This is a genomic window from Burkholderia sp. Bp9099 (genome assembly GCF_003857805.1).
GTDB lineage: Bacteria > Pseudomonadota > Gammaproteobacteria > Burkholderiales > Burkholderiaceae > Burkholderia.
Genome location: NZ_QTPU01000002.1, coordinates 111,836 through 225,059, shown reverse-complemented (window position 1 = coordinate 225,059; position 113,224 = coordinate 111,836). Strand labels below are relative to the sequence as shown.

Below are 113,224 nucleotides of genomic sequence, written 5' to 3'. Positions count from 1 at the left end.
TCCGCAAGCGCGATATCGCGTCGCCGGTTGGCGTCGAGCCGCCGCGCGAGGGGCGACCTCGCGAACTCGAGCGGGTTCGCATATTGCCGCACCGCCGCATACACGGCCGGCGGCGGCATGAAGAGGTCGTCCGGGCAATCGCCGTAGCCGTTGTAGTTGACGGATTCGCCGAGCACCTGCAGACGGTAGGCATCGGCATCCGTCAGGCCGCAGGCGGCGGCGAGCCTGCCGGCCACGCCGACGAGATTGTCGCCATAGGCACCGACCACCGCCCAGAGTCGCTGCCGGCCCGCCAGGTATCGGTCGACGATGACGCTCGTACAGGTGTCCGGCGCCGTGTCGATATGCGTGCGAAGGTGCGGATGAGCGGGCACGGCGGCGGCCATGTGGTGATCGAAATAGTCGATGTCGACCCCGCGCGCCAGCAGCGCGTCGAGTGCCGCGCGGTTCACGTCGAGAGAAATGTCCAGGACGGTGACGATGTCGCCTCGGGCGGCCGGCACGCGCGCGAGCAGCGCGATGTCGCGCTTGGGACCCGTCACGAGCACCGACTCGGCCGGCATCTCGAGCCGCAGCTGCTGAAGCGAACAGATGCCGTCCGCATCACCGTTGAACACGTCAAAGCGCGTCATGATTCGCGACGCGCGATAACTGCATGAATCGAGGTAGCCATGCCATGGAACGACTCCCTTTCAGCCCGTTTGCCTTCGCCTCGTGTCGCGCCTTCGGCGAACGGATCGCGGCCCGTCTCGGCGTCACGCCCGCCGCGCACGAGGAACGTCCGTTCGAGGACGGCGAACACGAGACGCGCGCGCACCTCCTCGCAACAGAAGCGATGGCGCGCGGCCGGCCGGGATGCGTGCACCGTTCATGCCGCTTGCCGCCCCGCGTGCGTGTCCGGCCGGGCATTCTCCTGCGCGACCAGTGCCGCCAGCGCCGGAGAAATCGCCGGCTGCAGCGGCATGACGGGCGCCAGTGCACGCATCGGATCGGGCAGCGTGGACAGTTCGCGCATTGCGTGAATGCGGCTCTCGCCGAGCGTGGGGGCCGCGAGTCGCGCCCCTCCGATCATGACGGGCCGCAACAGCGGCGTTCCGTCGATGCGCTCGCCGTCGAGTCCGAGGCTGTCGGCGGCGATTCGCCCATCCGGGCCGTATTGCCGGAACACCTGCTTGCGGCCGGGCAGCGTGGCCTTGCCCTCCGAACGTTTGCAGCGCGCCCGGCCCGCATACTCGACGAGCTTGTACGCGCAGTCGAGACACGGTGCGTCCGCCGACGTGCTCATCCGCGTGCCGATTCCGAAACCGTCGATCGGCGCGTGCTGCCGGACGAGTTCCCGCAGCCGGATTTCATCGAGATTGCCGCTCGCGAAGATCGTCGCTTCCGTCAGGCCGCCATGGTCGAAAATCGCGCGCACGTTGCGCGCGTGCGCCGCCAGATCGCCGCTGTCGATCCGGACGCCCTTGATGCGCACGTTGTCGAGCGCAAGCCGCCGCGCCAGTTCGACGACCTTGTGCGCCGCGTGCTCCGTATCGTACGTATCGATCAGCAGCACCGCGTTATCCGGCTGCGATCGGGCGAAATGCTCGAACGCGAGCGCTTCGTCGTCGTGCGCCTGGACGTATGAATGCGCCATCGTGCCGTACACGGGAATGTCGTAGCGCAAGCCGGCGAGCAGGGTCGCCGTGCCGGAGAATCCTGCCAGGTAGCTGGCCCGCGCGGACAGCATCGCCGCCTCCGCGCCATGCGCGCGCCGCAGGCCGAAATCGACCAGCAACCTGCCATGCGCGACGAGCGTGGCGCGTGCGGCCTTGCTTGCAACCAGCGTCGCGTAATGGAGCAGGTTCATCACGCGGCTCTCGACGAACTGCGCCTCGCGAAGCGGCGCCGTGATCCGCAGGATCGGTTCGTCGGCGAAAAACACCGTGCCTTCCGGCATCGCGTCGACCGTACCGGTAAAGCGCAAGCCGGCGAGCGACGCGAGGAAATCCGCTCGCAAGCGCCCGGTCGCGGCCAGTCGCTCAAGGCCGGCGGCCGTAAAGCGCAGGCCCTCCAGATAGTCGAGGACGAGCTCCAGTCCCGCCGCCATCAGGAATGCCCGCTGCTCGGGCAGCGCCCGTACGAAGAACTCGAAGCTGGCCATGTCGTTCATTCCGGCATCGAACGCGGCCTGCATCATCGTCAGTTCATACCAATCCGTCAGCAGCGCGTCGTCGATGCCAGCGTCCGGCCAGGATCCGTTCATCATGCGCCCTCCCGCGTCGCTCGCGCGCAATCGTGCAACCGGTACCCGGCCGCTGCGATCTGGAGCAGCGTCGCTTCCGTCATTGCGGCGCGGGTCCCGGACTCGCCGGGACCGCGGTCCACACGCCATTGCACGACGCGACATACGGATAGTATCCGCGCGGGTCCTCGACCGCGCTGTCACCGCGTACGCTCCCTCGGCGCGAAATGGCGAAAGTCCCGCCCGTGGAAATCCTGGCGGGGAACATGGCGTGCATGCTGCGCATGTGCCGGCTGCGTCGGCACGCAACATGCGGCCGCGCACGGCACAAGCACGCGGCTTGCGCGTCTGAGCCTGTTCATGGTCGTCATTCTTCGCGGAGATGCGATCCATCGTATTGAGGCCGTGCCCCGCGGCCTTGACCGGGATCAACGCATGCCCGCGGCCCGGCGGGACGCCGGCGACGCGGCATTCGCAGGCGCCAGGTCATGCCGCGCGCGCAGGTTTCGTGTCGCCGTGCTTGCCGATGCGCATGCGGTGCAGACGACGGTGAGCAGCACCGTCCGTCAGTACGTGAACGTGTCCGATTTCTTCATTTCGACCCATGTCATTCCGCTTCGCAGTCCCTCCAGCGCTGCCTCGCGCTCGGTCGCGAATACCCGGTGATGCGGGAAGACATGCTCGCACTTGCAGTCGGGTGAGCGAACCGTCACGTGGACACGGCAGCGGTACCCGCCGGACTCGACGCCAACCGTTTCGATCTCCACGGTCCAGTCCGCTTCGTTCAATTCACCGGAAATCGTCATGATTACCCCCTTACCTTGCCGTGCGAGCGCAAGCTGCTTCCCTCATCGGTCGCGCCACGCCGCGAGCCGCGATGGCGTTCGCGCGCGCCCGAAGGGCGCATCGCACCGGCATCGAGACCGCCGCTGCGCGATGCGCGGCGCGACGGAAGCCGGAACCGGCCGGATCAGCCACGCTGCTTCTCCTCGAAATACGGCTGGCGGGCCGCCACGAGCCGCAACTCGTCGAGCAGCGCCGCGGCCGCGCGCAGCAGATCGTCAAGCGAGACAATGCCGACCAGTTCGCCGTCTCCGCCGACGACCGGCAATCGACGGACGCCATGCTGGCGCATCCGCTTCGCGAGCAGCCAGATGTCGTCGTCGACGTTCGCGGTCGCGACGGGCGCCGACATGATGTCACCGACGAACAGCGAGCCGGCCTGCGCATCGGGGCTGACGACCGTCAGCACGATGTCGCGATCGGTCACGACACCGACCGGCACGCATCGCCCCTCCTGTTCGCGCACGACGATCAGATCGCCGGCGTGCGCGCCGCGCATCATTTCCGCCGCCTCGACGACGGTTGCTCGTGCCGAACACATGGCAACATCGCGGGTACAGAGCATCGCGGCATTCATGTTCGTTCTCCCGGCCGGGGCGAGGCGGACCATCGATCGATGTCCGCCGCCGCCCGAACCATCATGCAACCGTAAGTTGATCGACCACGTTGCGCACGCCCGGCGCCGACCACGCGGCATGGAAGGCAAGCCGCCGTTCGCCCAGCGAGCCCACCTGGCCCGTCAACGTCACGCAACCGTCCTGGACGGTAATGCCGACGTGTGCGGCCTCTTCCGTTGCATGCCGAATCAAGGCCGCCTGGATCTTGCCCGCGATGTCGGATTGCGTCGGATGCGGCCGGACGTGGATCTCGTTGATGATCCGGGTGACGCCGCGCAGCCGCTCGACGGCCCGCTCCGCCTCCTGCATCTGGTAGCTCCACATCACCTCGCCCGACAGCGTCACGCACCCGTTCTCGACCGTCACGTGCACGGCCTGCTCGCCAAGCCCCGCATCCCACATCAGGAGCGAGCGCGCTGCAATGGCGACGTCCTCGTCCGAGCGATGCTTGCCGTCGTCCGTTTGCACCTCGAGTTCCAGCACGATGCCGCGCACGCCTTCGATACGCTCGATGGCCTTGCGCACCGCGACCTTTTCCAGATAGCTGGCGACGTGCCCAGTCAACGTCACGATGCGTTCGTGCACTTCGACGCCGATGCGCACCGCATCGATCGACGGGTCCCACTCGAGTTCCTGCTCGACGTCCTTCTTCAGCGCGCTGTCGCTTTTCATGGCCATCGACTCCTGTCCGCAATCGATGAAAACAACGGTAATTCCCGCTGCACCGCGTGGAATTGATACAGGTCAGCGCGCGGCGTGGTGAGCGATCGCGACCGATGTCTCCGCTGCGATCGCGCGAAACCCGGTCCTTACGTCGACATTGCGCCCCTGCCAGGCGCGATCGCGCCTGGCGAGTCGCGATACCATCCGGCGCCCGTCGGGCGACAGGCGGGCGGGCGCCTCGGCAAGCGATGCCGCATCCAGTCGAACGAGACCGCGATCGGCGAGGCAGCGCAGGTCGGCGGGGTCGCCCTGCTGGCGCCGCGGCTCGCTGGCGAGCACCATCAGGATCGCGATTTCGTGGGGACTCAGCAGCCAGTCGCCGCCGGCGTCGATCGGGTGATGCTGGCGATGCGCGGCAGCCGACACGCGCAGCGCCGATGCTTCGGAACGGGAAATGATCTGGCGATTCGACGTGTTCGTAAACAAGGCGGGCATGATGGTGTCCGGATCATGAACGTGAAGACGCTGAAGGCACGGGACATGTCGATCGCGGTCGACATGCTAGAACGTCAATATCCGCTCCTGCCGGGCAAGCGTTCTTGATGCAGGTCATCCGGAAGACGCGAGCGATCGAAACGTTCCCCGCCGTGGAGTGGGAAGCGTTCAAGGCGTTGGTGGCCTCGCTCGACCAGGCCGGCCGGCTGCGCCCCCGAGCGGTTCCGCCGCGTTGGACGCGAGCACTGCGAGCGCCGCGCGGCGGCCGAGTTCGAACAGCGCTGCAATCGATGTATCGGAAAAATCGAAGTCGCGCGCGAAAGTGTCCGTGGCTCCGGCGTGGCCATTCAGCGCGATCCTGAAGACCCGTACGGGCGCACGACTCCCCATGAGTCGGATGTATTCCGGGAGTTGTCGCATGCGGGCCGCCGTTTCGGGATCAAGCTGGCAGGTTATACGTTCGACGAGATCGCGAAAGTCGTTCTCGTTTTCCTCGAACCGCAGGTCGTTACGAACCCGATCGGCATAGACGATCTCGTCGCGCCGCAGCATGACCTCGATCAGGTTCGATGGCAACGGGCGCGACCCTGAAAACAAATCGACAACAAACACGCGCCCTGCTATCCGCCCGCACCGTTCGATCACGAGATCGAGCGGCGAGTTGCTGATGATGCCGCCGTCCCAGTAAGCGCGGCCGTCGATGCGCGTCCACGGCATCGCGGGCGGCAGGCTACCGCTGGCGAGCAGGTGCTCGGGCGTGATGCGATCGACATAGCTGTCGAAGATGCGCCGCTCCCCGCTTTCCACGTCCACGGCTCCAAGCAGCAGGCGCGTCGCGCTGCCCGCCAGGGCGTCGAAATCGACATGGCGGCGCAGTAGCGCGAGCATCGGCTGCGTGTCGTAGCAGCTCGTCCACCACGTAGCAAAGCCGGACGGCGGAATCCCGTCAGGCCACCAGTGCGGCCGAAGGAAATTCGGAACGCCGAACAGCGCGATATGCCACGCGAGCAACGCATGTCCCGCATAGGCGGACGACGGCACGCCCACCGGACTCCTGATCGACAGCTCGCGCCAGAATGCGTCGAGTGCTTCGGCCGCATGCCCCGGATGGCTCGCTGCGATCGCGCCGTTGAACGCGCCGATCGACACGGCCGCGATCACGTCCGGACGGACGCCCCGCGACTCGAGTGCGGCGATCGCTCCGCTTTCGAATGCGCCGAGCGCACCGCCACCCTGCAGGATCAAGACCGTTTGCGCGGGGAGTTCGCACAGCCGCGATACGTCGTGCGTCACAGCCTCGACTTGCGCGCCGAGATTGACCCGATGGCGTATCGTCTCCTCGGCGGCGGTCATTTCATCCGCGCGGACACCGATCGAGAACATCGCACGCAGGACATGATGTCTCAGATAGAGCAACGAGTACGGAGCACGCGGGAATCGGCCCTGCTCGACGACTTCGGTCGCATCAGCAGCGTTGCCGAGGAAGTTGTACGGTACGTCGAATACGCTTCCGTAGAAAATCGATACATCCCGATAGGGCAAGCGCGCACCGCGCATGTTCCTGGCGGCCAGGCGCCCCTGACGCACCGCGTTGTCCCAGTGCTCGATACGCCTCTGCACGCCGAATACCGGATCGCGAAACCGCGCGACGTCGCCGGCCGCATGGACGTCCGGATCCGACGATTGCAGGCATTCGTCGACAAGCACGCCATCCACTGTCGCGATGCCACTGCCCGCGAGAAACCCGCAGTTTGGCTCGACGCCCACGGCAATCACGACGAGGTCGCATTCGATGACGCTGCCGTCGGTGAGCACGGCCGCCTCGATCGAATGCTCTCCGATGAAGCGCTCCACCGTCGTTCCGGTTCGAACGTCGACGCCGCGCGTCGCACACAACCCGGCAAAGTGATCGGATAGCCGAACGGAATTCAGCTGCGGCAACAGCCGCTCGCAGCGCTCGACGAGCGTGACCTCCAGACCGCGCCCGCGCAGCGTGGCCGCCGCCTCGAAACCCGTGAAGCCTCCGCCCACGACGAGCAGGCGTCGTCGCCGGGCGGCGTTGTCGCGAAGCACGAGCGCGTCGTCGAGGTCGTGAAGGTGACCGATGCCCGCCAGCGTCGCCCCCGGCACCGCCAGACGGCGTGGCGACGCACCGGTCGCGATCAGCAGCTTGCCGTAGTGTATCGCGGTGCCATCCTCCAGCCTGACGACATGCGCGCCGCAGTCGACCGACGCGCCCCTCGCCCCTAGGAGCAGATCGATCCTGCGCATCTCGTAGAACCCCGCCGGGTGTATCGCGATTGCCGCCGGGGTGAGGTTTCCTGCGAGAAATTCCTTTGTCAGCGGCTGTCTCTGATACGGCAGCACGTGTTCGCCGCACAGGATCGCGATGCGCGCGGACGGATCTTCGCGCCGCAACGTATGCGCCGCGGACACGCTGGCAATGCCGCCGCCGACCAGCACATGATCGTAGTCGCGCCTGGCCCCGGACTGCGCCGTCACGTTGCCCGCTCCGCGCGCATGTGCCGTTCGCCGGAGGCAAGCCGGCGGGCGATCGAACGCGCAAAACGGGCGAGCTTCCGAGCGGCCAGGCCGCGACCGATATCGCGCCCCGAAATCGCGCACGTCGCGATCGGCCTTTGCCGCGCCAGCGCCTGCATCTGCCCGAATGCAGTGATGTCGCCGCGCAGGCCCATCGTGCAAAAGAATGCGGTCGCGCGCAGTTCGCTCCCGTGCCGCGCGAGCCAGGTCGAAATCGGCGTCGATGCACGGCCCGCCCAGACCGGCGTACCTAGCACGACCACATCGTATGCGGACGGCGAACAGGCTGTTGGCCGAAGGTCCGCGGCACGATCGCGGATCACGTCCGCGAGCGAACGCAGGAAGCCGACGGCCCCCGTCCGCCGCCGATCGTCGGCTTCCCGCAGCCGTTCGCAATCCGCGCCAAGCTCGGCGGCAAGCCGGTGCGCAACCGCCGCCGTCGTTTCACTGCGCGAGTAGAAGACGACGAGCATGCGTCGAGACGTGTCCATGGCCCACTCCGTGCATCCGTCCGGGATCCATGGACCAGCTTATGCACCGGCGATCGGGGCGACACTGATGCAGGTCAACCCGTCGCGGCACAATCCGGCGACAGTAGGCTTGTCCAGATTTCCCGCGATTTTCCGCCCATCCGCCATGTGGTATGACCTGATCGAACGGCAACGGCAATGGTTGCGAACGTGGGGCGCGGCGGCGCGGTTCACGTGCGGTCTTTGGCCCGATGCCGCGGCGGCGTGCTACGCCGACCTTTTCGAACCCCTGCTCGACCTGCATGCCGAGGCACCACGGTTCGCCATCGATTCGATCGACGTGGACGGCCGTCGCATCGACGTCGACGAAACGATCGTCTCGCACACGCCGTTTTGCACGCTGCGCCGCTTCTCGCACGCCGGTGCACAACGCGTGATCCTGCTCTGCGTGCCGCTGGCCGGCCATGCGGCCGTGATGATGCGCGAGACGGTCGAGACCCTGCTGGCCGACGGCGACGTCTGCATCACCGACTGGATCGATGCGCGCGACGTGCCGTGCGACGCGGGCCGATTCGGCCTCGACGAGTACGTGTCGATGCTCGACCGCTTCGTCGATACCCTGCTTGCGGACGCCCGGCCGGTGCACGTCGTCGCCGTCTGTCAGGCGACGTTTCCGTCGCTCGGTGCCATCGCGCTGCGCGCGCAACGCGACGCCGCGCTGCCGGCGAGCCTGACGTTGATCGGCGGCCCGCTCGATGCCCGCATCAATCCGAGTGCGCTCGGCACCGCGGCCCGGTCGCATTCTCTCGACTGGTGTCGCGCCACGCTGATCGATACGGTGCCGCACGGCTTCGCCGGATACGGGCGGCAGGTATTTCCGGCCTATCTGCAGCGCGCCGAGATCGCGGTCACCTACCCGCAACGCTACATGGCGCTGGTCGATCGCTATCGACGAGCGGTGTCGAGCGACGACGCCGACGCACTCGCAACCGCACGCCGCGCACTGCGCGAGTACCTGACGCTCCTCGACATGCCCGCCGAGTATTTCCTCGATACAGTCGACATCGTGTTCCAGCGGGCTTGCCTGGCAAACCGGACGTGGCACGTTCACGGCCAGCGGGTCGAGCCCGCCGCGCTGCGCTCGATCGTGTTGCTGACCGTCGAAGGCAAGTGCGATGCCGTCACCGGTGCCGGCCAGACCCATGCCGCGCTGGCCATGTGCAGCGGCCTCGCGGCGGATGCCCGGCAACGCGTCGACATCGACGATTGCGACCACTACGGGCTCTTTACCGGCGATCACTGGCACGCCGACGTGCATCCGGTACTGCAAGCGGCGTTCGTCCGGGCCGAACGCGGCTGGCCGCGCTCGTGCGCGGCGTGATGCGCCTTCAACCCGGTGCGGGACCGTCGTGTGCCCATCCGACCCCGTTCATTCCGGCGCCGCACGCTCGCCGGGCGCAGCGCGCTCCGCAGCGGCCACGCGACGCTTGACCGCGATGAAGCTGTCGGGGCTGACGGAAACCGAGTCGATGCCGCACGCCACGAGAAAATCGGCGAACGCCGGATGATCGCTCGGCGCCTGGCCGCACAGGCCGACCTTCGCTCCCGCGTTGCGGGCCGACTCGATCACGCGGGCGATCATCCACTTCACGGCGGCGTTCTGTTCGTCGAACAACCCGGCCAGTTCCGCCGAATCGCGGTCCACGCCAAGCGTCAGTTGGGTCAGATCGTTGCTTCCGATCGAAAAGCCGTCGAAGCGCTGCGCAAACTGGCTCGCGAGGATGACGTTCGACGGGATTTCGCACATCACATAGATCTGCAATCCGTCATCGCCACGCTTCAGGCCGTTGGCGGCCATCACCTCGAGCACGCGGTCCGCCTCGTCGAGCGTCCGGCAGAACGGGATCATCACGACCACGTTCCTGAATCCCATGTCGTTTCGCAGCCGCGCGATGGCCCGGCATTCGAGCGCGAATCCGGCACGATAGCGCGGCGAATAGTAGCGCGACGCACCGCGAAAGCCGAGCATCGGGTTTTCTTCCCGCGGTTCGAACTGCGCGCCGCCGACCAGATGAGCGTACTCATTCGTCTTGAAGTCGCTCATGCGGACGATCACCGGCGCGGGATGACAGGCCGCCGCGATACGCGCAAGGCCATGCGCCAGCCGGTCGACGAAATAGTTCGACGGGTCGTCATAGCCCGCCGTCAGGGCAGCGATCGCGCGCTTCGCATGCGCGTCCGTCAGCGCATCGTAGTGGGCCAGCGCCATCGGGTGAACCTTGATATGGTTGCTGATCACGAACTCCATGCGCGCGAGCCCGACGCCGTCGGCAGGCAGTCGCCACCACCTGAACGCCGCGGCCGGATTCGCGAGGTTCAGCATGACCTGCGTACGGGTAGCCGGCAGGTCGGTCAGGTCGATCGCCTCCACGTCGTATTGCGCGATGCCTTCGTACAGGAACCCGGCCTCGCCCTCCGCGCACGATACCGTCACTTCCTGCTGATCGTGCAGCATGCGGGTCGCATTGCCGGTGCCGACGATGGCCGGCAATCCCAGTTCGCGGCTCACGATCGCGGCATGCGACGTGCGGCCGCCATGATCGGTGACGATCGCCGCGGCGCGGCGCATCACCGGCACCCAGTCCGGATCCGTCGTGCGCGTCACCAGTACCGCGCCATCGACGAATCGCCCCATGTCGCGCGGACTGTCGATCACACATACGCTGCCGACCGCGATCGCCTCGCCGACACTGACGCCGGTGAGCAGCTTGCGGCCGGCCCGACCAAGTCGATAGGTCTTGATGGCGCTGGCCTCGCGCCGGGACTGCACCGTTTCGGGACGTGCCTGCACGACGAACAGTTCTCCGCTTACGCCGTCCTTTGCCCACTCGATGTCCATCGGCTGGCCATAGTGCGCCTCGATCGCGCAGGCCCAGTTCGCAAGCGCCAGGATGTCGCGGTCCGCCAGCACGAAGGTGGCACGCTCGGCTTTCGAGGTCGGCACGTTGCGGGTCGGTGCATGCTCGTCGCGCGCATAGATCAGCTTGCGTGCCTTGCCGCCGAGCGTCTTGCCGATGACGGGCGTGCACGCCGGATCGCCGAGCAACGGCTTGAACACCTCATATTCGTCGGGATCCACGGTGCCCTGCACGACATTCTCGCCAAGCCCCCACGCCGCGTTGATCAGCACCACCTTGTCGAATCCTGTTTCCGTGTCGAGCGAAAACATCACGCCGGCCGCGCCGAGGTCCGAACGCACCATCCGCTGCACGCCGATCGACAGCGCGACGCGCAAATGATCGAAACCCTTTTCTTCGCGGTAGGCGATCGCCCGGTCGGTAAACAGCGACGCATAGCACCGTCGGCAAGCCGCGAGCAACGCATGCTCGCCGCGCACGTTCAGGTAGGTTTCCTGCTGACCCGCGAAGCTCGCGTCGGGAAGATCCTCGGCGGTCGCGCTCGACCGGACGGCGACATCGACGTCGTCGCTGCCGGCCTCGCGGCACAGTTGCCGATACGCGTCCCGGATCGCGTCGGCGATGTCGTCGGGCCAGTCTCCGTGGAGGATCGCCTGCCGGATCGACGCACCGGCCTCGGCAAGCGACATCTTGCGTGCGCCGAACGCTTCGAGCGTGCTGCCGATGGCCTGCCTCAACCCGTTCGCATCGATGAAGCGCCAGTACGCATCCGCGGTCGAAGCGAACCCGGGTGGCACGCTCACGCCCCGTGCGGACAGGTTGGCGATCAGTTCGCCCAACGATGCATTCTTGCCGCCGACGCGCGCCACGTCGCCGCGTCGCAGATCGTCGAACCAGACGATGTGTGATTTTCCGTGATCCATGACGAGCCCTCCGATGGTCGCGGCCGAGCCGCGAGCGACAGGCGCGGGCCGGCAGTGGCCGGCGCGGTCGGCCGAACACGTTCATCGTGGCTCGGCGCGTCGGCGTCTCCCGTGACCTGCATCAAGAACGGCGCTGCATCGCACCCGGCTTCGCCCGGGGCGGCTTTCCCGCTGCGGTTCGTTCGCTTGCTGCAAGAAATCGACGGGTTTCCGATCGATCGCCCGTCGCACCAATCTGCAACACACTTTCAACCAATCGAACAAGAATCGACGAAAAAATGGGCGAGCAAAATCTCCGGTTCGCCATTAAAATGCACCGCTTGGTTAATTTCTACAGCTAACCAGGCTGCACGATCAGGACCTGCGAAGCCCGCGCATGCATGCCGTGCGGCGCCTTCTCCACGTGTTCGAACGGGGCCACCCACGGCGCCCTCTTCCCGCCTGTCGATGCAGCCCGGCGCAAACGGATAAGAAGACACTCATGTCCAAGCAATCCCCTGCAGAGCCGATTCGTGCTTCCGCCCGCATCGGCCTGACCGCCGCGGGCGCGGTCTCGCTGCTCCTCGGCCTTTATTTCGTCATCGGCGGCGGCATGCTCGTCGCCCGTGGCGGGAGCCCGTACTACCTGCTGGCCGGGCTCGCCCTGTGCGCGACCGGCGTCCAGTTCGCCCGGCGCCGCGCCAGTGCGGTCGCGATCTACCTCGTGATGCTGATCGCCACGGCGCTGTGGGCCGTGTGGGAAGTCGGCTTCGCGTTCTGGCCGCTCAACGCGCGGATCTTCATGTTCTCGATGATCGGCATGCTGCTCGCGCCGGCCTGGCCGCTGCTGCGCCGTGCCGAAGGCAAGGCACCCGCACGCGGCATGGCATGGGGCATTGCCGCACTCCTGCTCGCCTGCAACGGCGCATTCGTCTACGGCATGTTCGTGCCGCACGGCACGTTCGGCACCGAGACGCCCGTGCCGGCGGCCGGCAATGCAGGCACCGACGACTGGACGGCCTACGGTCACTCGGACGGCGGCGACCGCTTCACGCGCTACGCGCAGATCGATCGCGACACGGTGAAGCACCTGCAGGTCGCGTGGACGTTCCGCACCGGCGACACGCCGCTCAGCCCGGACGGCGGCGGCTCGGAGGATCAGCAAACCCCGCTGCAGGTCGGCAAGACGCTGTTCCTGTGCTCGCCGCACAACACCGTGATCGCCGTGGATGCGGCGACGGGCACGGAGAAGTGGCGCCATGCGTTCCCGACCAAGACGACGGTCTGGGTGCGCTGCCGCGGCCTCGCGTACTTCGATGCGGACAAGCCGCTCGTGCAGCCGACCGTCGCCGGATCGACGCCGGTCCTGCCGGTCGCCGCGTCCGGGGATCCGGCCGTGTGCCGCCGCCGCATTTTCATGAACACGATCGACGCGAAGCTCGTCGCGCTCGATGCGGACACCGGCAAGCCGTGCGACGGCTTCGGCGATCACGGCATCGTCGACCTGAAGGCCGGCCTCGGTAACGCGAAGAGCCCGTTGTACCAGCTCACATCCCCGCCGACGGTCGCGGGCACGACGGTGGTCACGGGCGGCCGTGTCGCCGACAACGTGTCGCTCGACATGCCCGGCGGCGTGATCCGCGGCTTCGACGTGATGACCGGCAAGATGAAGTGGGCATTCGATCCGGGCAATCCGGACGATCACGCGCAGCCGGCGCAAGGCAAGACCTTCGTGCGCTCGACGCCGAACGTGTGGGCGCCGATGACCTACGATGCGACGTCGAACACGATCTACATGCCGGTGGGCAACGCGGCGATCGACCTGTGGGGCGTGAAGCGCACCGCGCTCGACGAGAAATACGGCGCGTCCCTCCTCGCGCTCGACGCCACGACGGGCGCGGAAAAGTGGCACTTCCAGACGGTCCACCACGACCTCTGGGACTACGACGTGCCGATGCAGCCGACGCTGATCGAGTTCCCCGCGGAAGGCGGCAAGCGCGTGCCGGCGCTGATCGTCGGCACCAAGATGGGCCAGCTGTTCGTGCTCGACCGCGTGACCGGCAAGCCGCTGACGCAGGTCGTCGAACATCCGGTCAAGACCGCGTCGATTCCGAACGAGCCGTATTCGAAGACCCAGCCGCTGTCCGTCGGCATGCCGCAGATCGGCGCCGACGTGCTCAAGGATTCGGACATGTGGGGCGTCACGCCGATCGACCAGCTGATGTGCCGCGTGATCTTTCGCGGCATGCGCTACGACGGCCTCTTCACCGCGCCGGACACCGATCGCTCGCTCAGCTTCCCGGGTTCGCTCGGCGGCATGAACTGGGGCGGCCTGTCGTACGATCCGAACGCGGACATGATCTACGTGAACGACATGCGGCTGGGCCTCTGGGTCCACCTGGAGCAGGAGAAGAACCGCGGCGGCGTCTCCGACGGCAACGAATCGGTGAACGCGGGCATGGGTGCCGTGCCGCTCGGCGGCACGCCGTACTCGGTGCTGAAGGACCGCTTCCTCTCGCCGATCGGCATCCCGTGCCAGAAGCCGCCGTTCGGCAGCCTCACCGCGGTCGACCTGAAGACCCGCCGCATCGCATGGCAAGTCCCGCTCGGTACCGTGAAGGACACGCGCCTTCACGGCGTGCAGATGAACATGCCGTCACCGATCGGCATGCCCACCATCGGCGGCTCGCTGACGACCGGCGGCGGTCTCGTGTTCTTCGCCGCAACGCAGGACTACTACCTGCGCGCGTTCGACAGCTCGACGGGCAAGGAACTGTGGAAGGCACGGCTGCCGGTCGGGAGCCAGGGCACGCCGATGAGCTATACAATCGGCGGCAAGCAGTACATCGTCATCTCTGCAGGCGGCGCGCGCCAGTCGCCCGATCGGGGCGACTACGTAGTGGCTTACGCCCTGCCCGACAGCAAGTAAGCGCCGGAATCGACCGGATCGCGTGCGGGATGGTGCGGCGAGGGTTGCCGCACCATCCCGCATTCAGCGTGTCACCTCACTGTCTTGACTGCATGCTACCGTTGTCCATGAATCGTTCCTTTCCCGCTTCCCGCATCCGAAATCACGACCTCACGCCGGGACGCCGCCGATCGCGCCGGCCGGCGGCCGTCACACGTTTCGCACTGCGCATCGGTGCGGCCGCAACGGCCATTGCCGCACACGCGTCGGCGGCCCATGCGCAAAGCAGCGTGACGCTGTACGGCACGATCGACACGAGCATCGAGATCACGAATCCCGGTGCGGGTTACGTCGCCCGGATGGATTCCGGCGCGTATCGCGGCTCGCGCATCGGCGTGCGCGGCGCGGAGGATATCGGCAACGGCGTGAAGATCCTGTTCGATCTCGAGAACGGCTTCGGCTCGGCGGACGGCACCCTGGCCGCCGCCAACACGTTGTTCAACCGCCAGGCCTGGATCGGCGTGAGCTCACGCTACGGCACGGTGCGGGTCGGCCGTCAGTATTCGCCGATCTACATCCCGTTCAAGGGGCAGCTCGATGCGTTCGGGGCCGGCACGATCGCGTCGGGGCTGAACAATCTGTCGAAAATCACGCCGTACGAAAGCAATGCGATCACGTACCTGTCCCCCGAGGTGCACGGCTTTTCGACCACGATCATGGCGTCGTTGCGCGACGCGAAGGACGGCGACGGCAACGGGCTGGCAGGCCACATCGAGACGTTCGCCTGGCATGACGGCCCGCTGCGCATTTCGTACGCGCACCAGCAAACCCACGGCAGCGGCGCACTGCGCGCCAACCTCGGCGGCGTGTCCTATGCGTTCGGCCCGGTGACGGCCTTCCTGTCGTACTTCAATGGCGACGGCGGAACGCCGCGATATCACAGCGACGGCGTGTCGGCTTCCGCACGCTACGCGGTGAACGCGCGTTTTCGCGCGTCGCTGGGTTATACGTGGCTGCGCGACCGGTCGGGCCGCAACAACGATGCCGACCAGTTCAGCGCGGCGTGTGAATACGATGTGTCGAAGCGGGTGCTGGTCTATGCGAGTGGCGCGTGGCTTCACAACCGCGGCCAGGCCACCTACACGCTGAGAGGCGTGAACGTGACCGGCCTCACGCCTTCGTGGCCAGGTGCGTCGGTGCGCGGTATCCAGTTCGGCGTGATCGATCGTTTCTAGACGAAGCGCACGTCCGCGGCCGATGTCGCGATCGACGCGACGCGCCCCTTTCACTAAAAGAATTTCGCAAGCCACCCCGGCGCCGCCGCGCGATCGAACACCACGTGCAGCTCCGGGCTGAACGAGCCGAATTTAAGCCCGTGCCGCGTCGCCAGCAGCGTCAGCGCCTGGCTCGTATAAAACGAAATATGCCCGTTGCGCGGCACGCAGTACCACCATTGCTCGATCCCGCGCGCCAGGATCTCCGGCGTGATCAGGGACGTCTGGAACAGCAGTGCGCCGGCAGGCGCCCGGTAGCGGATGATGTCGGCGAACAGGCTTCGAGGATCCGGATGATGCTCGAAGACCTCGAACGACAGGATCGAATCGAACTGCCCCTGCGGCGCGACGGGATGGCTGAATGGATCATACGAAGTCACGTCCGCGAAGCCGCGCGCGGACAACTTCTTTTCCAGCAGCCCGAGCCCCGAGCCGAAATCGAGAATGCGGGTCTCGCGCATCGACGGAAAGCTCGTGCAGATCAGGTCGGCGTGCTGCTGCGGACGATGCTCGAGATACTCCGGATCGTGGCGCGCGTAGTCGTCGTTGTACACGTGACGCGCAAAATCGTCGTGCGTCCAGCGGTCGAAGGCCGGCGTACACGTGAATCCGCATTGCCGGCACGCGTAGTAGTAGATCGGCACGCCCACGAACGGATCGACCTTTTTTCCGGCGATCATGTCGGCGCCGCAGCGCGAAAAATCGACCACGCCGCAGATGTCCGCGTCAGCACCGCACACCTTGCAGGCGATCGTCGCCGGATGGTTGGCCGGAATGTCAGTCATGTTGCAGTCCCCTGGTTGGCTTCAGGCGTACGCGCCACCCGCTCGGTCACGTCGCCCCGGCGCCCCGGCGCCGTCTGCCGGAACGGCGTGGCCGACGGCTACCGCGGCGAATCGTCCCGATCCGCGCACGATACCCGGTTTCCGGCGAACATTTGTTAAATAGCTTGAATAGCCGACAACCGGTCGACAATTTGCCTTAACATCCGGCCACACGATCGACCACGGGCTTCAGCAAGGACCGCGGTCACCATTTTCAACGGCGCGAAAACGGGCGCGGCTTTCATTCGAACGGACGGACCGACCATGTTCCAATCACCAGGAGACTCCTTCGTCGGCGGCTCGCTGCTCGGCCTGTGCGTCGAGGTGCCGCTCGCCGTGCTCGTTTCGCTGATGATGCATGGCGTCGACTGGACCGGGCCGCGCATCGCGATGCTCGTCGCGACGCCGGTGCTGATCGCGTGCACCGTGCTGCTGACCCGCCCGGTGGCATTCAGCACCGTATGGAAGCACAAGCGCTCGCCGTTCGAGCTGGACGACAATGTGCGCGCGTCGATCTACGGCCGGCTGACCGGCATCGCGCTCGGCCTGGTGTTCGGCATCATGGTCGCGACGACGTTCGCCTGAGCGACGTTCGCCCGATCGACGTTCTCCTGATTCGGTCCGCGCGACTGAATTCGCGCCGGGCGCGCCCGCTTCGGCGCCTGCGCGTCCCTGTCGCGGCACGAGCGTCGGGATCCGCCAGCCGCGCAACCGCACGCACGACGACTGGCCGTTCGCCGCGCAGGCGGCCGACCATGCGATCTCACGCCACGGCGAATTCGCCCTTGCCGCGCCCGCGCATCACCTACCGGCGTTTGAAGCGCCGCTCGCGCATCACGCCGACGCCACCAGCGCGTTGAACGACGTATCCCAGAACGGCGCGACGTTCGCCGGCCCATCCAGCACGCCGATTCGCGCGAATACGTCCGCGACTCGTTGATGCTGCGCGATCACGTCGGGCGTGACGGGCAGCAGTGCGTAGTCGTCGCTGCGCTGCGCGAACATCGCCTCGAGATCGGCAATCGGCACGCGCGTTTCGCCGTTCTGCGCGCGCGCATAGGCGCCGAAATGCCCGTTCGCCCACGCATACGCGCGCTGGAACCGCAGCAGCAGATCGCCGGTCGCCGCGCGCCGGCGCGGGTCGTCCAGCGTGCGCGGGTTCGCATAGATCGGGAAATTGCCGGACAGATAGCCCTTGCCCGTCTTCAGCACGCGCGCCCCGTAACGGTTGCGCGCGAGCTGGCCGTTGTAGCCGTAGATCGCCCACGCGTCGAGGTCGCCGCGGTCGTACGCGGACAACCCGTCGGTCGGCGACAGGTTGATCGGATGGATGTCGTCGAAACCGAGGCCGGCCTCCGCGAGCTGCCGGTACAGGAAATAGTGCGACGTCGTCGCGCGCACGTAGCCGACGCGCTTGCCCTTCAGGTCCGCGATGCCAAGGATCGGCGTGTCCTTGCGCGCGAGCGTGACCTGGTTGTTCAGATCCTCCCGCGTACGCGAGATGAACCGGACGCTGGCCTTCTGGCGTGCGGCGAACACCGCGGGAATCTCGCTGCCCGAGCCGATGTCGAGCGCATCCGCGTTCAGCGCCTCGATGTGCAGCACGCCGTTGTTGAGCTCGCGCCACTCGATCCGGTACGGCGTGTCGCCCAGGCCGGCCGCCTGCAGCAGCGCGCGCCAGCCGCCCTTGTAGGTCGCGACGCGCAGCGTGGTGCCGGCAAGATCGGCGTTGACGGTCGGCGCGGCGAACGCGACCCGCGCGACCACGGGGCCCGCCGCGATCGCGGCGCCGGCGAGCAGCAGGCGGCGGCGCGCCGCCGAAGTTGACGCCATCGGATACTCCTGTCGATTGAACGGTAAAGGGAAAAAGGAAGCCGCCGTGCGCGACGGCCGACGTGCGTCAATGCAGCGAAGGAAAACCGTGGCGCTCGGCCAGCAGATCGAGGATGCGGCGCGGGTCGGTGACGAAGCGCGTCGTGCCGAGCGCTTGCGCGTCGTCCGGCGCCGGTTGCGCGCTACCGAGCACGAGCACCGGCAGGCCTTGATGCGCGTCGTCGAGCACGTCGATCACCGCGTGCCGCGGCCGTTCGAAACCGACCCGGCGCACGTCGAGGCGGCCGGCCCGCTCGGGCGCGCTCGCAAGCAGGCCTTCGATCGCCAGTCCGTGAGGACAGACGAAGTGTCGGCCCGGATACTTCGGATCGGCAAAGCCCGGTTCCAGCAGAAACAACACATCCCGACTCATTTCACACGGCTCCCATATTCGTGGTTCGACCGGGCTGCACGCTGCGTGCGCTGCGCCCGGCGCTGGCCGGCTCGCGGCCGGATGCCCGACTCTACTGCCTTGCATCGCGCGGCCCTACCAACGTTTTGCGGAATCGATATGCAGGTGTGCCTACCGCATCGGCCGCGCGTCTCACAGAGCCGCGTTGCATAAAAACATCGTCATCCGAACGGATCTCGTCGCGATATCCAACGATTTCATCGATCGATATGCGCACGACCGCGCATGGCCGTCGCGCGATGTTCGCCATCCATGCCGATACGTCCGCTGCAGCACGCGCGCCGGACGCGATCGCGGCGCACGCGTCGAGCGTGCAGCGGCACGCATTGCAATTCGCTCGCGCAGCGAATTGCAAACCACGGATCGAACGTTCGTCGACCGGACCGACGTCAATAGCATCGTGATCCTCGCAGATTCACCCATAAAAAAGAGGTTACTCATGATCAAGAAGTCGGTAGTCCTGGGTTTGGTTTCGATCGGTTCCATCGGCGCGCATGCGCAGAGTTCCGTCACGCTGTACGGCGTCGTCGACGCCGGCTTTGCCTATACGAACAGCCAGGGCGGCGCGAGCAACATCCAGCAGACGAGCGGCAAGCTGAGCGGCAGCCGCTGGGGCCTGAAAGGCAACGAGGATCTCGGCGGCGGCCTGGCGGCCGTGTTCACGCTCGAAAGCGGCTTCCGGCCGAGCGACGGCGGGCTCGGCCAGGGCGGCCGCCTGTTCGGCCGCTCCGCGTACGTGGGCCTGAGCAAGGCCGACCTCGGCACGCTGACGTTCGGCCGCCAGTACGAGCCGATCACCGATCTCGTCGCGCAGTACGCGGGGTCCGGATTCTGGTCGCCGGCCACCCATGTCGGCGACAACGACAACCTGAACCAGAGCTTCCGGATCAACAACGCGGTGAAGTTCCGCAGCGCGACGATCGCCGGTTTCACCGCCGACGCGCTGTACGCGTTCAGCAACCAGGCCAACGGCGGCGCGGGCACCGGCTTCTCGAACAACAACGCGTGGGGCGTGTCGGCGAACTACGTGAACGGCCCGCTGTCGGCGGGCGCCGGCTATGTGCGGCTCAACCACCCGAACGCGACGTCGAACACGAGCGGCGCGGTGGGCGGCGCGACCACGACGACCGGCAACGACTACAGCGGCGCGTTCTTCTACGGGCTGAACGGCGGCGTGCGCAAGCAGCAGATCGGCGTCGCGGGCGCGAACTACGCGCTCGGCCGCGCGACCCTCGGCTTCGCGTGGAGCCACACGCAGCTCGACTATGTCGACGGCTCGTCGCGCAAGTTCAACAACTACGACGTGAACGGGCGCTACCAGATCACGCCGGCGGCGACGCTGATCGGCGTCTACACGTTCACCGACGGACGCGCGAGCGGCTTGCCGGGCACCGGCGGCCAGACGCTGAAGCCGCGCTGGCACCAGTTCACGCTCGGGTTCGACTATGCGTTGTCGAAGCGCACCGACATTTACCTGTCCGGTATCTACCAGCTGGCCGCGGGCGATGCGAGCACCGCGACGTCCGGTGGCTATCGCCGGATCGCGGCGATCTCGAACATCGGCAGCGCATCGTCGACGAATCGGCAGCTCGCGTTCGTCAGCGGGCTGCGCGTGAAGTTCTGAGCGTTCGCGCAGCCGGCGCGGCGCGATAAGCAAAGCGGGAATCGTTGTTTGCCGCGTCGCGCCCGGTTGCCGAGAATGTCCGTTTTTCCGGATGCTGCCGCGCCCGCGCGCGGCACGGCTTCTCTCATGACCGACTCTCCTTCCCGCCCACGCCGCGCCGGCCGACGCGCGGCGCTGCGCCAGCTCGCCGGCGGCTGGGCCGCCGCGATGCTGCCGGCCGGCGGCGCGCTCGCGGGCCAGCCGCTCGCACCGCTGGACGTGCCGCCGTGGACGCGCACGCCGGGCGCACCGCTGCTGTCGCCACCGTATGGCGTGCCGGGCGCGCACGAACGCGACGTCATCCGTCGCAGCGCGCGCACGCCGGCGCTGCCCGGCTCCGGCTCGTCGATGACGCCGCTCGGCGACCTGTTCGGCGACATCACGCCGAACGGCCTCGTCTACGAGCGCCATCACGCGGGCGTGCCCGAGATCGATGCACAACGCCACCGCGTCGTCGTGCACGGCCTCGTGCGCGAGCCGCGCAGCTTCACGCTCGACGACCTGCTGCGCTTTCCGTCCGAATCGCGGATCCACTTCCTCGAATGCTCGGGCAATACCGGCAGCGAATGGAACGGCCCGAGCGGCCTGCCCGTCCAGTTCACGCACGGATTGCTGTCGTGCTGCGAATGGACGGGCGTGCGGCTGTCGACACTGCTCGACGAAACGGGCGTCGATCCGGCCGCGCAGTGGCTGCTCGCCGAAGGCGCGGACGGCGCGGCGATGACGCGCAGCCTGCCGCTCGACCGGATTCTCGAGCGTGCGCTCGTCGTCTATGCGCAGAACGGCGAGCGGCTGCGCCCCGAGAACGGCTACCCGGTGCGGCTGATCGTGCCGGGCTTCGAAGGCAACACCAACATCAAGTGGTTGCGGCGGCTGAAGCTCGTGCGCGCGCCGGAGATGACGCGCGAGGAAACGTCGAAATACACGAGCCTGCTGCCGAACGGCTGCGCCCGCCAGTTCGTGTTCGAGATGGACGCGAAATCGGTGATCACGCGCCCGTCGGCCGGCCACCGGCTCGCATCGCACGGCTACTACCCGATCAGCGGCTATGCGTGGTCGGGGCGCGGCCGGGTGCGCGCGGTCGACGTCTCGACCGACGGCGGCCGCACCTGGCGCGCCGCGCGGCTCGCGGGCGACGTGCGCGATCGCGCGCTGACGCGCTTCGAAGCCGACTGGGTCTGGAACGGCGAGCCCGCCGACCTGCAAAGCCGCGCGACCGACGAAACGGGCTACGTGCAGCCGACCCGCGACGCGCTCGTCGCCGCACGCGGCGTCAATTCGCAATACCACTACAACGGCATCCAGAACTGGCGCGTCAGCGCGGACGGGGAGGTGCGCAATGCGTAACACGATCGTGCGTCGGCTCGCGTCGTGCGCGGTCGTGTCGGGCACGTTCGGCGCGCTCGCGTTGTCTGCGCTACCCGCGTTCGGTGCAGGCTTCGGCCTCGGTCAGCCGGTCGACCGCGCGGCGCTCGCCGCATGGGACATCGACGTCGCGCCCGACGGCAGCGGCCTGCCGCCCGGCGCGGGCACGGTCGCGCGCGGCGCGCACGTGTTCGCCGACAAGTGCGCGATGTGCCACGGCGCCGGCGGCCAGGGCGGCGTCGGCGATCCGCTCGTCGGCGGCCTCGGCTCGCTGGCCGGCGCGAAGCCGAAAAAGACGGTCGGCAGCTACTGGCCGTATGCGACGACGCTGTTCGACTACATCCGCCGCGCGATGCCGTACAACGCGCCGCAGTCGCTGAGCGCGGACGAAGTCTATGCGGTCACGGCCTACGTGCTGCACCTGAACGGCATCGTGCCGGACGACACGACGCTCGACGCGCACACGCTGCCGCGCATCAGGATGCCGAACCGCGACGGCTTCGTGCCCGACCCGCGGCCGGGACGACTGTGACGCGACGCGATCCACCGGCCGGCACGACGCAGAACGGCCCGGCAAGACTGCCGGCATCGCGTGCCGGATTTTTTCGTTCGGTGCCAGCGCGCCGCGCAGGGAGGAGCCTACCTTGACCGACACATCCGCCGCCGCTCGGGCCGACGCGCCGCTCGTGGCGTCGCCGTTCGTCGACGTCCGTTCGCCGGCCGATTTCCCCGACAGCCCCGCGTCGCGCGTGCTCGCGCAGCCGCTGATGCTCGGGCTGTTCCTGCCGATCCAGGCCGGCGGCTGGAGCGCCTCGACGCTGCCGCGCTCGACCGACTGGACGTTCGACTACAACGCCGACCTGGTCGCGCGCGCCGAGGCGCTCGGCTTCGATCTCGTGTTCGCGCTGTCGCAGTGGTTGCCGAAAGGCGGCTACGGCGGCGTGTTCGACGGCCAGGCGCTCGACTCGTTCATGACGCTCGCGGCGCTCACCGCGCGCACCGAACGGATCATCCTCGTCGCGACGAGCCACGTGCTCTACGGGCCGTGGCATCCGCTGCATTTCGCGAAGTTCACGGCAACGCTCGATCACATCTCGCGCGGACGCTGGGGCATCAACGTCGTGACCGGCCACCGCGCGATCGAACACGAGATGTTCGGCTGGAACCGGATCGAGCACGACCGTCGTTACGAGATGGCCGCCGAGTTCGTCGACGCGGTCAGCCAGCTGTGGGCCCAGCCGGACAACTTCAGCTATGCGCCCGCGCTGTCGAGCTGGCGGCTCTCCGGCGCGTTCGTCACGCCGAAGCCGCGCTACGGCCGCCCGCTGCTGATCAACGCGACCGGCTCCGACGCCGGCATCGATTTCGCGGCCCGCTATTCGGACATCGTGTTCGTCACGAGCCCGGCCGGCCCGGACGTCGATCTCGCGCTGGACGCGCTGCCCGCGCATACGGCCCGCGTGAAGGCGGCCGCCGCCGCGCGCGGCAGGACGATCCGCACGCTGCTCAATCCGCTCGTGATCTGCCGCGAGACGGCGGCCGAGGCGCGCGCGTACCGCGACGCGATCGTCGCGCATGCGGACGAAGGCAGCTTCCACCGCTTCGACAGCGACGCCCATGCGTGGCGCGGCGGCTTCGAACAACGCGCGCAGGCGGCCGCGCGTGCGATCGGCGGCAACATCTCGATCACGGGCTCGCCCGAGGAAGTCGCCGACTACATCTTGCGGCTGCATCGCGCGGGCATCGACGGCATCCAGTTGAGCTTCTACGACTTCAGGCCGGATCTCGACTTCTTCGGCGCACGCGTGCTGCCGCTGCTGCGCGACGCCGGCCTGCGGCGCTGAACTCAGGCCGCCGCGGCGCCGGGCACGGCCGACGCGCGCCGCGCCGCGGGGCGCCGCAATCCGAGGTGATCGCGCAGCGTGCTGCCGGCGTAGTCGCTGCGGAACAGCCCGCGACGACGCAATTCGGGCAGCACGAGCGCGATGAAATCGTCGAGGCCGCCAGGCAGGGTCGGCGCCATCACGTTGTAGCCGTCCGCGCCGTAATGCACGAACCGTTCCTCGAGCGCATCGACGATCTGCTCCGGCGTGCCGACGAGCTGCCAGTGACCGCGCGCGCCCGCGATGCGCAGGTACAGCTCGCGGATCGTCAGGTTCTCGCGGCGCGCGAGCTCGAGCGTCAGCGTCTGCCGGCTCTTGCTCGCATTCGTTTCCGGCAGCGGCGGGATCGGGCCGTCGAGCGGATAGGCGGACAGGTCGACGCCGCCGGTCAGGCCCGACACCAGCGCGAGCCCGACCTTCGGGTCGATCAGCGCCTGCAGCGCGTCGAACTTCTCCTTCGCCTCGCTCTCGGTGCGACCGACCACCGGAAAGACGCCGGGCATGATCTTCAGCGTGTCGGGGTCGCGGCCGAACGCGGCGAGCTGCCCCTTCACGTCCGCGTAGAACGCGACCGCGTCGTCGAGCGTCTGCTGCGCGGTGAAGATCACCTCGGCCGTGCGCGCGGCCAGCCGCGTGCCGGCCGCCGACGAGCCGGCCTGCACGATCACCGGCTGCCCCTGCGGCGCGCGCGGCACGTTCAGCGGCCCGTCCACCCGGAAGAAGCGGCCGCGATGAGCGAGCACGTGGCGCTTGTCGGGGTCGAAGAAGCGGCCGCTGGCACGGTCGCGCACGAACGCGTCGTCGTCCCAGCTGTCCCACAGTCCGCGCACGACGTCGGCGAATTCCTCCGCGCGCGCATAGCGTTCGCCGTGATCGAAATGCGCATCGCGGTTGAAGTTGCGCGCTTCGTGCGCGCTCGACGACGTGACGAGATTCCATCCGGCGCGGCCGCCGCTGATGTGGTCGAGCGACGCGAACTTGCGTGCGATGTGGAACGGCTCGTTGAAGCTCGTCGACGCGGTGCCGACGAGGCCGATGCGTTCGGTGACGGCCGCGAGCGCCGACAGCAGCGTCAGCGGCTCGAACTGCGCGACGTAGCTGTGCGCGGTGCGGCTCAGGAATTCGACGTCGTCGCCGCGCGTGCCGACGCCGTCCGCGAGGAACACGAGGTCGAACTTCGCGGCCTCGGCCGCCTGCGCGAGCCGCACGTAATGACGAAAGTCGACACCGGCGTCCGCCTGCGAGCCGGGATGGCGCCACGCGGCGATGTGATGGCCGGTCGGATACAGGAACGCGCCGAGGTGCAGGTGGCCGGTGCGGGTCGTCATCGGGGAGCTCCCGGAAAGTGGGCTGCGGGTGCAGCGGAATCAGAACACGCGTCCTTCGGTCAGGTGCGTGGTCACGCCGTTCAGGTCGTAGTCGCCGATCACCCGCGCCTTGTGCAGCAGCGGGTTGTGGCTGAAGATCGTGCGCAGGTTGCGCCAGTGCCGGTCGAGGTTGTGCACGCGCGCGGTCGCCGACGCGCCGCCCACTTCGAACAGCCGTTCGGCCGCGTACAGCGCGAGCTTGCCGACGATCAGCTGCGTGCGCGCGGTCGCGAGCGCGCTGTCGAGCACGCGTTCGTGCGCGTCCGCCGCGCCGGCCTCGATCGCGTCCGCGGAGCGGTCGAGCGCACGCGCGTTGTCGCGCACGAGCGCGTCGATCGCGTGGCTGTGCGCCGACAGCTCGCCGACGATCTGCTGGATGAAATGATCGTCGCGCGCGCTCGCCGCCGGGCTGTGCAGCACCGGCCGGCCATGCTCGAGCACGTAGCGGCGCGCGTCGGCCACCACGTTGCGCACGATGCCCGCGCCCGTCGCGACGAGATGAAGCTGCCGCAGCGCGCCGCAATGGCGGCCGACGAGCGTCGAGCCGTCGCGGGCCGCGACTTCGTCCGCGAATACCTGCACGTCGTGCAGCAACAGGCTGCCGCTCGCGGTCATGCGCTGGCCCATGCCGTCCCAGTCGTCGAGCACCTGCACGCCGTCGCGCGCGACCGGGATGATCACGGCGAGCGCGTCGCCCTGCTCGTTCTCCACGTTGATGCGCGCGAAATCGGCAAACGCGGTGCCGGTCGAATAGTATTTGCGGCCCGTCACGCGATGGTGCGCGCCGTCGCGGCGCAGCACGGTCGTGTTCTCGCCCGGCCGCGACGTGCCGCGCTCGGTCGACGCGCCGCCGAAGATCGCGCCGGCCAGCGCGCGCTCGAGCTGCACGTCGTTGAACGGCGTGCGCGGCGACAGCCGCAGCGTCTCGGTCAGGTCGTAGTGGATGCGCAGCGCGTGCGCGAGATTCGAATCGGCGGCCGCGAGCGTCGCGATCGTCTCGAACAGGTCGACCAGCGTGCCGCCCAGGCCGCCGCGTTCGACCGGAATCCTCAGCACGCCGAGCGCGGAACGGCGAAAGAGTGCGAAGCCTTCGAACGGCAGTTCGCGACGCGCCTCGCGTTGCGCGGCGTCGCGCCCGATCGCCGTCGCGAGTTCGGGCAGTGCGGCGAGCGCGGCGCGCAACGCGTCGTGCGGTTCGGCACCATGACGGGCATTCATGCAGCGGTTCCTCATCGTCGAAAAGCGACGGCCCGCCGCACGATTGCGCAGGCCGTCGCCGCAGCCCGCAGGCAGCACCGAAAAGTATAGGGACGCATCCGGTGCGCGTGAAAAACCGATTTCAGCTTTGGTTATGCGTGCGCCGGGAATGCGGCGCGCACGCGCATCGATACGATCAGTGCGGGATGCCCCAGCGGCGCACCGTCACGCGTTCGAGCGTATCGAACACGAGATGCTCGACGAGCAGGCCGATCACGATGACGGCCGCGAGGCCCGCGAACACGCGGTCGGTATACAGCTCGTTGCGGTTCTGGAAGATGTACCAGCCGAGCCCGCCCTGCCCCGCGCTCGCGCCGAACACGAGTTCGGCCGCGATCAGCGTACGCCACGCGAACGCCCAGCCGACGCGCAGCCCCGACAGGATCGACGGCAGCGCGGCCGGCACGAGAATCAGCGCGATCTGGCGCAGGCCGGTGAGGCCGTAGTTGCGCCCGGCCATCTTCAGCGTGGCCGGCACGCCGGCGAACCCCGTGTACATGCTGAGCGCGAGCGGCCAGAGCACCGCGTGCACGAGCACGAACAGCAGGCTGCCGGTGCCGAGCCCGAACCACAGGAGCGCGATCGGCAGCAACGCGATCGACGGCAGCGGATTGAACATCGACGTGAGCATCGACAGCACGTCGCGGCCGATGCGCGTCGACACCGCGAGCGAGGTCAGCACGAACGCGAGCAATACGCCGAGCGCATAGCCGCGCAGCAGCACCGACATCGAGATGCCCGTCTTCACCAGCAGTTCGCCCGACGCGATGCCCTGCACGAACGCGGCCAGCGTCGCGCCGAAGGTCGGCACGAGCAGGTCGTTCGCGACGATGCGCGCGATGATTTCCCATGCGGCGATCAGCACGAGTGCGATGACCGCGCGGCGAAACCCGCTCGCGCCGACGATGCGGCGCCACAGCGGTGCGGGCGCCGCACGTTCGGCGTCGGGCGGCGGGTCGAGCGGGCGTACGTATTCGGCGCGCACGGGCGGCAGCGGCGGCAGGACCGGATCGATCGTGCTCATGATGCGATGCCCTCCGTGGCCGGTGCGGCCCGCGTTTCGTCCGCGACGTCGGTATCGAACAGCAGATGATGAATGCGCGCGACGCGCTCGCGGAAGTCGCCACTGCCGACGCTGTCGAGCGAATGGTCGTGACTGTTGAGCTCCGCGCGCACGCGGCCCGGATGCGGCGACAGCAGCAGGATCCGGTTGCCGACGACGAGCGCCTCCTCGATCGAATGCGTGACGAACAGCAGCGTGAAGCGGAACTCGTCCCACAGCCGCAGCAGTTCCTCCTGCATCTTGCGGCGCGTGAGCGCGTCGAGCGCGGCGAACGGTTCGTCCATCAGCAGCACGCGCGGCTGCATCGCCAGCGCGCGCGCGATCGCGACGCGCTGCTTCATGCCGCCGGACAGCGTGTGCGGATAGGCATCGGCGAACGCACCGAGGCCGACCTTGTCGAGATAGTGCAGCGCGCGCTCGCGTGCTTCGGCGCGCGACAGCTTCGCGGCCGCGCGCAACGGAAACGCGACGTTCTCGACGACCGTCTTCCACGGCGGCAACTGGTCGAATTCCTGGAATACGACGATGCGGTCGGGGCCCGGCCCTTGCACGGGCCGGCCGTCGAGCGCGATCGAGCCCGACACGGGCTCGATGAAGCCGGCGATCGCCTTCAGCAACGTGGACTTGCCGCACCCCGACGGGCCGAGCAGCACGAAACGGTCGCTGCCATACACGTCGAAGCTGACCTGATGGGTCGCGCGCACGATCCGCGCGCCGCTCCGGTATTCGAGGCTCACGCGATCGATCGCCAGCAGGCGCTCGCTGTGCGCGCCGGCCGGCGCGGACGCGGATGCCGGCCTGCTCGCCGCGTCGGTGTCGGTGACGGGTTGGGCGGGCGGTGCGGCGGCGCCGCGCGCCGCGTACGGCGGCAGCCCGATTCGGGGAGAAGTGGCGTTCACGATCGAAACTCTTGCGGGTAAAGCATCAACATACGGCGGCACCGCGCGCGGCCCAACCAACGATTGCACATATCGAAACCGCGTCGACGCATAAGCGTCGATCGCGGCGCCGCAGCGCCACGCCCGCTCAGCTACCGCCGGCCGTCGCCGGATCGTCGAAGAAGTAGTCGCGCCACGACTTCGGCTCGTTGCGGATCGCGCCGGTGCGATACATGAACTGCGCGAGCTTCAGCGTGTTCTCCGGGGCCGTCTTGAACTGCACCTGCGGATTGCGCAGGATCTTCAGCAGCAACGCGCGATCGATCTTCGAGCCGTTCACGCGGATATAGGTATCGACCGCGCGCTCGGGATCGGCCGCGATCTGGTGCGCGGCGTCGGCGAGCGCGGCGACGAACGCGCGGTACGTCTTCGGGTTCTCGTCGCGGAATTTCTCCGTCGCGTACAGCACCGTCGCGGAACTCGGGCCGCCGAGCACGTCGTAGGAATTCAGCACGATGTGTGCGTTCGGATTGCCCGCGAGTTCCTGCTCCTGGAACGGCGGATTGCCGAAGTGGCCCGTGATCACGTTGCTGTTCGCGAGAATCGCGGCCGTCGCGTCGGGATGCGGGATCGCCTGCGTGAGCGGATCGAGCTTGTCGAACTGCTTGTCGCCCCACTGCTTCGCGGCCGCGTACTGCAGCACGCGCGACTGCACCGACACGCCGACGGCCGGCACCGCGATGCGGTCCTTCGCGCCCAGGTCGGCGATCGTCTTCACGTTCGGGTTGCTGCTGACGAGGTAGTACGGAAAATTGCCGAGCGACGCGACGCCCTTCACGTTCTGCCGGCCGCGCGTGCGATCCCACACGGTCAGCAGCGGCCCGACGCCCGCGCCGGCGACGTCGACCGCGCCCGACAGCAGCGCGTCGTTCACGGCCGCGCCGCCCGACAAGCGCACCCAGTCGACCTTGATGTCGAGGCCGGCCTTGCGCCCTTCCTTCTCGATCAGTTGCTGGTCGCGCGCGACGTTCAGCATCAGGTAGACCACGCCGAACTGCTCGGCGATGCGGATGCGGCCTTCCGCGTGCGCGGCTTGCGGCGTGCCGGCGGCCGCCAGTGCGAGCGCCGCGGTGAGCGTGGCGGCCAGTGCGCGGCGCGCGGCCAGGGTCGTGCGGCGCACGGCCGGCGAAAGCGGAAACGACATCGGAACTCCAGTGAGAATGAGGCGGCGAACCGGGACGTGCCGTTCAGAACGGCGCGTCACCTTCGATCGTGGTGCGGTACAGCTTGCGGCGCAGATGGTCGGGCGTGCCGGCCGCGAGATGCATCAGCGAGCGGTTGTCCCAGAACACGAGGTCGTGCTCGCGCCAGTGGTGCCGATACAGATGCTCGGCACGCACGCTGTGCGCGAACAGTTCGTCGAGCAGCGCGCGGCTTTCGTCTTCGGGCAGATCGACGATGCGCGTCGTGAAATGCTCGCTGACGAACAACGCCTTGCGGCCCGTTTCAGGATGCGTGCGCACGACCGGATGCACCACCGCCTCGACCTGCGCGATCTGCTCGGCCGACAGGTTCGGCCGCCACGGGCTGCGCGCCTGCAGCTCCGCATAGCGGGCGAGATACGTGTGCTCGGCACGCCGCCCTTCGACCGCGCGGCGCAGGTGCGCGGGCAGCGTGTCCCACGCGAGATGCATGTTCGCGAACAACGTGTCGCCGCCCTCGGCCGGCAGCTCCTGCGCATGCAGCAGCGAGCCGAGGCTCGGCTTTTCCTTGTACGACAGGTCGGAGTGCCAGAAATGGCCGGCGTCGCCGAGCCCGATCGGCTTGCCGTTCTCGACGATGTTCGACACGATCAGCACTTCCGGATGCGCGGGCAGCGCGAACTGGTGCAGCACGTGGATCTGCAGCGGGCCGAAACGGCGGCTGAACGCGATGTGCTCGTCCGGCGTGATGCGCTGGTCGCGAAACACCAGCACGTGATGGTCGAGATGCGCGCGATGGATGCGCGCGAAATCGGCGGCGCCGAGCGGTTGCGACAGGTCGATGCCGACGACTTCGGCGCCGAGCGGCGCATCGAACGGGAGGATGTCGAATCGCTGCGTGCCGGCCTCCGGCGGCAAGGCGGGCGTCGATATTGCGGCGCGGATGGCGGAAGTCGTCACGGTACAGCCCTTGATTCGGTAAAGATGCGAATCTACGAGCGCGTGCCGCAGTGCGTCAACGAAGCGATTCGGATACGTTTATCTGCTGCAGCGATAAAGATCGCTGCTCGGACGGCGGGGCCGGCAGGCGGGCGTCCGCCACCCGACGCGGGCTTTCTGCAGTATTTACAAATGCAGCGCCATCCGGCACCGCCCGCGTGGGCCGGGCCGATGCCGCGGCGTCGCCGGGCATCGGCGCCGCTCCGGCACGCAGCTTGCGCGCGCCGGACCGGATATGGCCGCGGCACGGAATCGCCGGCCGCCAACGGCATTGCCTGGTCGTGAGCGATGAAAACAGTCCCTCCCCTGCTGGAATCGGCGCCAATGCGGGCCGATCACTTCGTCCAGTTCTACGAGTCCGACGCGCAGCTCATGTCGGAAGTCGCCGTGTTCGCGGCCCAGGCGCTGCGCGCCGGCGGCAGCGCGATCGTGATCGCGCGGCCCGCCTGCCTCGCGGCGGTGCACGAACGCCTGCACACGCTCGGTGCATCGGCCGGCGGCGCGGCTCGCGGCCGCATCTTCATGTCGAGCGCGCATGCGCTGCTCGACAGCTTCATGAATGGCGACCTGCCCGACCCCGCGCGCTTTCGCCGCTCGATCGGCACGATCGTCGAAGCGGCGATCCGCGCCGGCCGGCCCGTGCATGCGTTCGGCGAAATGGTCGCGCTGCTGTGCGCGCGCAACCGGTACGCCGCGGCGCTGCGGGTGGAAGCGCTATGGAACGCGCTGATCGAGCGGTACCGCTTCTCGCTCTACTGCGGCTATCCGCACGACGCGTTTGCGAGCGCCGAGCAGTCGGAGACGTTCCGCCACGTATGCGCGCTGCACCGCCGCATCCTGCCCGTCGCATCGCTGCGCGACGACGAAGGCGGGCTGTACCCGACGCTGGCGCTGGCGCAGCAGCGCTCGCGCGCGCTGAGCGACGAGATCCGCCGCCGCGAGGATGCCGAACAGCAACGCAACGGCGTCCTGATGCACGCGCCGTTGCCGATCGCGCTGCTGTCGGGCCCCGCGCACCGGATCGTGCTCGCGAATCACCGCTTCTCGGCCTTGTGCGGCCGGACCGACATCGTCGACCAGCCGCTGACGGCGGTGCTGCCCGGCGGCGATGCGCCCGAGATCGTGCGTGCACTGGAAGCCGCCCGCGCGCAGGGCTGCTCGACGACGATCGGCGAGCACCGCGACCGGCCCGAGCCGGACGGCGCCCGCGTGTACCGGCTGCATTTCAATCCGCAGCCGCTCGCGGACGGGCTGGGCGTGATCGTCAGTGCGGTCGAGGTGACCGAGCACGTCGCCGCGCGCGAGAAGCTCGTCGCCGCGAACGCGGAGCGCGACCGGCTGCTGGGCGAGCTGCGCGACGCGAATCAGGCCAAGGACCAGTTTCTCGCGGTGCTCGGCCATGAGCTGCGCAATCCGCTGACACCGATCTCGCTCGCGCTGGAGCTGATCCGCAACCGCGACGGCCACGCGACGCCGAACGAGATCGCGATCATCCAGCGCCAGCTCGATCACATGGTCCGGCTGATCGACGACCTGCTCGACGTGTCGCGCATCACGCGCGGCAAGATCACGCTGAAGAAGGAAGCCGTGCGGCTCGCCGACATCGCCGACCGCGCGGTCGAGATTGCGAGCCCGCTGCTCGAGCAGCGCCGCCACCGCCTGCAGGTCGACGCCGATCCGGACGCGCGCTGCCACGGCGACCCGGTGCGGCTGTCGCAGGCCGTCGCGAACCTGCTGACCAACGCGGCGAAATACACGCTGCCGGGCGGCGACATCACGCTGCGCGCGGCGCGCGGCGCGGACGACACCGCGATCGTCGAGGTGTGCGACAACGGCGCCGGCATTCCGCGCGATCGTCTCGACAGCATCTTCGAGCCGTTCTACCGGCTCGACGGTGAAGCGAAACAGGCGCATGGCGGCCTCGGCATCGGCCTTGCGCTCGTGCGCAGCCTCGTGACGCTGCACGGCGGCACGGTGCGCGCGGACAGCGCCGGCCCCGGCTGCGGCAGCACGTTTACGATCACGCTGCCCGAATACCGGCCGAAAACGGTGGCGGTCACCGTGCCGCAGCCGCCGCCCGGCATCCGCGACCTGGCGCCGGGCCGCACCGGCCGGCGCGTGATGCTGGTCGACGACAACGAGGATGCCGCGTCGACGCTCGCGCAATGGCTGCGCGAGGCCGGTCACGAGGTCGCCGTCGTGCACGACCCGGTCACCGCGCTGGCCGCGTACCGCGCCTATCGCCCCGACGTCGCGATCCTCGACATCGGGCTGCCGGTGATGGACGGCTACGAGCTGCTGCGGCGGCTGAAGGCGATCACCGAGGTCACGCCGTGCATCTTTCTCGCGCTGACCGGTTATGGCCGCAACGCGGATCGCGAACGCTGTCTCGCGACCGGGTTTCTGCAGCATTTCGTGAAACCGGTCGACCCGGCCGCGCTCCATCTCGCGATGAGCCGGCCGGGGACGGACGGCGATGCGCACGACGGCGCCGGTGCGGAAGCCGGACGCTGAACGCTGCCGGATCCTGAATGCCGAATGCGGCACGAGGCATGGAACCAGCCGACGTTCCGGCAAGCGCCGTGCGGCTCAGTTCTCCTCGGAACAGCGGATCGACGTCAGGCCGGCCGATTCGACGATCCGGATCAGTTGACGCAGCATCGCATCGGCGTCGGCCGGTTCGCGCCACTTCACGAGCAGTTCTTCCTCGCGCGACGCACGCGCGGCCGTTTCGCGAAAACCGCGCGTGCGGCACGCGAAGCCCGCATCGTGCAGCCCGGTCGTCAGGCGCTCGCGCGCCGTCGAGCCCAGTTCGTACTCGACCGTGACCAGCGCAGTCCTGACGCTGCGCACGCGCTGCTCGACCAACCGCAGCGGCCATACGACCAGGAGGGCGAGCGCGAGCCCGAGCGCGCCGAGCGACAGCTGGCCGCCGCCGATGCACAGTCCGACGACGGTGACGAACCACAGCGTCGCAGCCGTGGTCACGCCGGATACGAGGCCGTCGCGATGCAGGATCGCGCCGCCGCCGATGAAGCCCATCCCGGTCAGGATGCCGAGCGGCAGGCGCATCGGGTCGAGCACCGAGAACCCGTCCTGCGGCTTGCCGGCCTGCAGCAGCAGCGCATTGACCTGCAGCATCGCCAGGCACGCGGCGAGACAGACGAAGATCGTCGTGCGCAGCCCTGCCGTCTTGCCGGATTCGCTGCGATCGAGGCCGATCAGCCCGCCCGCGACGAGCGCCAGGACGATCCTGACGAGGACCGCATCCCACTGAAGTACGACCGGCATCGGCTCCATGCGCGCCTCCCTGCAAATCTTCTTGCGTGATGCGTCGCGGCGTGGCCGCGGACGACGCTTGCGGCGCGCAAGGTTCGGGCCCGGCTCGCGCGCGTGTCGCAGTGTCGGCGTGTCGCCGCCCGCACGGCTAGCGCCCTGACCGCTCAGTCGTCGCGCGCGCATGCGACCGGGCCGCCGTCACGGTCCCGCCCTTCTCCGCATCCGTTCGGATACGAAAATCGCCTGCGTCACGATTTCGCGCCTCCCGGTATCCGACCGGGTACGAAACGGCGCACCGGCTCCCCGGTTCGCCGCTCCGTTCCTGTACGGATACGAAATGATGCCCCGGCCGGCGAGTTGTGCAATACTGTTCCCGATCAGATACGAAGCACGGAGAACGTCATGTCGGAGTCCCAGTCCGTCGACACGATCGGCGCGCTCGCCCACCTCATCCGCGCGGCGCGGCTCCAGCAGGGGTTCACGCGCGACGAACTCGCGAACGCGACCGGGTTGTCGCCGAAATTCATCAGCCAGGTGGAAGGCGGAAAGCCGACCGCGCAAATCGGCAAGGTCATGCTGCTGCTCGGCGAACTGGGCGTGCGCCTGTACGCCGAGTCGTCGGTCGAGATTTCGGAAGCCACCGCGCTGAAGGCCGCGCAACGCCGCAGGAGCAGCCATGGCGGCTAGAACGCTGATCGCGTCCGCCAACGGCGTGCGCATGGGCACGCTGACCGACGACAAGGGCATCTGGTCGTTCGCGTACGACCCGCAATGGCTCGCGTCCCCGGCTGCCTATCCGCTGTCCCCGGCGTTCGCGCTGCGCGCCGGCCCCTTCACCGACACGTCGACCGATCGCCCGGTCCAGTGGTTCTTCGACAACCTGCTGCCCGAGGAAGGCATGCGCACCTCGCTCGCGCGCGAGGCGAAGGTCGACGCCGCCGACGCGTGGGGCCTGCTCGCGTACTTCGGGCGCGAATCGGCCGGCGCGCTGACGCTGCTGGCCGACGGCGAACGGGAAGCGCCCGGCAGCCTGCAGCCGCTGCCGCTCGACGAGCTCGAGCGCCGCATCCAGGCGATGCCCGAGCGCGCGCTGACGGCCACCGCGCCCAAGCGCATGTCGGCGGCCGGCGCGCAGCAGAAGCTGCTGCTGGTGCTGCGCGGCGATGCACCCGACTACGCGCTGTACGAGCCGGTCGGCAGCGAGCCGTCGATGCACCTGCTCAAGCCGGACATGCGCGCGGCCGGCTACCCGCACTCGGCGATCAACGAATTCTTCTGCATGAAGCTCGCGAAGAAGATGGGGCTCGACGTGCCCGACGTGCACTTCCTGCGCGCGCCGTCCGCGTGCTACGTGATCGACCGGTTCGACCGCGACGTCGCGTCGGCGCCGGCCGCACGCGTGCATACGATCGACGCGATGCAGTTGCTCAACTACGACCGCGGCTTCAAGTACCAGCGCGCGAACGCGCAGGAGCTCGCCCGCGCGATCGAGCGCACCAGCACGCGCGCGCTGGCGCGCCTGTCGGTGTTCCGCTGGACCGTGTTCAACGTGGTGGTCGGCAATGCCGACGCGCACCTGAAGAACCTGTCGTTCTTCGTCGACGCGCGCGGCTACCGGCTCGCGCCGTTCTACGACATCGTCAGCACGGTCGTGTATCACACGCCGACGCACCGCCCCGACCATCGCGGCGATCACTGGCCGCACTGCGAATTGACGATGCCGCTCGGCAACGCGACGCGCTTTGTCGAAATCGATGCGGCCGCGCTGATCGCGTTCGGTCAGGCGCTCGGGCTCAGGGAGAAAGCGGCGGCAAGCGAACTGCAGCGCTTTCTCGAACCGCTCGATCGCCATGTCGCGCAGACGCTCGACGAAGTGCGGGCAATCGCGCGCCCGGACGCCGGCGAGACGCGGCTGCTGAATTCGATCGCGGCGATGCCAATCGCGGAGATGGGGCGCGCGCTTCGGCCGACGCACGGTTGAGGACGGACACGAAGCATGCACCTGGGCGCGCCGGTCCAGGTGGATCGCCAATCCGACGTCCTGCGTCGGTCGGGTGCCCCATTCCGCGATCGTTGCCGCCGTGCCCGCCCCGCGCCGGCATGTCGGCAGACGCGAACCTGCGCCCGCCGTACGGCCGGGCGCCGAACCGATCGGTCAGCGGATCGGCGGCGTCGAACTCAGCTTCTCCGACAGCATCCGCTCGTACACGCCGAAGTGCAGATCGACCTCCTTTTGCGTGACCGGGGTGACCGTGATGTTGATCTGCTCGGGCAACAGGCCCAGCACGACCGCAACCGCGGCTTCAAGTTGCGGTGCACAAGCCTTGTCCTCCGCCATCGTCGTGCCGACCAGCACGTCGTAGGTCTTTTCCTGCCGGCAGACGATCTCGACGAGTCGCGCCCGCGCGCTCATGTTGTTGTCGATCGCCAGCCTGACGACCTCGGTCACGGTGCGCATCGTCTCGGTCGGAAAGCCCTTCGTCGAGCGCAGCCGGATACGATGCCTGCCCAGCGTAAGCCAGTCCGTATCGAATTCCATGGCGTCCTCCGCATGCAGTTCCAAGCCGCTGCGATGATAGGTTCCAGCACCGGAATTTCAAGTGCAAAAATCTGCCGCCGCCCCTTGAAATTTTCCGCAGAGTGCCTATCTTGAGTTTCGCTCAGGCAGACGCGCGAACCGTTTCATCCCGCGCGCTGCGTGTTTCGATTTGTTTGCCGGCAGTCCGGCAGGCGAACTGGAGCGCGTAGGCCCGTTCGCCTCCCGATTGCCATCAAGGAGGATACGATCATGAGCGATCTTTACTTCGGAACCGATTTCTTCAGCGAGTTCGACCGCCTGCAGCAGCAGATGGCGCAACTCTTCGGCGGCTTCCCGTCCAGCATCCGCGCGAGCCGGCTCGGCGCGTTTCCTCAGATCAACATCGGCGCGACGGACGAGTCGATCGAGATCGTCGCCTTCGCCCCGGGCATCAATGCCGCCGAACTCGACGTATCGATCGACAAGGGCTTGCTGACCCTCAGCGGCGAACGCAAATCGACGCAACCCGACACTGAAAGCGAGACGCGTACGTATGCGCAGGAGCGCTTCGTCGGCGCCTTCCGGCGCGTCATCGAGCTGCCCGACACCGCCGATCCCGACAAGGTCCAGGCGCGCTACGAAAATGGCTGCCTGTCGATCAGTATCGGCAAGCGCGAGTCGTCCAAGCCACGCGCCATCACTGTCCAGTAACTCGAGGAGCCGATCATGAACGACATGACCAAACTGGCTGAACGCGACCCATCCGCAGTCACGCGTCGCGACGCGGAACAGGCCACGCGCCGGATCACCCTCACCCCGGCCGTCGACATCTACGAGAGCAACCACGGCGTCACACTGTGGGCAGATCTGCCCGGCGTGACGAAGGACAAGCTGGACGTCAAGGTTCACGACAGCAGCCTCTCGATCGAGGCCGAGGCGGTGGTGCCGACGCCGGCAAATCTGCGCCTGCAGCATGCCGAGGTCCGGGAGCCGCACTTCGCGAGGACGTTCACGCTGTCACCGGACTTCGATACGTCGAAGATCGAGGCAAGCCTCCAGGACGGGGTGTTGAAGCTGACGATCCCGCGTCGCGACGAGGCTCGCCCACGGCGCATCGAAGTCAGGACCGGCTGACCCTGCGGCCACGGCGGGTCGGGAGCATGGGCGGCGGGAAAAGCGCCGCCGCCCGTCGCGAACCAGGAGCGGGAGGCACCGGTGTCCGATGTCGCTCAGGAGTCCTGGAAAGGGCATGCGGTCCTTGTCCGCACCGTGCCCATGCGACGATCGCGACACGCACGTCCGCACCGGATGGCCACATCGCCATCGTCCGGATCGAACGGAACGACGAGGTGTCGGCCGACCGGCATCCGCCGCGTTTCGGCCGGCGCTGGACAAGCGCGGCCGAAGCGCAGCGCGATGCGCTCGAGTACGCGGTGAAACTGATCGATCGCGACGTGCCCGGCGCAGTCGAGGCTCGGGGCACGCTTGCTGCCTGGGGGCCGGCCGCCACGCTCGAAACGGATTGAAGCTGAATCGGAGGACGCCATGAATACCGATCCGAAGAAGTGGAACCCCTTCAAGTTCCTTCGCGGAACTGCCCGCAAGTCCGACGCGGAAGGCCCGGACAACCCGCCGTCAAGCGAACAGTGGCGGGCCGCGTGGCCCGACATTCCGCGACTGTTCTCACGTGAGCCGTGGCGTGCGGTGGAGGAATTCCTTCATGACCCGCTCGCAGGCCGTGGCGCGCTCGAACGATGGTTCGGCGACTTCAGTTCATCGCGCTTCCAGCCGCGCATCGACGTCGTCGATGAAGGACCGGTGCTGCGCGTCACCGCCGAACTGCCCGGAATGGCGCGCGAAGATCTGAAGGTGAGCGTCGAGGACGGGGCAATCGTGCTGCGCGGAGAGAAAAAGCAGGACGTACGCAGCGAGGAAAACGGCTGTTACCGGCTGGAGCGCGCCCACGGAAGCTTCATCCGCACGATCCCGATGCCGGACTACGCCGACCCCGATCGCACGTTGGCAAAGTTCGATAACGGTGTACTCACGTTGACCGTGCCAAAGTCGGAGCCGACACAGACCGTGAGTCGCACGATCGAAATCCGCTAGGGCAAACACGAAAAGTGCCGTGGTGGCGGGCGGATATCGGACGAACCGGGCCGTTGGCTCAGTTGGTGGAGCGGCCGACTTTTTTGTCCGTTGGTCGCTGGTTCGAATCCGGTACGGCCCGCATGAAACCGAACATCCGCTGCCACCCGACAAACGCGGCTTGCGATGGGCGACGAACGCACCGAAGCCATGGATGACGGTCAGCCAGCCGCTGTGGAAGTGTCGTGGCAGACGTGCCCGAAGCGGGACACTCGCGACGCATATCGCACGGCGTCGTCCTTTGGACCCGGCTCGATCTCGCACCAGAATTCCTGATGACGGGCACCGAGACGGCGGGCCGCCTCGTAGCGATGAAAGTGACTGGCGAGCCAGAACCGGCACCCGTCGAAGAAGACCTTCATGGCCGGCCGCGCCGCGCGCATCGAACCACGGCGGATAGCGGTCATGGCTTCCTCCAGCGCTTCGTCGGCGAATGTTTGCGCGCCGCGCAGTGCATCATCGACCGAGAGTTGCAAGAACTTGAGGTAGTCCCTCCCGAGCACGCCGGCAGGAAGGCCCATCGACGAGCGGACAGGCGAACGCGGTTCATTGGCCATGACCATGTCCGATTCAGCGGGTTGGCAAGACGATCGGGACGCGGGTTGATGTCGCCGCATCCCGAGCCGGCCGGTCGGGCAAGTTCATTCGTCGGCCATGAGATGGCGGATGACCAGCGCCGGATCGGCGATATCCAGAATCAGCCGGCGCAGTATGCGCCTGCGCATGTGCTCTTCGTCGAGACTCCAGGGCGCGCCCTTTGCGCTGAGATAACGCGCGAGCGCGTCCCGGTTGTCTGCGCCTGCGGGCAAGTCGAGCCGGACGGCCAGCAGTCCCGCCACCACGTCGTCGAGCTCGATGTCGAGCGGCTTCGAGTCGATGCAAAGTTCGAGTTTCATGTCGGTCACCCGCAAAAAGCGGCGCCGCTTCAGCGGGGCAGCGCGCGGCGCCGAACGTGTTGCGCCGGCCGCGACTGTTGGCCGGCGCGTACGAGACCCGCTGCCCGGGTCAGTACTCGAGCGCCGGTTCGGCGGACTGCGCCGGCTTTTCGTCCTTCGGCGCGTCCGCAACCGTCGCGTCGGTCGTCAGGATCAGCCCGGCGATCGATGCGGCGTTCTGCAGCGCCGTACGCGTAACCTTGGTGGGATCGACCACACCCGCCTCGACCAGATCGCCATATTCTCCGGTGGCCGCGTTGTAGCCGAAGTTGCCCTTGCCTTCGAGCACCTTCGCGATGACCACCGAAGGCTCGTCCCCCGCGTTCGCGGCGATTACGCGCAGCGGCGCTTCGAGCGCGCGCAGCACGATCTGGACACCGGCGTCCTGGTCGCCGTTGGCGCCTGTCAGGCTCGCCACCATCGAACGGGCGCGCAGGAGCGCTACGCCACCGCCCGGCACGATGCCTTCCTCGACCGCCGCGCGCGTGGCATGCAGCGCGTCGTCCACCCGGTCCTTCTTCTCCTTCATCTCGAGCTCGGTCGCCGCCCCGACCTTGATGACGGCCACCCCGCCCGCGAGTTTCGCGACGCGCTCCTGCAGTTTCTCGCGATCGTAGTCGCTCGTGGCTTCCTCGATTTGCGTGCGAATGGACTTCACGCGCGCTTCGATGCGCTTCTCGTCGCCCGCGCCGTCGATGATGATCGTGTCGTCCTTGCGCACCTCGACGCGCTTGGCACGGCCGAGATCCTCGAGTGCCGCCTTCTGCAGCTGCTTGCCGGTTTCTTCCGAGATGACGGTCGCGCCAGTCAGGATGGCGATGTCCTCGAGCATGGCCTTGCGCCGGTCGCCGAAACCGGGCGCCTTGACCGCCACCACCTTCAGGATGCCTCGCATCGCGTTGACCACGAGCGTGGCCAACGCTTCGCCGTCGACGTCTTCCGCAACGATCAGCAGGGGCTTGCCTGCCTTGGAGGCGACCTCGAGGATCGGCAGCAGATCCCGGATGTTCGAGATCTTCTTGTCGTGCAACAGGATCAGCGCGTCGTCCAGGTACGCGGCCTGCCGTTCCGGATCGTTGATGAAGTAGGGGCTGACGTAGCCGCGGTCGAACTGCATCCCTTCAACCACATCCAGCTCGTTCTCGAGCGACTTGCCATCCTCGACCGTGATGACGCCTTCCTTGCCGACCTTCTCCATGGCGTCGGCGATGATCTTGCCGATGGTCTCGTCGGCGTTCGCCGAGACCGCCGCCACCTGTGCGATCTCCCTGTTGGTGGAAATCGGCTTCGACAGCTTGCGCAGTTCGTCGAGCACGGCGGCCACGGCCTTGTCGATGCCGCGCTTGAGATCCATCGGATTCATGCCGGCGGCGACGTGCTTCATGCCTTCCTGCACGATCGCCTGGGCGAGCACGGTGGCCGTGGTGGTACCGTCGCCGGCCACATCGGCGGTCTTCGACGCGACTTGCTTGACGATCTGCGCCCCCATGTTTTCGAAGCGGTCCTTCAGTTCGATTTCCTTCGCGACCGACACGCCGTCCTTCGTGAGGGCAGGCGCGCCGAAGCCGCGCTCGATCAGCACATTGCGGCCTTTCGGCCCCAGCGTGACCTTCACGGCATCGGCGAGAACGTTTACGCCCTTGACGATACGGGCACGGGCGCTGTCGTGGAATTGGACGTCTTTTGCACTCATGTTGCTGCTCCGGATAGTAGTCGTTGACTCGACCCGTCGCGAACCGCCAGTCGGGTGTTCGCGACCGGCTCGGGATGTCAGGCGGCCTCACGCGAGGCGCCGACGTCGGCTTCGAGGAGGCCCATGACGTCTTCCTCGCGCATGACGAGCAGTTCCTCGCCATCGACCTTGACGGTCTGGCCTGCGTATTTGCCGAAGAGAACCTGGTCACCGACTTTCAACTGGAGCGCGCGCAGCGTTCCATCCTGCAGCAGCCGGCCGCTGCCGACTGCGACGACTTCGCCTTGTTCTGGTTTTTCTGCCGCGGAATCGGGTATCACGATGCCCGAAGCCGTCGTCCGCTGCGTCTCGATTCGCTTGACGATAACCCGGTCGTAGAGGGGACGAATCTGCATTTCCATCTCCTGAGCGATTAAAGGATCACCAATAAGGGAATCCGGCCGCGCGTACCGGGGCGCGTGGAACGCCGCCGTGCAGCCGAGCCAATGTCTGGCGGATTGCGAAATAGAGGCGGCCGTCGCGCGCTTCAAGGGGGTGTGAAAACGGCTATTTGTAACAAGTTGTTTCGGAGCGGCGTTGAATGGGACTGCCCTGCCGAGGCGACGTACGGTGCGGCCACGTCCGCATTGCCGGGCTCGCTCCGGGCGCTGCGAGGTCCGGCCAGTGGTGACCAGCGAACGAACGCGACAAGCGGGGGAATGGGCGATGCTGAATAGATAAGACAGGATAAGTATTCTTATCACAATGCATCTGTTTTTATTAAAAACTCGAACACGAACAAATACGCCGGGTCAATCGATCCCCTGCCCGCTCGCCCGTGTTTGCCTCACACGGCGTGACGAAACGCGAAGGCACACGAAGACACGGGAACACGGCAGACGTACGCGGCGAATCACGCGAACGAAGCGCCGCTGCGGCGCGTCGCCCGCGCGCATGCCGCAATCGATTGGCCGTCGATATTCCGCGGCGGCCTCACCCGGCCGAAGATCGGGGCAGACCGCGCCGCACGCCCGATGCAACGCACGCGAAATTCAGCCGTGAAAGGCACCCCGCCTCACCCGGCAGTCGACTGAAGCGGCAATTCAGGGCCTTTGCAGGATGTCTGTCGCCTGCTCGGCGTCGGCCAGCGAGTCGAGCGCTAGATAGGCAATGAACTGCGAGCCGAGCACGGCGGCGGATATGCCGCGGAGATTGATCCCGCCGTCCGACAGTTTCTGGGTCAGCTCCGCGATGATCCCCATCTGGTCCAGCCCCATCACACGGATCGAGTGCAGGCTCGAGCTAGGACTGAATCCCGCCTGCGTGGCAGCACGGGTCTCCCGATCTCCCTGCAGCGGCGCGACGAATACCACCCCTTTGCCGGGTGCTTCCTGGGTGCGCCGGGCGACGATGAATTGCAAATCCACGCCGGCATCCCGCAACGCGTTCAGCACGCGTGCAAGACCGCCCGGCTTGTCCTCGATGGTGGCCGCCCATACGTCGACGCGTTCCACGAGCAGTTCCATGGCCCCTCCAGAAAGTCGGACCTCGATGAAGACAATCTATGTCGCGCATGACCGGCGAGCAAGGCCGCTTGCGCGAACGGCGGCATGCAGGTTCGCCTAGGAATCCGATGATTTCGCCGACGGGGAACGCAAGCCGAGCATGACCGCCTGCCGATGCCGCCATTGAAGCAGCGCGTCGCGGAACTCGTCGGATGATTGTCCGGACGTAACGCGCCATGCTCCGGATTGAAAGGATCTCGCGGCGCGCCAGAACGACCGGGCCTCGGGCCCGTCGTCGATGGGAGTAATGGGCAACTGGTACGTTCGATGCAGATACGACAGGAAGGCGAGACCGTAGCCGCGGCGCCTCATCGTCGGGAGAATTTCCAGTCGATGGACATATACCCGATCGGTTCGCGGCGCCAGGCTGTATGTCGCCGCGCCGACGATACCGCCGGATGCCGCGAGGATCGCGACTTCCCACCCCGAATGCGGCACACCGTCGATGCCCAGATCGATCGGCGTCGATTGAAAACGAATCACGGGAAGCCGGCGAAATTTGTGCCGCGCAAAAAGTAACCGCAGGTAGGAAAGCACGTTCAGCCTTTCGTCATGTCCGCAGCGGCACGCTTGCTCCTCTTCGCGCGCCACCGCAATTCGCAGCCGCACCCTGGCGCGTTGACGCTTCCCCTGTCGAACGCAAGCGCCCATGACATGAACGACCCGGCATGGATGTCCGGATCGACGCGACCGTGCGATTCGCGAGCGACGCCGGCCAGAACTATTTCCGGTTCTTCAGGAACGTCTGTCCGGCTGCCGTAATCGAGACGCTTCCGCGGCCGTTCGTCGGATAGCGCACGAACCCTGCGCCGATGAGCTCGCGGGTGATGGACCAGCCAAGTGCGGGTGTATCGCGACCGTAACGAATATCGGCAAGGCGCTCCAGGGCCCAGATCGCGGATGCCGAGATGGTCGGAACGGTCGAAGCTTGGTTATCGCTCATGGCGTCTCCAGGTGTTTGATCATGATCAAGGGTGCCGCATGTATCGGACTCAATCGGCAAGGCACGCACTCAGGCGCGTCCAGTCGTAACGGGCGCCGACCTCGATGCGTACGGCGGCATCGACGAGGTCGATGCCGTGGCGGCCGCAGTGCCGATCCGCACGTTCGATGAGTGCCTCGAGCGACGGCAGCGGTGCGTCGCTCTTCCAGGCGAAGGCGATCACGTTGCCCGCACCGTCTTCAGCCGGTGCGATTGCGACGGACGGGCCGAACGTCTCACGCAGCCTCGCGAGACACTCACCGAGTCGCGGATCGTCGCCGAACAGATTGACGACGAGCACGCCGTCGTCGTTCAGTCGCGCGCGACAGGTGTCGTAGAAGGCTGCACTGCAGAGCTCGGACGGCGCGCCATCCGCATTGAAACCATCCTGCAACAGCGCATCGAATGTGTGCGCGGTCGTCGACAGGTGCCGCGCCGCGTCCGCGCAGATGATCGCCAGTCGCGCGTCGTCGGGTGGAACGTGGAACCGGTCGCGAAGCGCGATCACTTCCGGATTGATTTCGATTGCGGTGAGACGGGTGTTCGGCAGGTTCCGATAGCAATACTTCACGAGCGAACCGCCGCCGAGCCCGATCAAGCCAACATGCGCGGGTTCCGGCTGAAACAGCAGGAACCCCATCATCGTGCGCGTATAGCCGAGTGCGAGCGCGTCCGGGGCCTCCCGCAGCATCGTGCTTTGCATGCCACGGCCGTCGAAGCACAGCGAGACGAGGTGCTCGTTTTCCACGACGATCGGCTTGTCGGCGATCTCGGCCGGGGAAGCCGCGCGCAGGCCCAGGAACGGAAAATCGACAGGCGGCACGTCGGTCAGCCCTCTTGAAGCAAGGGCAGGAGCGCACGAAGCGCCGCCTCTTCGTCCGGACCGCTTGCAAGGACTTGCGCGGATGCGCCGCGACGCACCTGCAGCGATGACATGGCCATGCCGTCCTTGGCATTCCCGCGCCGCCCATTGGCGATCAGCAGGATGTCGCTGTCGAAACGGCGCGCCGTGACCACGAGCGCATCGCGCACGGCGGTCGCACCGTTCCGGCTCCAGGCGGGACCTGCTTCGAAATAAACGACGGTTGCCATGTTCCTCGCGTGTGGCGTGAGAGGGATGCCGGCATTCAGTGGGACGGGCCGATCCGGCAGGCCATCAGGAACGCCTGGAACTCGGTTTCCCATCCCGCGTCGCGCATGTCGATTTCGAAACCGACGAGACGCTGCATTGCGCCGCTCAGATACACGACACGGAGCACTCGAGGCGGCACGCCCTGCGCGAAACAGCAGCCATCCGCATCGAGCAGCAGGCGCGGATGGTGCCGCAAGCGCGCACTGGCCACCGAGATGGGATCCATCACATGCCGAGCCGATTCCCGCGGATAGACGAACGCCAGATGAATACCGGCGGCCGCGAGCCGCTCGCCCACATCATGGAAGCGGTGGACCATCTGGAAGCCGCGCTCGCCGCCGCGCCCGACGCCCACCACGACAAGCCCCCGGCTCCCGGCGACCTCCGGCAGGGATATGGGCCGCCGATCGGGCAACAGCAGCATCCCATCCAGATCGAACATGTCGGCTACCTCCGCGAATCCGCCCTCAATTCCGGCGATCGGCGGCAAGACTGAATTATAAGACAGCATTCATAGAATGTGTATTTCATTATAATGTTGTGTGCGCCCACCCCGAGGTCGGCCCGCCTGCGAGCCGACGGCACGGCGCCCGTTCCGGCGAGGCAGGTATCCGCCCGCTTTTGCCGCCGACCGGTTCGAATCCGTCCGATGGAAGCCGCGAACGGTGCCCCCGCCTGCCCGCAATGCGCAATGGAAAACACCTGCCCAAACGGCACACTGCATCTGTGCGCGGACTGAGGTCATGAATGGTCGGCGGGCGCCGGCATCGAATCCGCTGACGAATCGGCCAGGCGAGTCGTCAAGGACGCGAACGGCAATGTGCTGTCGGACGGGGGGCGCGGTCGCGCCGATCAAGGATCCGCGCGTGAAGGGTTCATCGATCACGCTGAGAATGGGCGCCAAGGTAAAAAGCATCCGGATCGTCGGCGGCGATCACGAGATCGACGGCAAGACCGACGCGGGCAGCTTCGTGCTCGCGGCGTGCCTTCGCCGGGAAGCGTGACGCCGCGCGCTTACCTACGGCGAACCCGCTTGTCGTTGCAGTTCGCTGCACGCGCTCCCCACCGACAACATATCTACCCGGATCGATCGGGCATGGAGCGCGGTTATCGGAATCTGCCCGGCGTGACCATCGACGCGATTGCGCTACGCGATGTATTCAGGATTCCTGCAGACGATGCCCGGTTCAAGATGGCCCGTGCGGATGGCACGAAGTACGTGACGCGGAAGGATGCCCATACGGACCCTGGCATGCGCACGGCATGCGCACCGGGAAATCGACGTCCAGGCGGCTCGCGAACTCAGTCCGCGCTTCGCTTCACCCGTTTGCCGAGCGCGCTTTTCGTCTTGTAGCTCACGCCGTGTTGTTCGAGATACTCGCGAATCAACTGCCGCACGACTTGCGACGGCGTCAGGTCCTGCTCCGCGCAGAGCATGTCGAACGCCTCTTTCTTGGCGGGATCGATCAGGATGGTCAAGCGTGCGGTTTTCGTTTCCATTGCAGGGCAGAGTCGGCGATATGCTAATTTAATTATAATGCATCGGCCCTTGCGTACCGCGCCCGAAAGCATTCGGCACGCGCGTGTGGCCCACGCTCGGCGAAAGCGCCCCAAGCAGGATCCGCCGCCGGCAACGCGCAGTCGGGTTTCGTTTCACCTTGTGCAGGCTCACGACCGGCGGTCAAGCCGATAGAGATAGTCGAGCACGTCGTCGACGACGGGCACGATCGCCAGCGTGACGAGTGCCGCGGCCAGCGGCACGGTCGACACGTAGCCGACATGCTTGAAGCCGATTGCGCCGGCCAGCCCCCCGACGAAGAACGACGCCAGCATCGTCGCGTGAATCCTGAGCTTCGCGCGGTTCGCGATCACCGTCTGCGCGTGCACGTCGGCACTCGAACGATTCCAGTAAAAGAGCTTGCCGAGTTCGATGCCGAGGTCCGTCACGATGCCCGTCATGTGCGTCGTGCGGATTTCCGCCCCCGACAGCTTGGTGATCATCGCGTTTTGCAGCCCCATGATGAAGCACAGCAGGATCACCGTGACCGGCATGAAGAACGCTTCCCACAGCGCGAGATGGCTGCCGAGCAGCCCGAACAGGAGCAGCAGCGCCGCTTCGACCAGCAGCGGCAGCACATACTGACTCTGCAGCCCGCGGCGCCGCCCCCAGTTGACGAGCACGGCCGAGCAGCCGGCACCCACCAGAAACGACGCGAGCGAACCCACCCCGGCCAGCACGAGCCGGATGTCGCCGAGCGCGGTCTGATCCGCGATCGCCGACACGATCCCGCTCATGTGCGACGTGTATTGCTTGACCGCGAGGAAACCGCCGGCATTGGTTGCGCCGGCGACGAAGGCAAGCGAAAAACCGAGCTGGCGGTTCGCGGCCGCGCTGCGGTGTTTTCCCGTCAGGCTTCGGAAGTACTGCGCTGGCATAGGATCTTCCCTCATTCGCCCGGATCGGGAGACAACGACGCCCCGAGCGGAACCCGGCGCGCCGCGGCACACCGCCACGGTCGCCCGTTCCAGCCAGGGAGTCATGAGACTTTCATGATAACGGCATTATCATACCTTGTTATCCTGATTCGTCTTTCGGTGTCATAATGCGGGCAGGAACAGGCTGCGGAAGAAGCGGTCTTTCCATCACCTCGTCCAACCCGAGCGTACTGGAGACATTCCGGATGGCACCCGTGCCGGTCGTCCATTTCGTCCTGCTGGCCGTGGCCGCGTGGCTCGCGGTCGGCACGCTGGGGCTCGGGGCGCTGCGCCGCACGCGACTGGTTGCCCACGGCCTCTTTCCGCTCGGCGCGCTGGTCGGGCTGCTCGTCGGCGCGGCGGGCCTCGCCGGCATCCTTGCCGAGCCGTCTGCCGCGGTGCTGCCGATCGGGCTTCCCGGCCTGCCCTTTCATCTGCGTCTCGATCGCCTGTCCGGCTATTTCCTGTTCGTGCTCGGCCTCGTCGGCACGGGGATCGGCGCCTTTTCAGCCGGATATTTCCGCAAGGGCGAAGGATCCGCGCCCGGGCTGATCTGCTTCGAATACCACGTCTGCGTCGCAAGCATCGCGCTGGTGTTGATCGCCGACGACGCCTATGTATTCATGGTCGCCTGGGAGACGCTGACGCTGTCCGCGACGTTTCTCGTCATGACCAACCACCGGATCGGCGAGATCCGCCGGGCCGGTTACCTGTATTTCCTGATCTCGCACGTCGGCGCGCTGGCGCTGCTGCTCTGCTTCGGCATTCTGCAGGCGCGCACCGGCGACTACACCTTCGCCAACCTGCGCGCGCAGTCGCTGGATGCCCTGCCCGCGTCGTTCGCCTTCCTGTTCGCGCTCGTCGGGTTCGGCGCAAAGGCGGGGATCTTCCCGCTGCATGTGTGGCTGCCGGAGGCGCACCCCGCGGCGCCGTCGCCGGTCTCTGCGCTCCTCAGCGGATTCGTGCTGAAAGTCGGCCTGTACGGCCTGCTGCGCGTGCTGTTCGACCTGTTGCACGTGCAGATTGCGTGGTGGGGCGTGCTGCTGCTCATGCTGGGGCTCGGCACCGCGCTGCTCGGCGTGGTGTTCAGCACCATCCAGGTCGACATGAAGCGCCTGCTCGCCTATTCGTCGATCGACAACGTCGGCCTGATGCTCGTCGCGCTGGGTCTCGCGGTGCTGTTCCGCGCGTACGGGATGACGAGCCTGTCGGCGCTCGCGCTGACCGCGATGCTCTACCAGATCGTTGCGCATGCGGCGTTCAAGAGCCTGCTGTTCCTGGGCACGGGCGCCGTGCTCCACGCCACCGGCGAGCGCAACCTCGGCAGGCTCGGCGGACTGATCCGCTTCATGCCGTGGACCGCGTGGGCCGTCCTCGCGGGCGTCGCGGCCAGCGCGGGCCTGCCGCCGCTAAGCGGTTTCGTGGCCGAGTGGCTGCTGTTGCAGGGCTTTCTGTTCGCGCCGCGGTTGCCGGATTCGGTGCTCGCGATGACGGTGCCGATCGCCGCCGCGCTGATCGCCATGTCGGCCGCGCTGGCCGGCTACACGATGGTCAAGTTCTTCGGCATCGTGTTCCTCGGGCAGCCGAGAGAAGCGAAGCTGAACCGCGCCCGCGACGCGAACGCGTGGGAACGGCTCGCGTTCTGCTGGTTCGCGGCCGCCAGCGTGCTGCTCGGGCTGATGCCCGCCCAGTTCGTCAAGCTGCTGGATCGCGTCACGCACACGCTGGTCGGCGCCGGCGTCGGCGCGGACAATCATGGCTGGCTGCTGTTCGCGCCCGTGTCGGCCGCTCGCGCGAGCTACATGCCGGCGGCGTTCATGCTGTTCTTCATCGCCTGCTGCGGGCTCGCGTGGGTGCTGGTGCGGCGTTTCTATCACGGCCGGCTGCGCCGCGCGGCCCCCTGGGGCTGCGGCTTCCCGTTCACGACCGCGCGCATGCAGGATACGGCGGAAGGATTCGGGCAGCCGATCCGCGAAATCTTCGCACCGCTGCTGCACATCGAGCGGCAATTGCCGTCGCCGTTCGACACCCAGCCGGCCTACCGGGTGTCGGTGACCGATCGCACCTGGTCCGCGCTCTACGCGCGCATCGCGGCGCTCACGCAACGCGCCGCCGACTGGGCAGGCCGCCTGCAGACGGGCAAGATCGCGGTTTACCTGACCTACAGTTTCGTCGTGCTGATCGTGCTGCTGATGTTGGTGAGACGATGGTAACCCTGTCCGGCGTCATCTCGCAGACTCTCGAAATCGTGATAGCGATCGCGGCCGCGCCATTGCTCACGGGGTGGGTCAACCAATGCCGCGCCTGGCTTCAGAACCGGCGCGCGCCGTCCATCTGGCAGCCGTACCGGATGCTCCACAAGCTGTTCAACAAGGAATCGGTCATCGCGCACGGCGCGAGCCCCGTGTTCCGCGGCGCGCCCTATGTCGTCTGGGCCGCCATGACGCTCGCGTGCGCAATCGTGCCGACCCTGTCGACCGAGTTGCCGCTGTCGCCCGCCGCCGATGCGATCGCGCTCGTCGGCCTGTTCGCGCTCGCGCGCGTCGCGCTGTCGCTCGCGGCGATGGACGTCGGCACGGCGTTCGGCACGCTCGGCGCGCGCCGCGAAATGCTGATCGGCTTCCTCGCGGAGCCGGCATTGCTGATGGTGCTCCTGTCGGCCTCGCTGATTACGCAGTCGACGCTGCTGACGAGCATCGTCGCGACGCTCGGCCGCGGCGAGCTCACGATCTATCCGAGCCTGGCGTTCGCCGGCATCGCGTTCACGCTGGTCGCGCTGGCCGAAAATGCGCGGCTGCCGGTCGACAATCCGACCACCCACCTCGAGCTCACGATGATCCACGAGGCGCTGATCCTCGAATATTCGGGGCGGCACCTTGCGTTGATGGAATGGGCGGCAAGCCTCAAGCTGTTCGCGTATTCGTGCATCGGTCTCGCGTTGTTCGTGCCCTGGGGCATCGCGAATGCGGGCGATCCGGTCGCGCTGCTGCTGGCGGTGCCGGTGCTCTTCATCAAGCTGACGGCAGGCGGTGTCGCGCTCGCCGTGGTCGAAACGGCCAACGCGAAGATGCGCATCTTCCGGGTACCGGAATTCCTGGCCACGGCCTTCCTGCTGGCCGTGATCGGCATGCTCGTCCACCTGCTGCTGGGGGCATGAATGCACGCCTACGCGACACAACTGATCAACTTCCTCGCGGCCGTGCTGCTGATGCTGTCGTTCGCGATGCTGAGCCAGCGCCGGATCCTGTCCCTGATCCATCTCTATACGCTGCAGGGCGTCGCGCTCGTGTCGGCGAACCTGATCCTCGGCTTCGTCACGGCCGACGTGCACCTGTATGTGTCCGCCGGGCTGACGCTCGTGCTGAAGGTCGGCGTGATTCCGTGGTTCCTGTATCGGCTCGTGCGCAGGCTCGACGTCAAGACCGACGTCGAACCGCTCATCAACATCCCGACCACGCTGCTGATCGGCATCGTCCTCGTGATCGTCGCGTTCAACGTCGCCGCGCCGATCAGCCAGCTCGCGACCTCGGTCGCGCGCGGCACGCTCGGCATTGCGCTCGCGTGCGTGCTGCTGTCGTTCATGGCGATGATCACGCGCGCCAAGGCCATTCCACAGGTGATCGGCTTCCTGTCGATGGAAAACGGGCTGTTCTTCGCGGCGGCGGCCGCGACCAACGGCATGCCGATGATCGTCGAGCTCGGCATCGGGCTCGACGTGCTGATCGGCATCCTGATTCTGGGCGTCTTCATGTTCCAGATTCGCGAGCAGTTCGACAGCCTGGACATCCATCACCTCGAGAAACTCAAAGATGAATGACGCCCACGTCGTGCTCGCCGTGCTCGGGCTGCCGCTCGCGGGCGCCGCGTGCCTCGCCTGCGTGCGGCCGAGCCGGGTCGCGCGCCAGCTGAACGTCGGCTTCAGCTTCCTGACCTTCGCGGCGACGCTGGTGCTGGCCGCGCGCACCGTCGAGCACGGCCCGTCGTTCGCATTCGGACGCGCGTTTTTCGTCGATCCGCTGAATGTCTATCTCGTTGCGCTCACGGCGTTCGTCGGCTGGACGACGTCGCTGTTTTCCCGGCCCTACATGCAGATCGAGGAAGCCCGCGGCCGGATGACGGCCGCACGGATGCGGCTCTATCACAGCATGTATCAGCTCTTCATGTTCGCGATGCTGCTCGCGCTGCTGACCGACAACGTCGGCGTGCTGTGGGTCGCCATGGAAGCCGCCACGCTCGCCACCGTATTGCTCGTCAGCGTCTACCGAACCGCCGCCAGCCTCGAAGCCGCATGGAAGTACTTCATCCTGTGCGGCGTGGGCATCGCCCAGGCGCTGTTCGGCACGATCCTGCTGTACCTCGCCGCGAGCCGGCAGCTGACCGACGGCGACGCGCTGCTGTGGACGAGCCTGGCCGCCGTCCGCACGCAGCTCGACCCGACGATCGTGTCGATCGCCTTCGTGTTCCTGCTGGTCGGCTACGGGACCAAGGTCGGCCTCGTGCCGATGCACAGCTGGCTGCCGGACGCGCACGCCGAAGGTCCGACGCCGATTTCGGCGGTGCTGTCCGGCCTGCTGCTGAACGTTGCGCTGTACGCGGTGCTGCGCTGCAAGGTCCTGGCCGACGGCGCGCTCGGCAATGGCCTGCCGGGGCGGCTGCTGGTCGGGTTCGGGCTCGTGTCGGTCCTGATCGCGTCGTTCTCGCTGTTCCGGCAGAAGGACGTGAAGCGCCTGTTCTCGTACTCGTCGATCGAGCATATGGGCTTGATGACGTTCGCATTCGGGCTCGGCGGCCCGATCGCGACGTTCGCCGGGCTGCTGCACATGACGGTCCATTCCCTCGTCAAGTCGGCGATCTTCTTCGCGGTCGGCCATGCCGCGCAGAAGGCCGGCACGCAGGCGATCGACGGCATTCGCGGGCTGCTGCAGGTCAGCCCGACGGTCGGCTGGGCCATGATGCTCGGCACGCTTGCGATTCTCGGCCTGCCGCCGTTCGGTGTGTTCGCGAGCGAATTCCTGATCCTGACGACGGCCATGAACACGCTCCCGTGGACCGCGCCGTTGCTGCTGCTCGGGCTCGCCGTCGCGTTCGCGGCGATCTTCGCGCGCGTGCAGCGGATGGTGTTCGGCGAAACGACGACGGCGACGCCGCTCGAACACCGGCCGGCGCTGCTGCCGGTGTTCGTGCATCTGGGACTCGGCCTGATGCTGGGCCTGTACGTGCCGCCTTACCTGGCCATGTGGTACCGCCAGGCGGCGACGATGCTGGCAGGGTGAACGATGCGACTCGACTTGATTCAGGCGGACGGCTCGACGCGCCTGCGGCACGCGGCAGGCCAGGTTCCGGCTGCCGTGGTTGACGTGGACGAACCGCGCTGGCTCGACATCGCGCATGCCGCGCGGAGGGAGCAAAGCCGGCTCGTCGCGATGTGGGGCGGCGAAACGCGCGCGCGCGCATTTTCGGTCAATGCGGCGTACGAATGCGACGACGGCGTCCTGTGGGTGCGTCTCGCGACAGGGCACGAACCGCGGGCCGACGGCGACTATCCCGATCTCGCGGGCGTGTTTCCCGCCGCGACGCGGATGCAGCGCGCCATTTTCGACCTGACCGGCCTGCGCGCGCGCTATGCGCGCGACACGCGCCCGTGGCTCAATCACGGCAACTGGCCCGACGACTACTTTCCGCTGCAGAAGCAGGCAACCGGCATCGAGCGATTCGAATCGAACGAAGCGGATTATCCGTTCGTGCAGGTTGCCGGCGACGGCGTGCACGAAATCGCGGTCGGGCCGATTCACGCCGGCATCATCGAGCCGGGCCATTTCCGGTTTTCCGTCGTCGGCGAGAAGGTGCTGCGGCTCGAGGAACGGCTCGGCTATGTACATCGCGGCGTCGAACGGCTGTTCGAACGGACGGCCGCATCGAACGGCCATCGCGTTGCGGGCCGGATCGCCGGCGATTCGACCGTCGCGTTCTCGTGGGCATATTGCATGGCGCTCGAACAGGCATGCGGCACAGCCGTGCCGGCGCGTGCGCTGGTGCTGCGCGCCCTCCTGCTCGAGCGCGAGCGCATCGCCAATCACCTCGGCGACCTCGGCGCGCTCGGCAACGATGCCGGATTCGCGTTCGGTCTCGCGCAGTTCTCGCGGCTCAAGGAGAACTGGATCCGGACCAACGGCGGCGTCATCGGGCATCGCTACCTGATGGACCGGATCGTGCCGGGCGGGCTGGCCGTCGACATCGATCCGGAAGACGCGGCGATCCTCACCGAACAGTGCGAACGCATTGCACGCGACGTGCACGTGATGCGCAAGATCTACGAGGACCAGTCCGGGCTGCAGGACCGGTTTCTCGGCACCGGCCGCCTGAATGCCGACGTCGTCGCGCATTTCGGCGTGCGCGGCATGGCCGCCCGCGCCAGCGGCCAGACCTTCGACGTGCGCGCGAACCTGCGGCCGGCCCCGTACCACGACCTGGCCGTCCAGGCGGCCAGCGATGCGCGCGGCGACGTTGCGGCGCGGGTCGCCGTGCGGTTTGCCGAAATCGACGAATCGCTGCGCCTGATGACCGACCTGCTCGCGAATCTTCCGGAGGGGCCGATCGCCGCCGCCGTCATGCCCGCGGCGGCGCCATCCGCGGGCATCGGCTGGGTGGAGGGCTGGCGCGGCGACGTGTTCGTCGCGCTCGAGACGGCATCGGGCGATGCCATCGCGCGCTGCCATTGCCACGATCCGTCCTGGCAGAACTGGCCGGCGCTCGAGCACGCGATCATCGGCAACATCGTTCCCGATTTCCCGCTGATCAACAAGTCGTTCAACCTGAACTACGCGGGGCACGATCTCTGATGTGGCAACTCATCCGTCAATTCGCGCGCACCGACTTTCCCGACGAACCCGTGCCGGCCACCGAAGCCGCGTGGCGACACGAGGCGCAGCAGATTCGTCAGGACATACTCGACCTCCTCGGCCGCGCCTTGTGCATCCGGCAGATCGACGCGGGTTCGTGCAATGGTTGCGAGCTGGAGATCCACGCGCTGAACAACCCGTACTACAACATCGAAGGGCTCGGGATCAAATTCGTCGCCAGCCCGCGCCATGCGGATCTGCTGCTCGTGACCGGCCCCGTCACGCTGAACATGAAGGCCGCCGTGCTTGCCGCGTACGACGCCACGCCGGCGCCGAAACTCGTCGTCGCGGCCGGCGAGTGCGCATGCACGGGCGGCATCTTTGCCGACAGCTATGCGGTGTGCGGCCCCGTTTCGTCGGTCCTGCCCGTCGACGTGACCATCCCCGGATGCCCGCCCCCTCCGGTCGATTTGCTGCGCGGCATCCTGACCGCCTGCCGATCACGCGGAGCCTGAAGCGGATGCCCGCGGCAATCCTTCAGGCGGCCGATGAGGGGCGGATATCCGGATCCATGACGTCGTCTCGTTCGAACGCAAGCCGGCCCCGGCGCACAGCCACCGAACGATCCGCGTGCAAACGGAAACGCGATGCTCACGCGCGTCGCGACGCGCGGTATCGGTATCCCTGCAACTTTTATTGAGGCGAAGGAAAACTGTATGACTGAAAAAGGTAAAGACCAGATCGTGCGTGCGTTCCGCGCGGTCTTCCTGGCGTTTCTCGGCGTCAACAAACGAAAGAATCTCGAAGCGGATGCCACGCAACTCAACCCGTTCGCGGTAGTCATTGCCGCGTTCGTTGCGCTTGGCGCATTCATTGCGCTGCTGCTGATCGTCGTTCATCTGGTCGTGGGTTGACGGTTCGCCGCCACGAATGCGCGAGCTCGCCACGGCAACGCACCGGCCAGGTCGCGCGCATGCCCGATCGCTACGGCGTGAAGATCGGCAGGCCCGGTGCGATCGGGTCGCCCGGGTCGATCGGCCGGTTCTCCCTTCTCCCGTATCGGATCGGCGATCCAGATCACCGGCGCCCGGCGCGCCGGTCGACGCGCGACCGAATGCCGCCCATCACCGCCCGATCGGCAGCCCCGTCGGTTCGATCCACCCGAGCCGGTATGCGATCAGCAGCGACAGGAACAGCGTGATCGACAACCCGACGCGCGCCGCCAGCGACCACGCCATCCGCTTGCTTCCGCCGCGGTCGTGATTCATGAAATACAACGCGAAAACCAGGCTTCCGATAATCATCACGAAAGCCGCCGAAACCAGCGCAATCTTCATTGTTTGTGTTCCTCCAGACCCGAATCGGTCTTCAGCAGTTCGGCCAGCCTTTGCCGCTCGGCAGCGACGTCGGCGACGCCCGACGCCGGCCAGTCCAGCGCCACGCCATTACCCAGCGAATCGCGCACGAGCGTCTGGTAATGGCGGTCGCTGATCCGGCCCTGCTCCATCGCTTCCGATATCTCATGCCGAAACGGTAGCGGAAAGCTCGCGTATCCGCGCGACAGCGCGGCATATTGCCGCGCGTCGATCTCTTTCGACGACGGCACGACGGCCCACACCACGACGGCCACGATGGCTGCAAACGGAATCGCCGTATAGCGGAGAACGAACTTGATCGGGGTCATGAGGCGGATATCGGAGTGGCGTGTAGCGGAGTGGCGTGTAGTAATGGCGAAGCAACGGCCAGGCAGCGCCGCGGTGACGGCCCGCACGGGCCGCATGGAAACGGAAGCGGCCGGCGCCCATCGCGCAAACGCCGGCGCCGCTTGGGCAGCCCGGCTGCCGGCAGCCACGTCCGACATTGTACTTAAAGCCCCATACGGCCAACAGGGCATGATAATCCGGTTATCATGTTTGCCGCGCGATCGACGATCCGTTCTCAGCGCGCGAATGCCGGCGTCGCGAGTTCGTGCGCACACCACAATCGCGCATTCGGACAGAGCAGCGAAAACGGATGGATTATAATTTGATTAACATATCGACCGCGCCCGCCTCACGATGGAAACGAAAACCGCCCGCCTGACCGTCCTGATCGACCCCGCGAAGAAAGAAGCGTTCGACCTGCTCTGCGCGGAGCAGGATCTCACGCCGTCGCAAGTCGTGCGTCAGTTGATCCGCGAGTATCTCGACAAACACGGCGTCACGTACAAGACGAAGAGCACGCTCGGCAAGCGGGTGAAGTAAGCCCGGCCGAACCCGGCGCCGTCACGCGCAGATCTCCCACCGTGCATGTTCACGCGCGCGCCACACGAGCCGCGCGGGATCGATGCCCTCCCCGGCCTTCATGCGCCGGGCGGTGGACGACAGCTTGAGCGCGCCGGCCGAACCGAACCCGAGCGCGCGTTCGAGCAGGATCCGCAGCGACGGCAACGGGTTGCCGTTCTTCCACGCGAACGCGATGAAGTTGTTGTCGTCGCCGCACGGCACCAGCGCATACGAATCGTCGAACACCGCGCGCAGTTGCTCGAGATGCCGCGGCAACGCCGGATCGTCGTCCATGAAGTTGATCGCGAGCACGCCCGTTTCGCTCAGCCGCGCACGGCACGCGTCGAGAAAGGCCACGCCCGTGCAACTGCCCGGCATGCCGTCGGCAACGAACGCGTCGTGCAGGATCACGTCCGCCCGGACCTCGGGCCTTGCCACGTAGTCGGCGCCGTCCGCGCAGACCACCGCGAAGCGCGCGTCGTCCTGCGGAATCCGGAACACCTCGCGCAGCGCGATCACGTCCGGGTTGATCTCGACCGCGTCGATCGCCGTGTCGGGCAGGTGCCGATAGCAGTATTTCGCGAGCGATCCGCCGCCGAGCCCGATCATGCAGATGCGCGCCGGCACCGGCTGCAGCAGCAGGAAACCCATCATCACGCGCGTATAACCGAGTTCGAGCCTGACCGGATCCTGCAGCGACATGAAGCTCTGCGTGCCGAAGTGGTCGAAGTGCAGCGACACCGCGTGCTTCGTCTCGAGCACGAACGGCCGGCCGTCGTTCAACGGCATCGCCAGGAACTGCAGGAATGCGTCATAGGACGCTCGATCCTCGCTCATGCTCGGCAGGCCCGGTTGATCGGAGCGTCGGTCGCGCCGCGTGCGGTCATACCTTCTTCAGGTAGCAGGCCTTCAGCATGAAGCCGCCCATGTCGGTCTTGCAATCGACTTCGTGATCGCCGCCGACGAGACGGATGCTCTTCACCTTGGTGCCCATCTTCAGCGTGATCGACGAGCCCTTCACGCGCAAATCCTTGATCAGCACGACGGAATCGCCGTCCGACAGCACGTTGCCGTTCGCGTCCTTGACGACGTCGCCCGCCGGTTCGTCGCCCGCTTCGGCGCCGGCGCCGGCCGACCATTCATGGCCGCAGTCCGCGCACACGTAAAGCGTGCCGTCCGGGTAGGTGTTTTCCATCGCGCATTGCGGGCAGGCGGGGGCGGCGTTCATTGCAGCTTCCATTCGGTGGGGGTTCAGGTCAATCGAAAAAAAATACCGGGCACGCAAGCACGTGGCCCGGACCGCGCGCGCACCGCTGCGATCCACGGATCGGCAGGGCAGCGCAACGCGCACACGACATTATAATGCAATACACATAATCCAGTTGTCGTATTATAATCGTCAGCTTTCGATCATTCGCCGGACTTGATGGCGGTTTCGCTGAGGATGTCGACATGTTCGAGATGAATGCCGCACCGGCACGCGATGCACGGCGCGCGGCGCTCCGTCGGGAAGCCGCGCGCCGCGCGTTCCCGCCGTGTTGCCGGCCGGCCATTGCACGCCGTTCCGGCGATTTTCCCCGAGGCTGATCCGCACGTGGCAACCGTCGTCTACGTTGAAATCGGCCCCGCATGGAACCGCGGCCGTGCGGCCGCGTCCCGCGACGCGATCGTCGCGGCGGCGCACCGCTTCCAAAGCGAGATCCTGCTGCTCGCCAACGGGCTCAGCGGCAGCGCGAAGGACGCAACGGCCATCGCCGCGCTGCAGATGCATGGCGGCACGTCGGCGCAGATGCTTGCCACCGGCCCCGACGAGGAAGCCGCGCTCCAGGCGCTGCTGCCGTTGCTGCAGGCGGGCTGACGCCGCCGCGCGCCGCGTCGCCCGATCCCACGGCCTCGTGCCGTTCACCCTGAATCACCCGTCCCCTGAGGAAGCGATGAACGACAACGTCACGTCCAATACCCCCAACCTGTCCGCGTCCGCGCTCTGGGCGCTCGAGCGCCTCGCCGACGTGCGCTACGGCCGCGATGCGCCGGCGCTCGGCTGGTCGGTCGAGCAGGAACTCGTCGGCGCGGGCTTCGTCAGCCATGCCGCGCATGGCCGTTCCGGAGCATCGATCACCGCGCACGGCCGCAACTTCCTGAAAAGCCGGAAGTAGGAAACAGGAAACGGCCGGCACGGGCGCGCTGCCGCCACGCGGCCGCCATCCCGTGCCGGCCCCGTCGGGCGACGGCTATCCCAGCGATGCGATTCGCATGCCCCGCTGCCGGCGGGGATTTGCGGCCGCGCCGCGGTTTCCGCGGTATCGTACGGGACCCAAGCGCGGCGCACCGTGCCGCCTTCGCCTTCCTTTCCTCATGGAACGCCCGATGACCTCCCGCGCCCTGCCGCCCGTCACGTCCCCGCCGGTTCTCGACACGCCACGCCTGATCCTCGAAGGCCATCCGCTCGGCGACTTCGACGCGCTCGCCGCGATGTGGACCGAGCCGACCGTCGTCGAGCACATCTTCAACGGCAAGCCGTCGGCGCCGCGCGACTCGTGGATGCGGCTGCTCGCGTATCGCGGGCTGTGGCCGCTGCTCGGCTACGGCTACTGGGCGATCCGCGAGAAGGCAACGGGCCGCTATGTCGGCGATCTCGGCTTCGCCGACTTCCACCGCGCGGTCGAGCCGCCGATTCGCGGCGTGCCGGAAGCCGGCTGGGCGCTCGCGAGCTGGGCGCACGGCAAGGGCTATGCGACCGAGGCGCTGGTGCATGCGCTCGGCTGGCTCGATGCGCAGAACCGGTTCGAACGCAGCGTGTGCCTGATCGCACCGACCAACGTCGCGTCGATCCGCGTCGCGCAGAAGGCCGGGTATGCCGATCCGGTGCGGATCCGCTTCAACGACGCCGATTCGCTGCTGTTTTCGCGCGCGTGCCGCTAGGCACGATGCCGCTGTCGCCGCCGACGACGGAACGCGCAGCGATCGCGAGCCAGCACAACCCTTGCATGCCGCGGGTCGGTGCGCCCGCCGCCGTCACGTGTCCGCCGGCTTGTCGCTGAGCGCGGACGACGCCGGATTCTCCGGCTCGCGCGCGAGGCCTTGCGCGAACACCTTCAACCCTTCGAGCAGCGGCGTCAGCGCATCCCACAGCGCTTCGTCGTGCAACAGCCGGTACGCGCCGCGCACGCCGGGCGCGACGTGCTCGTGCTCGGCCGGCTGCCACGCGCCGATGTGATGCAGCGCGTCGGCTGCCGCGAACACGGCCTTGCCGAACTGCTCCGGCGGAATCCGCGACAGCGCCGTCACGAGTGCCGCGAGGTTCTGCATGCCGCTTTGCATGCCGGGCTTGTCGAACGCGCCGACGAAAGTCTCGGCCATCTGCGCATTCGCACTGACGACCTCGTTCGCGAAGCGCAGGAAGCCATGGCGGTGGAGGCTGCCGAGCAGGCTTTCGAGCGCGTGGTGCGCGTCGGGCTCCGGTGCCGGGGGCGTCGTGGCGGGATAGGGACGATCGGTCATCAGCGGTTCTCAGGATGAGGCGCGGCGTGACGGACGTTGCGGCCGCCACGCGTGCGCCGGATTCGTGTCGTGCTTCGTTCACCGCGCCCGCCGGCGCGCAGCCGATGTCGCCGTCAGTGCGTCGGGCCGCCGGGCGGCGCCTTGTATTCGCTGCGTGCGCCCATCGCGTCCTCGACGGTCTGCACGCCGCGCAGCGCGGCCACGCCGTCGACGACGGCATGCCGTTCCGCTTCTTCCACCTGCCCGCTCAGGCGCACGTGCCCGTGCTCGACGGTCACGTCGACGTCGCGCGGACGCCCGACCAGATGGCCCAGCGCGGCACGCACGCGTTCGGTGACCAGTGCGTCGTCCGCGTCGCCGGCGAGCCAGTCGGCGCGCAGCCCCGCGATCGCGCCGCGCGCATGGTCGGCCGCGCGCTTCGCCTGCGTATTCGCGTAGTCGACCACGCCGTGGCGGCCCGCGGCGGCCTTGTCGCGCACGTACGCGCGCCGCCGCCGGCCCGACGCCGGATCGAGGAAATACATCGCCGCCGCGCCGCACGCGACGGCCACCGCGAGATTCAACAACGGGTTGTTCGAGCGTGTTCTGGAAGTCATGGGAGCACCGTGGTCGATACCCGGGACAGCCGGGCTTCGCCGACACGTGCAGCATGTGCCGTTCCTCGCCGCAACGCCGCCGCCGCGGCGGCGTTGCGCGCACGCCGGTGCGGCATCCGGGCCGCGTGGCTTACTCTGCGGCGGGGCGATCGAAATGACAAGCGCTTGAAAATTCCGCGACCGGCGAGCACCGCCGGCCATGGACGGTGCCGGGCGCGAAAACCGCGGCATGCGTCGTTGACGCGCGTCGAATGGCGCGGTACACGAGCCGGCCGCGGCCTGCGAGCCGGTTCATGCGCGAGCGTCCGGCGACGTGCGTTGCCGCCGCGCGTGCGTATCCGTGCCGCGGGCGGGCATGCGACTGACCGTTAGTTGCAATTTCAGGATCACCCGCCTGGGTGCTGGCCGCGGGCATGCGGCATCCGCCGTCGGTCATGCCCCCGCCCCCTGCTCGGATGCGGCCCGCCGCGACACGACCGACCGCGCCCGCTCAACCGCGTGATGGCCGGCGCTCACGGCGTCGCGCCGTGCATCTTCTGCCAGCGCTCCATCAACACGATCTCGTCGCGCTGCGCGGCGACGATGCGGCTCGCGAGCTGCCGCAGCGTCGGGTCCTTGCCGTACTTCAGCTCGACCCGTGCCATGTCGATCGCACCCTGGTGATGCGGCGCCATCTGCGACACGAAATCGCGATCGGCGTCGCCGGAATAACGCGCGCCCTCCATCGCATCCATCATCCTGCGGTCGGCGCGCTTGTACGCCTGGGTCGAGGTGTCGGGAACGGTCACGGTGTCGGGCGGGCGCAATTGGCCCCCGGCCGGCGATACGGCTGCCGCGGCGGCGACCAGCAGTGCGCAGGCGGCGCAGTGCCGGGCCGCGCGCACCGGGCGGCGGGTGAATGCATCCATGTCACGGCTCCTCGGGAATTGAACGGTCGGTTGCCTGCTCTTCGCGTGCAACGCTTGCCTGCAACGCCCGTACCCGACGCAGCCGGCACGCCCGCACGGCACGCGCATTGCGCGACGCACCGGCAACGCCGCGCACGGCGATCGCCCGCGCCCGGCGCACCGGCTCATCCCGAACCAAGGAGAAACGGCATGGCGACAGTGGCGGATTTCATCGTCGAACGGCTGTATGACTGGGGCGTGCGCCGCATCTACGGCTACCCGGGCGACGGCATCAACGGCTTCTTCGGCGCGCTCGGCCGGGCCGAGGGCAAGATCGCGTTCATCCAGGCGCGCCACGAGGAGATGGCCGCCTTCATGGCGTCCGCGCATGCAAAATTTACAGGCGAGCTCGGCGTGTGCGTCGCGACCTCGGGCCCCGGCGCGACGCACCTCGTGACCGGCCTGTACGACGCGCGGCTCGACCACATGCCGGTGCTCGCGATCGTCGGCCAGCAGGCGCGCGCGGCGCTCGGCGGCCACTACCAGCAGGAAGTCGACCTGCCGGCGCTGTTCAAGGACGTTGCGGGCGCATTCGTCCAGCTTGCCGTCGTGCCGGGCCAGGTGCGCCACCTGGTCGACCGCGCGGTGCGCATCGCGCTCGGTGCGCGCACGGTCACCGCGCTGGTGCTGCCGAACGACCTCCAGACGCTCGACTACGCGCCGCCGAAGCGCGCGCACGGCACCGTGCATTCGGGGATCGGCTACACGCCGCCGAAGGTGGTGCCCTATCCCGACGACCTGCAGCGCGCGGCCGACGTGCTCAATGCCGGCAAGCGGGTCGCGATGCTGGTCGGCGCGGGCGCGCTGCGTGCGACCGACGAGGTGATCGCGGTGGCCGACCGCCTCGGCGCGGGCGCGGCGAAGGCGCTGCTCGGCAAGGCGGCGCTGCCCGACGACCTGCCGTGGGTGACCGGCGCGATCGGGCTGCTCGGCACCCGGCCGAGCTACGAGCTGATGAGCGAATGCGACACGCTGCTCGTCGTGGGCTCCGGTTTCCCTTATTCGGAATTCCTGCCGAAGGAAGGCGAGGCACGCGGCGTGCAGATCGACCTGAAGGCCGACATGCTGAGCCTGCGCTACCCGATGGAGGTCAACCTCGTCGGCGACAGCGCCGAGACGTTGCGCGCGCTGCTGCCCCTGCTGAAGGAACGGGACGACACCGGCTGGCGCGACCGGATCGCGAAATGGAATGCGGACTGGCGCGACACGCTCGCGGCACGCGCGGCCGCGCAGGCGAGCCCCGGTCGCGGCGTGAATCCGCAACGCGCGTTCACCGAACTGTCGCCACGGCTGCCCGGCGACGTGATCCTGACGAGCGATTCGGGCTCCTGCGCAAACTGGTATGCGCGCGACCTGATGATGCGGCGCGGGATGATGGGCTCGCTGTCCGGCGGCCTCGCGTCGATGGGCGCCGCCGTGCCGTATGCGATCGCCGCCAAGTTCGCGCACCCGGCGCGCCCCGTGATCGCGATGGTCGGCGACGGCGCGATGCAGATGAACAACATGGCCGAGCTGATCACCGTCGCGAAGTACTGGCGGCAATGGCCCGATCCGCGCTGGATCTGCATGGTGCTGAACAACGAGGACCTGAACCAGGTCACGTGGGAGCAGCGCGTGATGGAAGGCGACCCGAAGTTCGACGCATCGCAGCAGATTCCGGATGTGCCGTACTACCGCTTCGCGACGCTGCTCGGGTTGAAGGGCATCTACGTCGACGACCCGGAGCAGCTCGGCGCCGCGTGGGACGAGGCGCTCGCGTCCGACCGTCCGGTCGTGCTCGAGGTCAAGAGCGATCCGGAAGTGCCGCCGCTGCCGCCGCACGTGACGCTGCAGCAGGCGAAGCACTTCGCGCAAACGCTGGTGAAGGGCGACGCACGCGAGGCGAACGTGATCGTCGAGACCGCGCGGCAGGTTCTGTCGGCCGTGCTGCCGGGCAACGGCGAACACGGTGGCAAGGGCGGGACAAGCCGGTCGTAGCGCATCACGGGCGGGACGGCGCGGTGCGCGTGTCGTGCCGCCCCGTCGCGCGCGGCGCGGCGCAGCGCGGTGGGTCAGCCGATGTCGACGTCGTCGCCGCCGTCCTGCAGCGCGAGCGCCGCGTTGACCAGGCCGACCTGCGCGAGCGCGAACGGGAAATTCCCGCACATGCGCCGCGCCTTCACGTCGTACTCCTCGGCCAGCAGACCGACGTCGTTGCGCAGGCGCAGCAGCCGCTCGAACAGCGCGTGCGCGTCGGCGTCGCGTCCCTGCATCCGGTACACCTGCACCAGCCAGAAGCCGGCCGCGACGAACGCCCCCTCGTTGCCCTCGCAACCATCGTCGAAGCGCGGCGGGCGATAACGGAACGGCAGGCCGTCCTCGACCAGCTCGCGCTCGATCGCGGCGACCGTCGCCGCGACGCGCGGGTCGGACGCGTCGAGCATCCCCGTCAGCGGAATCAGCAGCAGGCTCACGTCGAGCCCGTCACCGTCGTAGCGGTCGACGAAGCGACCGAGTTTCGCGTGGTAGCCGCGCGCGAGGACGTCCGCATGCACGGTGTCGGCCCAGCGCCGCCACGCATCGAGCGGCGCGTGATGATCGAACGCGTGCGCGGAGCGGCACGCGCTTTCGACGGCCGCCCATACCATCACCTTCGACGACGTGAACGGGTGCCGGCCGCTGCGCACTTCCCAGATCCCTTCGTCCGGCTCGCGCCAGATCGTCGCGAGATGCTCGAGCAGTCGCCGCTCGAGCATCCATGCGTCGTCGTCGGGCGGCAGCCCGTGCCGGCGCGCCTGGTACAGCGCGGCCAGCACTTCGCCGTACACGTCGAGCTGCAGTTGTTCGGCCGCCGCGTTGCCGAAGCGCACCGGCCGCGCGCCTTCGTAACCGGCCAGGTGCGCGGCTTCCCATTCGTCCGCCCGCCGGCCGCCGTCGGCCGCGTACAGCACCTGCAATTGCGCCGGATGATCGGCGATCGCGCGCACCAGCCAGTCGCGCCAGCGCGCCGCCTCGTCGCGGTAGCCGCAGCGCACCAGCGCGCGCAGCGTGAAGCTCGCGTCGCGCAGCCAGCAGTACCGGTAGTCCCAGTTGCGCATGCCGCCGAAGGATTCGGGCAGCGAGCTCGTCGGCGCCGCGACGATGCCGCCCGTGCGCACGCTCGACAGCAGCTTCACCGTGATCAGCGCGCGCTCGATCGCGTCGCGATACGGGCCTTGCGCCGTATTGCACATCGACCAGGCGCGCCACGACGCCAGCGTGTCGCGCAGCGACGCGTACGCATCCGGCAAGGGCGGCGGCCGGTCATATGAACGCGCATAGCTGATGCAGAAATCCGCGCGCTCGCCCGCGGCGATCCGCTGCGTGCCGACGAGCCGGTCGTCCCGCACGTCGAGGTGCGCGTCGGTATCGAGCCACATCGCGTCGCCGCCCGTCATCATTCGCCAGCGCCGGCCGAGCCGCCGGCACCACGGCAACGCGTGGCCGTAGTCGAAGCGCACGCCGAGATCGACGTCGAGTTCGACCGTGCCGCGCTCGCCGCGCACGCTGCGGATCAGGCACGGGTCGGGCGCCGCCCAGTTCATCCAGTCGATCACGACGACGCAGCCAGACGACGTCTCGAACGTCGTTTCGAGCACCGCGCTGCCGGGCAGGTAGCGGCGTGTCGCGCGGGCTCCCGGCTCGCGCGGCCCGATGCGGAAGCGGCCGTTGTCCGGCGTGCCGACGAGTGCGGCAAAGCATGGCGGCGAATCGAAGTCCGGCCAGCACAGCCAGTCGATGCTGCCGTCGAGCGCGACGAGCGCGGCACTGCGGCCGTCGCCGATCAGCGCGTAGTCCTCGATTAGCATCGCGCTCACCGGTTCAGCTTGCGCGCGGCGGCGTCGCCGACGTCGACGGCGATCGGCAGCGCTTCGACGCCATGCGCGCGCACTTCGCACGCGACGTCGTGCAGCGCGCGCGGATCGCCGGCAGGCAGCGCGACCTTGGCAGCGCGTCGCGCGAACGCGTGAGTGGCGGCCCGGCCGCCCCCGGCACTCGCACTCGTGATCGCGACGGTCCTCACGGTCGATTCCTCCTTTCGTTCGCGGTGGCCGGCACGCCGCCGAGACATTCCCGGAGTTGCCGGCCGTAACACGATCGGCGTAGCAAACTGCGTGCCGGATATCGCACGAGCCGCGGCACCCTGCCCCCGAATGATGAACCGTCGCCCGATTTACAAGCCGGCTGTAACGCGCTGCACGTTGCGTGCACAACGCCGGGCGCCTCGCCTACGCGCCGTCCGCGCACGGAACTTGCTCCGCCGCGAACGGTTTGTCGTCACGCCGCCGGATCCGGCAAGGAGTCGCCTTTGCTCGTCCCGCCGTTCATGAATGCGTGCCGTATTGCCGATACCGCCGATATCGCCGGCATTGCCGGCATCGCCGCGGCCGCGTGCATCGTCGCGCCGCGGGCAGCGCGTGCGGCCGGCGCTTCTGCGTCACCCGCCGGCCCGCTGCCGCTCGCGTACGTCGCGCATGCTGCCGGCCCCGCTGCAGACCCGGTGCTCGTGCTCGGCTGGGCCTTGCTCGCGCTGTGCACGTTCGTCTGCGCGACGATCGCGGTGCTGCTGCTGATCGCGATGTTTCGCCGCCGCGCACAGGCGGGCGGCGGTCACGGCAGCGGGCTGGCGATCGTGACGGTCGGCTCCGCGATCTCGGTCGTCCTGCTGTTCGGTGCGCTGGTCTACATGCTGCGCGTGCTCGGCGCGGTCGCGGCGCCGCCGCGTCCGCCCACGTTCACGATCGTCGTCACCGCGCGCGACTGGTGGTGGGCCGTGCGCTATCCGGACGACGCGGGCGGCGCCGCGTTCGTCACCGCGAACGAGATCCACATCCCGGTCGGCGAACCCGTCGCGGTCGAACTGAAGAGTGCGGACGTGATCCATGCGTTCTGGGTCCCGCAACTGGCCGGCAAGACGCAGACGATCCCGGGCCAGACGAATCACCAGTGGCTGCAGGCCGACCGGCCGGGCGTCTATCGCGGACAGTGCTCGCAATACTGCGGCGCGCAGCACGCGCACATGGCGTTCGAGGTCGTGGCCGAGCCGCCCGATGCGTTTCGCGCGTGGCTCGCCGCGCAGCGGCAGCCGGCACCTGCCCCGGCGGCCGGCGCCGAGCAGCGCGGCCGACATCTGTTCGACGCGCGCTGCGCGGGGTGCCACACGGTACGCGGCAGCGGCGCGGCTGGCGACGCGGGCCCCGACCTGTCGCATCTCGGATCGCGCCGGCTGCTCGCGGCCGGCACGCTGGACAACACGCCCGACAACCTGCGGCGCTGGCTCGCGCAAGCGCAGCAGATCAAGCCGCAGACGCTGATGCCGTCGTTCGCGCTCGCGCCGCGCGACGCCGACGATCTCGCCGCGTATCTCGCGACGCTGCACTGAACGGAGGATGACGATGGCCGTTGTCCGCGACCCGCCCGCCCCGCTCAGCCGCGTGCCGGACCTCGGCGAAGCGCCGCCCGGCTCCGCGCACGAGCGCGAACTGGCCGGCCTGTGGGAATCGGAACCCGGCTGGCGCGGCTGGCTCGGCACGGTCGACCACAAGCGCATCGGGCTGCGCTACATCGTCACCGCGTTCGCATTCCTGCTGCTCGGCGGCGTCGAGGCGCTCGTGATGCGCATCCAGCTCGCGCGGCCGGATGCGACGGTGCTCACGCCTGCGCAATACGACGCGCTGTTCACGATGCACGGCGTCACGATGATCTTCCTGTACGCGCTGCCGGTGCTGTCCGGCTTCGCGAACTATCTGTGGCCGCTGATGCTCGGCTCGCGCGACATGGCGTTCCCGCGCCTGAACGCATTCTCGTACTGGGCGTTCCTGTTCGCCGGGCTGTTCCTGTATGCGAGCTTCCCGCTCGGCGCGGTGCCGGACGGCGGCTGGTTCAATTACGTGCCGCTCACGTCGCTCGACTACAGCGCCGGCGCGAACATCGACGTCTATGCGCTCGGCATGATCCTGCTCGGCGTCTCGACGACCGGCGGCGCCGCGAACTTCGTCGTCACGCTGCTGCGGATGCGCGCGCACGGGATGTCGATCGACCGGCTGCCGATCATCGTGTGGGGCACGCTCACCGCATCGGTCGCGAACCTCGTCGCGGTGCCGTCCGTGAGCCTCGCGTTCCTGCTGCTGTGGCTCGACCGCAATGCCGGCACGCACTTCTTCGATGTCGCGAACGGCGGGCGGCCGCTGTTGTGGCAGCACCTGTTCTGGATGTTCGCGCACCCGTGGGTGTACGTGGTCGTGCTGCCCGCGATGGGAATCGTGTCGGACGCGCTGCCGACCTTCTGCCGCCGGCCGCTCGTCGCGTACGAGGCCGTCGCGGTATCGACGGTGGCGACGATGCTGATCGGCTTCGAGGTGTGGGTCCACCACATGTTCGCGACCGGCATCGCGCCGCTCGCGCTCGCGTTCTTCGGCGCGGCGAGCATGCTGATCTCGATCCCGAGCGCGGTCGCGGTGTTCGCGTGGCTCGCGACGATCTGGACCGGCCGCCCGGTGTTCCGCACGCCGTTCCTGTATTTCGCGGGCTTCGTGCTGATGTTCGTGATCGGCGGCGTGTCCGGCGTGATGACGGCCGCGGTGCCGCTCGACTGGCAGCTGACCGACACGTATTTCGTCGTCGCGCACCTGCATTACGTGCTGCTCGGCATCAACGTGTTCCCGGTGCTCGGCGGGCTCACGTACTGGTTCCCGAAATTCACCGGGCGGATGATGAACGAGCGCTTCGGACGCCTGACGTTCTGGGTCGTGCTGGCCGGCTTCAACCTCGGCTTCTTCCCGATGCACGTCTCCGGGCTGCTCGGGATGCCGCGCCGCATCTATACCTATCCGTCCGGAATGGGCTGGGACACGTCGAACCTGCTGACGACGATCGGCTCGTTCGTGTTCGGCATCGGGATCGTGATGTTCATCGTCAACGCGCTGGTCAGCGCGCGGCGCGGCGCGCGCGCCGGCGGGAATCCGTGGGGCGCGGCCGGGCTCGAATGGTCGGTCGCGTCGCCCGCGCCCGTGTACAACTTCGCGGTTCTGCCGCTCGTGGCGTCGCGGCACCCGCTGTGGGAAACGCGCGACGACGCGAAGCGCACCAGCGTGCAGGTCGGCTACCGGCTCGCGGACGGGCGCGAGGCGCTCGCGGTCACGCCGCTCGCGGCGACGCCGAGCGCGATCCTGAAGATGCCCGAAGACAGCAGCGTGCCGTTCGTGCTCGCGCTGCTCGCGACCGCGGTGTGCGCTGCGCTGCTGGCGCGCTCGCCGACGCTCGTGTGCGCGGCCGTCGCCGGCTGCGCGATCGGGACCGCCGTGTGGCTGTGGCCGCGCCGCACGCTCGGGCAGCGCGCACGCCTCGCGGCCCGCGATACCACGCAGGCGCCGTCGGCGGCCGCCGGGCTGGATCCGGAACGGCCGCCGTCGGCCGCGGTGCCGCCCGGCGCGCCGGCCGCGTGCGTCGAGCCGTTGCCGGTCGGCAGTTACGGCGAACGCGCGGGCGGCTGGTGGGGCGTCATCACGCTGATCGTGACCGAGGCCGGACTGTTCGGCTATCTGCTGTTCTGCTATTTCTACCTGCAGTCGCAAGCGGCCGCGCCGTGGCCACCCGAAGGGATGCCGAAGCTCGGGCTCGCGGCCGGGAATACGGTCGTGCTGCTGTCGAGCAGCGGGTTCGTGTGGCTCGCCGAGCGCGCGGTGCGGGCCGGCAGGCAGGCCCGCGCGGTGGCCGCGCTCGCCGTCGCGCTCTTGCTCGGCGTCGCGTTCGCGCTCGTGCAACTGCACGAGTGGCGCGACCATCCGTACGGCCCGACCGCGCATCTGTACGGCAGCCTGTACTTCACGATCACCGGCTTCCACCTCGCACACGTGGTGGCCGGCCTCGTGATCCTCGCGCTGCTCGCCGGGTGGACCGCCGCCGGCTTCTTCGGCCGCGAGCGACGCGTCGCGCTGACGGTCGGCGGGCTCTACTGGCACTTCGTCGACATCGTGTGGCTGTTCATCTTCACCGCGCTGTACGTGTCGCCGTACTGGCTCAGGAGCCCGGGATGAACGGCGCGCGACGCTCGTGGACGCCCTTGCTCGCGATCGCGGCCGGCCTGGTCGGCGCGCCCGCGCTGTGGTTCGCGCAGATGCTCGCGTCCGAAACGCTCGCGTCGACCGCCTGCTATCCGCTCGGCGTCGCGCAGGCGGTGCCGCGCTGGGCGCACGTCGGCGTGTGGCTCGCGCTGATCGCCGCGTGCGCGTTCGCGCTGGCGGCCGTCTTCGCCACGTGGGTCGTGCGCACCTGGCAACGCCGGCATGACGCCGATGTGCAGGCCGCGACGCACGACGACAGCACGCGATTCCTCGCGCGCTGCGGGATGCTCGCCGCGCTCGGGTTCGTGATCGGTCTCGTGTTCACGGGGATCGTCACCGCTTTCCTGGGGCCGTGCAGTCCATGGCGCTGATCTCGTTCGCTGCGCTCGCTTCGATCGTTTCGCGCCCGGCGCGTCTCGTTCCGGGGCGCGGCGTCGGCGTCGGCGTCGGCGTCGGCGTCGGCGTCGGCGTCGGCGTCGCGCTCGCCGCGTGCGCCGCGCTCGCCGCATGCGACATGCAGCGCGACGACCACGCGATGTCCGCCGGCGATACGGCCGATGCCGCGTCGGCGGCCGAAGCGGCCGAGCCCGCATCGGGCTGGCGGTTCGTGAAGATTCGCGCGGCAGCCGATGCCGGGGCGTCGATGTCGGCGCGGGTGGAAAGCGATCGCCGGCTGTCGCGGTCGCGCGATGCGACGGCGTCGGATTCGGCATCGTCGGGGGCGTCCGCCACGCTGCGCGATGCGGCGTCCGCGGCGGCCGCGTCCCGTCGCCCGGTGGTCGCCGCCGCCGCCGCGAGCGCCGATGCCGCCACCCTCGCGCGCGGCCGCTATCTCGCGTTCGCCGGCGACTGCGCGGCCTGCCACGACGCGGCCGACCACACGCCGTACGCGGGCGGCCAGCCGGTGAATTCCCCGTTCGGACCGATCTATGCGCCGAACATCACGCCGGACACGGCGCACGGCATCGGCGACTACACGCTGCGGCAGTTCGACGACGCGTTGCGGCGCGGCGTGCGCGCGGACGGCAGCCGGCTCTATCCGGCGATGCCGTACCCGTCGTTCGCGCGCATGACCGACGATGACGTGCGCGCGCTGTATGCGTATTTCATGCGCGGCGTGGCGCCGTCCGCGAACGCTGCGAAGCTCACGCAACTGCCGTTTCCGTTCAACCAGCGCTGGGCGCTCGCGCTGTGGAGCCTCGCGTTCGCGAACCACGACCGTTTCGCGCCGCAGCCGTCGCAATCGTCGGAATGGAATCGCGGCGCGTATCTCGTGCAGGGGCTCGGCCACTGCGGCGCATGCCATACGCCGCGCGGCCCGGCCTACAACGAGCGCGGCTACGACGAACGCAGTCCCGCGTTCCTGACGGGCGGCATCAACGATCACTGGTTCGCGCCGAACCTGACCGGCGCGGATGCGGAGGGCCTCGGGCGCTGGAGCACCGACGACCTCGCCGCGTTCCTGCGCAGCGGCCACGCGGTGCGCGGTGCCGTGTTCGGCGCGATGGCACCGGTCGTCGCCGAGAGCACCGCGCGGCTGACGGATGCGGACCGCCACGCGATCGCCGTGTACCTGAAGTCGTTGCCCGCGCAACCGACCGCCGCGACGAATCCGCTCGGCGTCGGCGTCCCGCGGCTGACGGCCGCCGGGCCGCGGCCGGAAGGCGGCCAGCAGGCGCCGGGAGCCGGCGTGTATGCAGCATTCTGTGCGCGTTGCCACGGCGCCGACGGCGCGGGCGTGCCCGAGCGCGGGCCGCCGCTCGCCGGCAATTCCGCCGTGCTCGCGGCCGATCCGACCAGCGCGATCCGGATCGTCGTGGAAGGCGCACGGCCGGCGCCCGGCACGCACGGGCCCGTGCAGCGGATGCCGGCGATGCGCGGTGCGCTGACCAGCAGCGAGATCGCCGCAGTGGTCAGCTATGTGCGCGGCGCGTGGGGCAATCGCGCCGCACCGGTGTCGGAGCAGGATGTGAGACGGTTGCGGGCGGCGATCCACCGCTGAACCCCGGTCGCGATCGACATGTATGACTAATCGAACCGTACGAACCGGACCGGCCGGTTCACGCGCTCAGTGCGGCATCGCCGGCGCCGCTTCGACGTCGGACCGGCCCGGGCGCAGGCAGAGCGTGGCAAGCGCGGCGCCCGCGAGCGGCACGGCCAGCGCGAGGAAGAATCCGGACGGCCCGCCCCACGCCAGGAACGTGCCGCCGACGGCCGAGCCGGCGATCGCGCCCGCGCGGCCCATCCCGATCGCCCAGCCGGTCGCGGTCGCGCGCAGCGCGGTCGGATACGCGCCGACGATCAGGTAGTTCAGCGCGATCTGCTGCCCGCCGATGCCGAACCCGGCCGCACCGACGAGCGCGAACACCAGCGCCCAGTTCGTGCCGGCGTAGCCGAGGGCGAGCGCGATCGCGATGCCGGACGCGAACATCGCGCCGAGCAGGTTTCGCGTATTCACGCGCGGCAGCACGATCGACAGCGGGATCGCGCAGACGATGAACACCGCATTGACGATCACGGTGCCGACCGGCGCCTGCTGTGCGGTCAGGCCGGCCGCCTTCAGCACCGTCGGCAGCCACGACAGCAGCATGAACCATGCGACCCAGTTCAGCAGGTAGATCGCCCAGATGCCGAGCGTGTTGCCCGCGTGGCCGTCGCGGAACAGCGCGGCGACGCTCGCTTTCGTCGTCGCCTCTTCGGGCACGGACAGGCGCGCGTCGGACGGCAGCGCCTGCGCGACGATCTTCGACAGCGTCGCCCGCACCCGCTGCTGCGCGCGTGCGTCGTCACGCGACGCCAGATAAAACAGCGACTCCGGCAGCAGCAGCGCGACGAGGCCGAGCACCGCGAGCGGCGCCGCGCCGCCCACGACGAAGATCCCCGGCCAGCCGATCACCGGCAGCATGCGCGCGGCGAGCAGCCCGCCGAGCATCGCGCCGGCGGGCAGGCCGAGCAGCACGCCCGTCATCACCGCGCCGCGCAGCCGGGCCGGACAGTATTCGGCCGCGAGCGCGAGCAGCACCGGTGTGCAGCCGCCCATCCCGAGCCCCGCGACGAAGCGCAGCGCGAGGATGTGGCGCGGGTCGCCGGCCCATGCGGTCGCGAGCGTCGCGGTGCCGAACAGCGCGAGGCCGATCATGATCGCCGGCCGGCGGCCGATGCGGTCGCCGACGAGGCCGAGCGTCATCGCGCCGATCGTCATGCCGACGATCCCCGCGGTCAGGATCGGGGCGAGCGCGCCGGCCGGCAGCCGGAACGACGCGAGGATCGCCGGGCCGGTAAACGCGATCGCCTGCGTGTCGAAGCCGTCGAGCAGCGCGATCAGCACGCACAGCGCGAGCACGCGAATCTGCAACGCGCCGAGCGGCGCGTCGTCGATCAGCGCGGGAATCGAGCGAACGGAAGCAGCAGTCATGAAAGCGTCTCCAGGATCGCCCCGTCGTTGCGGGGCGATCCGTTTATCGTTTTTGAATTACGGCGTGAAGGGGTCGCGTATCAGTCCGCCTGCACCGCGACGGCCTTGATCTCGACGATGTAACCGGGCGAGCCGCCGAGCATGTGCGCGCCGACCGCGGTCCACGCGGGCCGCGGATGCGCATGCAGATAGCGGTCGCGTACCTCCATGAACAGCGGCAGGTCGCGCATGTCGGTGTGGAAGGTCGTCAGGTCGACCACGTCGTCGAGCGATGCGCCGGCCGCCTCGAGCACCCGCTTCAGGTTCTCGAACGCCTGCACGATCTGCGCCTCGCGGCCTTCGACGAGCTGCATCGCGGCATCGCGGCCGATCTGGCCGGATACATAGACGGTATCTCCGACCTTGACCGCCGGCGCGTAGCCGATTTTCTCGTACACGGCTTCCATTCCGGCGGGGATGATCGCTTCGCGTTTGGGCATGAGTGTCTCCGGGGCCGGCGTGTCGGCGCCGGCCGGTTGTTGGATGGTTGTTGGATGGTCGTTCGCGTGCACGCCGGACTGCGGCGCGCACGTGTCGGAAGAAGCGCGCCCCTCAACCCGTATCGCCACCCGCGACCGGCAGCACCGTGCCGGTGATGTAGCTCGCCTCGTCCGACGCGAGGAACAGGATCGGCGCGATCTGCTCGTCGAGGCTGCCGTAGCGCTTGAAGAACGTCGAATCGGTCACCTGCCGCACCGCTTCGGCCATCCACGCCTGCTCCTGCGCGTTGTCGCCGGCCGCATTGCGCGGCACGCGGCGCGGCGGCGCCGTGGTGCCGCCCGGCGCGGTCGCGACCACGCGGACGTTGTGCTCCGCGTATTCCATCGCGAGCGCCGCCGTCAGCGCATTGACGCCGCCTTTCGCCGCCGAGTACGGCACGCGGCGAATCCCGCGCGTCGCATTCGACGATACGTTGACGATCGTGCCGCCGCCCGCGGCCAGCAAGTGCGGCAGCACCGCGTGGCAGCTGTAGAGCGTCGGCATCAGCGAGCGGCGGATCTCCGCGTCGATCTGCTCGGGCTCGAACTCGGCGAACGGCCGCATCCGGATCGCGCCGCCGACGCCGTTGATCAGCACGTCGATCCGGCCGAACGTCGCGACCGCGCACGCCATCGCCGCGCGCGCGCCGTCGTAGGTCTCGAGATCGGCGATGAAGCCGGCCGTGTTGCCGCCAGGTGCTTCGGCGGCCACCTCGGCCACGAAGTCCGCGCGGTCGACGAACAGCACCTGGCCGCCCTCGGCCGCCGCGCGCAGCGCGACGCCGCGGCCGATGCCCTGCGCCGCGCCGGTGACGACGACGACCTTTCCGGAGAATCGTTGCATGGTCATGCCGCCTTTGCCGTCACGTTCGGGGTGAACTTCTCGTAGTGGAAGCTGTTGGGCTTCACGCCCGCGTCGTCGAAGTACTGGCGCACCGCGTCGACCATCGGCGGCGGGCCGCACAGATAGACGTCCACGTCGCCGTCGTTCAGCGCATCGGCCGGAATGTGCTGCGTGACCCAGCCCTTGCGTTCGTGGCTCGACGCCGCATCGGCGACGACCGTCGCAAAGCTGAAGTTCGGCAGCTTCGCCGCATACGCTTCGATCGCGTCGACCAGCACGAGGTCGAGATCGCGCGTCACGCCGTAGATCAGGTGCACCTTCTGCTGCGAACCGCTGCGCGCGAGCACCTCGAGCATCGACAGGAACGGCGCGAGACCCGTGCCGCCCGCGAGGAACAGCAGCGGCCGCGCGACGTCGCGCAGGTAGAAGCTGCCGAGCGGCCCGTTCAGTTCGAGCGTGTCGCCGGGTTTGGCCGATTCGAGCCACGTGCTCATCACGCCGCCCGGAATCTTCTTGATCAGGAATCCGACCTTCGTGTCGCCCGGCGCGGACGAGAACGAGTACGAGCGGTGCTGGCCGCTGCCCGGCACGCCGATGTTCACGTACTGGCCCGGCAGGAACACCGGTGCGGCCGTGTCGACGTCTAGTTCGAGCACGATCGCCGCGTCGTTGTGCTGGTCGACCTTCGTCACGGTCGCGGCGAACGCGCTGTGGCCCGTCTTGCATGCGACCGACGAGCTCGGCACCGCGATCACGCAATCGCTGTGCGGCACCATCTGGCACGTCAGCACGAGGCCGCCGTCCTTCTCGTCCTCGGTGAGCGCGTCGTCGATGTAATCGTCGCCGAGGTCGTAGCTGCCGCTTTCGGCGCGGCACTTGCAGGTGCCGCACACGCCGTCGGAGCAGTCCATCGGGAGGTTGATCTTCGCGCGGAACGCGGCGTCGAGCACCTTCTCGCCGGCCTTGCAGTCGATGAAGCGGGTGACCCCGTCCTCGAAGTTCAGTGCAATCTTGTAGGTGGACATGACCTCGTCTCCCTGTGTTACTGGTCGAAACAATCGGCGTCAGACGTGGTACACGTCGAGCACCTGCCGGATGTAGTCGTTCTTCAGCACGATCTTCTTGTTCGAGATCAGCAGCGCGTCGCCCACCTGGCGCAACGTGACGAACATCGTGCCGAAGAAGTGATCGGTCACGCGGTAGCGGTGGTTCAGCGTGTGGAAGTTGTAGCGCACGTCCACCTCGCCGTCGCGCTCGGCCAGCACCTCGACGTTCGTCACGTTGTGGCTGGTGCGCGGCTCTGGCGTCGACGCGCCGCTGCGCTCGGTCTTGATCCGGAACACGCGATCCTCGAGGCCGCCGCGATCCGCGTAGTACATCAGCGAGATCTGGCTGTGCGGATCGTCGGTCGGCCGGTCGTCGTCGTCCCACGCGGGCATCCAGTACGTGACGTCTTCCGTGTAGCAGGTGAGCCACGCGTCCCACTCGCGGTCGTCGAGCAGGCGCGCTTCGCGATACAGCGCCGCGCAGATGGTCCGGTAATCGATGTTCATGCTTCCACCTCCCCGCGTTCCTGCTTCAGTGCATCGCGCATCACGTGCACCCAGTGTTCGTGCTGGCACACGAACAGCCCTTCGTCCTCGCTGCGCTCGCCCGACATGCGCGGGTTCAGCCCCATCCGTTTCGCGTTCTCGTCCGGCCCGTCGATCCACAGCGGCGCGCCGCGCGACAGGTCGTTCCACATCGCCGTGATGCCCGCGTAGCCGGCCTGGCACGCGCGGAACTCCTCGAGGTCGTCGGCCGTGCCCATGCCGCTCACATTGAAGAAGTCCTCGTACTGGCGGATCCGCGTCTCGCGGTCGGCGTCGCTCTCGCCCTTCGGCGCGAAGCAGAAGATGCTGACTTCGGTCTTGTCGACGCCGAGCGGGCGCACCACGCGGATCTGCGTGCTGAACTGGTCCATCAGGAACACGTTCGGGTACACGCACAGGTTGCGCGTCTGGTTCACGATGAAGTCGGCCTGCACTTCGCCCACGCGCGCCTTGATCTCGTCGCGGTGCTGGTACACGGGCCGCACTTCGGGGTTCATCGTCTTCGTCCACAGCAGGATGTGGCCGTGGTCGAATCCGTACACGCCCGCGACCGACTTGCTCCAGCTGTTCGCGTCGACGGCCTTGGTGCCGTCCTCCTTGCGGCGGCCCATCGTCGCCGCGTAGTTCCAGTGCACGGTGCTCACGTGATAGCCGTCGCAGCCGTTCTCCATCTGCATCTTCCAGTTGCCTTCGTAGATGTAGGAGGAGTTGCCGCGCAGCACTTCGAGGCCGTTCGGCGCCTGGTCGACGATCTGGTCGATGATCACGCGCGCCTCGCCGAGGTAGTCCTCGAGCGGCAGCACGTCGTCGCTGAGGCTGCCGAACAGGAAGCCGCGATAGTTCTGGAAGCGCGCGACCTTCTTCAGGTCGTGCGAGCCGTGCGTGTTGAACTGCACCGGATACTCGGTCGTCTTCTCGTCCTTCACCTTCAGCAGCTTGCCGGTGTTCGAGAAGGTCCAGCCGTGGAACGGGCACGTGAAGCTGCCCTTGTTGCCGTGCTTGCGCCGGCACAGCATCGCGCCCTTGTGTGCGCATGCATTGATCACCGCATGCAGCTCGCCGGTCTTGTCGCGCGTGATGACGACCGGCTGGCGGCCGATCCATGTCGTGTAGTAATCGTTGTTGTTCGGGATCTGGCTTTCGTGCGCGAGGTACACCCAGTTGCGCTCGAAGATGTGCTTCATCTCGAGCTCGTACAGCGCCTCGTTCGTGAAGATGTCGCGGCGGCAGCGGAAGATGCCGGCCTCCTTGTCGTCCTGCACGGCGGTGGCGAGCAGGTGGTCCAGTTCGGTGGTGGGGTCGATCGTGGCGGACATGTTGGTTCCTCCTGTGCGCGTGCCGGGTCCTGCAAGCACGCTCGCATCGGTATCGATTGAATCTCGCGGGAGCCCGGCCGGCGGCGGCGCCTGCGCGCCGCCGGGCCGTCGGGCGGTTATGCCGTGGCGGAAGCGCGCAGGCGTTCGACGATCTGGTTGTCCTTGCCCTCGACGCGCGGCGTCAGGACGAAGTTGAACTCGATGTCCTGGTACGCGTCGGCCTTCAACCCGAGCGCGGCGCCGCCGGTCTTGCCGGTGACGGGCGGGATCAGCTCCTCGCGGGTCGCATACGCGAAGTCGTCCCAGATCAGCGGGTCGCCGTCGATGTTGAACTGGGTCGTCAGCTTGCGGTGGCCGTCGCTCGTCACGAAGAAGTGCACGTGCGCCGGTCGGTTGCCGTGGCGGCCGAGGCGGTCGAGCAGCTGCTGCGTCGCGCCCTGCGGCGGGCAGCCGTAGCCGACCGGCATCAGCGTGCGGAACTCGTACTTGCCGTCCGCGCCCGTCTTCACCGCGCCGCGCAGGTTGAAGTCGCTCTGCGCGCCGGTCGGGTCGAAGTGCGAATAGAAGCCGTGCGAGTTCGCGTGCCAGCATTCGACCAGCGCGCCGGCCACCGGCTTGCCGTCGAGATCCTTCACGGTGCCGTGGATCACGAGCGGGCCCGCGCCTGCGTCCGCGTCGAGGTCGATCTTCGCGACGCCGTCGCGCACCGGCGCGCCGGCGACGTACAGCGGGCCTTCGATCGTGCGCGGCGTGCCGCCGTCGAGGCCGATCGCCTCGTCCTCGGCGTCCATCCGGATGTCGAGATACTTCTCGAGGCCGAGGCCGGCCGCGAGCAGCGCCGCTTCGCCGTCCTGGCCGAGCTTGTTCAGGTAGTTCACGCCGGCCCACACTTCGTCGGGCGTGATGTCGAGATCGTCGATCGCCTTGAACAGGTCGCCGAGCAACCGCAGCACGATCTGCTGCGTGCGCGCGTCGCCGCCGTTCGCGCCGTTCGCGCCGTTTGCGCCCGCGTTCGACGCGGCCTTCAGCAGATCCTGCACTTCCTTGGTTTCGAAAACTTTGACGCTCATGATGGTGTCTCCACGTGTATTTGGGGAAAGGTGACCCGGGGTGCTCGCCGTTGCAGAAGCGGCGGCTCCGTGGCTCAAACGTCGCCGTCGTGTATCGACGACGGGTGGCGACACAACGGCGTCACCGAAATCTTCATGTACGGGAACAGCGGCAGGCCGGTCAGGATCTCGTGCAGCTCGGCGTTGCCCGACACGTCGAACACGCTGTAGTTCGCGTATTCGCCGGCGATGCGCCAGATGTGGCGCCACTTGCCGCTGCGTTGCAGCTCCTGCGAGTACGCCTTCTCGCGGGTCTTGATCTCGTCGGCCACCGCGGCCGGCAGGTCGGCCGGGAGGTTGACGTCCATGCGTACGTGGAAAAGCATCGTGATGTCCTGGTACGTGAGCGGGTTGTCGCGGGTATTAGCGGGTCAGCGGGCGACTTTCGTCAGCCCGTCGCGGGTGAAGCGCGCGACCTTCGCTTCGTCGAGTTCGATGCCAAGGCCCGGGCCGCTCGGCACGGTCAGCTCGAAATCGCTGTAGTCGAGCGGGGTCGCGAGAATCTCTTCGGTGATCAGTAGCGGTCCGAACAGTTCGGTGCCCCACTGCAGGTTCGCGAAGCTCGCGAACAGATGCGCGGACGCGACCGTGCTGAACGCGCCTTCGAGCATCGTGCCGCCGTACAGCTCGATGCCGGCCGCGTCCGCGATCGCCGCGACGCGTTGCGCCGCGAACAGGCCGCCGCTTTGCTCGATCTTGATCGCGAACACGTCCGCGCCGTGCTGCTTCGCGATCTCGAACGCGCTGTCCGGGCCCTGCAGGATTTCGTCGGCCATCAGCGCGACGGGGAAGCGGCGCATCAGCCGTGCGAGCGCCGCGGCCGACGCGACCGGCTGCTCGACCAGTTCGCAGCCGGCATCGGCGAGCGCCGGAATCGCGCGCGCGGCCTGCGTTTCGCTCCATGCCATGTTCACGTCGACGCGCACCGAGGCACGCTCGCCCACTGCCCGCTTGATCTCGGCCACGTGCCGGATGTCCGCGTCGAGCGCCTTCGCGCCGATCTTCAGCTTGAACACGTTGTGGCGGCGCAGGTCGAGCATCCGTTCGGCTTCGGCGATATCGGTCGCGGTGTTGCCCGATGCGAGCGTCCACGCGACCGGCAGGCGATCGCGCCGGCGGCCGCCGAGCAGTTCGCTGACCGGCACGCCGAGGCGCTTGCCGTGCGCGTCGAGCAGCGCGGTTTCGAGCGCGCTCTTCGCGAAATGATTGACCTTCGCGAGCTTGCCGAGGAACGCCATCAGCGTCTGGATGCGCGTCGCGTCGCGGCCGATGATCGCGGGTGCGAGATACGCGTCGATCGCGAGCTTCATCGCCTCCGGGCTTTCCGGGCCGTAGGCCATCCCGGCGATCGTCGTGCCTTCGCCGAGGCCCGTCACGCCGTCGCTGCAGGTCACCTTCACCAGCATCAGCGTCTGGCCGTGCATCGTGGCGACCGACAGCTTGTGCGGACGGATCGTCGGCAGGTCGACGAGGCGGGTTTCAATGCGTTCGATGGTGACTGGGGACATGGGGCACGCTGCGTGTGGGGAGTTCATGGGACGGATTTATACGCGGCGGGGAAATGGAGCGTCCAATACTTTTGGTTTCGTTTTTTGATACCTGGTAGGTATTGAAAATCGCCTGAAGATGCGTGATATTGCGGTGCGCCATACCTTTTTTGGCTAGGTATACGGGCTGAGAGGCTTGCTGGAGCGCGGTCTTGCGGGTCCGGGGTGTTGCTTGGGCGGGGGTGCGGTGCGGCTGCTTTCGGTGGGGGGAAAATCGGCTGAAAACCGGTGGACTGTCTGAGCCGATCAGGGTTTTCCTGAGGGGAAACACGCGGGTTTGGCCGTCCGGTCTTCGGCTTCGGCGTTGGGTTCTGCGGACGAACGAAAAACATCGGTACGCGGATATCGACGCCCGACGCAGAGGCTCCTCATCCACCAGAAGCTGACAGTACACGCCGTAGCTGCTGCAGGAGGCGCGATGCCGCGGCATTCAGGTGTTGCGTTGCCTATGGACGTCAGCATGAGCACGTGGGGTTGCGCGACCTGGTGGCCCGGCTTGCTCCAGAGGTTCCAGAAGGACTGCTCGACACCCACCAGTTCACTGTTTTCGGCGTGTGGCAAGCCGAAGGCGAGGTACATTGAGTGACCGCTTTCCGGGATCACCGTGGGGCCGTTCCGGGTCGGGCGCGGGCATCCGCATCGGACAGCAGCCGGCCAAGAAGGGTCATTCGGTGTCAGATCGTAGATCGTCGACAACGAAACAACATCTCTCCCGACGTTCACCGCAGGTAGCATGGTGAAATCCACGATATGCAAATCGACAGTAAGCACTCGATCATGGTCGTCATTGAAAATATTCAACGATACAAAAAAGAGGGGAAAGCCGTGTCAGTTATCGAGACTTTGATGGAAACTGCAGTTGCTGACGTTGATCAATTGCGTGTAATGGATGCACAAGGAGACGACTTTGGCGTACCTCGCGAAGTCGATTTTTGCCTGATCGCACCGTCTGCCGAAAAGGCATCGATTGTTTCCGGTTTCATTAACGACTACCAGTACGGCCGCGCTTCGGTGGAACAAGTCGACGACCATTTTCGCGTCCTAGTCTTCATCAATATGCCAGTTCTCCAGCACAATATTTTAGCTGTGTCGGGATTCATGACGTGTATCTCTGCATTTTTTGGGCTGACCTACGATGGTTGGGGGTGCGTCGTTCAGAAACGCAACTGAAAACATTTTTCGATGTATTGCCGCCGTCGCAGTCCGGCCAAAAACGGTCAGTTACATTTTTCCCGAATCTGAGCGCTCTGCGTCGCCGGTAACTCTTTGGGTGTCGCACGAAGGACCGTCCCTCGAACAAGGTAGGGGGACGCTGAGACAAAGTAGCCTAGACTAGATCTCACGAGGGTTGATTTCAACAAATGTGACCAAATGACGACGTTGTGCAGCGACGCGTGGGGAGGCGGGAAAATGACATCGAGGCGTAAGTGTGCAGTCGTGTACCTTCTATTATTCGTTTTACTCTTTGTTGTTCCGTCGGTTGTCATGTCGGCACACTTGCCGGACGGTTTCGCATTTCTCAGCGCCGGTGTTTCGTTAGTAATATTTATCTTATGGGCGCTAACATTCTCGTGCCCCCGATGTGGAGATCCATTTTTATGGGAGATTCGTGGGCACTGGATAATCACTCGGCCATTTCCTCGTCGAACTTGTAGAGAGTGCGGACTTCCTACTAACGAACCGTTTGTAAGGAACAAGGGTCGCTAAAACCTGCTGCGGGAGCAAAACGCGGGCAGGTAATGCGCGAATCTCGCCTTCGGGTCGATCTGCGCCGGTCGCGCGTCACAGGGCGGCGGCCGGCCGCGTTCGGCCATGAGCGGTCGGTCGACGTCAACGTCTAGATCGTTGACAATGACCGTGCCGGTCCATCGATGGCCGGGCGCGGAAATTCAGATCGTACGTCTCAATTGCTGTCGAATGGGGACAATCAGATGAAACTCCAGGCCGGATATGATCAGACGTTTCAGCATGTGCGGCAAAATGCGCACGGCCTGGCGTACGATGTTGGGTTTCACGTATATCAGCGCAACGACGGAACATTCATATTCGGCTACGAAGTAGTGCAGGAGGAAACCGATTGTCGATTCGGAAATGGCGCTAGTAGGTTGGACTTCGAGGGCACGCGTGTAGAAGCGGAAGCGCATGTACGGGTATTACTAGAAAAGATGATCGATAACCTGACGGACGAGGGTGGGGAGAGAGTAACGCGAACAGGCGAACGTGCCGGTTATCGGATTGTCGAATGGAACGACGGGACTGACGGGGCTATCGAGGAGTTAGTTCTACGCTGTCCGGAATTAGTGCTCGGGCGACATGTTGCAATTGCAAGTTGTGACAGCGGCCCATATACACCGACCGATGAGGAATTCACGGTGGGATGGTCAAAATTCGGCGAACTCGCGGTCAGTCCATTAGTCAAGGCGGTATCGCAGCTTCCGATGCCAGGCTTTGATGAGTGGTATGTGTACGAGAGACTTATCAAGTTTGAACACCATTCAAATTTCGTGAATCGTTTAGGTTTTAGCCCGCTCAACGTCAATGACAAATACACCGAAGAATTCTGGAGACAGGTTGCCAAGTTGGAGCCTCTGCACGTGCTTGGATCGGGCACACCCGGTTTGTTCTTGGTCACGCGTGACGAATTGCTTTTCCAGGCAGCAGTTCGTGAAGTAAAGCTTTGAAGGCGACGAGGCACGCGTTGTTACACGGCAGCGCGCGTGCCGGCCAGCAGTAGATTAAAAGTGACGGCAATACGGAGAGGCGACTGTCTCTTATGGGCAGTCGAGGAACTACATCGGTGTCCGGTCTTGCGGTACGCGTAGGATGCAGAAAACTGGGAGCACTGAGTGAACGACGACATTGAGAACGAGGAGCCGTGGGACGCTGCTCTTGCACAGACGCTGCCTGGCCAGTTGGTGCTTGTTGGACTCGCGTACTTCGATGTCGATTCTGAGGCGCCATTCGAACAGCAGCAGTTGTTTGGGCGCGTGGTTTTCGCAGACCCTCGAGAAGGCATAGTTCTGTCCCTCCAAGGAAGAAGGGCTGGGGAGCGCTTCTGCCTCCCTCCTGATTTGCGGTCATTCCGCGAAGCGGCCCCAGGAGAGTATCGCCTTCGATCAACCGGCGAAGTTGTGGTGAACCCGGACTTCACAGTCACGTTCTCGATACGCAAGCAGCGCTAACACGAGGGCGCCTGATTACGGCCATCAACGGTCGGTCGACGTCAGCGTATTGATGGATGACAATTGGCGTGCATGTCTTGGTAACGACCCTCAGGGAGACGTGTGAGGTACTTACAGGGCGAACGCTGGCCGATGCCGAGCCGGAGTGGTACCGACCGGGCCGAAAAGAGGCGTTTCAGAGTGGCATCGAAACGGCGAAATTTTGGAGCTCGAGAAAATCATGGACCACCCTCTGTACAAACTACTCAAAAAATTAGACGAAAAGAGACTGTACTACTCCCTTTCGCGACATCGTAGCGACACGATACTGGTGTCGGTGACGCTTGTCGGAATGCGCGTTGAGGTCGACGTTTTTGATGACGGGCGAATGGATGTTTCCTGCTTTCGCGGCGATGAAAGTGTCGAAGGGTTTGAAGATCTAGCCTACGCGCTGATTGCAGAATACGGAGACTAATGCTGTTCGCGATGTTGTTGCCGACATCGAGCAGCAGCGTTGTTTCGAAACTGTCAACAATGCGAGTGTTACTTATGCAGCGAATGTCAACTTTCCGCAGGTGGTAGCGGCCGTTCAGGGTCGACAGCCGCCGTAGAGGCGAAGCTGCTCCAAGCGGTGGCATTGGGTCGGTAACTGCCAATCCGGAGAAGCTTGAGCGTAGGTCTTGGCACGGGTTGGGGCGATCAGACACGGCGCAGCTCCTACTGCACCAACAATCCCCTCACCGACTGTTCAATTTCCGCACACCGAATCGCAGGCACCCACCGACCCGCGCGGCCTCGCCGGGTGGGAATAAACCCGGATAGCCCCGCTTCTCCTCACCCGCCTACCCTCGCGCGCATGCTGGTCGGGCGGCGCAACGCCCGCTCCGGCCGATCGGAATTTCGTGAGGAGACTACATGGATAGCAGCAGCAACACCGCCTTGTTCGACGCCGACATCTGGCGCGGCAAGACCTTCACCGGCCGCTGGCAAGCGAGCCCGCACGCGTCCGACGTGATCGAACCCGCAACCGGCAACACACTCGGCCGCATCGGTCTCGCCGACTCCGCGGCCATCGCCGAAGCATCAGCCGCCGCGCATCGCGCGCAGCCCGCCTGGTTCGCCCTGCCCTACGACGAACGCGCGGCTGTGATGCGCCGCGCGGCGGCCGTCGCCGAAACGCACTTCGATGCGATCGTCGACTGGCTCGTGCGCGAAAGCGGCTCGACGCGCGCGAAGGCGTCGTTCGAAACCTCCGTCACGATCAAGGCACTGCACGAAGCAGCCGGGCTGCCGTCGCGCGCGGCCGGCGAAGTGCTGCCGTCGGCGGCCGGCCGGCTGTCGCTCGCGCGCCGCCGCCCGCGCGGCGTGGTCGGCGTGATCTCGCCGTTCAACTTCCCGCTGTACCTCGCGATGCGCGCGGTCGCACCGGCGCTCGCGCTCGGCAACGCGGTCGTGCTGAAACCCGATCCGCGCACGGCCGTGTGCGGCGGCGTCGCGCTCGCGCGCGTGTTCGAGCTGGCCGGCCTGCCCGAAGGCGTGCTGCACGTGCTGCCCGGCGACGGCGCGGCCGGTGCGGCGCTGGTCGCCGATCCGCACGTCGCGATGATCCAGTTCACCGGCTCCACCGCGGCCGGGCGCAAGGTCGGCGAAGCGGCGGGCCGCCACCTGAAGAAGGTGTCGCTCGAACTCGGCGGCAAGAACTCGCTGATGGTGCTCGACGACGCCGATCTCGATCGCGCCGTCGCCAACACCGCATGGGGCGCGTATCTGCATCAAGGCCAGATCTGCATGGCGACCGGCCGCGTGCTCGTGCAGCGCACGATTCACGACCGCTTCGTCGCGAAGCTCGTCGAGAAGGCACAAAGCCTGCGGGTCGGCGACCCCGCGACCGCGGACGTCGGCCTCGGCCCGCTGATCAACGCCGCGCAGCGCGATCATGCGGCGAGCGTGGTCGACGCGGCCCGTCGGGCCGGCGCACGCGTCGAGACGGGCGGCGGCCATCGCGACCTGTTCTTCGAGCCGACCGTGCTGAGCGGCGTCGCGCCGGGCAACCCGGCATTCGACGAGGAGATCTTCGGGCCGGTCGCGATCGTCGTGCCGTTCGATACGGACGAAGATGCGATCGCGCTCGCGAACCGGACAGAATACGGGCTGTCGATGGCGATCCTGTCCGCCGACGTCGGGCGCGCGCTCAGGATCGGCGAGCGCTTGAACACCGGGCTGCTGCACATCAACGACCAGACGGTCAACGACGAAGTGATCAACCCGTTCGGCGGCGTCGGCGCATCGGGCAACGGCTCGAGCATCGGCGGCAGCGCGAACTGGGAAGAATTCACGCAGTGGCAGTGGCTGACGATCAAGGGTGAAGCGCCGCTTTACCCGCTTTGACGAGGAGACCGATCATGTACACCGAAAACGATACGCGCGCCGTCACCGCGGCCGTCGCACGTGCCGCCGGCGCGCCCTTCTCGATCGAATCCGCCCGGATCCGCGCGCCGCGCGGCGACGAGGTGCTGGTGCGCGTCGTCGCGACAGGCCTGTGCCACACCGACCTGATCGTGCGCGACCAGTACTACCCGGTGCCGCTGCCGGCGGTGCTCGGTCATGAAGGCGCCGGCGTGGTCGAGGCGGTCGGCCCGAACGTGAAGACGCTCGCCGCGGGCGACCACGTCGTGCTCACCTACGGCGCATGCGGCCACTGCGCGTCGTGCGTCGGCGGTCACGGCGCATATTGCCGCCAGTTCTTCGGGTTGAACTTCGGCGGCGCCGACGCCGACGGACAGACCGCGATCCGCGACGCAGCCGGGCAACCGCTGCACGATCATTTCTTCGCGCAGTCGTCGTTCGCGAGCTACGCGCTCGCCCGCGAAAACAACGCGATCAAGGTGCCGACGCAGGCGCCGCTCGAACTGCTCGGGCCGCTCGGTTGCGGGATCCAGACCGGCGCGGGCGCGGTGATCAATTCGCTCGCGGTGCGCACGGGCAGCAGCTTCGCGAGCTTCGGCGCGGGCGCGGTCGGCATGAGCGCCGTCATGGCCGCGCGCGTCGCGGGCGCGACCACCATCATCGCCGTCGACATCGTGCCGTCGCGGCTCGCGCTGGCGCTGGAGCTCGGCGCGACGCACGCGATCAACAGCAAGGAAGTCGACGTCGTCGACGCGATCCGCGAGCTCACCGGCGGCGGCGTCGACTACGCGCTCGAGTCGACCGGACTGCCGGCCGTGCTGTCGCAAGGGATCGATGCGCTCGGCTCGCGCGGCACGATGGGCGTGGTCGGCGCGCCGAAGCTCGGCACCAGGGCCGAGTTCGACGTGAACAGCCTGCTGCTCGGCGGCCACACGATCCGCGGCATCGTCGAAGGCGACAGCGTGCCGCAGACGTTCATTCCGCAGCTCGTGCAGTTGTATCTGCAAGGACGGTTTCCGTTCGACCGGCTGGTGAAGTTCTATCCGCTCGACCAGATCAACCAGGCGGCGGAAGACAGCAGCAAAGGCATCACGCTCAAGCCGATCCTGCGTTTGCCGCATTGAGCGCGGGGGGGCCGCCGGCCATCGGTGGCCATCGGTGGCCATCGTGGCTATCGGGCTGCCATCGGCGGTGCCCCTGTCGGGAAAATACCGCGCTTCGGGCGCCGGGCTATATTACGCATTCGCGCGACACGCCGGGCCGCCACGCCCGGTCCCGGACACTCGCCCCCCAAATGGAGCGCAGCGTGAAGACGGCCCCCGAATCCCTTGCACGGCCGGTCGACCTCGACCGGCTCCGCGCCCGCTTCGCGGCGGGCGAGCCGCTGCCGGAAACGGCATTGCCGGCCAGCGTCGCGCGCTCGTGGCTGCGTTCGCGCGACGCCGGGCTCCGGCCGTGGCAAACCGCCCGCTACGAAATGCAGCGCGAGTTCGACGAACCGCGCGCGGACCGGCGGCTGCTGCGCTGCGTCGCGCAGGAGATCGAGCAGCTGTGGGCCGCGTTCGGCGGCAGCGAGTGGACGATCTTCTGCGTCAATCCGCGCGGCACGATCATCCATGCGCGGCGCAGCCCGCAATGCGACGACACGCTGCTGACGCCGATCGTCGCCGGCCGCCGGATCGTCGAACCGAACATCGGCACGACCGCACCGAGCTGCGTGATTCACGACGGCACGGAGGCCGTCGTTTCGGGCGCGCAGCACTATCTCGACGAGTTTTCGCGGGTGTTCTGTCTCGCGGTGCCGCTGGTCGGCTTCGACGGCGAAGTGATCGGCGCGCTCGACATCACCGGCATCGGCCGGCGCAATGTCGTGCAGCTGCGCGAGCAGTTCCGGCATGCGGCGCTGTCCGCCGAGCAGCGCCTGTATGCGATGCTGCGCGACTGCCATCTGCTGCAGGTGCAATACGATCCGCGCTGGCTCGGCACGCCGCTCGCCGGGGTCGTCGCGCTCGACGAAGCGGGCCGCGTGCGCGCGGTGAGCCGGCTCGCGCGCCAGATGCTCGACCTCGCGCCCGAAGGGCCGATCGCGCCGGTCGATCTCCGGCAACTGTTTCCCGGGGCGACGCCCGCGCAACAGCGCCGCCTGCTGACGCCGGCGCGCACGCCGCAACGGATCGCGCGGGACGATGGTAGCCACGTATGGGTGCGCACGGTGCGTGCGCCGCTCGATCGGGCGACGACGGCGCGCCACGCCGATGTGCTCGAAGAAGCCGCCGACGTGTGCAACGCGGCGCCGGCCGCCAGCCCTCAGGCGAGCCTGCACGAACAGTCGCTCGACGCGATCCGCCGGGCGCTCGGCGAGCACGACGGCAATGTGTCGGCGGCCGCGCGGCAGCTCGGTATTTCACGTACGACGCTTTATGCGAAGCTCAGGCAGCTCGATGCGGCGGGGCTCAGGACTGGCGGGCCGCATTGCGTAGACCAAAATGAAGTCGCCCCGTTTGCGAAGTGAAGATGTCACTCCGTCGGTCGTCGTTGACCAAGAAATGCGGAACCCTCGGGAATTCGTGAGGTTGCACGTCGCACATTAGAGCTGTCACTGAGCACGGCATCGCGAAGACGTGCGGACAGCGGGGACGCGGTTCGTGACTCACGGACTAGACTGCGGCGATCCCCGTGGTCGGAAACACCGTCGGTTCCTGGTCCTCGCCGGCGTCGTCCGGTCCGCGACACGCCGCGCCGCGCGCCTCCGTCGCGTCGTTATCAAAACTGCGCCGTCACCTGGAACCCGAGCGTAACCCGGGCCGTTGGAAAACCGGACGGCTTGTAGATCGGCGTTCCTGCGAACAGGTCGTAGCCGAACCCACCGAAGCGCGTCCCGACGCTGCCCTTGACGCCGATCACCGCGCCGGCAAGCTGCGTTCCGACTAGCGCGACCGGCTGCGGGCCCCACACGCGGCCATAGTCCAGCCCGGCGTAAATCGCTTGGCCCGTTTGGCCGATCGGCATTTGCAACTCGTTGCGCCAATACAGGCCACGTGCTGCCGCCAACATCGTTTCACCGTCGAAACCGCGCACCGTGTAGCGGCTACCGATGGTCAAGTCATCGATGTAATACAGCGTATTACCCGTGTACTGGCCGTGAATGCTCGTCACATAGCGGAACGGCTGCTTGGCGATCGCAAACGGCACCAACAGATTCGCATCCACCACCGCCATCTTGTAGCGGTAGGTCGGGCCACCACCGGCCGCGAGTATGTCATCCCGCGCGCCGAGGCCGCCGACACCCTGGCGATAAGCGAGCGTGCCGTCGAACTGCGCGCCATCGAAGTAGTGACGATCAGTCAGGCCGAATTCGATGACGGTTGTGTTGCGGCGTTGTTGCGTGATTTCCGTGTCTTCGATGAAGCTTTCGCCGAAGCGACGCGACAGGCGGACATACCCACCGAACACATCGTTCTGACTGCGCAGCAGCACGCGCGCCAACTTGAAATCCAGCGTCTTCGAATTGCCGCTCGCGACGAACGTCTGGTTCACGCCGGCAATCTGTTGATAGTAGGTGTTCGTGTACGCCGCAACCGTGGCGGTCCAGTAGCCCCACGGAATCGAATAGAAGCCGTTCCAGCCGTGCGACCCGAGGCGCTTGTCGCCGAATTCGAGGTCTTGACTGACGCCGACGTTGAACACGTCGTTCAGGCCAAGCGGGTTGTCGATGCCGATCGACAGATTGCCCTGCAGTCTGCCTGTTGCGCGTGTGCCTGAATTGTCGATCGATGCGACGACGGTCCACGGCTTGCCGCGCTTCACGTCCAGCACCACATCGCTTTCGCCAGGCTGGTCAGCGGGGACGATTTGCATCGACACGTCCTGACTGGTGACGCGCTTCATCTGCTCCAGACCTTGTTCGAGGTCGCGCAAGTTCAGCACTTCGCCGTCACCGGTTGGGAACGCGGTCTTCCACGTGCCGCGCAATTTCTCATCGGCGAAACGAACGTGCCGAATCATGCCCGGAATCAATGCGACCTTCAGCGTACCGGTTGCCAAATCCTGTTCCGGCAGCATTACGCGCGTCGTGATGTAACCGCGCGCCAAGATTTCCCGAGACAACGCCTTGACGATCGTATCGACGCCTTGCTTACCGACACACTGGCCCGCGTAGTGGCCGAGCCATTCACGCGCGAAGGCGAAGCGATCCATCGGCAGCGCGGACGCTCCGGCTGACTTCGCGGCATCGGGCAGTGAATCCGGCACGTCGAGCGCGAAGCGGTCGATACGGAAACACGGCTGTTCGCTCGGCAACGGCGGATACGTCTCGGCGCGCGGTACATCCGACCGGACGGAAGGGGTGCGCAACGCCGCGTCACGCTGCTGCGCGTCGCGTTGCTGCTGCGCTTGTCGATCCTGTTCCGCGTTCGCGCGGGCGGCGGCGGCCCGATCTTCGGGCGTCGGCGTTTGCTGTGCGTGGACCGCAACCGGTACGGCGAGTACAAGCGACACCGTCGCCAGTCGCGGTGGGATTCTATTCATACGCACGCACTAAAATAAATAAATTTATTAATCTTTAAGAAGATCGCTGTCTTCCCAAACGTCTTCATATTCCTCAGTAATTAAAAATCGCCAACCGGGTGGCAACCCCAAGTAAGGAATTACCAATGGCGCCCAATCTGAAAGGTGCAATGCATGAAGCGGCACAAAAAAATCCGGTGATTCTGAAAACTCTTCACCCGCCCAAATGTACCAGCCGCACGTCGTGCTATCCGGCTCAAGGCGAATCCCGTTCAAAGGACGGATTCCCTCTTTTACATTTCGCGATATGCCGACCTTTAGATTCATGTTGCAGCCGAAAAATGGAGCATTGAAGCGCTCGCACACTTCCCTTTGCGTTTCAGTTAGATTGCTCATTTCTTTCCGAATCCCACCGAAGGCGCGTGCGAACCGCCGCCGACAATCTGCGCATTCGCCCACATGGGTGTCGCGCCTGCCGAGACCAGTACAGCAAATGCCGCGTGACGCAACGCAAATCGCGCAAATCCACGCGACACACGCGCTACGGCAGGGCCTTCGCCCACGCCGACCTTGCCCGACGCGGTGGCGGTTTCTTCGACAGCAATCAGCATGCCGCGCACGCGGCTGAACACCAACCGATAGTTATTTTGGTTCATTGTTGTGGTCTACTCGAAAATCGCACACCCGCGTACAACCGATTATTTGATGACCACATCATCTCGCAGAACACAACCGCGCGTCTCGCACTGGCGAGTCAACAATTGTCAAACGCTTCGAAACGAGACTCAAATTTCGAATTTCAGACGTGACTGATTGATTTGCCGCTCGAGCCTCGCTGCTCGAGTTTCCACGATATATCCGACAGCTAACCTCCCCCGACCCATTACCGCAGCGTGGAAAGGATCTCAACGAAATCGATCTCTTCAGCGAGGCGCGCCACAACCGCGCGATTTTCCGCTCACGCATCGCAGCATCAGGGAACGCATGGAGGCAGATCGGCGTGCACGTGCGGCGCCACGCGAAATCACGCATGCCAAGCACGCGTGCGTGAAGTCGGACAACGATCGAGTTTGAGGCTGAAGGCGTCCAGCGAGCGCGCACCGCGCGGGCGCGGCGTCGTGACCGGCCGCATCGCGTGCCGGTAAACATCCTGTGCATTGACGCGCCTGCAGCGATCAGTGCAACGCGCCGGCGGCACGATCGCCGCCCCCGCCGGCCCAGCGGCGGCTACGCCAACGCCCGCCGCTCATGCAGCCGCAACGCGGCCCACGCAATCCCGGCCGAGAAGATCCCGACCACGCCGCCGAACGTGCCGATCCACGGCAGGCCGAAATCCCCGGCGATATGGTTGCCGAGCAACGCACCGGCACCGATCCCGACGTTGTACAGCCCGGAAAAGATCGACACCGCGAGATCGGTCGCCTCCGGCGCCAGCTTCAGCACCCACGCCTGCATCGCGAGCCCGAAGCAGACGATCGCCCCGCCCCACACCAGCGTGTGAACCGACAGCGTGACGATGTTCAGCGCGCTCGGGAACAGGATCAGCAGACAGGCCGACAGCGCGATGATCGACGCGAGCAAAAAATCGGCCGGCCGTTCCGGAAACACGCGATTGAAGCAGAGCGCGGCCGGCATGCCGGCCACGCCGAACAGGATCAGCACGTAGGTGATCCGGCTGCTGCTCGCATGATTGACGCTCTGCACGAACGGCTCGATGTACGTGTACGACGTGAAGTGCGCGGATACGACCAGCACGGTGATCGCATACAGCGCCACGAGCGCCGGCTTCCTGAGAAACGCGCCGATGCTGGAAAGCGATCCGGCGCCCTGGCTCGGCAGCACCGGCAGCGTCATGCGCAGCATCAGCAGCGCGACGGCCGCCGCGCCGCCGATCACGAGGAACGTCACACGCCAGCCGAGCGCCTCGCCGATCACGCGCCCGAGCGGAATGCCGGCGACCATCGCGATCGCCGTGCCCATCGCGAGCAGGCTGAGCGCGCGGCTTTTCCGGTCGCTCGGCGCGAGCCGCACGGCCAGCGGAACGGAGATCGACCAGAACACCGCGTGCGCGCACGCGATGCCGAGCCGGCCGATCATCAGCACCGTGAAATTCCACGCGACGCCGGTCACGACATGGCTGCCGACGAACACCAGCAGCGCGCAGCTCAGCAGCTTGCGACGCTCGACGTGGCGCGTGACGAACGTGAGCGGCAGCGACACGACGGCGACGGCCCATGCGTAGATCGTCAGCATCAGGCCGACGTCGGTCGGCGGCATCCGCAGGCTGTCGCCGATCGCGCTCAGCAGCGCGACGGGCACGAACTCGGTGGTATTGAAGATGAAGGCAGCAAGGGCCAGGGCCAGAACGCCCCACCACGACTGTTCGGAACTGACGGCGTCCGGGGTTGCCATACGGGAATTCGACGAAGGTTGGGGGCGCGGGCAGCCGGCCCGGCGCATCGGCGCGATTGTACCAGCGGCACATGACATGCCGCGGCGGGCCGCGCCGCCGGGACATGGCGATGACACGGCCGCGCGCCGATAATGCGTCGAAGGACATTTCACGGACGATTTGCCCGAACGTCATCGGGCCGGGAGATTCACATGCGCATTGAAACGTCGTTTCTGTTCGATCTCGACGGCACGCTCGTCGACAGCGTCTATCAGCACGTGCTCGCGTGGAAGGAAGCGCTCGATGCCGAAGGCATCGAACTGTCGGTATGGCGCATCCACCGCAAGATCGGGATGAGCGGCGGCCTGTTCCTGAACCAGCTGCTGCGCGAGACGGCCGGCGACATCGACGCCGAGCGCGTCGAGCGGCTCGCGCGGCTGCACGCGGCCGCGTACCAGCGGCTGCGCGCGCAGGTCCGGCCGCTGCCGGGCGCGCGCGAGCTGCTGGCCGCGCTGTCGAACGCGGGCATCCGCTGGGCGATCGCGACCAGCGGGCGGATGGAAACGGCCGCCATCAACCTCGAGGCGCTCGGCGTCGATCCGGCGAAGAACGTGGTCGTCACGCGCGACCAGGTCAAGTATGCGAAGCCGGATCCCGACCTGTTCCTGACGGCCGCGGCGAAGCTGAACGTGCCGATCGAGCACACGGTGGTGGTCGGCGACAGCATCTGGGACATGCTCGCCGCGAGCCGCTGCCGCGCGCTGGGCGTCGGGCTGCTGTCGGGCGGTTACGGCAGCGACGAGCTGGAACGCGCGGGGGCGCTGCGCGTGTACGACGATCCGGCGGATCTGCTGTGGCATCTCGACGAGATCGCGGCACGGCCATAGACCGTTCGCGTTAGCGGATCCGGTCGCGCGCGGCGTCGGCATGCAGTCACGAAAGCGCCGAGCCGCGCACCCGCGCCCTGTTGATCGAACCGGGTCGGTCGATTCGATTCGATTCGATTCGCACTGAATCAATCGTCATCGACCCGCTTGTCGATCAGATAACGCCCGCGCTCGACGCCCGCGCGCAGCGCCTCCTCCTGCGTCGACCATTCGGAGCCTGCCGGCTCCGGCACGATCAGCTCGATGCGGGCACCGTCGACATAGACCTGCACCTCGTCGTCCCACGCGCCGCGTGCGTTGCGCCGCGCCCATACGCGAATCTCGTGGCCGCGATACGGGTCGCGAACCTGTGCGTCCTGTTGATGTTGCATCCTGGCCTCCTGTACTTATCTGCGATGGCGATGCAAAAAATGCGCGCCGCATGGCCGCCGCGCGCGCCGTCGGCCCCGCGCGCACGCGCCGTGCCCGCTGTCGGCCGCCCCGGCACGTGTCTTGCGTTCGTGCCCGGTATCGAACCACTCCGGTCCGCCAGACAACAAAGGAGGCCGCGATGATCGGCCATATCGAACTCGTCGGACGCCTGCTGCTCGCCGCGCTGCTCGGCAGCGTGATCGGGCTCGAACGCGAACGGCTGAACTGGGCCGCCGGGTTGCGCACGCACATGCTGGTGTGCGTCGGCTCGGCCCTCGTGATGCTCGTCTCCACCTTCGGCTTCGAGGACGTGCGCGGACAATACGGCGTCGTGCTCGATCCGTCGCGGGTCGCGGCCCAGGTGGTCTCGGGCATCGGCTTTCTCGGCGCCGGGTCGATCCTGCTGCGCGGCGAGGTCGTGCGCGGGCTGACGACGGCCGCGAGCCTCTGGGCGGTGGCCGGCGTCGGCCTGGCCGCCGGCGGCGGCATGTACGTCGCGTCGATCGGCGCGACGGCGATCGTGCTCGCGATCCTGGCGGGCGTGAAGCCGCTCGAGCGCCGCTTCATCGCGCAGCGGCAGCAGCGCACGCTGCGGCTCGTCGTCGAGCGCGGCGGCCTGACGCTCGGCGTCCTGCACGACACGCTCGGCGCGGGCCGCGTGCGCGTGAAGCGGTTCATCGTCCAGCAGTCCGACGACGATCCGGACACCGACGACATCTCGATATCGTTCTCGCGCACGAGCGGCGCGGAATTTGCGGCGATCTGCGAATCCCTGCAAGGCATCGCCGGCGTGCGGACCTGCAGTCCCGACACCTCGTCAAGGAGTTTCGCGTGACCCAGACCGACCTGCTTTCCTATCTCGTGTCGAGCCAGCTGGCCGCGCGCATGCGCGGCGGCGCCTGGCTCACCACCAGCCAGGTGGTCGGCGCGCTGCGCGCGTGGCTCGCGTGCCATCACGCCGAATGCGGCTGGCTCGACCGGATCCGGATCGCGAATGCGTCCGCGACGATCGCGCAACACATCTACGACGTCGCGGCCGCGTACGGCGAACCCAAGCACGGCGAACGCGTCCGGCTCGACGCCGGTTCGCCGGAACTGCAGGCGCTGCGCGCACGTTGCGACGCGCTGCTGCAACGCATCGACGGCGGCCTGGACGTCGACACCCGATGATCGCGCCGGACCGCAAGCCGCGCGCCGCCGTCGCGACGGCGGGCCCCGACGATGCGGCAGCGGCCGCCTCGCGCACGGCCGAACCGGTGCGACACGGCCTGCTCGAATGCGGACGCAATTGCGACACGATCCGCAGCGCGGACCGCTTCGCGATGCTGGTGGACGGCGCCGCGTATTTCGCGACGCTGCGCGCCGCGCTGCGGCGGGCGCGCCATACGGTGTTCATCGTCGGCTGGGACGTCGACAGCCGGATGCGCCTCGCGCCGGCCGACGCCGCCGGCGACGGGCTGCCCGACACGCTCGGCGCGTTCCTGCACGCGCTCGCGGCCGCGCGCCACAACCTGCGCATCTACGTGCTCGCGTGGGACTTCGCGATGATCTACGCGCTGGAGCGCGACTGGCCGCCCGTCTATCGCGCCGCATGGCGCGCGCATCGCGGCATCCGGTTCCGCCTCGACGACACCCATCCGCGCGGCGCGTCGCATCACCAGAAACTCGTCGTGATCGACGACCGGCTCGCGTTCGTCGGCGGGCTCGACCTGACGCGCGAGCGCTGGGATACGCCCGCGCACGCGGCCGACGATCCGCGCCGCCGTGACGCCCGCGGCATGCCGTACGGCCCGTTTCACGACGTGCAGGCGATGTTCGACGGCGACGCGGCCGCCGCTATCGGCGAGCAGGCGCGCACGCGCTGGCGCAATGCATGCGGGCGTCCGATCGCGATCCGCGCGCAGCGCCATCTCGAGCGTGACGAAGACGTCGATCCGTGGCCGCCCGGCGCGCGCGTCGACGTGAGCCACGTGCGGCTCGGCATCGCGTACACGGCGCCGCGCCACCGCGACCGCGAGCCGGTACGACAGGTGCGCGCGCTCGTCGAGGACACGATTCGCGCCGCGCGGCGCCACCTGTACATCGAGAACCAGTATTTCACCGCGGCCGTGGTGCGCGAAACGTTGTCCGCGCGACTGGCCGACCCGCACGGGCCGGACGTGACGGTCGTGGCACCCCGCGTGCAGAGCGGCTGGCTGCAGGAAGCGACGATGGGCGTGCTGCGCGCGCGGCTGCACGACACGCTCAAGTCCGCCGACCGCTTCGGCCGCTACCGGCTGCTGTACCCGCACGTCGACGGCCTCGGCGACGCATGCGTGAACGTGCACAGCAAGATCGAGATCGTCGACGACGAATGCATCGTGATCGGCAGCGCGAACCTGAACAACCGGTCGATGGTGCTCGACACCGAATGCTGCATCGCGCTCGTCGCGGCGGGCGAGCCGCGCATCCGCGCCGCGATCGCCGGCCTGCGCGACCGCCTGCTGGCCGAACATCTCGGCACGCCGCCGGCCACGGTCGCCGCTGCGTTCGCGCAAGGAGACCGGCCGAACGCCGCGCTCGACCGGCTGCGCGCGAAACCGGGCCGCACGCTGCGCGTGCTCGACCCGGTCGTGACGCCGCAGCTCGACGCGTTGGTGCCGGTCAGCGCGCGGCTCGACCCCGAGCAGCCGATCGAGCCGGACCGGTTCGTCCGCGAATTCCTGCCGCGCGAGCAGCATCGCCCGCTGACCGCGCGCTTCCTCGCGCTCGGCGCGGCCGTGCTGCTGATCGCCGCGCTCGCGTTCGCGTGGCGCTTCTCGCCGCTCGGCAAGGCGCTGAACGTCGCGGCGCTCGCGCAGGCGGCGGCCCGCGCCGCGGCACTGCCGGGCGCGCCCGCCCTGCTGCTGGCCGGCTACGTGGTCGCGGCGACGCTGTCGGTGCCGATCACGCTGCTGATCGCCGCGACGGGGCTCGTGTTCGGCGCGTGGCCGGGCTTCGCTTACGCGGCCGTCGGCTCGCTGACGGCCGCCGCCGCGACCTACGGGATCGGCCGCTGGCTCGGGCGCGACGCGGTGCGCCGATTCGCCGGCGCACGCGCGAACCGGCTCAGCGAACACATCGGCCGGCGCGGCGTGGTCGCGATGGCCGTGCTGCGGCTGTTGCCGATCGCGCCGTTTACGATCGTGAACCTGGTCGCCGGCGCCTCGCACATCGGCCTGCGCGACTTCCTGGTCGGCACCGCGATCGGGATGCTGCCGGGCATCGTGTTGACGGTCACCTTCGCGCACCAGCTGACCGCCGCGTTCCGCCATCCGGGCCCCGGCGCATTCGCGTGGCTCGCGGCGATCGGCGTCGCGCTGGTCGGCGTGTCGGTGCTGCTCGTCAGGGTGCTGCGACGATGGTGCTGAGCCGACAGCCGGCCCCGCCGCCGGACATCGTCACGTCGGACGGCGCGCCCGCCGCCGCGCCGGGCGGACGCGACCTGCGCATCGCGACGTACAACATCCGCGGCGGCTACGGTGCGTGGCCCGCGCGCGCGGCCGATCGAATCGCGGCGGTGATCCACGAGCTCGACGCGGACGTGATCGCGCTGCAGGAAGTGCCGCTCGGCGGCACGCGCGCGCCCGACGTGCTCGCGCACCTGCGCGACGCGACCGGCATGCACGCGGTGGCCGGCCCGACCATCGACACGCCGGAGCGCCGCTACGGCAACGCGGTGCTGTCACGCTGCCCGATCCGCGCTGCGCGCACGCTCGACCTTTCGTTCCACCCGCGCGAGCCGCGCGGCGCGCTCGATGCGGACATCGACTGCGGCGCCGGCACGCTGCGCGTGGTCGCGACCCATCTCGGGCTGTCGGCGAACGAACGCAGCGCACAGGTGCAGCGGCTGCTCGCCGCTTTCGACACCGGTGCGATGCCGGTGATCCTGATGGGCGACATAAACGAATGGTTCGTGCGCGGCCGTGCGCTGCAGGCGCTGGTCACGCGATTCCGCCGCGCGCCGGCGCCGCGCACGTTCCCGACGCTGTACCCGGTGTTCTCGCTCGACCGCATCTGGATCCATCCGGGCGAGTTGCTGGTCGACGTGACCGTGCATCGCAGCATGCTGGCCCGGCGCGCGTCGGATCATTACCCGCTCGTCGCGCGCATGCGTGCGCGGTCCGCGCCCGGCACGCCGCCCGCGCGCGACGCGCACCACGCCGACGAAACCTGACGGAGCATGCCCATGCGAACCGACGAACTCGACGGAACGGCCCTCGACTACTGGTGCGCACGCGCACTGTGCGCGGACGACAAAGACACGCTGTACTTCACGGCCGTCGAGCCGCAGGTGATCGTGACCGCCGCGTGCGATGCGTTGCGGCGCCTCGACGCGCATTTCGCGCCGTCGGCATCGTGGGCCGACGCGGGGGCGGTACTCGATCGGGTCAGCGATCTGCGGATCGCGCGGCGCGGCGACGGCGTCGAATGCGACGCGTGCTTCATCGACGGCCCGTCGACCTGCGCGGCACGCGCGCCCGACGCGCGCACCGCGCTGCTGCGCGCGTTCGTGCGCGCGCGCTTCGGCGACGACGTCGATACCCCTCCGCCGTTTCCGCACCGGATCGAGCGCGGCGCGCCGGTGCGCTACGACCCCGGTGCGCCGCTTCCCGAAGCGGACGACGATCCGGCCACCGGCGACAGTTCGGACATTCGCTCGATTCCGCGCATGTGACGACACCGGCGGCCCACGCTGGGGCCATGCGCGCGATGCAGTGGCCCTCCCGCGTTCATGTAAAAAGGACAGGGCGCCGCCCCCGGCATCGCGCCCGAACGTTGCCGCGCCAGGCGCCGCGCCGCAGGCACGCGCGTTGCGGCGCACGACCGTTACCGTTCGCCGACGCCCGGACCCGCCATCCCATGAACGCCACCCCGCCCTTCGCTCCCCACCTCTACTTCTGCGACGCGCGCCTCGTCGGCCCGCTCGACGCGTGGCCCGACACGTTCGCGCACATCGCCGGCATGGGCTTCGATCACGTGCTGATCGGCGGCTTCTGGGCCGCCAGCGTCGCGGGTTTTCCGCGGCACGTCGCCGACTTCCACCGGCCGGCCGCGACGTTCGCGACGCGCGCCGGCGCGCTCGAAACCTTCTCGCGGCTCGCCCAGCTCGCGCACGGCCACGGGCTGCGCGTGCTGCTCGAAGTCGTGCCCGACCGCATCGCGCGCGACAATCCGCTGCGCGCCGAGCATCCGGACTGGTATGCCGAGCGCGCGCACGACGACGCGCTGATCGATCCGCGCTGCGGCGCGCATGAACTCGACGTCGCCCATGCGCGGGTCGGCGACGACGCGACGCACGACGCGCTCGCCGCGTGGTGGTGCGCGCATCTCGCCGCGTTCGCGGACGCCGGCGCGGCCGGCTTCCTGATCGACGCGCCGCATCACCTGCCGGCCGCGTGGTGGCCCGGCTGGCGCGCGGCGCTGCGTCGCGCACGCCCGGACGTCGCGGTGCTGGCCGGCGTGCCCGGCCATGCACGCGACGCGCTCGCGCAACTCGAGGCGGCCGGCTTCGACGCGGTGTTCTCGTCGGTACGCTGGTGGGACCTGCGCTCGCCGTGGTTTGCGGACGAGCACCGGCTGCTGCGCCGCATCGGCTCGCCGATCGCGTTTCCCGACGCCTTCGACGGCCCGCGTCTCGCCGACGACTGGCACGACGCGCCGGACGAGACGCTCGCCCGCGCGTACCACCGCGCGCTGTGGACCGCGGCGGCGCTCGGCACCGGCTGGCTCGTGCCGATGGGCTTCGAGCGCGGCGTCGCGCTGCCGCTGATGGTGCGCGATGCGGACGCCGCGCGCTATCGCGCCGCGTTCGACGTCGCGCGCTTCGACCTGTCCGGCGCGATTGCCGACGCGAATGCGTGGCGCCGCGCGACGCCGCTCGCGGCCGGGCGCGGCGAAATCGCGCAACTGAGCGCGCCCGGCGCGGCCGCGACCGCGCTGCTGCGCGGCACGGGCCCGTCCCTCGAGCACGACGACACGGCACTGCTGATCGCGCTGAATCCCGCTCTCGATGCCGACGCGCCGGTCGATCCCGCGACGATCCTGCCCGGTGTGCCGGGCGGCTTCACGCAGGTCGCGACACCGGCGGGCACGCGCACGCATGCACCGGTCGCGCTGGCCGCGTTCACGCTCGAACCCGGCGGCTACGCGCTGCTCGACGCGCGGCGCGCGCCGCCCGCGACCGCGCGCGCCGGCGCCGCGGACGAGCGCGCCGCGCTGTCCGCCGCGCTCGCGGCCGACCGGATCGCGATCGAACGCGTCGAGCCGGCGGTCGACGGCGGCCGCTTCGCGATCAAGCGCGTGATCGGCGAAACGCTGGTTGTGCACGCATCGATCTTCACCGACGGCCATGCGCATCTCGCGGCCGCGCTGCAGTGGCGCGCGGACGACGAAGACGACTGGCGCGAAGTGCCGTTCGTCGCGGAACCGAACGACCGCTGGCACGCGCGCATCGCGCTCGAGCGGCTCGGCCGCCACGCGTTCCGCGTGATCGCGTGGCGCGACGACTGGGCCTCGCTCGTCACCGACATCGCGAAGAAACGCGCGGCCGGCCAGGACGTGACGCTGGAGGTGAGCGAGGCGCAGCTGCTGCTCGCGACCGCGCTGAAGCGCGCCGCGCCGGACGGTCCGCACGCGGTCCGGCAGATGGAACGGCTGGCGGCCGACCTCGACGACGCGTCGCACGAACACCGTCTCGCACTGATCGGCGAACCCGCGCTCGCCGACGCCTACGCGGCGCTGCGCTACCGGCCGTTCGTCACGCACGACGATACCGTCTACCCGGTCGAGGTCGAGCGCCGCGCCGCACGCTTTTCCAGCTGGTACGAACTGTTTCCGCGCTCGGCGAGCAACGACCCGCACCGGCACGGCACGTTCGACGACGTGATCGCGCAACTGCCGCGCATTCGCGACATGGGCTTCGACGTGCTGTATTTCCCGCCGATCCATCCGATCGGCACGACCGCGCGCAAGGGCCGCAACAACACGCTGAAGGCCAGCCCCGACGACGTCGGCAGCCCGTACGCGATCGGCTCGCCGGACGGCGGCCACACGGCCGTGCATCCGCAGCTCGGCACGCTCGCGTCGTTCCGCGCGCTGATCGATGCGGCGCGCGCGCAGGGGCTCGAAATCGCGCTGGATTTCGCGATCCAGTGCTCGCCCGACCATCCGTGGCTCGCCGCCCATCCGGGCTGGTTCGCATGGCGCCCCGACGGCTCGCTGCGCTATGCGGAAAATCCGCCGAAGCGCTACCAGGACATCGTGAATCCCGACTTCTATGCGCCCGACGCGCTGCCCGACCTGTGGCTCGCGCTGCGCGACGTGGTGCTGTTCTGGGTCGAAGCCGGCGTGCGGATCTTCCGCGTCGACAACCCGCACACGAAGCCGCTGCCGTTCTGGGCGTGGATGATCGCGGACGTGCGCGGCAGGCATCCGGACGTCGTGTTCCTGTCGGAGGCGTTCACGCGGCCCGGGATGATGTACCGGCTCGCGAAGATCGGCTTCTCGCAGTCGTATACGTACTTCACGTGGCGCGAGACGAAGCACGAATTCATCGACTACCTGACCGAGCTGAGCGCCGGCCCCGCGCGCGAGTTCTTCCGGCCGAACTTCTTCGTGAACACGCCCGACATCAATCCGCGCCACCTGCAGAACGCGCCGCGCTCGCAGTTCGTGATCCGCGCGGCGCTCGCGGCGACGCTCGCCGGCTCGTGGGGCCTGTACTCGGGCTTCGAGATCGGCGAATCGGCACCGCTGCCCGACAGCGAGGAATACGCGGACGCGGAGAAATACGAGCTGCGCGCGCGCGACTGGGCCAAGGCCGCGCACATCGGCGGCGAAGTCGCGCGGCTGAACCGCGCGCGCCGCGAGCATCCGGCGCTGCAGACCCACCTCGGCCTCACGTTCGCCGACGCGGACAACGACCAGGTGCTCGTGTTCGTGAAGGCGACGCCCGCGCACGACAGCGTCGTCGCGGTCGCGATCAGCCTCGACCCGTGGCATCCGCAGGCCACGAACTTCATGCTCGATGCGTCGCTGTGGCGCGGCCTCGGGCTCGTCGACGGCGAACCGCTCGACGCGCTCGAACAGGACGCCGCGCGCGCCGAAACCTGGCGCGGGCATCGCCAGTACGTGTCGCTCGACCCGCACGTGCGGCCCTATGCGATCTGGCGGCTCGCGCCGTCTCCCGGCGCCGCGCGAGCGGCGGCGCCCGACCCGGGCGATGCCCGGGGCTCTTCCGGAGCACACGCATGATGAAACGCGAAGACTCCCTCGACGACGTGCGGCGCGCGCAGTTCCCGTCGCTCGCCCCGGCCGGCACGCCGCGCCGGCGCCGTGCGCGGCGCCGCGCACCCGCGCTCTGCGCGGACGACCCGCTGTGGTACAAGGACGCGATCATCTACCAGGTGCACGTGAAGTCGTTCTACGACTCGAACAACGACGGGATCGGCGATTTCCCCGGCCTGATCGCGAAGCTCGACTACATCGCCGAGCTCGGCGTCGATACCATCTGGCTGCTGCCGTTCTACCCGTCGCCGCGCCGCGACGACGGCTACGACATCGCCGACTACCGCGACGTGCATCCCGACTATGGCACGCTCGCCGACGTGCGGCGCTTCATCCGCGAAGCGCACGCACGCGGCATCCGCGTGATCGCCGAGCTCGTGATCAACCACACGTCGGACCAGCACCCGTGGTTCCAGCGCGCGCGGCGCGCGAAACCCGGCTCGATGCATCGCGACTACTACGTGTGGTCCGACACCGACACGAAATACGCGGGCACGCGGATCATCTTCCTCGATACCGAAACGTCGAACTGGACCCACGACCCGATCGCCGGCCAGTACTACTGGCACCGCTTCTACTCGCACCAGCCGGACCTGAACTTCGACAACCCGGCCGTGGTGCGCGAGGTGATCCAGGTGATGCGCTTCTGGCTCGATCTCGGCATCGACGGGTTGCGGCTCGACGCGGTGCCGTACCTGGTCGAGCGCGAAGGCACCAACAACGAGAACCTGCCCGAGACGCATGCGATCCTGAAGCGGATCCGCGCGACGATCGACGCCGAGTACCCGAACCGGATGCTGCTCGCGGAGGCGAACCAGTGGCCGGAAGACGTGCAGGAATACTTCGGCAACGAGGACGAATGCCACATGGCGTTCCACTTTCCGCTGATGCCGCGCATCTACATGTCGATCGCGAGCGAGGACCGCTTCCCGATCGTCGACATCATGCGGCAGACGCCGGCGCTCGCGCCGAGCAACCAGTGGGCCGTGTTCCTGCGCAATCACGACGAGCTGACGCTCGAGATGGTCACCGATTCGGAGCGCGACCTGCTGTGGCAGACCTATGCGAGCGACCGGCGCGCGCGGATCAATCTCGGCATCCGGCGCCGCCTCGCGCCGCTGATGGAGCGCGACCGGCGCCGCATCGAACTGATCAACTCGCTCCTGTTGTCGATGCCCGGCACGCCGGTGATCTACTACGGCGACGAGCTCGGGATGGGCGACAACATCCACCTCGGCGACCGCGACGGCGTGCGCACGCCGATGCAATGGTCGTCGGATCGCAACGGCGGCTTCTCGCGCGCGGACCCGGAACTGCTGGTGCTGCCGCCCGTGATGGGCTCGCTGTACGGCTACGACGCGATCAACGTGGAAGCCCAGACGCGCGACCCGCATTCGCTGCTGAACTGGACGCGCCGCATCCTGTCGACGCGCCGCGCGACGCAGTCGTTCGGGCGCGGCACGATCCGCTTCCTGCGCCCGGAGAACCGCAAGGTACTCGCCTACCTGCGCGAACTCGAAGGCCACGAGACGGTGCTGTGCGTCGCGAACCTGTCGCGCGCGTCGCAGGCCGTCGAACTCGACCTGTCCGAATTCGCGGGCCGCGTGCCGATCGAAATGACGTCGGATTCGCCGTTTCCGCCGGTCGGCCAGCTCCCGTATCTCCTCACCTTCCCGCCGTACGGGTTCCTGTGGTTCGTGCTGTCCGAGCATGGCCGCGAGCCGTCGTGGCGGCAGCCGCACGCGCAGCCGCTGCCCGAGTACGTGACGATCGTGATGCGGCGCGGCGACGCGCGGCCGGACGTCGGCCAGCTGCATGCGCTCGCGCACGATGCGCTCGCGTCGTGGCTCGCGCGGCGGCGCTGGTTCGCGTCGAAGGACCGCAAGATCGGCGACGCGTGGCTGAACGTCGTCACGCCGATGCCGGACGAGCCGTTCCAGTACGCGGAAGCATGGGTATCCGCGAGCGACGGCGGGGTCGAACGCTACGTCGTGCCGCTGGCCGCCGCCTGGGGCGGCGAGACGTCGCAGCCGCTGTTCGCGCAGCTCGCGCTCGCGCGCGTGCGGCGCGGCCATACCGTCGGTTACCTGACCGACGCGTTCGCGCTGCCGTCGTTCGCGCGCGGGATGCTGCGCAAGCTGCGCGACGGCGCGACGGTGCCGACTTCCGACGGCGGCCGCCTCGACTTCCTGCCCGAGCAGGCGCTCGCCGCGCTCGATCCCGGCGACGACGCCGAAGTGCGCTGGCTCGCGGCCGAGCAGAGCAACAGCTCGCTCGTGATCGGCGACGCGATCGTGCTGAAGCTGGTGCGCAAGGTCGCGCACGGGATCCATCCGGAAGCGGAGATGAGCCGCCACCTGACGCGGATCGGCTATGCGAACACCGCGACGCTCGCCGGCGAAGTCGTGCACGTCGATCCGGACGGCACGCCGCATACGGTCGCGATCCTGCAGCGTTACGTCGACAACCAGGGCGACGCGTGGACGCGTTCGTTCGACTTCCTGAGACGTGCGGTCGACGAGCTCGCGCTGCCGGCCGTCGACGAAGGCGACGCGACGGAGTCCGGCGAGGAACCGGACGCGCTGCTCGGCTACGCGGCGTTCGCGGGGATCGTCGGCACGCGGCTCGGTCAGTTGCACGTCGCGCTCGCGCAGCCGTCCGACGACCCGGCGTTCGCGCCGGAGCGCGCGACCCCGGCACACGTCGATCACTGGCGCAGCGATGCGATCGCGTCGTTCGAGCACGCGCTCGACGTGCTGGGCACGCGGCTCGATACGCTGGCCCCCGCCGAGCGGGCCGCGGCCGACACGCTGCTCGCGTCGCGCGACGCGGCCGTGCGGGCGCTCGGCGAACTGGTGCCGCGCACCCTCGACGCGCAATGCACGCGAATCCACGGCGATTTCCATCTCGGCCAGGTGCTCGACGTGCAGGGCGATGCGCTGCTGATCGACTTCGAGGGCGAGCCCGCGCGCCCGCTGGAGCGGCGCCGCGCGAAGTCGCATCCGCTGCGCGACGTGGCCGGCTTCCTGCGCTCGCTGTCGTACGTGAGCGCGGCCGCGCAGTTCGTGATCGAGAAGGCGCCGCCGCAGGCGGCCGGCCGCAAGCGCGCGCTGTTCGACCGCTTCGGGCAGGCCGCCGCCGACCGCTTCGTCGAATGCTATCGCGCGGCCGCCGAGCAGGCGCCCGAACGCTTCGTCGACCCGCGTTATGCCGATCGCCTGCTCGCGCTGTTCCTGATCGACAAGGCGTCGTACGAGCTGTGCTACGAAGCCGCGAACCGCCCCGACTGGCTCGGCGTGCCGGTCGGCGGGCTCGCCGCGCTCGTCGAACGCCTGCTCGACACGCACGGTGAACCCGACGACGGAGGCACCCGATGACCGACACGCTGTTCGACCGCCACGATATCGATGCGCTGCTCGCCGGGCGCCATCCGGACCCGTTCGCGTGCCTCGGCCCGCACCGGGATGCCGGGCGGATCGTCGTGCGCGCGCTGCTGCCCGGCGCGCGGCGCGTGCGCGCGGTGACGCCCGACGGCGACGAACTCGGCACGCTCGCGTGCGTCGACGAAGCCGGCTGCTTCGCCGGGACGATCGCGCGCGACGGCCACTACCGGCTCGCGATCGAGTGGCCCGATACGCGGCAGGTGACCGACGATGCGTATGCGTTCGGCACGCTGCTCGACGACGCGGCGCTCGCGCGGTTCGCGGCCGGCGACCCGGCCGCCGTGCTCGAGTGCCTCGGGGCGACGCCCATGCGCGTCGACGGCATCGACGGCGTGCGCTTCGCGGTATGGGCGCCGAACGCGCAGCGCGTGTCGGTGGTCGGCGACTTCAATACCTGGGATGGCCGCCGTCATCCGATGCGGCTGCGGCGCCCGTGGGGCGTGTGGGAACTGTTCGTGCCGGACATCGGCGCCGGCGAGCACTACAAGTACGAGCTGTGCGCGAGCGACGGCCGCGTGCTGCCGCACAAGGCCGATCCGTGCGCGCGCGCGACCGAAGCGCCGCCGCGCACTGCATCGGTCGTCGCCGACACGGCGGCGCTCGACGCGTTCGCATGGCATGACGACGGCTGGATCCACGCGCGGCCGCATCCGGAGCGCCGCTTTCGGGTGCCGTGGTCGATCTACGAGGTGCATCCGGAATCGTGGCAGCGCGTGCCCGAGGAAATGGACCGCAGTTCGACCTGGGACGAACTCGCCGAGCGGCTGATCCCGTACGTGCGCGGCATGGGCTTCACGCACGTCGAGTTCATGCCGATTTCCGAGTACCCGTTCGGCGGCTCGTGGGGCTACCAGCCGCTCGCGCAGTTCGCGCCGTCGGCGCGCTTCGGGCCGGTCGACGGCTTCGCGCGCTTCGTCGACCGCGCGCACGCGGCCGGCATCGGCGTGATCGTCGACTGGGTGCCCGCGCATTTCCCGAACGATCCGCACGGCCTCGCGCAGTTCGACGGCAGCGCGCTGTACGAGCACGCCGATCCGCGCGAGGGCATGCACCCCGACTGGAACACCTGCGTGTTCAACCTCGGGCGCAACGAGGTCGGCGCGTTCCTCGTCGCGTCGGCGCTCGCGTGGGCGGGCCGCTATCACGTCGACGGGATCCGCGTCGACGCGGTCGCGTCGATGCTGTACCGCGACTACTCGCGCAAGGAAGGCGAATGGGTGCCGAACATCCACGGCGGGCGCGAGAACCTCGAAGCGGTCGCGTTCCTGCGCACGCTGAACGACACGCTGCACGGTACGCTCGCGCCGCCCGGCATCGTCACCTTCGCGGAGGAATCGACCGCGTGGCCGGGCGTCACCGCGGCGACCGGCGACGGCGGGCTCGGCTTCGACTTCAAGTGGAACATGGGCTGGATGCACGACACGCTCGCGTATCTGCGCGAGGATCCGATCCATCGCCGCTATCACCACGACCGGATGACGTTCGGGCTCGTGTATGCGTTCTCCGAGCGCTTCGTGCTGCCGCTGTCGCACGACGAGGTCGTGCACGGCAAGGGTTCGCTCGCCGCGAAGATGCCCGGCGACGCGTGGCAGCGGCTCGCGACGCTGCGCGCGTACTTCGGTTTCATGTGGGCGCATCCGGGCAAGAAGCTGCTGTTCATGGGCAGCGAATTCGCACAATGGGCCGAGTTCGCGCACGACGCGACGCCGCACTGGGACCTGCTCGACGCGCCCGCGCATCGCGGCGTGCAGCGGCTCGTGCGCGACCTGAACCGCGCGTACGCGGCCGAACCGGCGCTGCATGCGCTCGATTGCCACGCGGCCGGGTTCGCGTGGCTGATCGGCGACGATCGCGACAACAGCGTGTTCGCGTTCGCGCGCCGCGACGACACCGGGCGTCTCGTCGTCGCGGTCTGCAACTTCACGCCGGTGCCGCGTGCCGGCTATCGCGTCGGGTTGCCAGCGCCCGGGCAGTGGCGTGAACTGATGAACACCGATGCCGCCGTGTACGGCGGCACGAATGCCGGCAACGACGGCACCGTGTCGACGGAGGCGATCCCCGCGCACGGCGAGTCGTGGTCGGCCACCTTGCGCCTGCCGCCGCTCGCGACGCTGTGGCTGAGCCCGGCCTGACACCCGGCGCCCTCGACACGGAGACGATCCCCATGCCGACCGCCCTGCCCACCCGTCTCGAACCCGGCCGCTGCCATCCGCTCGGCGCGGCCTGGGACGGCCTCGGCACCAACTTCGCGGTGTTTTCCGCGCATGCGCAGCGTATCCAGCTGTGCGTGTTCGATCCGACCGGCCGCAAGGAGCTCGCGCGCCTCGACCTGCCCGAATGCACCGACGAGGTATGGCACGGCTACCTGCCGAACGCGCATCCGGGCACCGTGTACGGCTTTCGCGCGGACGGCCCGTACCAGCCGCAGCACGGCCATCGCTTCAATCCGACCAAGCTGCTGCTCGACCCGTACGCGCGCAAGCTGGTCGGCCACTTTCGCTGGTCCGACGCGCTGTTCGGCTATCGCGTGCATTCGAACCGCGCGGACCTGTCGATGGATCGCCGCGACTCGGCGCCCGCGATGCCGAAGGCCGTGGTGGTCGACGAGGCGTTCGACTGGAGCATGGACCGGCGCCCCGACGTGCCGTGGCGCAGCACCGTGATCTACGAGACCCACGTGCGCGGCGCGTCGATGCGCCGCGCCGGGTTGCGCGCGCCGGAGCGCGGCACGTTCGCGTCGCTCGCGCATCCGGCGTTCATCGATCACCTGCTGTCGATCGGCGTGACGACGGTCGAGCTGCTGCCGGTGCACGCGTTCCTGCAGCAGCGCGCGCTCGTGAACCGCGGGCTGCGCAACTACTGGGGCTACGACACGGCCGCGTTCTTCGCGCCGGAGCCGGCCTACCTGTCGACGCGGCGGCTCGACGAGATGCGCATCGCGATCCGGCAGCTGCACGCGGCCGGCATCGAAGTCGTGCTCGACGTCGTCTACAACCACACGTGCGAGGGCAACGAGCTCGGCCCGACGCTGTCGTGGCGCGGCCTCGACAACGCGAGCTACTACCGGCTGCGGCCGGACGACCCGCGCTACCACGTCGACGAGACCGGTTGCGGCAACACGCTGAACCTGTCGCATCCGCGCGTCGTGCAGATGGTGATGGATTCGCTGCGCTACTGGGCGAGCGCATTCAACGTCGACGGCTTTCGCTTCGATCTCGGCGTGACGCTCGGCCGCGAGGATCACGGCTTCGAGCCGGGCGCGGGTTTCTTCGACGCGCTGCGGCAGGACCCGCTGCTCGCGCAGCGCAAGCTGATCACCGAGCCGTGGGATCTCGGCCCCGGCGGCTATCAGTTGGGCCGCCACCCGCCCGGCTTCGCCGAATGGAACGACCGCTTTCGCGACACCGTACGGCGCTTCTGGCGCGGCGACGCCGGGCAGCGCCCGGAACTCGCCGCGCGGCTCGCGGGCTCGGCCGACCTGTTCAATCATCACCGGCGCCGCACGTGGGCGTCGGTCAACTTCATCACCGCGCACGACGGCTTCACGCTCGCCGATCTCGTGTCGTATGCGGAAAAGCACAACGAAGCGAACGGCGAGGACAACCACGACGGCCACGGCGACAACTGCAGCGCGAACTGGGGCGTCGAAGGCGCCACCGACGACGCGTCGATCCGCGACCTGCGCGCGCGGGTCGCCCGCTCGATGCTCGCCACGCTGTTTACCGCGCTCGGCACGCCGATGATCGTGGCCGGCGACGAATTCGGCAGGACGCAGCACGGCAACAACAACGCATATTGCCAGGACAACGAACTGTCCTGGCTCGACTGGGATCTCGCGCGCAGCGACGAAGGCGCGCAGATGACGCGCTTCGTGTCGCGGCTCGCCGCATTGCGCCGCATGTACCCGGTGATGTCGGCGCCGCGCTATCCGTCCGGCGACCGCGACGGTGCGCCGGGCATGCACGAGATCGACTGGTTCGACGAGCGCGGCGACCCGCTGAGCGTGCCCGCGTGGGAGGACGGCGAACGCCGCGCGCTGACGATGCGGCGCGTCGGCACCGGCCGCACCGGGCGCACCGAGGCGTTGCTCGTGATGCTGAATGCGTCGACCCACGTCGTCACGTTCAAGCCGCCCGCACCCGTGCTCGACTATCGCGTGCTGCTCGACACCGCGACGCCCGACGCCGGCCCGCGCGGCTGGCCCGACGCCGGCCGCGACGTCGCCGCGCACGCGGCCGTGATCGCCGTCGCGGCCGTGCCACCCGCCCCGTCCTCGTGAGGAGCCGCCATGACGTCACGCACCGCCCATCCGCCCGGCACGCACGCATTCGCGTCGTCGTTCGGCGCGACCTGCCTCGACACGGAACACACGCGCTTCCGGTTGTGGGCGCCCGCGAGCCGCACGGCCGCGGTCGAACTGCACGGCGAACGGCGCGTCGCGATGCTGCCGGCCGGGGACGGCTGGTTCGAGGTCGTCGCGCCGTGCGGTCCCGGCACGCTGTACCGCTTCCTGCTCGACGACGGTCTCGTGGCACCCGATCCCGCATCGCGCTTCCAGCCGCATGACGTGCACGGCCCGAGCCAGGTCGTCGACCCGGCCGCGTACCGCTGGCGCAACGACGCGTGGCGCGGGCGGCCGTGGCACGAGACGGTGCTGTACGAACTGCACGTCGGCGCATGCGGCGGCTATGCGAACGTCGAGCGGCGCCTGGCCGAGCTTGCCGCGCTCGGCGTGACCGCGATCGAGCTGATGCCCGTCAACGCGTTCCCGGGCGCGCGCAACTGGGGCTACGACGGCGTGCTGCCGTTCGCGCCCGCTGCGTCGTACGGACGGCCCGAGGAACTGAAGGCACTCGTCGACGCCGCGCACGGGCTCGGGCTGCAGGTGCTGCTCGACGTCGTCTACAACCACTTCGGTCCCGAAGGCAACCTGCTGCCGCGCTATGCACCGGGATTTTTCCGCGCGGACCGGCAGACCGCCTGGGGGCCCGCGATCGACTTCTCGTGTGCGCAGACGAGCGCGTTCTTCATCGACAACGCGCTGTACTGGCTCGACGAATTCCGCTTCGACGGCCTGCGCATCGACGCCGCGCATGCGATCGACGACGATGCATGGCTGCGCGAGCTCGCCCGCCGCGTGCGCGCGTATGCGGGCGACGCGCGCCATGTGCATCTGGTGCTCGAGGACGAGCGCAATCTGGCGAGCCTGCTCGGCCCCGGCGGTTTCGACGCGCAGTGGAACGACGACTTCCACAACAGCGCGCACGTGCTGCTCACCGGCGAGCGCGAAGGCTACTACCGCGCGTACGCCGATGCGCCGCTGCGCCATCTCGCGCGCACGCTCGGCGAAGGGTTCGCGTACCAGGGCGAGCCGTCGCCGCTGCACGACGGCGCGCCGCGCGGCGAGCCGAGCGCGCACCTGCCGCCGACCGCGTTCGTCACGTTCCTGCAGAACCACGACCAGATCGGCAACCGCGCCTTCGGCGAGCGGCTGCGCGCGCTCGCGAACGACGACGCGGTGCGCGCGGCGACCGCCCTGATGCTGCTCGCGCCGCAGGTGCCGCTGCTGTTCATGGGCGAGGAAGTCGGCAGCACGCAGCCGTTCCAGTTCTTCACCGACTATCGCGGCGCGCTCGCCGACGCGGTGCGCGAAGGCCGGCGCCGCGAGTTCGCCGCGTTTTCCGCGTTCGCCGATCCCGCGCATCGCGACGCGATTCCCGATCCGAACGACATCGGCACGTTCGTGCGCTCGTCGCCCGGTCATGCCGGTGACGACGCATGGCCCGACGCCGAAGCGTGGCGGCGCTTCTACCGCAGCGCGCTGGCCGTGCGCGCGGCGCTCGTGACGCCGCACCTGCCGGGCGCCCGCGCGCTCGGCGTCGAGCTGCTGTGCGCCGCCGGCAGCGGCATCGGCAACCGCGACGGCGACGGCAACGCGGAGGCGCTCGTCGCGCGCTGGCGGCTCGGCGACGGCAGCACGCTCACGCTCGCATTCAATCCCGGCTCGCGCGACGCGCTGCTGCCGATGCTGCCGGTCGGCAAGATCGTGTTCGAGACGCCGCCGCGCGCGCGCGACCGTCTGGCCGAGCGGCGGCTGCCCGCGCGCACCTGCATCGCATGGCGCGACGGTGCGGTCAACCGCGATGCGCTCCATCACCGCACGAACGGGCACACACGACAATGACGACCGACGTGCCGATCGCAGACCTCGCGCGTGCGGCGGGGCTGGCGCCCGACTGGATCGACGCGGGCGGCGTCGCGCGGCGGGTGGGCGACGACGCGCTCGTCGCGCTCGTCGATGCGCTCGGCTGGCCATGCGGCACGCCGATCGAGCGGGTCGACAGCGCGGCCGCGCTGACCGATGACCGGGACGCAACGCCGCAGGTCGTCACCGGCGACGCCGGCGTGCCGCTGACGCTCCCGCGCAGCGTCGCGCCGCCGGGCGCGCGCTTGCGGATCGCGCTCGAAACGGGCGAGCACGTCGACGCGCGCGTGGCCGACGCGGGCGAATCCGGCGCACTGCCGCCGCTCGCGGTGCCCGGCTATCACGCGCTCGAGATCGGCGAGCAACGCATCGGGCTCGCCATCGCGCCGCCGCGTATGCGGCCGTTCACTGCCGACGACGGCGTGGCAGGTGCGCAGCGCAGCTGGGGCATCGCCGCCCAGTTGTACAGCCTGCGCCGCACGGGCGACGACGGCGCGGGCGACTACACCGCGCTCGCCGGTCTCGCCGCGCACGCGGCGCGGCACGGCGCGCACGCGGTCGCGATCAGCCCGACGCATGCCGGCTATCCGGCACTGCCCGAGCACGACAGCCCGTATTCGCCGTCGTCGCGGCGCTGGCACAACGTCGCGTATCTCGACTGCGACGCGGTGCCGGGCGCCGATATCGTGCAGCGGATGCACGGCGCGGCGGCACATGGCGCTCCCGCGCCCGATACGCCGCTGATCGACTGGCCGCACGTGCTGCCGCTGAAGCTGCGCCGCTTGCGCGCGTGCTTCGATGCGTGGCGCGCGAACGGCGGGCCGTTGCGCGACGCGTTCGAGCAATTCCGTGCGGCAGGCGGCGCGGCGCTCGACGCACACGCGCGCTTCGACGCGCTGCAGGCGTTCTGCATCGAACACGGGATCGGCGCGGACTGGCGGCAATGGCCCGCGCCGTGGCGCATGCCGGACTCGGCCGAGGTCGACGCCTTCGCACACGCGCATGCCGAGACGATCGCGTTCCATGCGTTCCTGCAATGGTGCGCGTCGGACGCACTCGGCAACGCACAGCATGCGGCGTGCGAGGCCGGGATGGCGATCGGGCTGATCGCCGATCTCGCGGTCGGCTCCGATCGCGCCGGCAGCGACGCATGGGCGCACGGCACGACGCTGCTACGCGGCGTGTCGGTCGGCGCGCCGCCCGACCTGTTCAATGCGGACGGCCAGGCCTGGGGCGTGACGACGTGGACGCCCGCCGCGCTGCGCGCGACCGGCTTCGCGCCGTTCGTCGACCTGTTGCGCGCGGCCTTCGCGCAGGCGGGCGGGGTTCGTATCGACCACGTGCTCGGCTTCGCGCGGATGTGGATCGTGCCGGACGGCGGCTCGCCGCGCGACGGCGCGTACTTGCACTATCCGCTCGACGATCTCGTGCGGCTGGTCGCGCTGGAGGCGGCACGGCATCGCGCGGTCGCGATCGGCGAGGATCTCGGCACGGTACCGGCCGGGTTTCGCGAGCGCCTCGGCGCGCGGGGGATCGCGGGAATGCGCGTGCTGTGGTTCGAGCGTGAGGCGGATGGCGCGTTTCGGCCGCC

General features: G+C 68.1%; 108 protein-coding genes, 1 tRNA gene and 1 pseudogene (2 of these 110 cut by a window edge). 53 read left to right on the top strand and 57 right to left on the bottom strand.

What is annotated here, in order from left to right; genetic code table 11:
- From DIE17_RS02825 to DIE17_RS02815, 3 genes are all read right to left on the bottom strand, one after another.
- Positions 1–632 carry the 5' portion of an acetyltransferase gene (locus tag DIE17_RS02825; RefSeq protein ID WP_124519756.1) on the bottom strand. 328 nt of this gene lie to the left of the window's left edge, so 632 of the gene's 960 nt are visible here — the first part of the coding sequence; the start codon lies at positions 630–632; the stop codon falls past the left edge of the window.
- The gene (locus tag DIE17_RS37255) at positions 629–802 is read right to left on the bottom strand and encodes a hypothetical protein (protein ID WP_185641226.1); all 174 of its coding nucleotides are present in this window, start codon (positions 800–802) and stop codon (positions 629–631) included. The genes DIE17_RS02825 and DIE17_RS37255 overlap by 4 nt, the downstream gene beginning before the upstream one ends.
- Before the next feature lie 66 nt (positions 803–868).
- On the bottom strand, positions 869–2,245 hold the full coding sequence (locus DIE17_RS02815; RefSeq protein ID WP_124519934.1) for a nicotinate phosphoribosyltransferase: 1,377 nt from the start codon (positions 2,243–2,245) through the stop codon (positions 869–871).
- A 339-nt stretch (positions 2,246–2,584) separates the two neighbouring features.
- On the opposite strand from DIE17_RS02815, the gene DIE17_RS37250 reads away from it, so the two are divergent.
- Entirely contained in the window at positions 2,585–2,890 is a 306-nt protein-coding gene (locus DIE17_RS37250) for a hypothetical protein (protein ID WP_185640942.1), read from the top strand.
- Here the strand turns inward: DIE17_RS37250 and DIE17_RS37805 are convergent.
- The 6 genes from DIE17_RS37805 to DIE17_RS02780 all read right to left on the bottom strand — a co-directional run bounded on the left by DIE17_RS37805 (position 2,791) and on the right by DIE17_RS02780 (position 7,856).
- The gene (locus tag DIE17_RS37805; RefSeq protein ID WP_124519755.1) at positions 2,791–3,030 is read right to left on the bottom strand and encodes a hypothetical protein; all 240 of its coding nucleotides are present in this window, start codon (positions 3,028–3,030) and stop codon (positions 2,791–2,793) included. The two genes, DIE17_RS37250 and DIE17_RS37805, sit on opposite strands and share 100 nt — an antisense overlap.
- A 164-nt stretch (positions 3,031–3,194) precedes the next feature.
- On the bottom strand, positions 3,195–3,644 hold the full coding sequence (locus DIE17_RS02800) for a CBS domain-containing protein (RefSeq protein ID WP_124519754.1): 450 nt from the start codon (positions 3,642–3,644) through the stop codon (positions 3,195–3,197).
- A gap of 61 nt (positions 3,645–3,705) precedes the next feature.
- Complete coding sequence (locus DIE17_RS02795; RefSeq protein WP_124519753.1) at positions 3,706–4,356, bottom strand: BON domain-containing protein; 651 nt, start codon at positions 4,354–4,356, stop codon at positions 3,706–3,708.
- A 72-nt stretch (positions 4,357–4,428) separates the two neighbouring features.
- On the bottom strand, positions 4,429–4,842 hold the full coding sequence (locus tag DIE17_RS02790; RefSeq protein ID WP_124519752.1) for a hypothetical protein: 414 nt from the start codon (positions 4,840–4,842) through the stop codon (positions 4,429–4,431).
- 168 nt (positions 4,843–5,010) lie between these two features.
- Positions 5,011–7,344, bottom strand: coding sequence for an FAD-dependent oxidoreductase (locus DIE17_RS02785; RefSeq protein WP_124519751.1), 2,334 nt, complete (start codon positions 7,342–7,344; stop codon positions 5,011–5,013).
- Complete coding sequence (locus DIE17_RS02780; protein ID WP_260427850.1) at positions 7,341–7,856, bottom strand: flavodoxin domain-containing protein; 516 nt, start codon at positions 7,854–7,856, stop codon at positions 7,341–7,343. The genes DIE17_RS02785 and DIE17_RS02780 overlap by 4 nt, the downstream gene beginning before the upstream one ends.
- Before the next feature lie 163 nt (positions 7,857–8,019).
- Here DIE17_RS02780 and phaZ point away from each other — a divergent pair, with 163 nt between their 5' ends.
- A complete protein-coding gene (gene phaZ / locus DIE17_RS02775) occupies positions 8,020–9,234 on the top strand; it encodes a polyhydroxyalkanoate depolymerase (protein WP_124519749.1) in 1,215 nt (404 codons plus the stop codon).
- 48 nt (positions 9,235–9,282) lie between these two features.
- On the opposite strand, the gene ppsA is transcribed toward phaZ, so the two are convergent.
- Positions 9,283–11,694, bottom strand: a complete 2,412-nt coding sequence (gene ppsA, locus DIE17_RS02770; RefSeq protein WP_124519748.1) for a phosphoenolpyruvate synthase — start codon at positions 11,692–11,694, stop codon at positions 9,283–9,285.
- 481 nt (positions 11,695–12,175) lie between these two features.
- On the opposite strand from ppsA, the gene DIE17_RS02765 reads away from it, so the two are divergent.
- The gene (locus DIE17_RS02765; RefSeq protein WP_124920633.1) at positions 12,176–14,602 is read left to right on the top strand and encodes a membrane-bound PQQ-dependent dehydrogenase, glucose/quinate/shikimate family; all 2,427 of its coding nucleotides are present in this window, start codon (positions 12,176–12,178) and stop codon (positions 14,600–14,602) included.
- A 107-nt stretch (positions 14,603–14,709) separates the two neighbouring features.
- A complete protein-coding gene (locus DIE17_RS02760; protein ID WP_260427851.1) occupies positions 14,710–15,816 on the top strand; it encodes a porin in 1,107 nt (368 codons plus the stop codon).
- Between the two features lie 53 nt (positions 15,817–15,869).
- On the opposite strand, the gene DIE17_RS02755 is transcribed toward DIE17_RS02760, so the two are convergent.
- A complete protein-coding gene (locus DIE17_RS02755; protein ID WP_124519745.1) occupies positions 15,870–16,640 on the bottom strand; it encodes a class I SAM-dependent methyltransferase in 771 nt (256 codons plus the stop codon).
- A 303-nt stretch (positions 16,641–16,943) separates the two neighbouring features.
- On the opposite strand from DIE17_RS02755, the gene DIE17_RS02750 reads away from it, so the two are divergent.
- Positions 16,944–17,264, top strand: coding sequence for a hypothetical protein (locus tag DIE17_RS02750; protein ID WP_044846518.1), 321 nt, complete (start codon positions 16,944–16,946; stop codon positions 17,262–17,264).
- Positions 17,265–17,513: 249 nt separating this feature from the next.
- On the opposite strand, the gene DIE17_RS02745 is transcribed toward DIE17_RS02750, so the two are convergent.
- Positions 17,514–18,512 carry an ABC transporter substrate-binding protein gene (locus DIE17_RS02745; RefSeq protein WP_124519744.1) on the bottom strand — a complete coding sequence of 333 codons (999 nt, stop codon included), beginning with the start codon at positions 18,510–18,512 and terminating at the stop codon, positions 17,514–17,516.
- A gap of 67 nt (positions 18,513–18,579) precedes the next feature.
- Positions 18,580–18,924, bottom strand: coding sequence for a DUF3088 domain-containing protein (locus DIE17_RS02740; RefSeq protein WP_044846516.1), 345 nt, complete (start codon positions 18,922–18,924; stop codon positions 18,580–18,582).
- Between the two features lie 478 nt (positions 18,925–19,402).
- Between DIE17_RS02740 and DIE17_RS02735 the strand changes: the two genes are divergently transcribed.
- The 4 genes from DIE17_RS02735 to DIE17_RS02720 all read left to right on the top strand — a co-directional run bounded on the left by DIE17_RS02735 (position 19,403) and on the right by DIE17_RS02720 (position 23,835).
- Positions 19,403–20,587 (top strand): porin, encoded by a 1,185-nt coding sequence (locus DIE17_RS02735; protein WP_044846514.1) that lies wholly within the window; start codon positions 19,403–19,405, stop codon positions 20,585–20,587.
- A gap of 126 nt (positions 20,588–20,713) precedes the next feature.
- The gene (soxC, locus tag DIE17_RS02730) at positions 20,714–21,973 is read left to right on the top strand and encodes a sulfite dehydrogenase (protein ID WP_124519742.1); all 1,260 of its coding nucleotides are present in this window, start codon (positions 20,714–20,716) and stop codon (positions 21,971–21,973) included.
- Positions 21,966–22,523, top strand: a complete 558-nt coding sequence (locus DIE17_RS02725) for a c-type cytochrome (protein WP_124519741.1) — start codon at positions 21,966–21,968, stop codon at positions 22,521–22,523. The genes soxC and DIE17_RS02725 overlap by 8 nt, the downstream gene beginning before the upstream one ends.
- A gap of 112 nt (positions 22,524–22,635) precedes the next feature.
- Positions 22,636–23,835 (top strand): LLM class flavin-dependent oxidoreductase, encoded by a 1,200-nt coding sequence (locus tag DIE17_RS02720; RefSeq protein ID WP_124519740.1) that lies wholly within the window; start codon positions 22,636–22,638, stop codon positions 23,833–23,835.
- Between the two features lie 2 nt (positions 23,836–23,837).
- Here DIE17_RS02720 and DIE17_RS02715 read toward each other — a convergent pair whose 3' ends face one another.
- The 6 genes from DIE17_RS02715 to DIE17_RS02690 all read right to left on the bottom strand — a co-directional run bounded on the left by DIE17_RS02715 (position 23,838) and on the right by DIE17_RS02690 (position 30,601).
- Entirely contained in the window at positions 23,838–25,202 is a 1,365-nt protein-coding gene (locus DIE17_RS02715) for an LLM class flavin-dependent oxidoreductase (protein ID WP_044843485.1), read from the bottom strand.
- A gap of 39 nt (positions 25,203–25,241) precedes the next feature.
- Positions 25,242–26,459: an acyl-CoA dehydrogenase family protein gene (locus tag DIE17_RS02710; RefSeq protein ID WP_124519739.1), complete on the bottom strand. Its 1,218-nt coding sequence runs from the start codon at positions 26,457–26,459 to the stop codon at positions 25,242–25,244.
- Between the two features lie 175 nt (positions 26,460–26,634).
- Positions 26,635–27,522: an ABC transporter permease gene (locus DIE17_RS02705; RefSeq protein WP_124519738.1), complete on the bottom strand. Its 888-nt coding sequence runs from the start codon at positions 27,520–27,522 to the stop codon at positions 26,635–26,637.
- Entirely contained in the window at positions 27,519–28,460 is a 942-nt protein-coding gene (locus DIE17_RS02700) for an ABC transporter ATP-binding protein (protein ID WP_260426155.1), read from the bottom strand. The genes DIE17_RS02705 and DIE17_RS02700 overlap by 4 nt, the downstream gene beginning before the upstream one ends.
- Positions 28,461–28,587: 127 nt before the next feature.
- The gene (locus DIE17_RS02695) at positions 28,588–29,643 is read right to left on the bottom strand and encodes an ABC transporter substrate-binding protein (protein ID WP_124519737.1); all 1,056 of its coding nucleotides are present in this window, start codon (positions 29,641–29,643) and stop codon (positions 28,588–28,590) included.
- A gap of 43 nt (positions 29,644–29,686) precedes the next feature.
- Positions 29,687–30,601, bottom strand: a complete 915-nt coding sequence (locus tag DIE17_RS02690; protein WP_124519736.1) for a TauD/TfdA family dioxygenase — start codon at positions 30,599–30,601, stop codon at positions 29,687–29,689.
- Positions 30,602–30,964: 363 nt separating this feature from the next.
- Here DIE17_RS02690 and DIE17_RS02685 point away from each other — a divergent pair, with 363 nt between their 5' ends.
- Entirely contained in the window at positions 30,965–33,154 is a 2,190-nt protein-coding gene (locus DIE17_RS02685; protein WP_124519735.1) for an ATP-binding protein, read from the top strand.
- 75 nt (positions 33,155–33,229) lie between these two features.
- On the opposite strand, the gene DIE17_RS02680 is transcribed toward DIE17_RS02685, so the two are convergent.
- The gene (locus DIE17_RS02680) at positions 33,230–33,940 is read right to left on the bottom strand and encodes an MgtC/SapB family protein (protein ID WP_124519734.1); all 711 of its coding nucleotides are present in this window, start codon (positions 33,938–33,940) and stop codon (positions 33,230–33,232) included.
- A 381-nt stretch (positions 33,941–34,321) separates the two neighbouring features.
- On the opposite strand from DIE17_RS02680, the gene DIE17_RS02675 reads away from it, so the two are divergent.
- Both DIE17_RS02675 and DIE17_RS02670 read left to right on the top strand, forming a co-directional pair.
- A complete protein-coding gene (locus tag DIE17_RS02675) occupies positions 34,322–34,606 on the top strand; it encodes a helix-turn-helix domain-containing protein (RefSeq protein ID WP_044843467.1) in 285 nt (94 codons plus the stop codon).
- Entirely contained in the window at positions 34,596–35,900 is a 1,305-nt protein-coding gene (locus tag DIE17_RS02670; protein WP_124519733.1) for a HipA domain-containing protein, read from the top strand. The genes DIE17_RS02675 and DIE17_RS02670 overlap by 11 nt, the downstream gene beginning before the upstream one ends.
- A gap of 174 nt (positions 35,901–36,074) precedes the next feature.
- Here DIE17_RS02670 and DIE17_RS02665 read toward each other — a convergent pair whose 3' ends face one another.
- A complete protein-coding gene (locus tag DIE17_RS02665; RefSeq protein WP_124519732.1) occupies positions 36,075–36,458 on the bottom strand; it encodes a hypothetical protein in 384 nt (127 codons plus the stop codon).
- A 249-nt stretch (positions 36,459–36,707) separates the two neighbouring features.
- On the opposite strand from DIE17_RS02665, the gene DIE17_RS02660 reads away from it, so the two are divergent.
- The 5 genes from DIE17_RS02660 to DIE17_RS02640 all read left to right on the top strand — a co-directional run bounded on the left by DIE17_RS02660 (position 36,708) and on the right by DIE17_RS02640 (position 38,667).
- Positions 36,708–37,148 (top strand): Hsp20/alpha crystallin family protein, encoded by a 441-nt coding sequence (locus DIE17_RS02660; protein WP_124519731.1) that lies wholly within the window; start codon positions 36,708–36,710, stop codon positions 37,146–37,148.
- Positions 37,149–37,163: 15 nt separating this feature from the next.
- Positions 37,164–37,571 carry an Hsp20/alpha crystallin family protein gene (locus DIE17_RS02655; RefSeq protein ID WP_124519730.1) on the top strand — a complete coding sequence of 136 codons (408 nt, stop codon included), beginning with the start codon at positions 37,164–37,166 and terminating at the stop codon, positions 37,569–37,571.
- A gap of 215 nt (positions 37,572–37,786) precedes the next feature.
- Complete coding sequence (locus tag DIE17_RS38365; RefSeq protein WP_260427852.1) at positions 37,787–37,963, top strand: hypothetical protein; 177 nt, start codon at positions 37,787–37,789, stop codon at positions 37,961–37,963.
- Positions 37,964–37,982: 19 nt separating this feature from the next.
- On the top strand, positions 37,983–38,546 hold the full coding sequence (locus DIE17_RS02645) for an Hsp20/alpha crystallin family protein (RefSeq protein WP_124519729.1): 564 nt from the start codon (positions 37,983–37,985) through the stop codon (positions 38,544–38,546).
- A gap of 47 nt (positions 38,547–38,593) precedes the next feature.
- Positions 38,594–38,667: transfer RNA gene (locus tag DIE17_RS02640), tRNA-OTHER, on the top strand.
- Positions 38,668–38,746: 79 nt separating this feature from the next.
- On the opposite strand, the gene DIE17_RS02635 is transcribed toward DIE17_RS02640, so the two are convergent.
- The 10 genes from DIE17_RS02635 to DIE17_RS02590 all read right to left on the bottom strand — a co-directional run bounded on the left by DIE17_RS02635 (position 38,747) and on the right by DIE17_RS02590 (position 45,313).
- Positions 38,747–39,142: a hypothetical protein gene (locus DIE17_RS02635; protein WP_124519728.1), complete on the bottom strand. Its 396-nt coding sequence runs from the start codon at positions 39,140–39,142 to the stop codon at positions 38,747–38,749.
- 84 nt (positions 39,143–39,226) lie between these two features.
- Positions 39,227–39,481, bottom strand: coding sequence for a hypothetical protein (locus DIE17_RS02630; protein ID WP_124485851.1), 255 nt, complete (start codon positions 39,479–39,481; stop codon positions 39,227–39,229).
- A 109-nt stretch (positions 39,482–39,590) separates the two neighbouring features.
- Positions 39,591–41,213, bottom strand: coding sequence for a chaperonin GroEL (gene groL, locus DIE17_RS02625; RefSeq protein WP_124519727.1), 1,623 nt, complete (start codon positions 41,211–41,213; stop codon positions 39,591–39,593).
- 77 nt (positions 41,214–41,290) lie between these two features.
- On the bottom strand, positions 41,291–41,608 hold the full coding sequence (groES, locus tag DIE17_RS02620; protein WP_124485849.1) for a co-chaperone GroES: 318 nt from the start codon (positions 41,606–41,608) through the stop codon (positions 41,291–41,293).
- Between the two features lie 687 nt (positions 41,609–42,295).
- Positions 42,296–42,718, bottom strand: coding sequence for an ACT domain-containing protein (locus tag DIE17_RS02615; RefSeq protein WP_124519726.1), 423 nt, complete (start codon positions 42,716–42,718; stop codon positions 42,296–42,298).
- 96 nt (positions 42,719–42,814) lie between these two features.
- Positions 42,815–43,294: a hypothetical protein gene (locus tag DIE17_RS37800; RefSeq protein ID WP_260427853.1), complete on the bottom strand. Its 480-nt coding sequence runs from the start codon at positions 43,292–43,294 to the stop codon at positions 42,815–42,817.
- Positions 43,295–43,478: 184 nt separating this feature from the next.
- A complete protein-coding gene (locus tag DIE17_RS02605) occupies positions 43,479–43,700 on the bottom strand; it encodes a hypothetical protein (protein ID WP_124485847.1) in 222 nt (73 codons plus the stop codon).
- Positions 43,701–43,749: 49 nt separating this feature from the next.
- On the bottom strand, positions 43,750–44,562 hold the full coding sequence (locus tag DIE17_RS02600; protein WP_124519725.1) for a fused MFS/spermidine synthase: 813 nt from the start codon (positions 44,560–44,562) through the stop codon (positions 43,750–43,752).
- A gap of 5 nt (positions 44,563–44,567) precedes the next feature.
- The gene (locus tag DIE17_RS02595; RefSeq protein ID WP_044843459.1) at positions 44,568–44,831 is read right to left on the bottom strand and encodes an HPr family phosphocarrier protein; all 264 of its coding nucleotides are present in this window, start codon (positions 44,829–44,831) and stop codon (positions 44,568–44,570) included.
- A 35-nt stretch (positions 44,832–44,866) separates the two neighbouring features.
- Positions 44,867–45,313, bottom strand: a complete 447-nt coding sequence (locus tag DIE17_RS02590) for a hypothetical protein (protein WP_124519724.1) — start codon at positions 45,311–45,313, stop codon at positions 44,867–44,869.
- A 207-nt stretch (positions 45,314–45,520) separates the two neighbouring features.
- Between DIE17_RS02590 and DIE17_RS02585 the strand changes: the two are divergent.
- A pseudogene (locus DIE17_RS02585) lies at positions 45,521–45,875 on the top strand (zinc ribbon domain-containing protein YjdM).
- Between the two features lie 298 nt (positions 45,876–46,173).
- Here the strand turns inward: DIE17_RS02585 and DIE17_RS02575 are convergent.
- Positions 46,174–46,371, bottom strand: a complete 198-nt coding sequence (locus DIE17_RS02575; RefSeq protein WP_044843458.1) for a ribbon-helix-helix protein, CopG family — start codon at positions 46,369–46,371, stop codon at positions 46,174–46,176.
- Between the two features lie 168 nt (positions 46,372–46,539).
- The gene (locus tag DIE17_RS02570) at positions 46,540–47,307 is read right to left on the bottom strand and encodes a YoaK family protein (RefSeq protein ID WP_044843457.1); all 768 of its coding nucleotides are present in this window, start codon (positions 47,305–47,307) and stop codon (positions 46,540–46,542) included.
- 245 nt (positions 47,308–47,552) lie between these two features.
- Here DIE17_RS02570 and hyfB point away from each other — a divergent pair, with 245 nt between their 5' ends.
- From hyfB to DIE17_RS02535, 7 genes are all read left to right on the top strand, one after another.
- Positions 47,553–49,559, top strand: a complete 2,007-nt coding sequence (gene hyfB, locus DIE17_RS02565) for a hydrogenase 4 subunit B (protein ID WP_124519723.1) — start codon at positions 47,553–47,555, stop codon at positions 49,557–49,559.
- Positions 49,553–50,503 carry a respiratory chain complex I subunit 1 family protein gene (locus tag DIE17_RS02560; RefSeq protein ID WP_044843455.1) on the top strand — a complete coding sequence of 317 codons (951 nt, stop codon included), beginning with the start codon at positions 49,553–49,555 and terminating at the stop codon, positions 50,501–50,503. Before hyfB ends, DIE17_RS02560 begins: the two co-directional genes overlap by 7 nt.
- Positions 50,504–51,163: a formate hydrogenlyase gene (locus DIE17_RS02555; protein WP_044843454.1), complete on the top strand. Its 660-nt coding sequence runs from the start codon at positions 50,504–50,506 to the stop codon at positions 51,161–51,163.
- Entirely contained in the window at positions 51,156–52,619 is a 1,464-nt protein-coding gene (locus DIE17_RS02550) for a hydrogenase 4 subunit F (protein ID WP_124519722.1), read from the top strand. Before DIE17_RS02555 ends, DIE17_RS02550 begins: the two co-directional genes overlap by 8 nt.
- A gap of 3 nt (positions 52,620–52,622) precedes the next feature.
- On the top strand, positions 52,623–54,185 hold the full coding sequence (locus DIE17_RS02545; protein WP_124519721.1) for an NADH-quinone oxidoreductase subunit C: 1,563 nt from the start codon (positions 52,623–52,625) through the stop codon (positions 54,183–54,185).
- Entirely contained in the window at positions 54,185–54,700 is a 516-nt protein-coding gene (locus DIE17_RS02540; RefSeq protein ID WP_044843451.1) for an NADH-quinone oxidoreductase subunit B family protein, read from the top strand. Before DIE17_RS02545 ends, DIE17_RS02540 begins: the two co-directional genes overlap by 1 nt.
- 201 nt (positions 54,701–54,901) lie before the next feature.
- Positions 54,902–55,099, top strand: coding sequence for a DUF2970 domain-containing protein (locus DIE17_RS02535; RefSeq protein ID WP_044843450.1), 198 nt, complete (start codon positions 54,902–54,904; stop codon positions 55,097–55,099).
- A 210-nt stretch (positions 55,100–55,309) separates the two neighbouring features.
- Here the strand turns inward: DIE17_RS02535 and DIE17_RS02530 are convergent, their stop codons facing one another.
- Positions 55,310–55,522, bottom strand: a complete 213-nt coding sequence (locus tag DIE17_RS02530) for a DUF2909 domain-containing protein (RefSeq protein WP_044843449.1) — start codon at positions 55,520–55,522, stop codon at positions 55,310–55,312.
- Positions 55,519–55,869 (bottom strand): hypothetical protein, encoded by a 351-nt coding sequence (locus tag DIE17_RS02525; protein ID WP_044843448.1) that lies wholly within the window; start codon positions 55,867–55,869, stop codon positions 55,519–55,521. The genes DIE17_RS02530 and DIE17_RS02525 overlap by 4 nt, the downstream gene beginning before the upstream one ends.
- A gap of 373 nt (positions 55,870–56,242) precedes the next feature.
- On the opposite strand from DIE17_RS02525, the gene DIE17_RS02520 reads away from it, so the two are divergent.
- Complete coding sequence (locus DIE17_RS02520) at positions 56,243–56,428, top strand: ribbon-helix-helix protein, CopG family (protein WP_044843447.1); 186 nt, start codon at positions 56,243–56,245, stop codon at positions 56,426–56,428.
- 21 nt (positions 56,429–56,449) lie between these two features.
- Here the strand turns inward: DIE17_RS02520 and DIE17_RS02515 are convergent, their stop codons facing one another.
- Positions 56,450–57,286, bottom strand: a complete 837-nt coding sequence (locus DIE17_RS02515) for a spermidine synthase (protein WP_124485840.1) — start codon at positions 57,284–57,286, stop codon at positions 56,450–56,452.
- Between the two features lie 46 nt (positions 57,287–57,332).
- Positions 57,333–57,677, bottom strand: a complete 345-nt coding sequence (locus DIE17_RS02510; RefSeq protein WP_044843445.1) for a zinc ribbon domain-containing protein YjdM — start codon at positions 57,675–57,677, stop codon at positions 57,333–57,335.
- Positions 57,678–57,914: 237 nt separating this feature from the next.
- On the opposite strand from DIE17_RS02510, the gene DIE17_RS02505 reads away from it, so the two are divergent.
- The 3 genes from DIE17_RS02505 to DIE17_RS02495 all read left to right on the top strand — a co-directional run bounded on the left by DIE17_RS02505 (position 57,915) and on the right by DIE17_RS02495 (position 59,371).
- A complete protein-coding gene (locus DIE17_RS02505; RefSeq protein ID WP_260427854.1) occupies positions 57,915–58,307 on the top strand; it encodes an HPr family phosphocarrier protein in 393 nt (130 codons plus the stop codon).
- Positions 58,308–58,383: 76 nt separating this feature from the next.
- Positions 58,384–58,605 (top strand): hypothetical protein, encoded by a 222-nt coding sequence (locus tag DIE17_RS02500; protein ID WP_044843444.1) that lies wholly within the window; start codon positions 58,384–58,386, stop codon positions 58,603–58,605.
- Between the two features lie 211 nt (positions 58,606–58,816).
- On the top strand, positions 58,817–59,371 hold the full coding sequence (locus DIE17_RS02495) for a GNAT family N-acetyltransferase (protein WP_260427855.1): 555 nt from the start codon (positions 58,817–58,819) through the stop codon (positions 59,369–59,371).
- Between the two features lie 93 nt (positions 59,372–59,464).
- On the opposite strand, the gene DIE17_RS02490 is transcribed toward DIE17_RS02495, so the two are convergent.
- From DIE17_RS02490 to DIE17_RS02480, 3 genes are all read right to left on the bottom strand, one after another.
- Positions 59,465–59,950, bottom strand: coding sequence for a DUF1641 domain-containing protein (locus tag DIE17_RS02490; protein ID WP_124485837.1), 486 nt, complete (start codon positions 59,948–59,950; stop codon positions 59,465–59,467).
- Between the two features lie 113 nt (positions 59,951–60,063).
- A complete protein-coding gene (locus tag DIE17_RS02485) occupies positions 60,064–60,546 on the bottom strand; it encodes a BON domain-containing protein (protein WP_044843441.1) in 483 nt (160 codons plus the stop codon).
- 512 nt (positions 60,547–61,058) lie between these two features.
- Complete coding sequence (locus DIE17_RS02480) at positions 61,059–61,454, bottom strand: DUF305 domain-containing protein (RefSeq protein ID WP_124519719.1); 396 nt, start codon at positions 61,452–61,454, stop codon at positions 61,059–61,061.
- Between the two features lie 189 nt (positions 61,455–61,643).
- Here DIE17_RS02480 and DIE17_RS02475 point away from each other — a divergent pair, with 189 nt between their 5' ends.
- Positions 61,644–63,470 (top strand): thiamine pyrophosphate-requiring protein, encoded by a 1,827-nt coding sequence (locus tag DIE17_RS02475; RefSeq protein WP_124519718.1) that lies wholly within the window; start codon positions 61,644–61,646, stop codon positions 63,468–63,470.
- A gap of 74 nt (positions 63,471–63,544) precedes the next feature.
- Here DIE17_RS02475 and DIE17_RS02470 read toward each other — a convergent pair whose 3' ends face one another.
- Together DIE17_RS02470 and DIE17_RS02465 are read right to left on the bottom strand one after the other, a co-directional pair.
- On the bottom strand, positions 63,545–65,320 hold the full coding sequence (locus DIE17_RS02470; RefSeq protein ID WP_124519717.1) for a glycoside hydrolase family 15 protein: 1,776 nt from the start codon (positions 65,318–65,320) through the stop codon (positions 63,545–63,547).
- A gap of 5 nt (positions 65,321–65,325) precedes the next feature.
- Positions 65,326–65,535: an SDR family NAD(P)-dependent oxidoreductase gene (locus DIE17_RS02465; RefSeq protein WP_260427856.1), complete on the bottom strand. Its 210-nt coding sequence runs from the start codon at positions 65,533–65,535 to the stop codon at positions 65,326–65,328.
- Positions 65,536–65,820: 285 nt separating this feature from the next.
- Between DIE17_RS02465 and coxB the strand changes: the two genes are divergently transcribed.
- Genes coxB through DIE17_RS02445 form a run of 4 tightly spaced genes read left to right on the top strand, consistent with a single transcriptional unit; the run spans position 65,821 to position 71,576 of the window.
- Positions 65,821–66,894, top strand: a complete 1,074-nt coding sequence (gene coxB, locus DIE17_RS02460; RefSeq protein ID WP_409364196.1) for a cytochrome c oxidase subunit II — start codon at positions 65,821–65,823, stop codon at positions 66,892–66,894.
- Positions 66,895–66,907: 13 nt separating this feature from the next.
- On the top strand, positions 66,908–69,547 hold the full coding sequence (gene ctaD / locus DIE17_RS02455; RefSeq protein WP_124519716.1) for a cytochrome c oxidase subunit I: 2,640 nt from the start codon (positions 66,908–66,910) through the stop codon (positions 69,545–69,547).
- Positions 69,544–69,945, top strand: a complete 402-nt coding sequence (locus tag DIE17_RS02450) for a cytochrome C oxidase subunit I (RefSeq protein ID WP_124519715.1) — start codon at positions 69,544–69,546, stop codon at positions 69,943–69,945. The genes ctaD and DIE17_RS02450 overlap by 4 nt, the downstream gene beginning before the upstream one ends.
- The gene (locus tag DIE17_RS02445; RefSeq protein WP_260439191.1) at positions 69,936–71,576 is read left to right on the top strand and encodes a cytochrome c; all 1,641 of its coding nucleotides are present in this window, start codon (positions 69,936–69,938) and stop codon (positions 71,574–71,576) included. Before DIE17_RS02450 ends, DIE17_RS02445 begins: the two co-directional genes overlap by 10 nt.
- Positions 71,577–71,642: 66 nt before the next feature.
- Here DIE17_RS02445 and DIE17_RS02440 read toward each other — a convergent pair whose 3' ends face one another.
- The 10 genes from DIE17_RS02440 to DIE17_RS02390 form a co-directional block, all read right to left on the bottom strand.
- Complete coding sequence (locus DIE17_RS02440) at positions 71,643–72,989, bottom strand: MFS transporter (RefSeq protein WP_124519713.1); 1,347 nt, start codon at positions 72,987–72,989, stop codon at positions 71,643–71,645.
- A gap of 80 nt (positions 72,990–73,069) precedes the next feature.
- Complete coding sequence (locus tag DIE17_RS02435; protein ID WP_044843433.1) at positions 73,070–73,468, bottom strand: RidA family protein; 399 nt, start codon at positions 73,466–73,468, stop codon at positions 73,070–73,072.
- A gap of 112 nt (positions 73,469–73,580) precedes the next feature.
- A complete protein-coding gene (gene benD, locus DIE17_RS02430) occupies positions 73,581–74,357 on the bottom strand; it encodes a benzoate diol dehydrogenase BenD (protein ID WP_124521064.1) in 777 nt (258 codons plus the stop codon).
- Positions 74,354–75,376 (bottom strand): benzoate 1,2-dioxygenase electron transfer component BenC, encoded by a 1,023-nt coding sequence (benC, locus tag DIE17_RS02425; RefSeq protein ID WP_124519711.1) that lies wholly within the window; start codon positions 75,374–75,376, stop codon positions 74,354–74,356. Before benC ends, benD begins: the two co-directional genes overlap by 4 nt.
- Positions 75,377–75,415: 39 nt before the next feature.
- A complete protein-coding gene (gene benB, locus DIE17_RS02420; RefSeq protein WP_044843430.1) occupies positions 75,416–75,904 on the bottom strand; it encodes a benzoate 1,2-dioxygenase small subunit in 489 nt (162 codons plus the stop codon).
- Positions 75,901–77,259 (bottom strand): Rieske 2Fe-2S domain-containing protein, encoded by a 1,359-nt coding sequence (locus tag DIE17_RS02415; protein ID WP_124519710.1) that lies wholly within the window; start codon positions 77,257–77,259, stop codon positions 75,901–75,903. Before DIE17_RS02415 ends, benB begins: the two co-directional genes overlap by 4 nt.
- 116 nt (positions 77,260–77,375) lie before the next feature.
- Positions 77,376–78,329 (bottom strand): catechol 1,2-dioxygenase, encoded by a 954-nt coding sequence (gene catA / locus DIE17_RS02410; RefSeq protein ID WP_124519709.1) that lies wholly within the window; start codon positions 78,327–78,329, stop codon positions 77,376–77,378.
- Positions 78,330–78,403: 74 nt separating this feature from the next.
- A complete protein-coding gene (gene catC / locus DIE17_RS02405; protein ID WP_044843427.1) occupies positions 78,404–78,694 on the bottom strand; it encodes a muconolactone Delta-isomerase in 291 nt (96 codons plus the stop codon).
- Positions 78,695–78,739: 45 nt separating this feature from the next.
- Positions 78,740–79,876: a muconate/chloromuconate family cycloisomerase gene (locus DIE17_RS02400; RefSeq protein ID WP_124485828.1), complete on the bottom strand. Its 1,137-nt coding sequence runs from the start codon at positions 79,874–79,876 to the stop codon at positions 78,740–78,742.
- A gap of 285 nt (positions 79,877–80,161) precedes the next feature.
- Positions 80,162–80,494: a hypothetical protein gene (locus DIE17_RS02390; protein ID WP_124519708.1), complete on the bottom strand. Its 333-nt coding sequence runs from the start codon at positions 80,492–80,494 to the stop codon at positions 80,162–80,164.
- Positions 80,495–80,665: 171 nt separating this feature from the next.
- Between DIE17_RS02390 and DIE17_RS02385 the strand changes: the two genes are divergently transcribed.
- The 7 genes from DIE17_RS02385 (at position 80,666) to DIE17_RS02355 (ending at position 87,994) form a co-directional block, all read left to right on the top strand.
- Positions 80,666–81,085 carry a ribonuclease E inhibitor RraB gene (locus tag DIE17_RS02385; protein ID WP_124524439.1) on the top strand — a complete coding sequence of 140 codons (420 nt, stop codon included), beginning with the start codon at positions 80,666–80,668 and terminating at the stop codon, positions 81,083–81,085.
- Positions 81,086–81,846: 761 nt separating this feature from the next.
- Positions 81,847–82,596 (top strand): hypothetical protein, encoded by a 750-nt coding sequence (locus tag DIE17_RS37790; protein ID WP_260427874.1) that lies wholly within the window; start codon positions 81,847–81,849, stop codon positions 82,594–82,596.
- 165 nt (positions 82,597–82,761) lie between these two features.
- On the top strand, positions 82,762–83,097 hold the full coding sequence (locus DIE17_RS02375) for a hypothetical protein (RefSeq protein WP_124521773.1): 336 nt from the start codon (positions 82,762–82,764) through the stop codon (positions 83,095–83,097).
- A gap of 220 nt (positions 83,098–83,317) precedes the next feature.
- Positions 83,318–83,551 (top strand): hypothetical protein, encoded by a 234-nt coding sequence (locus DIE17_RS02370; protein ID WP_124451731.1) that lies wholly within the window; start codon positions 83,318–83,320, stop codon positions 83,549–83,551.
- A gap of 440 nt (positions 83,552–83,991) precedes the next feature.
- The gene (locus tag DIE17_RS02365; RefSeq protein ID WP_124521771.1) at positions 83,992–85,464 is read left to right on the top strand and encodes a benzaldehyde dehydrogenase; all 1,473 of its coding nucleotides are present in this window, start codon (positions 83,992–83,994) and stop codon (positions 85,462–85,464) included.
- A gap of 14 nt (positions 85,465–85,478) precedes the next feature.
- On the top strand, positions 85,479–86,606 hold the full coding sequence (locus tag DIE17_RS02360; RefSeq protein WP_124521769.1) for an NAD(P)-dependent alcohol dehydrogenase: 1,128 nt from the start codon (positions 85,479–85,481) through the stop codon (positions 86,604–86,606).
- 182 nt (positions 86,607–86,788) lie between these two features.
- Entirely contained in the window at positions 86,789–87,994 is a 1,206-nt protein-coding gene (locus DIE17_RS02355; RefSeq protein ID WP_260427873.1) for a helix-turn-helix domain-containing protein, read from the top strand.
- Positions 87,995–88,245: 251 nt separating this feature from the next.
- Here the strand turns inward: DIE17_RS02355 and DIE17_RS02350 are convergent, their stop codons facing one another.
- From DIE17_RS02350 to DIE17_RS02335, 4 genes are all read right to left on the bottom strand, one after another.
- Positions 88,246–90,009 carry a ShlB/FhaC/HecB family hemolysin secretion/activation protein gene (locus DIE17_RS02350; RefSeq protein ID WP_124521843.1) on the bottom strand — a complete coding sequence of 588 codons (1,764 nt, stop codon included), beginning with the start codon at positions 90,007–90,009 and terminating at the stop codon, positions 88,246–88,248.
- A gap of 27 nt (positions 90,010–90,036) precedes the next feature.
- Positions 90,037–90,384, bottom strand: a complete 348-nt coding sequence (locus tag DIE17_RS02345; protein ID WP_124521763.1) for a hypothetical protein — start codon at positions 90,382–90,384, stop codon at positions 90,037–90,039.
- Positions 90,381–90,644, bottom strand: coding sequence for an ESPR-type extended signal peptide-containing protein (locus DIE17_RS02340; RefSeq protein WP_124521761.1), 264 nt, complete (start codon positions 90,642–90,644; stop codon positions 90,381–90,383). The genes DIE17_RS02345 and DIE17_RS02340 overlap by 4 nt, the downstream gene beginning before the upstream one ends.
- Before the next feature lie 571 nt (positions 90,645–91,215).
- Positions 91,216–92,400, bottom strand: coding sequence for a sugar transporter (locus tag DIE17_RS02335; RefSeq protein ID WP_044843420.1), 1,185 nt, complete (start codon positions 92,398–92,400; stop codon positions 91,216–91,218).
- A gap of 192 nt (positions 92,401–92,592) precedes the next feature.
- Here DIE17_RS02335 and DIE17_RS02330 point away from each other — a divergent pair, with 192 nt between their 5' ends.
- Entirely contained in the window at positions 92,593–93,267 is a 675-nt protein-coding gene (locus DIE17_RS02330) for an HAD family hydrolase (RefSeq protein WP_044843419.1), read from the top strand.
- Positions 93,268–93,395: 128 nt separating this feature from the next.
- On the opposite strand, the gene DIE17_RS02325 is transcribed toward DIE17_RS02330, so the two are convergent.
- Positions 93,396–93,638, bottom strand: coding sequence for a DUF6566 family protein (locus DIE17_RS02325; RefSeq protein ID WP_124521841.1), 243 nt, complete (start codon positions 93,636–93,638; stop codon positions 93,396–93,398).
- Between the two features lie 179 nt (positions 93,639–93,817).
- Between DIE17_RS02325 and DIE17_RS02320 the strand changes: the two genes are divergently transcribed.
- The 11 genes from DIE17_RS02320 to malQ all read left to right on the top strand — a co-directional run.
- Positions 93,818–94,513, top strand: a complete 696-nt coding sequence (locus DIE17_RS02320) for an MgtC/SapB family protein (protein ID WP_044843417.1) — start codon at positions 93,818–93,820, stop codon at positions 94,511–94,513.
- Positions 94,510–94,848 (top strand): hypothetical protein, encoded by a 339-nt coding sequence (locus DIE17_RS02315; RefSeq protein ID WP_124521757.1) that lies wholly within the window; start codon positions 94,510–94,512, stop codon positions 94,846–94,848. The genes DIE17_RS02320 and DIE17_RS02315 overlap by 4 nt, the downstream gene beginning before the upstream one ends.
- Positions 94,845–97,067 carry a VTT domain-containing protein gene (locus tag DIE17_RS02310; protein ID WP_124521839.1) on the top strand — a complete coding sequence of 741 codons (2,223 nt, stop codon included), beginning with the start codon at positions 94,845–94,847 and terminating at the stop codon, positions 97,065–97,067. The genes DIE17_RS02315 and DIE17_RS02310 overlap by 4 nt, the downstream gene beginning before the upstream one ends.
- Positions 97,058–97,873, top strand: coding sequence for an endonuclease/exonuclease/phosphatase family protein (locus tag DIE17_RS02305; RefSeq protein WP_124521753.1), 816 nt, complete (start codon positions 97,058–97,060; stop codon positions 97,871–97,873). Before DIE17_RS02310 ends, DIE17_RS02305 begins: the two co-directional genes overlap by 10 nt.
- Positions 97,874–97,885: 12 nt before the next feature.
- Positions 97,886–98,374, top strand: a complete 489-nt coding sequence (locus DIE17_RS02300) for a phage protein NinX family protein (protein WP_124521751.1) — start codon at positions 97,886–97,888, stop codon at positions 98,372–98,374.
- Positions 98,375–98,559: 185 nt separating this feature from the next.
- On the top strand, positions 98,560–101,952 hold the full coding sequence (locus DIE17_RS02295) for an alpha-1,4-glucan--maltose-1-phosphate maltosyltransferase (RefSeq protein ID WP_124521838.1): 3,393 nt from the start codon (positions 98,560–98,562) through the stop codon (positions 101,950–101,952).
- Complete coding sequence (gene treS, locus DIE17_RS02290) at positions 101,952–105,362, top strand: maltose alpha-D-glucosyltransferase (protein ID WP_124521782.1); 3,411 nt, start codon at positions 101,952–101,954, stop codon at positions 105,360–105,362. Before DIE17_RS02295 ends, treS begins: the two co-directional genes overlap by 1 nt.
- The gene (gene glgB / locus DIE17_RS02285; RefSeq protein WP_124521836.1) at positions 105,359–107,560 is read left to right on the top strand and encodes a 1,4-alpha-glucan branching protein GlgB; all 2,202 of its coding nucleotides are present in this window, start codon (positions 105,359–105,361) and stop codon (positions 107,558–107,560) included. Before treS ends, glgB begins: the two co-directional genes overlap by 4 nt.
- A 32-nt stretch (positions 107,561–107,592) precedes the next feature.
- A complete protein-coding gene (gene glgX, locus DIE17_RS02280) occupies positions 107,593–109,707 on the top strand; it encodes a glycogen debranching protein GlgX (RefSeq protein WP_124521835.1) in 2,115 nt (704 codons plus the stop codon).
- Between the two features lie 9 nt (positions 109,708–109,716).
- Positions 109,717–111,612 (top strand): malto-oligosyltrehalose trehalohydrolase, encoded by a 1,896-nt coding sequence (treZ, locus tag DIE17_RS02275; RefSeq protein ID WP_124521834.1) that lies wholly within the window; start codon positions 109,717–109,719, stop codon positions 111,610–111,612.
- Positions 111,609–113,224, top strand: the 5' portion of a protein-coding gene (gene malQ / locus DIE17_RS02270) for a 4-alpha-glucanotransferase (RefSeq protein WP_124521833.1). The gene runs 685 nt beyond the window's last position; the window shows 1,616 of its 2,301 coding nt (coding positions 1–1,616); it begins with the start codon at positions 111,609–111,611; its stop codon lies off the right edge, out of view. Before treZ ends, malQ begins: the two co-directional genes overlap by 4 nt.

Excerpts from the sequence above, each read along its gene's own strand:
- DIE17_RS02815 (WP_124519934.1), bottom strand. The coding sequence starts at position 2,245 with ATGAACGGATCCTGGCCGGACGCTGGCATCGACGACGCGCTGCTGACG.
- DIE17_RS37250 (WP_185640942.1), top strand. The coding sequence starts at position 2,585 with ATGGTCGTCATTCTTCGCGGAGATGCGATCCATCGTATTGAGGCCGTG.
- DIE17_RS37805 (WP_124519755.1), bottom strand. The coding sequence starts at position 3,030 with ATGACGATTTCCGGTGAATTGAACGAAGCGGACTGGACCGTGGAGATC.
- DIE17_RS02800 (WP_124519754.1), bottom strand. The coding sequence starts at position 3,644 with ATGAATGCCGCGATGCTCTGTACCCGCGATGTTGCCATGTGTTCGGCA.
- DIE17_RS02795 (WP_124519753.1), bottom strand. The coding sequence starts at position 4,356 with ATGAAAAGCGACAGCGCGCTGAAGAAGGACGTCGAGCAGGAACTCGAG.
- DIE17_RS02790 (WP_124519752.1), bottom strand. The coding sequence starts at position 4,842 with ATGCCCGCCTTGTTTACGAACACGTCGAATCGCCAGATCATTTCCCGT.
- DIE17_RS02780 (WP_260427850.1), bottom strand. The coding sequence starts at position 7,856 with ATGCTCGTCGTCTTCTACTCGCGCAGTGAAACGACGGCGGCGGTTGCG.
- phaZ (WP_124519749.1), top strand. The coding sequence starts at position 8,020 with ATGTGGTATGACCTGATCGAACGGCAACGGCAATGGTTGCGAACGTGG.
- ppsA (WP_124519748.1), bottom strand. The coding sequence starts at position 11,694 with ATGGATCACGGAAAATCACACATCGTCTGGTTCGACGATCTGCGACGC.
- DIE17_RS02765 (WP_124920633.1), top strand. The coding sequence starts at position 12,176 with ATGTCCAAGCAATCCCCTGCAGAGCCGATTCGTGCTTCCGCCCGCATC.
- DIE17_RS02760 (WP_260427851.1), top strand. The coding sequence starts at position 14,710 with ATGAATCGTTCCTTTCCCGCTTCCCGCATCCGAAATCACGACCTCACG.
- DIE17_RS02755 (WP_124519745.1), bottom strand. The coding sequence starts at position 16,640 with ATGACTGACATTCCGGCCAACCATCCGGCGACGATCGCCTGCAAGGTG.
- DIE17_RS02750 (WP_044846518.1), top strand. The coding sequence starts at position 16,944 with ATGTTCCAATCACCAGGAGACTCCTTCGTCGGCGGCTCGCTGCTCGGC.
- DIE17_RS02745 (WP_124519744.1), bottom strand. The coding sequence starts at position 18,512 with ATGGCGTCAACTTCGGCGGCGCGCCGCCGCCTGCTGCTCGCCGGCGCC.
- DIE17_RS02740 (WP_044846516.1), bottom strand. The coding sequence starts at position 18,924 with ATGAGTCGGGATGTGTTGTTTCTGCTGGAACCGGGCTTTGCCGATCCG.
- DIE17_RS02735 (WP_044846514.1), top strand. The coding sequence starts at position 19,403 with ATGATCAAGAAGTCGGTAGTCCTGGGTTTGGTTTCGATCGGTTCCATC.
- soxC (WP_124519742.1), top strand. The coding sequence starts at position 20,714 with ATGACCGACTCTCCTTCCCGCCCACGCCGCGCCGGCCGACGCGCGGCG.
- DIE17_RS02725 (WP_124519741.1), top strand. The coding sequence starts at position 21,966 with ATGCGTAACACGATCGTGCGTCGGCTCGCGTCGTGCGCGGTCGTGTCG.
- DIE17_RS02715 (WP_044843485.1), bottom strand. The coding sequence starts at position 25,202 with ATGACGACCCGCACCGGCCACCTGCACCTCGGCGCGTTCCTGTATCCG.
- DIE17_RS02710 (WP_124519739.1), bottom strand. The coding sequence starts at position 26,459 with ATGAATGCCCGTCATGGTGCCGAACCGCACGACGCGTTGCGCGCCGCG.
- DIE17_RS02705 (WP_124519738.1), bottom strand. The coding sequence starts at position 27,522 with ATGAGCACGATCGATCCGGTCCTGCCGCCGCTGCCGCCCGTGCGCGCC.
- DIE17_RS02695 (WP_124519737.1), bottom strand. The coding sequence starts at position 29,643 with ATGTCGTTTCCGCTTTCGCCGGCCGTGCGCCGCACGACCCTGGCCGCG.
- DIE17_RS02685 (WP_124519735.1), top strand. The coding sequence starts at position 30,965 with ATGCGGGCCGATCACTTCGTCCAGTTCTACGAGTCCGACGCGCAGCTC.
- DIE17_RS02680 (WP_124519734.1), bottom strand. The coding sequence starts at position 33,940 with ATGGAGCCGATGCCGGTCGTACTTCAGTGGGATGCGGTCCTCGTCAGG.
- DIE17_RS02675 (WP_044843467.1), top strand. The coding sequence starts at position 34,322 with ATGTCGGAGTCCCAGTCCGTCGACACGATCGGCGCGCTCGCCCACCTC.
- DIE17_RS02670 (WP_124519733.1), top strand. The coding sequence starts at position 34,596 with ATGGCGGCTAGAACGCTGATCGCGTCCGCCAACGGCGTGCGCATGGGC.
- DIE17_RS02665 (WP_124519732.1), bottom strand. The coding sequence starts at position 36,458 with ATGGAATTCGATACGGACTGGCTTACGCTGGGCAGGCATCGTATCCGG.
- DIE17_RS02660 (WP_124519731.1), top strand. The coding sequence starts at position 36,708 with ATGAGCGATCTTTACTTCGGAACCGATTTCTTCAGCGAGTTCGACCGC.
- DIE17_RS02655 (WP_124519730.1), top strand. The coding sequence starts at position 37,164 with ATGAACGACATGACCAAACTGGCTGAACGCGACCCATCCGCAGTCACG.
- DIE17_RS02645 (WP_124519729.1), top strand. The coding sequence starts at position 37,983 with ATGAATACCGATCCGAAGAAGTGGAACCCCTTCAAGTTCCTTCGCGGA.
- DIE17_RS02635 (WP_124519728.1), bottom strand. The coding sequence starts at position 39,142 with ATGGCCAATGAACCGCGTTCGCCTGTCCGCTCGTCGATGGGCCTTCCT.
- DIE17_RS02630 (WP_124485851.1), bottom strand. The coding sequence starts at position 39,481 with ATGAAACTCGAACTTTGCATCGACTCGAAGCCGCTCGACATCGAGCTC.
- groL (WP_124519727.1), bottom strand. The coding sequence starts at position 41,213 with ATGAGTGCAAAAGACGTCCAATTCCACGACAGCGCCCGTGCCCGTATC.
- groES (WP_124485849.1), bottom strand. The coding sequence starts at position 41,608 with ATGCAGATTCGTCCCCTCTACGACCGGGTTATCGTCAAGCGAATCGAG.
- DIE17_RS02615 (WP_124519726.1), bottom strand. The coding sequence starts at position 42,718 with ATGGAACTGCTCGTGGAACGCGTCGACGTATGGGCGGCCACCATCGAG.
- DIE17_RS02605 (WP_124485847.1), bottom strand. The coding sequence starts at position 43,700 with ATGAGCGATAACCAAGCTTCGACCGTTCCGACCATCTCGGCATCCGCG.
- DIE17_RS02595 (WP_044843459.1), bottom strand. The coding sequence starts at position 44,831 with ATGGCAACCGTCGTTTATTTCGAAGCAGGTCCCGCCTGGAGCCGGAAC.
- DIE17_RS02590 (WP_124519724.1), bottom strand. The coding sequence starts at position 45,313 with ATGTTCGATCTGGATGGGATGCTGCTGTTGCCCGATCGGCGGCCCATA.
- DIE17_RS02575 (WP_044843458.1), bottom strand. The coding sequence starts at position 46,371 with ATGGAAACGAAAACCGCACGCTTGACCATCCTGATCGATCCCGCCAAG.
- DIE17_RS02570 (WP_044843457.1), bottom strand. The coding sequence starts at position 47,307 with ATGCCAGCGCAGTACTTCCGAAGCCTGACGGGAAAACACCGCAGCGCG.
- hyfB (WP_124519723.1), top strand. The coding sequence starts at position 47,553 with ATGGCACCCGTGCCGGTCGTCCATTTCGTCCTGCTGGCCGTGGCCGCG.
- DIE17_RS02560 (WP_044843455.1), top strand. The coding sequence starts at position 49,553 with ATGGTAACCCTGTCCGGCGTCATCTCGCAGACTCTCGAAATCGTGATA.
- DIE17_RS02555 (WP_044843454.1), top strand. The coding sequence starts at position 50,504 with ATGCACGCCTACGCGACACAACTGATCAACTTCCTCGCGGCCGTGCTG.
- DIE17_RS02550 (WP_124519722.1), top strand. The coding sequence starts at position 51,156 with ATGAATGACGCCCACGTCGTGCTCGCCGTGCTCGGGCTGCCGCTCGCG.
- DIE17_RS02545 (WP_124519721.1), top strand. The coding sequence starts at position 52,623 with ATGCGACTCGACTTGATTCAGGCGGACGGCTCGACGCGCCTGCGGCAC.
- DIE17_RS02540 (WP_044843451.1), top strand. The coding sequence starts at position 54,185 with ATGTGGCAACTCATCCGTCAATTCGCGCGCACCGACTTTCCCGACGAA.
- DIE17_RS02535 (WP_044843450.1), top strand. The coding sequence starts at position 54,902 with ATGACTGAAAAAGGTAAAGACCAGATCGTGCGTGCGTTCCGCGCGGTC.
- DIE17_RS02530 (WP_044843449.1), bottom strand. The coding sequence starts at position 55,522 with ATGAAGATTGCGCTGGTTTCGGCGGCTTTCGTGATGATTATCGGAAGC.
- DIE17_RS02525 (WP_044843448.1), bottom strand. The coding sequence starts at position 55,869 with ATGACCCCGATCAAGTTCGTTCTCCGCTATACGGCGATTCCGTTTGCA.
- DIE17_RS02520 (WP_044843447.1), top strand. The coding sequence starts at position 56,243 with ATGGAAACGAAAACCGCCCGCCTGACCGTCCTGATCGACCCCGCGAAG.
- DIE17_RS02515 (WP_124485840.1), bottom strand. The coding sequence starts at position 57,286 with ATGAGCGAGGATCGAGCGTCCTATGACGCATTCCTGCAGTTCCTGGCG.
- DIE17_RS02510 (WP_044843445.1), bottom strand. The coding sequence starts at position 57,677 with ATGAACGCCGCCCCCGCCTGCCCGCAATGCGCGATGGAAAACACCTAC.
- DIE17_RS02505 (WP_260427854.1), top strand. The coding sequence starts at position 57,915 with ATGCCGCACCGGCACGCGATGCACGGCGCGCGGCGCTCCGTCGGGAAG.
- DIE17_RS02500 (WP_044843444.1), top strand. The coding sequence starts at position 58,384 with ATGAACGACAACGTCACGTCCAATACCCCCAACCTGTCCGCGTCCGCG.
- DIE17_RS02495 (WP_260427855.1), top strand. The coding sequence starts at position 58,817 with ATGACCTCCCGCGCCCTGCCGCCCGTCACGTCCCCGCCGGTTCTCGAC.
- DIE17_RS02490 (WP_124485837.1), bottom strand. The coding sequence starts at position 59,950 with ATGACCGATCGTCCCTATCCCGCCACGACGCCCCCGGCACCGGAGCCC.
- DIE17_RS02485 (WP_044843441.1), bottom strand. The coding sequence starts at position 60,546 with ATGACTTCCAGAACACGCTCGAACAACCCGTTGTTGAATCTCGCGGTG.
- DIE17_RS02480 (WP_124519719.1), bottom strand. The coding sequence starts at position 61,454 with ATGGATGCATTCACCCGCCGCCCGGTGCGCGCGGCCCGGCACTGCGCC.
- DIE17_RS02475 (WP_124519718.1), top strand. The coding sequence starts at position 61,644 with ATGGCGACAGTGGCGGATTTCATCGTCGAACGGCTGTATGACTGGGGC.
- DIE17_RS02470 (WP_124519717.1), bottom strand. The coding sequence starts at position 65,320 with ATGCTAATCGAGGACTACGCGCTGATCGGCGACGGCCGCAGTGCCGCG.
- ctaD (WP_124519716.1), top strand. The coding sequence starts at position 66,908 with ATGGCCGTTGTCCGCGACCCGCCCGCCCCGCTCAGCCGCGTGCCGGAC.
- DIE17_RS02450 (WP_124519715.1), top strand. The coding sequence starts at position 69,544 with ATGAACGGCGCGCGACGCTCGTGGACGCCCTTGCTCGCGATCGCGGCC.
- DIE17_RS02445 (WP_260439191.1), top strand. The coding sequence starts at position 69,936 with ATGGCGCTGATCTCGTTCGCTGCGCTCGCTTCGATCGTTTCGCGCCCG.
- DIE17_RS02440 (WP_124519713.1), bottom strand. The coding sequence starts at position 72,989 with ATGACTGCTGCTTCCGTTCGCTCGATTCCCGCGCTGATCGACGACGCG.
- DIE17_RS02435 (WP_044843433.1), bottom strand. The coding sequence starts at position 73,468 with ATGCCCAAACGCGAAGCGATCATCCCCGCCGGAATGGAAGCCGTGTAC.
- benD (WP_124521064.1), bottom strand. The coding sequence starts at position 74,357 with ATGACCATGCAACGATTCTCCGGAAAGGTCGTCGTCGTCACCGGCGCG.
- benC (WP_124519711.1), bottom strand. The coding sequence starts at position 75,376 with ATGTCCACCTACAAGATTGCACTGAACTTCGAGGACGGGGTCACCCGC.
- benB (WP_044843430.1), bottom strand. The coding sequence starts at position 75,904 with ATGAACATCGATTACCGGACCATCTGCGCGGCGCTGTATCGCGAAGCG.
- DIE17_RS02415 (WP_124519710.1), bottom strand. The coding sequence starts at position 77,259 with ATGTCCGCCACGATCGACCCCACCACCGAACTGGACCACCTGCTCGCC.
- catA (WP_124519709.1), bottom strand. The coding sequence starts at position 78,329 with ATGAGCGTCAAAGTTTTCGAAACCAAGGAAGTGCAGGATCTGCTGAAG.
- catC (WP_044843427.1), bottom strand. The coding sequence starts at position 78,694 with ATGCTTTTCCACGTACGCATGGACGTCAACCTCCCGGCCGACCTGCCG.
- DIE17_RS02400 (WP_124485828.1), bottom strand. The coding sequence starts at position 79,876 with ATGTCCCCAGTCACCATCGAACGCATTGAAACCCGCCTCGTCGACCTG.
- DIE17_RS02390 (WP_124519708.1), bottom strand. The coding sequence starts at position 80,494 with ATGTACCTCGCCTTCGGCTTGCCACACGCCGAAAACAGTGAACTGGTG.
- DIE17_RS02385 (WP_124524439.1), top strand. The coding sequence starts at position 80,666 with ATGCAAATCGACAGTAAGCACTCGATCATGGTCGTCATTGAAAATATT.
- DIE17_RS37790 (WP_260427874.1), top strand. The coding sequence starts at position 81,847 with ATGAAACTCCAGGCCGGATATGATCAGACGTTTCAGCATGTGCGGCAA.
- DIE17_RS02370 (WP_124451731.1), top strand. The coding sequence starts at position 83,318 with ATGGACCACCCTCTGTACAAACTACTCAAAAAATTAGACGAAAAGAGA.
- DIE17_RS02365 (WP_124521771.1), top strand. The coding sequence starts at position 83,992 with ATGGATAGCAGCAGCAACACCGCCTTGTTCGACGCCGACATCTGGCGC.
- DIE17_RS02360 (WP_124521769.1), top strand. The coding sequence starts at position 85,479 with ATGTACACCGAAAACGATACGCGCGCCGTCACCGCGGCCGTCGCACGT.
- DIE17_RS02350 (WP_124521843.1), bottom strand. The coding sequence starts at position 90,009 with ATGAATAGAATCCCACCGCGACTGGCGACGGTGTCGCTTGTACTCGCC.
- DIE17_RS02345 (WP_124521763.1), bottom strand. The coding sequence starts at position 90,384 with ATGAGCAATCTAACTGAAACGCAAAGGGAAGTGTGCGAGCGCTTCAAT.
- DIE17_RS02340 (WP_124521761.1), bottom strand. The coding sequence starts at position 90,644 with ATGAACCAAAATAACTATCGGTTGGTGTTCAGCCGCGTGCGCGGCATG.
- DIE17_RS02335 (WP_044843420.1), bottom strand. The coding sequence starts at position 92,400 with ATGGCAACCCCGGACGCCGTCAGTTCCGAACAGTCGTGGTGGGGCGTT.
- DIE17_RS02330 (WP_044843419.1), top strand. The coding sequence starts at position 92,593 with ATGCGCATTGAAACGTCGTTTCTGTTCGATCTCGACGGCACGCTCGTC.
- DIE17_RS02325 (WP_124521841.1), bottom strand. The coding sequence starts at position 93,638 with ATGCAACATCAACAGGACGCACAGGTTCGCGACCCGTATCGCGGCCAC.
- DIE17_RS02320 (WP_044843417.1), top strand. The coding sequence starts at position 93,818 with ATGATCGGCCATATCGAACTCGTCGGACGCCTGCTGCTCGCCGCGCTG.
- DIE17_RS02310 (WP_124521839.1), top strand. The coding sequence starts at position 94,845 with ATGATCGCGCCGGACCGCAAGCCGCGCGCCGCCGTCGCGACGGCGGGC.
- DIE17_RS02305 (WP_124521753.1), top strand. The coding sequence starts at position 97,058 with ATGGTGCTGAGCCGACAGCCGGCCCCGCCGCCGGACATCGTCACGTCG.
- DIE17_RS02300 (WP_124521751.1), top strand. The coding sequence starts at position 97,886 with ATGCGAACCGACGAACTCGACGGAACGGCCCTCGACTACTGGTGCGCA.
- DIE17_RS02295 (WP_124521838.1), top strand. The coding sequence starts at position 98,560 with ATGAACGCCACCCCGCCCTTCGCTCCCCACCTCTACTTCTGCGACGCG.
- treS (WP_124521782.1), top strand. The coding sequence starts at position 101,952 with ATGAAACGCGAAGACTCCCTCGACGACGTGCGGCGCGCGCAGTTCCCG.
- glgB (WP_124521836.1), top strand. The coding sequence starts at position 105,359 with ATGACCGACACGCTGTTCGACCGCCACGATATCGATGCGCTGCTCGCC.
- glgX (WP_124521835.1), top strand. The coding sequence starts at position 107,593 with ATGCCGACCGCCCTGCCCACCCGTCTCGAACCCGGCCGCTGCCATCCG.
- treZ (WP_124521834.1), top strand. The coding sequence starts at position 109,717 with ATGACGTCACGCACCGCCCATCCGCCCGGCACGCACGCATTCGCGTCG.